We start from the raw sequence: 115,343 nt of genomic DNA, 5'->3' as shown, positions 1-115,343 counted from the left end.
GGGAGGGTAGTTTCTTAAGGAAATCATAAATCCTTTTGAAAGGGTGGTTTTGGAGGGGAATTTGATCTTAGTTAGGGGTAATTTTATATAAGAAAATAAATACTTGTTCTATTTATGACACCTGGAATATTGATAGTATCGCTGATTTTTGTTGGGATCAGCATGCTGGTGAGTTACCGGTTACAGGGGAAATTCAGGGAATACAGTGGGATACCTACCTCATCCGGGCTGACCGGCAAGCAGATAGCGCAGAAGATGTTGAATGAGAATGGGATATACGATGTGCAGGTGATATCTGTGGAGGGGTTTCTGACTGACCATTACGACCCTACCAACAAAACAGTGAATTTGAGTCCGGAGGTATATTCCGGGGCGAATGTAGCGGCCGCTGCGGTTGCTGCCCATGAGTGTGGGCATGCGATCCAGCATAAGGATGCTTATGCCTGGCTGGGTCTCAGGTCCAGGCTGGTACCATTGGTGCAGTTTAGCTCCCAGTGGTTACAGTTTGTGCTGATGATCGGGGTACTTGTTCTTTACTGGACGTCGGCGCCGTTGTTAATTGGTATTATATTATTTGGGCTGACTACTTTGTTTGCACTGGTAACGCTGCCGGTAGAGTTCGATGCATCGCGCAGGGCATTGATCTGGCTGGACAATACCAATGTGATGAGGCCGCAGGAGCATGAAAAGGCAAAGGATGCCCTGTGGTGGGCGGCTATGACCTATGTAGTAGCAGCAGTTGCTTCGGTGGTGATGCTGGTACAGTATATCTTTTTATTCCTGGGCGCAAGGGACAGGGATTAATAAACAAACACTTTGTCATAATTGTAGGGGCCGGAAGTAAGAGACTGCTTCCGGCCTTTCTGTTTATATGATTTGTGCTATATATGTTTGGGCCTGATAAAGAGGTGAAAAACGGCTCAGAGAATTATTTCACTAGCTATGTTGATAATTCTTAGTCAAAATTTTAATTGAAAATCAATACATTGTAAGGGTGTCTTGTAAAAAATGTCTTAAAAAGTATGGTTTTTCAAAGTATGTGAATTAACTTTGCGTTCCCAATTTGTGTGGGATCATATTTCAAGCGTAAATTTTATTTACTATAATGAATACTTTAAGCTTCAAGACTAAATCTGCCAACGACGCAACCGTAGTGCGTGACTGGCATATTGTAGACGCTACCAACCTGACACTGGGTAGGATGAGCGCGAAGATTGCGTCCATTTTAAGAGGTAAGAACAAGCCTTACTATACTCCTCACACTGATTGTGGAGATTTCGTGATCATCATCAATGCTGAAAAAATCCAGCTGACTGGTAATAAATGGAATGACAAGGAATACCTGACTTTCTCTGGTTATCCAGGTGGTCAGAAAGCAGAGGTAGCTAAGGATCTGATCCGTCGTCGTCCGGAAGTGGTGATTGAAAGGGCTGTTAAGGGCATGCTGCCTAAGAATCGTCTGGGACGTGCTATGTACAAAAAACTGTTTGTATATGCCGGCGCTGAGCATCCGCATGCTGCGCAGAAACCTAAATCCTTAACTTTCTAATTTTTCTCTGATACATGGAAAAGCAAAAAAATACTATTGGTCGTCGTAAGGAAGCCGTAGCTCGCGTGTATATCAGCAAGGGCACAGGTGCAATTACAATCAACGACAAGGACTATAAAGAATATTTCGCGTTGGTTTACCTGCAGAACCAGGTAGAGCTGCCGTTGAAAACTATCGACGCTCTGGATAAATTTGATATAAAAGTAAATGCTGCCGGTGGTGGTATCAAGGGTCAGGCAGAAGCTGTGAAACTGGGTATTGCACGTGGCTTGTGTGAGGTGAACATTGAGTTCCGCCCTGCACTGAAAGCAGCTGGATTGCTGAAACGTGATCCTAGAAGCGTTGAACGTAAGAAACCAGGTAAAGCTAAAGCAAGAAGAAGCTTCCAGTTCTCTAAACGCTAATCGTGATGAATGCGTGGTGGTTGTATATACCCATCGCAGATTATTAACATTGACCTTTTATAACAGAGTATAATAACATGGAAAATAATACCTCATTGCAGCAGCAGTTACTGGAGGCAGGTGTACACTTCGGCCACCTGAAGAAGAAATGGAATCCAAAAATGCTGCCTTACATTTTCGCAGAAAAGAAAGGTATTCACATCATAGATCTGAACAAAACCGTTGAAGGATTACAGGATGCTGCTGCAGCCCTGAAATCTATCGCAAAGAGCGGTAAGAAGATCATGTTCGTTGCAACAAAAAAACAAGCTAAAGAAATCGTAGCAGAAGCGGCTAAGCGTGTAAACATGCCTTACGTGACTGAAAGATGGTTAGGTGGTATGCTGACCAACTTCACCACTATCCGTAAGAGCGTGAAGAAAATGCAGAGTATCGAGAAAATGCTGACTGATGGTACTTTCGATAGCATCACTAAGAAAGAGCGTCTGACCTTAACACGTGATAAGGAAAAAATGGAGAAAGTGCTGGGTGGTATCGCTCAGCTGGCTCGTGTTCCTGCAGCACTGTTCCTGGTTGACATCAGCCATGAGCACATTGCACTGGCAGAAGCTCGTCGCCTGGGTATCTCCACCTTCGGTATGGTAGATACTAACTCCGATCCTACCAAGGTAGACTTCGCAGTACCAGCGAACGATGATGCTACTAAATCTATCGCAATCGTTACTAACTATATCGCTGCAGCAATTGCAGAAGGTCTGGCTGAAAGAGCAAACGAGAAAACTGACGACGTAGTTGAAGAGGAAGAAGAAGACAGCAAAGCGCTGAAATTCGAACTCGAAGGTGGTGATGATCGTGGTGGTGAAAGAGGTCGTAAGCCAGGTGGTCGTGGCCCAGGTGGTCCAGGTGGTAACAGCAATCGCCCAGGTGGTGGTGGCAACCGTCCAGGTGGCGGCGGCAATCGCCCAGGTGGTGGTGGTAACCGTCCTGGTGGCGGTGGTAACCGTCCAGGCGGCGGTGGCGGCGGACAACGTCGTCCAGCAGGTTCTGGTGGTAGCAGACCAGGTGGTGGCGGAAGATAATTCTGTTCATGACTAAATAGATCAATTGCGAACCGTGGACAGCTTACCTGATCTGTGGTTCGCAATTGGTCATATAAACGGACAAGTAGCAAAATTCATATAAACTTAATACTCTTAAACTCATTATAAGTTATGGCAGCAACAATTACAGCCGCTGATGTAAACAAACTGCGTCAGCAAACAGGTGCAGGTATGATGGATTGCAGAAAGGCGCTGGTAGAAAGCGATGGTGATTTTGAAAAAGCAGTTGACTATCTGCGTAAAAAAGGCCAAAAAGTAGCCGCTTTACGTTCTGACCGTGAAACTAAGGAAGGTGTTATCATTGCTAAGACTGCTGCTGATGGCAAGACAGGTGTGGTAGTAGCACTGGGTTGCGAAACTGACTTCGTAGCTAAGAATGAAGATTTCATCAAGTTTGCTCAGTCCCTGGTAGACCTGGCCCTGACTTCCGGTGCTAACACCGTAGAAGAACTGGGTGCTGCTACACTGGATGGCGCAACTGTAAATGATAAAGTAAACGACCAGGTAGCTAAGATCGGTGAGAAGATTACCCTGGCACGTTTCGAAAAAATCAACGCTGCTTCTGTAACTGCTTACATCCACGGTAACTACCGCATGGGCGTACTGGTAGGTTTCTCTGAAGCTGTATCTGAAGAAGTAGGTAAAGATATCGCTATGCAGATTGCTGCGATGAACCCACTGGCTGTTGATGCTGCTGGAGTTTCCGAAGAGCTGATTGCACGTGAAAAAGCAATCGCGCTCGAGCAGATTGCTGCTGAAGGTAAAACCGGCGACATGGCAGAGAAAATCGCTATGGGTAAGGTGAACAAATTCTTCAAAGACAATACCCTGTTACAACAGGCATTTGTAAAAGATAATAATAAATCTGTTGGTGATTACCTGAAGTCTGTAAGTGCAGGCCTGAAGGTAACAGGATTCAGCAGAATCGCATTGGGATAATATAATCCCGGTCAGAAAAGGAGAGAAGTTTTTCTCTCCTTTTTTTTGTGCCTAACGGAAATCATGTAGTGTCAACAAGGGGGAAACCTGCCCCGGAAATTCCGCGTTCCGCATTTTTTGTATCTTAGGGGCGCAGTAACCGATAACTAACTTCAATTAATATATCATTTTTCAATAGTCATGTTGCCAAAGTACAAGCGTATTTTACTTAAACTAAGTGGTGAGTCCCTGATGGGCGAAGGTAATTACGGGATCGATCACCGGGTGATCTCACAGTATGCATACGATATTAAAGCTGCTACTGATCTGGGCGTGCAGGTTGCAGTCGTGATTGGTGGTGGTAACATCTATCGTGGCATGAACGAAAAAGAGACAGGTATTGAGCGTGCCCAGGGCGATTATATGGGGATGCTGGCGACAGTTATCAATGGTATGGCCATGCAGAGTGGCCTGGAAAAGGTAGGCTTATATACCCGCCTGCAGTCAGCCATCAAAATGGAGCAGATCGCAGAGCCTTACATTCGCCGCCGTGCCATCCGTCACCTGGAAAAAGGCCGTGTTGTAATTTTTGGTGCCGGTACCGGTAACCCGTACTTCACCACCGATACAGCTGCTTCCCTGCGTGCGATCGAGATCCAGGCAGATGTGATTCTGAAAGGAACCCGTGTGGATGGTATCTATACCGCCGATCCTGAAAAAGACGCCACCGCTACAAGGTTTGAAACCATTACTTTCTCTGAGGTGTATCAAAAATCACTGAATGTGATGGATATGACCGCTTTTACACTATGCCAGGAAAATAAACTCCCGATTATCGTGTTCGACATGAACCGTCCGGGCAACCTGCTGCAGGTGATTATGGGAAAGAATGTGGGGACACTGGTAAAAGGATAAACTTATTTGGAATCGGGGAATTGCTTAGCAATTCCCCGATTGCTTTTATTTTAGATAAGCTTTGAGCTCCGTAAAAGGCAGGAACAAAGTAATCTGCCCCATTGCATAAGGCCCGATCTCATACGGTGTATAGCAGAACCCAATTCCCTTTTCCGTAATGAAGAAGTTCTCATTTACGGGAATCTGATCGACCAGCAACTGGTCTTTCAACGTGTTTTCCTCGCTCACCCAGAAAATTCTTCTGTACGCTTTTTCCAGCAATGCCGGTAATGCCTCTTTATAGCCCGGTTTAAACAGGTCTGCTGTCGTTAATACTTTCCTCTTCTTCAGATCTAAAACCTTGTAAATGGAGCCATAATTGCCATGTGCGCCGCCTGTATACTCATAGGAGAATGATTCGATGGATAAATATGGATAATGGTTATACACCACTCTCATATCTGCATCGGCAGACCAGCTGGCGGTGGCAGGAATTTCCTGCGTGGTATCGATATCTTTTTCAGTCGTTTTGTAAGTGACCAGGAAGGAATCGATATCCCTTCTCAGGTAGCGGACTGGATTGTCTAAAGCAGGGTTGCCGGTGACGGTGTTGCGAATGAATGCCGTGGTAGCTTCATCCAGGGTTGGAGCTGGCCAGATGATAGCGTTGGTAGCTACGGCTACCGGGGAGGCCGGATTGCCAGGCAGCAGTTTCGCAGAGTCTTCTCCATAATATACACTCAGGGGGGTGGCATCTTTCATATCTGGCGTGAGAGTATACTCGTAAGTAGTGCCTTTTCCTCTCCATTTACCCTTGTACACCCCGGCGCTATCCAGGATGCCGGTGAAAAAGCGTTCTTCCTTTTCATCCGTACTCTCGTTCAATACCAGCATTTTGTTCTGGTCCAGGTTGCCCCAGATGGCGATCGGCTCCCCGATATCGTCATACATATAATATCCACGGTACATATCCGGACTGGTTTTGGTCAGCTCCATGGTAATATTCTTACCTGCCAGGGTACCTTTCAGCTGTACATAAAAATAGGGCGTGGTCCTGAAGTTGGGGAGACTCGCAGCAGCTTGTTTGGGATGCCTGTCGCCACAGGATACCAGTAAAATAGCTGAGATAGTAATAAGGAGTATGGTTCTCATGCGTTAAAATTAATAATTATTCATATTCTTTTAACCGGTTGGATGCTGATGACAATCAAGCATTTTGGTGCCTTGATGCAGGGGCCATCGTGTATCTTTGTAGTAGTAAATTATTGGCCCATGCTAAATAAAAACGTAGCTGACCTGCGTAAGGATTATACCCTTGCCGAACTGGACGAAAGCGAAGTAGCCCAGGATCCTGTTCAACAATTTGAAAAGTGGTGGAATGATGCCATTACCGGGGAGATAGACGAAGCTAATGCGATGACGCTGGCTACCAGCACATCTGCAGGTATTCCTACTACCCGCATTGTATTGCTGAAAAGCTTTGATGCAGATGGTTTTGTGTTCTTTACCAATTATGATAGCCGTAAAGGCCACGAAATGGCGGCTAATCCGCATGTATCCCTGTTGTTTTTCTGGAAAGAGCTGCAAAGACAGGTGCGCATAGACGGCATAGTATCCAAAGTGGATGCGGCTATGAGTAATGAATATTACAATAGCCGTCCGCTGGGCAGCCGTATTGGTGCTATTGCATCTCCACAGAGCAAGGTGATTCCAAGCAGGAGTTTCCTGGAAGAGAAGGTAAAAGCAGTGGCGGAGAAATATGAGAAAAGTGCGCCTGAGAGACCGGAAAACTGGGGTGGCTATATTGTGAAACCGGTTGCAGTAGAGTTCTGGCAGGGGCGTGGAAGTCGGCTTCATGACCGCATCCAGTACAGCCTGGAGGGGAATAGCTGGAAGATAGAGCGCCTGGCGCCCTGATATTAAAAGAAATTATAAGAGGCTGAACATGTTTAAGTGGTCAGCCTCTTTAATAATTTTTAGGCTTGTTTTGCAGCAGCCTTTGCAGCCTTAGCAGCAGCAGCTTTTGCTGGCTTAGCGGGTCTTGATTTTCCGAAAGAACCACTGAAAATCTTACCTTTTTTGGTTTTGATATCACCTCTACCCATTGTTAGACAGTTTGATTGTTTAATATTAATTGGTGCAAATTACAGAAAAAAGGAAAATACCACAAACTAAGGTGTTAGTGGGTAGTTTAGTCGAACAAGCGTCGAACAAGCGTCGAACAAGCGTCGAACAGAAGGTGGACCTATAAAGGGGACCTATATAAATGAAAAAAGCAAGAAACAATAATGTTCCTTGCTTGAATAAGGTAAGCTAACAGATTAAAGCTTGTCGGACAGCGCCTTACCAGCTTTGAATTTAGCAACTTTCTTAGCTTTGATCTTGATGATCTGGCCAGTCTGTGGGTTTCTACCGTTACGAGCAGCACGTTTAGAAACAGAGAAAGTACCGAAACCTACTAAGGTTACTTTACCACCTTTTTTCAGGGTATCAGCAACAGCTTTAGTGAAAGAATCCAGTGCTTCGTTAGCTTGGGTTTTAGTGATACCGGCATCTTTTGCCAGTTTGTCGATTAATTCGGCTTTGTTCATAGCTAGTAAGATTTAACTAGTGAATTAAAATGTTTGATGTGAGCAAATATAGCGCGTTTTATCAGATTACCAAATTTTTTACATCTTTTTTAGGCAAAAATTTATCGGCTGAAAAGGGCTACAGGTAACGGTTACAGCTGATTCGCCCATGATATGGATTAATGAGCAAAACAGGAGTTAATTGCTGAAACCCGCTACTAGTGGCAATTTGCTACTGGTTTTATTATAAACGTCAGAGTGTTCCAAGTATTGTACCAAACTCACAATCCCTGATAAACAGTGGATTTCCTGTGGATAAGTTTAGATGTTAAACTACCTGCATCACGGTTCTAAAGGCCACAAACTGGCTTCCAAACAGGTCATAAGCCCTCTTTTGGAGCACTGGCGCATACTCGTCTATGTAAGTCTGGTAGTTTTCCAGCGTATCTGTAAAGAATTGAACGGAGTAGGTGAGGCCATCTTCCTCATCCTGTTCCAGCAGCCTGCACATGCGATAATCATGAAATAAGCCGGTATTCATGATAGCCGGGATCTGGTCTTCTTTCATCCATTGCATCCATCTGTCGTTGATGGGATGCGACACCATTGTAGTAACGTTAAATATAATCATAGTCGGAAATCCTTGTTAGTGGCCCAATTGCAGGTAGACAGGGCAATGATCAGAGTGTTTTACATCGGCGTATATTTTAGCCTCTTTCAGCTTTTCCTGCAGGGGAGTAGTGACACTGATATAATCAATACGCCAGCCCTTATTATTATTACGTGCATTGGCGCGGAAACTCCACCAACTGTACTGGTGCGGATCGGCACAGAAATGACGGAAGGTATCTACAAAGCCGTTTTCATACAATTTGTCCAGCCAGGCACGTTCTTCAGGCAGAAAACCACTGCTGTTTTTATTGCCGACCGGATCATGAATATCGATTGGTTTGTGCACGATATTGTAGTCGCCACACACTATTATATTAGGTCTTGTGGCTTTGAGTGTATGGAGGTAACTATAGAACTCGTCCAGCCATTGGTATTTATAGGTTTGTCTTTCGTCTCCACTGGTGCCGGAAGGAATATAGGTGTTAATGAGTGTGATATCCCCAAAATCGAGGCGTATCACCCTGCCTTCGGCATCGCTTTGCATGTAGCCGTTTCCATATTGTACATGGTCTGGCTTTATCTTAGTGAGGACGGCTACACCGCTGTAGCCTTTTTTCTGAGCAGGATACCAGTAATGTTCATAGCCAAGCTCGTCAAATTGCTGGTAGTCTACATTGTCTTTGTGCGCTTTAATTTCCTGTAAGCAGATGATATCGGCGGGGTCGGTTTTGAGCCATTCTGTGAAGCCTTTTGTCATGGCAGAGCGGAGCCCGTTTACATTGTACGATATGATTCTCATACTGTAAATATACGAATGCCGGTGATTGCAGCCCAACCACCGGCATTCAGGTAAAAATTATAACGAAGTTTTTACATATCGTACTCGAGTACCGGCCTAAGCCATTTCTCTGCTTCCTCTACGGTCCAGCCTTTGCGCTCAGCGTAATCTTCTACCTGGTCTTTTTCAATCTTGCCTATACCAAAGTATTTGGCGGCAGGATTAGCAAAATACCAGCCGCTTACGCTTGCCGCAGGATACATAGCCAGTGATTCTGTCAGGGTGATACCTGTGTGTTCGGTAGCATCCAGCATATCAAACAGTTTGTATTTTTCTGTATGTTCCGGGCAGGCAGGATAGCCTGGAGCAGGACGAATACCTGCATATTCTTCTTTGATCAGGTCATCTTTGCTCAGGTGTTCTTCTGAGGCATAGCCCCAGAATTCTTTTCTCACACGCTCATGCATCAGCTCTGCAAAGGCTTCTACCAGCCTGTCTGCAAGCGCTTTGAGCATTATGCTGCTATAATCGTCATGGTCTGCCTTGAATTTTTCCAGCCAGGTTTCTATATTACCACCTGTAGTTACGGCAAAGGCGCCCATATAGTCCTGGATACCAGTGTCAGAAGGAGCGATAAAATCTGCCAGTGAAAGATTTGGCTGACCTGGGGCCTTCTTGATCTGCTGACGCAGGCATTCCAGTCTTACGGTACCCTGGCCTTGTTTAGGAGACAATACGGTGATGGTATCATCTGCTGTTCTGCTGGCAGGGAAGAGGCCAATTACGCCATTGGCAGTCAGCCATTTCTCTTCTATGATGCGTTTTAGCATTGCTTTCGCATCTTCATACAGGCGGCTTGCTTCTACACCTACTACTTCGTCAGTCAGGATTTGCGGGAATTTACCGTGCAGTTCCCATGAGATGAAGAATGGCTGCCAGTCTATATATTCAGCTATTTCGGCCAGTTCATAGTTCTTAAATGCCTGTACACCCAGTTGTTTTGGAACCACGGGGTTGAAGCCTGTCCAGTTGCTGATTGCCTTGTTTTGGCGGGCTTCTGCAATAGGCAGGTATTGTTTCACAGGTTTCTTGTTCCGGAAGTTATCATTGAGTTTGGTGTACTCTGATGTTACTTCCTGGAGGAAGTTCTTCTTCAGGGCTTTATTCAGCAGGTTACCAGTTACGGTCACACTACGTGATGCATCGAGTACATGCACTACGCCGTGTTCATATTCAGGTGCAATCTTTACAGCGGTATGGGTACGGGAGGTAGTAGCGCCGCCTATTAATAATGGTACCTCAAAGTGCTGGCGTTTCATCTCCCTGGCTACATGCACCATTTCGTCGAGGCTAGGGGTGATCAGGCCACTGAGACCAATGATGTCTACCTGCTCCTGGCGGGCGGTTTGCAGAATCTTTTCTGCAGGAACCATTACGCCCATATCGATGATGTCGTAGCCATTGCAGCCCAATACCACGCCTACGATGTTTTTACCGATGTCGTGAACGTCGCCTTTTACAGTCGCCAGCAGGATTTTTCCAGCTGATTTGATCACACCGCCATTCTCTGCTACCAGCCTGGCTTTTTCTTCCTCAATAAATGGAGTCAGTACGGCAACGGATTTCTTCATTACACGGGCACTTTTTACTACCTGTGGCAGGAACATTTTACCACTGCCAAACAGGTCTCCGACCACGTTCATTCCATCCATGAGTGGCCCTTCGATCACATTCAGGGGACGGGGGTATTTTTGTCTGGCTTCTTCGGTATCAGCTTCAATGTAATCAGTGATACCGTTTACCAGTGCGTGGCTCAGTCTTTCTTCTACAGAGCCATGGCGCCAGGTTTCGTCTTTTTCGACCACCTTGCCTTTTGCCTTTACGGTTTCGGCAAAGGCGATGAGGCGTTCTGTCGCATCTTCCCGGCGATTCAGGATGGCATCGTCACAAAGCTCACGCAATTGTGGTTCAATTTCATCATAGATCTGCAGCATACCGGCATTCACAATACCCATGTTCATACCCGCTTTGATAGCGTAGAACAGGAATACGGAGTGCATAGCTTCGCGTACTACATCATTTCCCCTGAAGGAGAAGGAGATGTTACTCACACCGCCGCTTACGCTGGTCAGTGGCATCAGTTCCTTGATACGGCGGGTGGCGTTGATGAAGTCTACTGCATAATTATTGTGTTCTTCGATACCTGTAGCAATCGCAAAGATGTTAGGGTCGAAGATGATATCCTGTGGATCAAAACCTACTACTTCTGTCAGGATCTTGTAAGAGCGGTGGCAGAAGCTCACTTTTTTCTCTTCGGTATCTGCCTGTCCATGTTCATCGAACGCCATTACAACCACGGCAGCCCCGAAGCTTTTGCAGATGGTGGCCTGTTCAATGAATTTTTCTTCACCTTCCTTGAGAGAGATGGAGTTCACGATACATTTACCCTGCAGGCATTTCAGACCTGCTTCAATGATGCTGAATTTGCTGGAGTCGATCATTACCGGGATCTTGGAGATATCCGGTTCTGCGGCTAGCAGGTTCAGGAAGGTGGTCATTGCCAGTTCACCATCGAGGAGGGCATCATCCATGTTTACGTCCAGTACCTGTGCTCCATTTTCTACCTGCTGGCGGGCTACGGACAGTGCTTCTTCGTACTGTCCTTCCCTGATGAGGCGGGCAAATTTCTTGGAACCGGTTACGTTGGTACGTTCACCAATATTGATGAAGTTGGTTTCAGGTCGTACTATCAGTGGCTCCAGGCCGCTCAGGCGCAGAAATGGTTTGATGACAGTTTGTTCCTGTCCGGTGGCAGTTTGTGCGGTATTGAGTGTATCGCTCATTGGTAGCTATGGTAATTAGCGGATAAATTAAAATTAGGCCAATGTAGTTTCCTGCACTGGTAATGGTCTTGGTGCGATCGTTTTTACGTGCGCTGCAATGTGTCGGATATGGTCCGGGGTGGTGCCACAGCAACCGCCAACGATGTTTACAAAACCCTCTTTCGCAAAGTCTTCGAGAATGCAGGCCGTATCGTGCGGCGTTTCATCGTATTCTCCGAATGCGTTTGGCAGGCCGGCATTTGGATAGCAGCTTACATAGCAGCCTGCTATCTGCGCCAGTTCTGCAATGTGTGGGCGCATCTGCTCACCACCCAGTGCACAATTTAATCCTACAGAGAAAGGTTTGGCGTGCATTACAGAGATATAGAATGCTTCCAGGGTCTGGCCGCTCAGGGTACGTCCGGAGGCATCGGTGATAGTACCGGAGATCATGATAGGCAGTTCTGGTTGTTTGATATCCCTGAAGTACTTTTTGGCAGCAAAGATAGCAGCCTTACTATTGAGGGTATCAAAGATAGTTTCGATCAGTAAGATATCTACTCCGCCTTCGTGCAGGCCCCGGATCTGCTCGTAATAAGCAGTGACCACTTCGTCAAAAGTAACGGAGCGGAAGCCCGGATTGTTCACGTCGGGGGAGAGGGAGAGTGTTTTATTCAGCGGTCCGATCGCGCCTGCTACAAAACGGGGTTTGTCGGGGTTTTTCGCTGTATAAGCATCAGCAGCTCTTCTTGCAATTTGTGCGGCAGCCACGTTCAGTTCAAAAGCGAGTGCCTGCATATCGTAGTCGGCCATGGCGATGGTCGTGCTACTGAAAGTATTGGTTTCGATAATGTCGGCGCCAGCGTCAAGATATTCCTTGTGTATGGCTTCGATGATCTGGGGCTGAGTCAGGTTGAGCAGGTCATTGTTACCTTTTACATCCAAATGGTAATCTTTGAAACGCTCGCCTCTATAATCTGCTTCGTCCAGCTTGTAGCGCTGGATCATGGTACCCATAGCACCATCTATAATCAGAATACGTTCTGCTGCACACTGGGATAATGATTTCATATCGATAATGCGTTTACTTTTTTTCCCGGAAAGACATACAAAGATACTTATTTATTGCCTCATTATATGAAATATCACCAGCGGAAGATGTATTCGCAGAATTTTTTACTTTATTCAGGAAAATGAGAGAAAATTTTGTTTGAAACCAAAAGTCTACTATATTTGTAGGGTAATACAACAATGGATCAATATACCACCATCTGATTACTACCAGGGAATCCACCACTTTGCCCGCATAGTTAACAACCTGCTTAAACAAAAAATTTAAGACAATGAGCATTGCGAAGCATGTACACAGTTTGCAAAAGCATTTAGCGCAATTTGGTTTATACCCGGTTCCTGAGGATGCTGAGAATGAAGCCACTACTGTATTTAGAATCTGCTTTCTGAACAAGTATGAGATTGAGCGCTGGCGTGAGCTGCGCAATGAGGAAGAAGGCGGAGGAAAACAAAAAGACAAAGATCAATCATAGCTTTTTCATAACGTGGAATTACAGGTTAAACACACACGGGTGTTGTTGAGCACTCGTATCTTTTTTAAAAAAACGCTGAAAGGCAGCTGCAGAACGCTGATACCTTCAGCGTTTTTTATTTCTGTACGTAACTTTCCAGTGGTAAACGGTTAGAGATGGATCTGGCCAGCGTCATTTCATCCGCATATTCCAGTTCGCCGCCGAAGGCGATACCACGGGCGATAGTGGTAATCTTTACAGGAAAATCCTTCAGCTTTTTAGAGAGGTAATAAATGGTTGTGTCCCCTTCGATCGTCGGGCTCAGCGCCATGATGATTTCTTCCACACCTTCCTGCTGTACTCTTTCTACCAGCGAATAGATATTCAGTTGTTCAGGGCCGATGCCATCGATGGGGGAGATGATGCCTCCCAGTACGTGGTAAACCCCGTTGAACTGCTGAGTGTTTTCAATCGCCATGACATCGCGGATGTTTTCCACGACACATACCAATGCTTTATTGCGGGTAGGGCTGCTACAGATAGAGCAAACTTCTTCGTCAGAGACGTTGTGACAGGTTTTGCAGAATTTGATCTGGTCACGCATGCGGGTGACTACCTCGCCGAATAGCTTTACCTGCGCAGGGTCCTGTTTGAGGAGGTGTAGTACCAGGCGAAGCGCTGTTTTCTTGCCTATACCTGGCAGCCGCGCAAATTCATTGACAGCATTTTCTATCAGAGCGGAGGAAAAAATCATGGTGCAAAAATAATGATTTTTCGTGGGGGCTATGCGCCCCACGGCCGGTTATAACTGCAATTTGATGGGTACTCCCCAGTTGGCTTTGATGTTTTCCTTTTTAGGGAAGTTCACCACTCTTTCGGGTTGTTTTTTGGGGGTACCATAGTACACACCACGATCCCATTTGCCATTATTGTTATCATCAACCAGGATCCTTATTTCATATTCCGCAGGGATAATGCGCTTCTGGATCCAGCTGCCATTTACAATTTTCCCGGAGTATTTTATATCCTTGTCTTTCACCAGCAGTGCCACAAAGTGCATGGTATCTCCACCAGCAGCTTTCAGGCTATCGCTGAGGGTGAGCTTGAGCATTGCACTGCCGTAATCTGATTCTTTCTTGGCATTGAAGAGTATGGTGTCGGCTTTGGACTGTTCCTGCCCGAGGGTATCGAGTACGGCCTCTTTAGGGATGGTGAGGCGGTATGGAGTTCCTTCTTTCCAGTTGTACACCAGGTGCAGTACTTTGCGGGTAGAGTCAAAGAATGTGGTGAAGGCTACCGGTTTGAAGGTAGTATCTTCTGCCAGCAATATGTGAGTCGTGTCCAGTGTTTTTACCGGGGCACTGAAATTCACGATCAGCGGTTGGCCCAGGTCCTGGGTGTTTTTTTCGCCCAGGGTAGCAGCCACAAGGATTCTTCTTTTCTTTTCCTTCTCTTTTTCTTCCTTGCTTTTTTTGTCGTCTTGCTCAGGTGGGGCCGGAGGGGCACCTTCGCCACCAGGGCCACCTATCTCATCCGGACCACCCTTCAGGGTAGAATCTTTTTCCAGGAAGGTGAGCAATGGTATATCGTACAGGTTTGATTCCCGCAGGTGTACCAGGCTATCCTGGAAGGCAATGAGTTCTTTCGGATCGTTGTATTGTAAGTCTTTGTTTTCTTCTTTAAGGGCGAATAGCTTGTAATCGCCGGGAGCCAGGTTTTTGAACCAGAAAGCGCCATTACCTTTGGAACGGGCATAGTAAACTGGTTTTTCTTTGGAGACTACGGAATCGTCCAGGTGGCGGTACATCATGACAGATACGTTACTATCCGGTTTACCGGTTTCAGCATTGATGATGAAGCCTTTTACCTGCAGGGAGTCGAGGTAGCCGCCGGTAGATATTACGTAAGCATAGTCCTGGATGGGGTTATGCTCGTTGATATCGCGGATGGCGTCTGCAAAATTGAAAGTATAAGTTGTATTCGGGTCCAGCGTATCCTTAATGACCATGGTAACAGTTCTCAATTTGGCTGTCACGGTTGGCGTACGTTTCAGGGTAGGGGATACGATCAGCTTTTCGAAGATGTTGTCCAGTTCTACGTATTCACTGAAAGACAGAACTACCTTGTGGGCTTTGAAGTGCAGGCTGGAATCTGCAGGGCTGGCGGCGAGCAATACAGGGGGTAAAGTGTCTTTAGGACCTCCACTGGGCGGAACGATGTTCGCACAGCGGGGGAACAAAAGTACACTTGCTATGATTACTGTAAGCAGGGAAACCCAGCCACGGAAGTTCTGATTCATTTTTATCGTATTATACCAAAAACCGGGTCCAAAGATCAAATTTGAATCAGTAATATCCAAATATTGCCGGAGCGCAGGAAATGTTAAAATTGTAATTCGCTTTCTTCTTCCAGGTTATGGAGCGCGATGTGCAGCTTGTGGTCTTTCACAAAGTTGCACCATGGGCAATCTTCTTTACCACACCCGGTATAGAAGTCTTTATTCTGGATTTTGGTCCAGGTGTCCACGATTTGCTGTGTCACGGTTGCGATATCCTCTGCTGTAATGAACACTTTTTCCTTGTGATATACCTTTTGCTTATTTGGCTCGATGAAGTCAAATTCTGTACTGGATACCTGCCAGCTTTTGGAGCGGTAATTATCCAGCATGATTTTATAAAACACCGCCTGACGCCAGTAGTCACCGCCGTTCGGATTCTTCTCGTTAGGGCGGTCGAACTTTTTGTAGTCTTTGATGGCTTTTTCATAATCACCGGTTTTGTAGTCTACTACATTCACCTGGTTGCCTTCAAATTCCAGTTTATCAACCTTTCCTTTGAGTGGTACACCACTCACCACGATATTGCGCACGTTCCTTTCCACACTCACGATCTTGTTCCAGGTGCCGATGTAGGTATCGTAGTAGTTGGCCAGAATTTCCTTACCATATTCCATTCTTCTTTCAAAGGATTCGCGGGTAAAGCATTCGCGGTTGCGGCGCATGCTCCATACAAAGTCTTTGATGAACTCTTCGCGGGTAGGGAAGGTGTTGTTGCCTGCTTCCTGCATTTTCTGGAAGAGTTTTTCCAGCGCATAGTGTACGGCAGAACCAAATTCAGTATTCTCGGAGCGTCCGGTGGGGATACGTACGAGGTTTTTATAAAAGAAGCCCAGCGGGCAATCGAGGTAGTTGTTCAGCGCCGTCACGTTCATGGTAAAGCTGGCGAGCAGGTTGTCGATGAACAATTGATCGGCACGAGCTATTTCAGGAGCCTGGTTTTTGCTGTAATGGAGGGATTCGAAGGCAAAAAGTGCATCTTCGGATAGCTCCACTTTTTCGTTGGGCAGCTGGTGTTGTTCCAGTATTTCGGTGATGAACATGCTGGGTTCCAGGGGTTTCCCATCCAGCCTGAATTCCGGGTAACTGATGTACAGGTATTTTTCTGCGCGGGTAATGGCCACATAAAAGAGGCGGCGCAGCTCCTGCTCATCTGTACTGGTAGATTGTGTCGCAAATACTGTATCGGGGAAGGAGAACCCGCTGTTATTTTTCTTTTTCTTTTCCCAGAGGTGCGAGTTGGTACCTGCCAGGAAAATATACTCGAATTCCAGTCCCTTTGAGCCGTGTGCAGTGATCAGGTTAATCCCTTTTTCATTGCCGGATACCTGTACCAGTGGGATAGGTATTTTGTTGTATTCCATGAGGTCTACCATCTCTACGAATGGCACAAGGCCCAGATCAGGATTGCGGCGGGTTTCTTCTTTAATAAAATCAAAGAGTGCCTGCAATACTTTCATCAGCCACATTTTCTCTGGCGAGTCCATGATATAGGAGAGGATGCCACCTTCACTGATAATGCTGGCAAAGAGTTGCTGCAGGGTGAGATTATGGGCTTCTTTGATCCACCTTTCCAGCATTTTGCTCATGTCCATCATGGCCTGTTCGGGTGCTTCGGTAAAGAGTGTAAGATTGCGGGTGGTCTGCCACTCCTGCAGGTATTGGCGCATGGAAGATTTTTCCGCATATCCTTTTTCGGCTACCCGTATACTCACTTTAGCTATTTCAACTGGTGGGATGTCGTAAAAATCAAAGTGCATGATTTTGAAGAGCAGATCATCTCCGCTATAAGGCGTATCCAGTTCTGCCGCCAGGTAGCGCAGAATGGTGAGTACTTTGCGTGCAAACGGAATCTCAAAAATATTTACATGCCTTTTGGAATAGGCAGGAATGCCTTTGAGACGGAAGTATTGTGCCAGTTCTTCGCCAAAGCGGTTCTCACGGTAGATCACGGCTATTTTGCCGGCAGGAACACCTTTTTCCAGCAGTGATACCATGGTGTTTGTCAACCCGGCCATTTCATCGCGAGGGGTGTTATAGCGCTGAATGACAGGTGTGATATTGAGGTGCATCAGCTTCTCGTTGCTGGACGTTAGTTGTTTGCTAAGGCCAGGCAGCTGATTTACCAGGCGGGAGTTGCCGTTATTGTCAATCAGGGTCATGGAGGCATCCAGGATATCCTGAACGGAGCGGTAGTTCTGTGTGAGTACGATGGTGCGCAGGGTTTCTGCAAAGCTACCGGCAAACTGTTCCATGTTCTCAATATTCGCACCCTGGAAACGGTAGATAGACTGGTCGTCATCGCCCACTACGAATACATTTGGCAGTTCTTCGCCATTGATGAGTTGCTGTATTAGCTTATTCTGGGTACCACTGGTATCCTGGTACTCATCGACGAGTATGTATTGAAAGCGTTCTTTGTAGTCAGCGAGGAGGTTAGGATTTTGTTCAAAAGCCCTGATCACCCAGTTAATCATATCATCAAAATCGTACCGGTTAGCGGCATGCATGAGAGAGTTGAATACGAGGAATTGCTCTACAGCGGCTTCCAGGCGTGCCATCTTTTCGATTTCAACTTCAATTTTATCGGTGCGGATCTCACCTTTTTTGAAATTTTTAGTCGCTCTTTTGCAAATGAATTCATCGCGGTTTGGCAGATCGTCTATATAAGTTTTGATAGCGCCTTTGATGTAATCAACTGTCCAGCCTTCCCGTTTCATGGTGGAAAAGAGGTTGGAGAGGTTGTTCATATCAAAGTACACATCGCCACGGTAGCGTTTAAGAGGATTCTGTTTATCAAAGCCGTCGATGAGTTTTTTGAGCAGCTGTATTTTTTCCAGTTCTGATATAGGATCGAGGCTGTTCTTTTCAAAATAGCCCAGGTTGTCCTGAATCACTTCATTACAGAAGGAATGAAAGGTATGGATATTGACACGGTAAGCATCGGGCCCGATGAAATCGGTGAGGCGCTTACGCATGGCTACAGTACCTGCATCGGTATATGTGAGGCAGAGAATGTTCTGTGGTAAAAAGTCGGTATCGCGCAGAATTTTGCCGATGCGCGATGCCAGGATCTGCGTTTTACCGGTACCGGGACCGGCAATCACCATCACAGGGCCTTCGGTATTATCGACAGCTTCCCGCTGCCGTTCATTTAACCGATTATACACTTCCTCGAAACGTTGTTGATATTGATCTCTGGACATGACTATAATTGAAAATGGATTAGCATCTGGCGACACTAAATTATATATGAAGTTATGGCAAAAATCTATCGGTTGCTGTATGAGCAGGGATTAAATGCATCAATACCGGAGGCATGGACGTTTTTTTCCCGGGGGTGGATAACCAGGAGAAAATCACGCCCTCGCATATGCGTTTTGATATTACTTTGCCGGTAGCAGATAAACCCATTTATGAGTTCTTTGCGTAATATTTAGGTGTTATAACAAGAAAGTTGATGGTTATTGGCAGAATGGCTATCTTAGTTATAGTTAAACCGACAACATTTGGAACAGGCTGCTGTTCATATTGATGAGCATTTACTGATTGAACGCTTGATTGCTGGTGACCCCAAAGCCAGGGAGTTATTGTATGACTACTATGGTCCAGCTCTATACAGTGTAATATTACAAGTGGTTCCTGATAATAAAAAGGCTGAGGACATCCTTACTACTGTATTTATACGTATATATAGTGAGGTTTACAACTACAAGCAATCTGGCAACGCCACGTTTTTCGGCTGGATGATGCGCCTGACAAGGGGAATAGCCCTTTCGGAGGGCGGTCATGCTACCGGGGAAGTAATGGGAGGGGTGGTGCTCCAGGGGCACAATCTGCTACAGCGATTTACCAACACCTTGCCACAGGATAAGCAGAAAGTTTTTTACCTGTGTTACTTTAAAGGCTTGCCCAAAGAAGCAGTTGCCCGAATGATAGGGGTAGATGCCGAAACGATAGCCGGACAGATGCGGGAAATAATGGTGGCTTTCAGAAACTTTTTAAGGAACTAATTGGAACTTGATCACTACATACAAAGCGGTATCATAGAGAGCTATGTACTTGGGCTTGCTACCAACGTAGAGGTAGAGGAGCTGCAATATATGCGTAGGCTCTACCCTGAACTCAACAGTGAAATAGCTGCTGTGGAGAAGCGTATGGAAAGAACAGCATTTGCGGAAGCTGTATCGCCTCCCGGGTGGCTGAAAGACCGGATCCTTCAGCGGATTAACTGGCAGGGGGAGGAATATCAGGATACTGCCGATTACCGCAAATCCAACCAAAACCACCAGGCCAGCTACAATACTACCTACATCAATATCCAGCCTAAGGATAATCAATACATCACCGTACACAAATGGTGGAAGGTTTTTTTCATTGCCGTATTTATTCTCTCAAAGGTTTGTCTGGCTTCGGCGATTTACTTCTACCTAAAATACCAGATGCAGGAAAAAAAACTGGAACAGGTAGCTCCCCGTGCAAAAGCTCCCATCAATTCCTGGTGATTTTATGGATATAACCATAAAAAAGTAATATAATTCAGATTTTAATTTGACATTTGCGCAGGCATGTGAAGTTGACCTTTGGGGGAACACATGGTTTCACCTCTTATTTTATTGTCCGCTGGATTTACAGGATTACATAGACAGTGGCATTATAGAATGCTACCTGCTGGGACTAGCCTCAGTAGAGGAGGAGGCATTGCTGGAACGCATGCGTTACATCTACCCTGAGCTGGAAACGGAAATTTCCATGGCCGAATATCGGTTGCAAAAAATCACCGAAGAAGGAGGTGTAACTCCTCCTGCAAAAGTCTGGAACAAGATTGCTGCTCAAATAAGCTGGGAAAAGATTCCCAGGAGCAGGAGGACATTGCCTGAAAATCCGACCTACGTTTTGCAGCCCCGCAACTACACTATGACTGTGAGCATCTGGTGGCGTTGTGCCGTTATTGCGATGGGGATGATTATCATTGGTTTATTGGCTACCACCCTGTATTTCTATAACCGTTTTCATCAGATGGAAGACCGTTTTCTTCGCATGCTGCCCAATATGGGGCAGCAACACCAAACCCATAGGTAGGTTTGGTACACTTCTTGTCTTTTCTAAATTCTGGCAAGTAACTAATTGCGTTACTGCCTTTTTAACATCTAAATATTTCTTACATGAAGCATCTTACATTAGCAGCATTGTGCTTGCTGGCATCTCTCTTCACCATATCCTGCAAGACCCAGTCAGGAGCAGCTACCAATACCAATGTGAGCGCAAGCAAGGGGAGTGTAAAAGGAAACTGGGTGATTACTGATATCAGCTTTGAAGGGATTCCTCAGCATTCAAAAGTTACTGTTTTTGATCAGGCTTCTTATAGTTGCTTTAAAGGTAGCCAGTGGGTATTTCCGAACAATGAAACAAATGGTTCTTATACCCTGACATCTACTGAAGATGGCTGTAGCACAGCTTCACAGCCTATTGTATGGTCTATCTACAAGGCCGGTGGCGTAGAAATGTTGCAGTTCAAAAAGATTGGTGGTGGTGTAAAGGCAAAGAATGTGGCAGAGGGATACCGTTTGGAGATCAGCTCCCTGGACAAAACAACAATGGTATGGAGAGCGGCCGTGAACTATGAGGACAAAACAGGATTTATTGTTTACACGCTACAGCGTAGCTAATGAATAAAACTGAAACCGGCTGCAATGGCCGGTTTTTTTATTTTATAGTTGTTGGGGACCTGCATGTTGCCTTGCAAAGCGCATAAATAGTTGTGCTAATTTATCCTGCTGTCCCTGCAGGTATATAAAATGGAACTTTCTCACCAGCTTGAAGTTTTTAACCGGCAGGATCTTAAATTCTCCTGCTTCCAGCTCCCGCTGTACTGCCTGTAGGGAGAGGAATGCAGCGCAAGGCGCATGGTGCAGGTAAGATTTTATACTCTCTGTACTACCCATGTACATGGCTATTTGCAGATCGGTCAGCTTTAGTTTTAATCTTTTCAGTTCATCGGTAATCACTTCGAGGGTACCTGAGCCATGTTCGCGCATGAGCAGGGGAATATTTTTCAGGTCGGCTGCATTGAGTGGTGTGTTATCGCCATAGTTGTAGTTTACATTTCCGATCAGTGCTATTTCGTCTTTGGCGAACTCCACATATTTAAGTACCGGATTCTTAGAGCGGCCTTCTATGAGGCCTAGCTGAATACTTTTGTCAAGGAGGGATTGTTCTATCTGTTCAGTATTGCCACTGATCAGGGATGCAGTTACTTCAGGGTAGCGTTGGTTAAACTGTGCCAGCAAGGGGGGGATAAAGTATTGCGCAATAGTGGTGCTTGCACCTAAAGCCAGCAGGCCACCCTGTTCATGTTTGAGCTGGTTGATCTCGTATTCGAGATTGCGGTAACTGGTAAAGATATCGTCTGCATGTTTGAGCATCACCTGTCCTGCACGGGTAATCTTGATACGGTTGCCTATTCGTTCGAAGAGGGCCATGCCCACCTGCTGTTCCAGCTCGTGAATGTGTTTGGTTACGGCGGGCTGGGAAATAAATAACTCTTCGGCTGCTTTGGTAAAGCTTAAGCGCCGGGCAACTGTATAAAACACTTTTAACCTGAAGTCCAACATGCGATAAATGTACGAAAATAAAAAGGCTGGCTTGTTATAGCCAGCCTTTTACAATAATTAAGCTTTCTTTTTGGCGTCAGTTGCTTTAGGGTCTTTGTTCTCCTTGTAACGTTTGTCAGGAGTACCATCTTTCTTTTTCGGGCCGGTGGCAGTTTTTGGTTCCTTGTTCTCTTTGTAACGTTTGTCGGGAGTACCGTCTTTTTTCAACTTTTGAGCATCCTGTTTAGCTTCGGTTTTAGGCTTGTCCTGTTTTTGCTGTGCGGCAGGAGTCTGTGCAAACGCGATAGAAGCACCCATGAGGAGGGCGAATACACCAGTCAGAAACTTTTTCATAGTGTTGTTCATTTAAATTAAAAAGTATAGAAAAATTTATATCAATGCTAGTATTTAAGCGACTGGTACTTAGAATTTTAAACCGTAGTTCTCACATATAAAATACGTATATATACGCTTGACTCAGAGCCTTTGTCAGACGTACCTTTGTATCACCTGACAATAAGATAATTAACCCCAAAAACTTATTGAATGTTCGAGAAAATGATGCATCGATTGTCTGACTATATATAACCCCTACTGTGATTTTAGTTCGTCCGTTAACCTCAAGAACGCGCATTGATATGCGAGGGCTGTTGGTTCACAACAGCCCTTTTTTATTTTAGTTATTTGTTTCTACCCACATGCCGTTTTCCCTGATCAGGTTTATCAGTTCATCTACAGCTACATCACTGTTCAATCCGCGTTTTACCACTTCTTTGCCTTTATAGAGGGTGATTTTACCAACGCCGCTGCCTACGTAGCCAAAGTCAGCGTCAGCCATTTCGCCGGGACCATTTACAATACAGCCCATGATGGCGATTTTCACTCCTTTGAGGTGATTGGTCACTGCCCTGATACGTGCAGTTGTTTCCTGCAGATCGAATAGGGTACGGCCACAGGAGGGGCAGGAGATATATTCAGTTTTAGAAATCCGGGTTCGGGTAGCCTGTAGAATACCAAAGGCTACATTGTTCAGCAATGTACGATCTACTGTACTTGCGGCAGTATCTGTTTTCACCAGCCATAAACCATCGCCAAAGCCGTCGAGCAGTAAGGCGCCGGTTTCAGTAGCGTAGTGAATGAGGTGCTCATCGTTGGTATGCTCAGCAGCGAGGCAGCGGAGGATAACCGGCAACTGTACATTTTGCTGTATCAGGGTCATGAATACCCTACGTATTTCAGGCATTGCATGCTGATTGGAAGAATGCAGACAAAGCACTACCGGTTTACCATTGTTCAATTGCAGGAGTAGTTCTTCTGTCAATGCAACACCGGTATTGATATCTACAAAGTTCAGTACTGCAGAAGTATTCTTAGCCTGTATAAACTCTTCGGCAGAGAAGAGCGGCATGTATTTTTCCTTGTCTTCAGCGGTTTCCCAGGTGGTGCCGGGAACGATCACTTTCAGTGTGCCTGGCAATGCAAATGAAAGCACCTCACGGCAAAACAGGTAGTCTGCCGCTGCATCGGCAATATTCCATTTGTCAGTAGCTGCATCATAATTATAGCCGATGCCTTTCAGGTCTTCAGGTGAAATATTTTGGGTGTCGCCCAGGTCAGCTACTACCACTGGTACCTGCTTGCCACCTACATTGCTGAAGGCAACAGATTCGCGGCGTTTGTAATTGAAGGGAGAGTAAGGTACCTGTTCAACAGGAGGAATTGGTGTGTGGTGCTGGCGGTTAGTATAGCGTTTTACCAGGTCGCGGCATACAGGCAATTCGAATTCCGGATCTTCTGTGAGCGAGACACGGATGGTATCGCCAATACCATCTTCCAGCAGGGTACCGATACCAACGGCAGATTTGATACGACCGTCTTCGCCATCACCCGCTTCTGTTACGCCAAGGTGCAACGGGTAGCAATGGCCCAGTTCTTCCTGCATGGTCTGAATGAGCAGGCGGTAAGCCTGTACCATTACCTGTGGGTTGCTGGCTTTCATGCTCAGGATGATGTTGCGGTAGCTGAGGTCTTCTGCGATGCGGAGAAACTCCATGGCGCTTTCCACCATACCCATAGGGGTATCGCCATAGCGGCTCATGATGCGATCGCTGAGGGAGCCATGGTTAGTACCGATACGCATAGCGGTACCATATTCTTTACAGATATTCACCAGCGGGGTGAATTGCTTGCGAATACGGTCTGTTTCAGCCAGGTATTCACTGTCTGTATAATTGATGGTCTCAAATTTCTTTTTATCTACGAAGTTGCCGGGGTTGATACGCACTTTTTCCACGATGCGGGCTGCTACTTCAGCGGCATTGGGAGTGAAGTGAATATCGGCCACAAGGGGAGTATGATAGCCTCTTTTACGCAGTTCGTTTTTGATGGGCAGCAGGTTTTCTGCTTCTTTTTTGCTGGGCGCAGTGATACGCACCAGTTCGGAGCCCGCTTCGATACAACGGATGGCCTGCTCTACAGTAGCCTGGGTGTTCATTGTATCTGTAGTCGTCATGGTCTGGATACGCACAGGGTTAAAATTCCCTATCAACAAATCTCCTACCTTAACTTCCAGCGTAGCCAACCGTTTATACTCCGTCAGTGAATTACAATATAACTGCATAGTTCGAAAAAATATCCAGGACAAAGGTAACAAAAAGCATCACGTGGGATGTTAAATCACCAATCCTTATCGACAGGCACAACTTGTCCTTTGGCCTTTTTCATTTTGTCCTGCAGTTTCTTTTCCTCCTGACCTAAAGCCTGCAGGTATCGCTCTGCCTCTTGCTTGTCCAGTTTGCTGGGTTGGGGTTGTGGCTTTTCGTCCTGCTGATCTTTGTTCTGGTCTTTGTTGTCTTTATTCTGCTGGTCTTTGTTATTTTTATTCTGATCCTTGTTGTCCTTGTTCTGTTGATCCTTATTTTGATCTTTTTTATCCTGGTTATCCTTATTGTCTTTATTCTTGTCTTTGTTCTTATCCTTGTTCTGCTGGTCTTTGTTATCCTTATTATCATTTCCTCCTCCGCCTTGCTGTTGTTTTTTCAGCATGGCCTGGGCATAGGCAAGGTTATAACGCGCCTGTTCATCAGAAGGGTTCATCTTAAGGGCTTCTTTGTAGGCTTTAATGCTTTCTTCCCATTTTTTTCCTTCCATAAAGGTGTTGCCGATGTTGTAGCTGGCATCGGCTTTCTGTGTTTTGTTCGGCGCCATCTTGAAGCTGTTCAGGTATTGGGCACGGGCATCGTCATAGCGTTTTTGCTCGTACATGGAGTTACCCAGGTTATACCTGCCTTCTACAGATGCCTGGTTTACATCCAGGGCTTTCTTATAGTTGGCTTCAGCATCGGTGTATTGCTTTTTTGCGTACAGCTCATTGCCTTTACGAATGTACTTATTACCATTCTGTGCGAAGGAATAGCTACAAATGCAGAGGAACATGCCAGTCAGCAACAGGTGATATGTCAGGTTATTCTTTCTCATGGTTTTTCTGTAGCAGTAACAACATTGGCACGGGTGCCGCGCTTTATTTCCGGAATAAAGAACTCAGCTACCAGCAGTATTAAGCTAATAACGAGAAAATATTGGAAATAACTATTGTAGTCTGTAAAAATATTCTCTCCGAACTCTTTCTGTTCCATACTATCTATTCTATGGATCAGTGAGTTCACTACCTCTTCAGTATTATTATCCAGGTGTTCGTAAATGCCTTTACCTGCGGCAGCGATAGATTTCAGTTCATCTTCATTCAGTTTGGAGATGACGGTGTTTCCATCTTTATCTTTTTTGTAGGTGCCGGTTTCAAGATCGGGCAATGGAGATCCGGTAGTAGAACCAATACCAATGGTATTGATCACCACTCCGGCGTCGAAAGCTGCATTTGCTTTTGAAATGGCGGCTTCGTCATGATCTTCCCCATCGGAGATAATGATGAGTGATTTGTGTTTTCGTTCTTTCTTATTGAAGGCGTCGTCACTCACCGCGATGGCCTGACCGATAGCTGTACCCTGAGTAGGGATCATATCCGGACTTACGGTGCTCAGGTACATTTTGGCGGCGGAGTAATCGATGGTCAGGGGCATTTGCAGGTAAGCATTACCAGCAAATACAACGAGGCCAACACGGTCGTTATCCAGTTTATCAACCAGTTTGGAAATTAATTGTTTGGCGCGGGTAAGGCGGTCGGGTTTTACATCGCCGGCCAGCATACTCTTACTCACGTCCAGCGCAATGACAACATCCACCCCTTTGCGGGTAATTTTTTCCATGCGGCTTCCTTTTTGGATGTTGGCTAATCCCAGAACGCCGAAAAAGAAGGCAAGGAAAATGAGCAGGAAGCGGAAGGCAAAACGCCGGCGGGAGTAGCCAGTGAATAACTTCTCTACCAGTACAGGGTCACCCAATTTGCGGATTGAGCTGCGCTTCCACCAGGAAATGCTGATGAATGCCAGTTGCAATACCAGCAGCAGTGCTAAGGCCCATAAATATTCGCTATGCTGAAAACGTAACATCATAGGGATCAAATATAAATTTTTTAGTACGTTTTACACTATTATGAGGTAAGGATTTAGGAGATTTTTAACGTAGGCGGGAGAACCGGGCAGGGTTGTTGACCGAAGCAACGAATTGATTGACAGAGTCAAGTGATTTTTTCAGGCATGAAAAAGGGTCGTTTTAGCGACCCTTTTCCCAAATTATTTATTTGTGTCCTTCCAGATAACCGGCGTCCTGGAGAATGCTTTTCGTGATATTCATTCTCACTTTTTCCATGTCAATGTTCGGATTATCTGTTTCAAGGTTGAGAACAAAGAAGGCAGGATGTCCATTTTCTTCAATCCAACCTACCATCCAGCCGATTTGTTTTTTACCTTCCTGGCCCCAGCCGGTTTTGTAGCTAAGTTCGTACTTAGGTGTTTTTTCCATCAGCATTACGGCACGTACCCATTGCATAGACAGTTTATGGAAAGGCAATTCATCGAAGTAGAGTTTTTTCACAAAGCCCAGTTCTTCGTCAGGAGAAATGCGGAGGCTATTGTCCAGCCAAAAGGTATCGATACGGCTCAATTTCATGTTGCCATATTTCACGGTATCCAGCCAGTGCTGCATTACAGGTTTGGTAATGCGGCGGGCTACCTCCTGGAAGTAAGGAACTGCAGATAAGTGGAAAGCCTGTTGCATGCTCAGGTTACGATCCCACACTGAATCTGCTCCCTGGTGATGTACGCCATTCCAGGGAATAACTGTGGCAGTATCTTTGATCGCACCGGTTTCCAGGCCAACCAGGGAGTTGAAGATCTTGAAGGTGGAAGCCGGCAGGAAGCGTTCTTTGGCACGGTCAATATTATATACCTTAAAAGAGCCCTGTCCGTTGTCAAACAACATAAAGGTGCCTTCTACCTTATTTTCGGTAAAGTACTTTTCCCATTCTTTCTGAATATGGACATTGTTCGGTGCGCAGGCATTCACCAGGATCGCCATCAGCAGTAGCAGCCAACCGGTTTGTTTCATCATAGCAAAATTTTGATCCTGCAAAAGTAATATATAAAAGGAAGAAGCCCACCTGGGAGGCGGGCTTCTGAATTATTTAATCACACCTAGTTCCTTTCCTACCTTGGTAAAGGCAGCAATGGCTTTGTCCAGGTGGGCCTGTTCGTGAGCGGCACTCAGCTGAACGCGGATACGTGCCTGACCTTTTGCCACCACCGGGAAGAAGAAGCCTATGACGTAGATTCCCTCTTTTAGTAGTTTTTCGGCAAATTGTTGGCTGAGCACGGCATCGTACAGCATCACCGGAACGATCGGGTGATCGCCTGGCTTGATGTCGAAGCCAGCTTCTGTCATTTTGGTGCGGAAGTATTTGGTATTGTATTCCAGTTTATCGCGAAGTTCGGTAGTAGAACTAAGCATATCCAGCACAGCTATAGAGGCGCCTACGATGCTGGGAGCAACGGAGTTGGAGAAGAGGTAAGGACGGCTACGCTGACGGAGCATGTCAATGATCTCTTTTTTACCGCTGGTGAAACCACCAGATGCACCACCGAGTGCTTTACCAAGCGTACCAGTGATGATATCGATACGACCCATTACGTTTCTATATTCGTGGGTACCGCGGCCGGTTTTGCCCAGGAAGCCGGAAGAATGGCTTTCGTCGATCATTACGATGGCATCATATTTATCTGCCAGGTCACAGATCTTATCGAGCTGGGCAATGGTGCCGTCCATGCTGAAAGAACCGTCTGTGACAATGACACGACTGCGAAGACCGGCAGTTTCCTGCAGTTTGGCTTCGAGGTCAGCCATATTATTATGTTCATAGCGGTAGCGCTGTGCTTTACACAAACGGACACCATCTATAATAGAAGCATGGTTAAGGGCATCGGAGATGATGGCATCCTGCTCATTGAACAGGGGTTCGAATACACCTCCATTGGCATCGAAAGCCGCAACGTAGAGGATAGTATCTTCAGTACCAAGGAATTGTGCAATTTTTTGCTCCAACTCCCGGTGAATATCCTGTGTACCGCATATAAAGCGCACACTACTCATTCCATATCCATGTGTATCGATCGCATCTTTTGCAGCCTGCACCACCTTGGGGTTACTGGAAAGGCCGAGGTAGTTGTTGGCGCAAAAGTTGAGAACTGTATTGCCACCTACCTGGATTTCGGCACCCTGTTCAGAGGTGATAATCCTTTCGTTTTTAAAAAGGCCGGCAGTACGGATCTCATTTAGTTCCTCCTGCAGGCGGGCAATGAATTTTTCGTTCATAGTAGCAGATTTTGTAACCGGGTTCAAAGTTATGGCAATAAATGTATTACGATTCGGGGACCTGGGGAGCGAATTCTGACAGTTCTATAAAAAGTTTGACGGGGCTGTAACATTTGGTTAAAGCTCTGCGTCATAATAATGTCTGCACCCTGATCCTGTTTACCCAGGAGTAATGATCCGGACTGAATATTTCCGCGCTGTATGTAGTGAAAGATGGCTTAAGCGCCCGCGGGAATGCTGCCATCCGGAGAAAGCGGGGAAATATAGCAGAAAATTATGGTACGTAGTTGGGCACGACAAGAGGAAGAGATTGCGTTAAAAGTAATTGTCGGACATTAGCACTAAAAATCCTGCAACACCTGGATGACGGAAAAGGAGTACAACAAATGCGTGGATCTGTACGCGGATAATCTCTTCCGGTTTATAGTAAAGAACCTCGATCATACAGAGGATGCGAGAGACGTGGTACAGAATGCGTTTGAAATATTGTGGAAACATTGTATAGATGTGCCTTTTGAAAAGGCCAAGTCTTATCTCTTTACAGTAGCTTACCACAATATGATCGACCATGTCCGTAAGGTAAAGCGGATTACGCTGGTGGACGAGTTCAAGGAAGAGACAAGGATCAGCGAGCAGAAAGTGAACGACGCCAGGAAAGTATTGGAGAAGGCATTGGATAAGCTAACTGATGTACAACGGTCCCTGATTCTGTTAAAGGACTATGAGGGATACAGTTATGAGGAGATAGGAGAGATCATGCAGCTGAACCCATCCCAGGTAAAAGTATACCTGCATAGGGCAAGGTTGCATCTGAAGCAGTATCTTGGCAAAATTGAAAATGTAATTTGATCTGATTATTAATTATTTATCAGACTTTGGCGATAAATATTGACATATCTAACTATGAGGAGTACCTGCTGAGTGCCGTAGATGGTGAATTAAATGATGAAGAGCAGGTCGCGTTGGAGGTTTTCCTTCAGCAGCACCCGAAATACAGGCAGGAATTACTCTTGCTGCAATCGGCGCGTATAGTGCCTGATAGCGAACTACGCTTTGATGGTAAGGAAATGTTGTACAGGCAATCGGACGCCAATACACTTTCTGTCGGAAACTATGAAGGCTTCCTGCTGGAATATATAGATAATGAACTGAACAGGGATGACAGACAAAAGATTGAAGCGCTTGCTCAGCAACATCCACATATCAGCCAGGAGCTGCGTCTGCTGGAGGCATCCAGGCTGAAGCCGGATTTAACCGTTAAATTTGGAGATAAGTCAACGCTCTATAGAAATACGCAGCGTGTACGTGGTATATGGTGGTGGGCTGCCGCGGCAGCGGTGGTAGCAGGAGTGGCGGTGATAACTCTCCCTCCGCGTAATAGAGAAACACAAGATCAGGGTACTGAACTGGCGGTGCAACATCAGCATCCAGCTGTATCCACCCCTTCGGCACCTATACCTCAGCAATCAGCAATAGAGAAGCTGGCTGTAAATAATAGTGCTCCACAGATAGCGAGCACCCGACCTGTCCCAGCGCAACATGAAACGCCTGTGCCATCAGCTCCTCAACAAGCTCCTGCTGCAACAGTCATCACAAAGCAGGAAGACAACCCGGCTTCTGTAGCTCTGAACAAGCTGCCTCAGCCTGAAAGCACAACCAGCGAGATCGTGCAGCAGCTGAAAGATCAAAAGGAACAGCAGCAAATTGCTAACGCAGGAATATCTAATGAAACTGATAAAGCACCGGTAATCGCCAAATCGGATAGCAATAAAGAAGATGCCATGAATACCCGGGTAACGGAAGCGTCCAGGCCCGTTCAGGGAGAACTTGTTGTGTCAGTGACAATGAGAGGAGATAGTAAAATATTAAATGGAGTCGCAAACGTAGCGCGATTCTTTTCCAAAAAGAAAAAATAAGCAGAGCAATGCTGTTGTCAGGACGGCAATATTAGATGTAAGAACTATCAATATGAAGTGTAAAGTATTACGCTGTTTAATTTTATTGCTTTTCATCTGCGCCGGTGTTCATGCCCAGACCGCCGACACTATCCAGGTGAAAGGATTGATTATTGTACAGGGAAAAGATGCCAAGGGCAAGCGCATCTTTAAGGTATATAATGATACCGCATATGCCCGTACTCAACTGAAACGCAATTTACAAACACGTTGGTTCGTTTTGGACCTGGGATATAATAATTATATAGACCGGAGTGATTATAACGGGGCTGCTGCATACGCCCTTTATGGTTCACCCAGTGATATATATTATGACGAGCTGAATAAGTCATACACCTATTCAGCAGCCGGGTTAAATACCCTGGCCCCCAGAACGGGGAGTTCACCACTCACGCCATCGGAGTTTAAGTTGATCGCCGGCAAGTCGGTAAATGTCAATATCTGGTTGTTTCAACAGCGGCTGAACATATACAGGCATAAACTGAACCTGATTTATTCGCTGGGGGTGGAGATGAACAACTATCGTTTTGCCCGTAATATTACTTACGTTCCCGGTTATCCAACTACTATTATGAGGGATACCGTGAGCTTTTCAAAGAATAAGTTGTTTGTAGAGTATTTGAGTGTGCCGGTCATGTTGAATTTTAACAGCAATCCCGCCCGCCCTTCGCGTGCTTTCAAAATGAGCATGGGTATTATGGGTGGTTACCTTGTAAAAGCCCGTACAAAGCAGATAAGCAAGGAACGGGGAAAGGTAAAGAAAGTTGACGATTTTAACCTTAATAAATGGAGACTCAGTATTACCGGAGATGTGGGATATGGTCCTGTTAAGCTGTATGGCAACTTTGCATTGACGCCATTACATGATTACGGTCTTGAGCAATACCCATTTTCAGTGGGATTACGCTTCAATGGTTTTTAAGTACTGCAGATCAAATATGTGTTAGTATGCGCTCATTCATTACGTTTATGGTTTGTACCGGGTTTATTATCTGGGCCCACTCATGTGATAAGAGGATAGTAGGTGTAAAGATCTATGGTCATGGGCCAGATTCGAATCCTGGTCAGGATGGTCTGGCTCAGAAAGAATCACGTTCGCCTGCACCTATCTTTATAGCCAATGCTGCTAACAGGCATTATGCTGACTCTATTCTGCTGCTGAAAAAGGATCTCTTCATTTTGAGATAGGACAGGAGAACCCCGTCCGCTGCTCACCTTTATACTCCTTTTAACAATTTCCAGTTGGTAGGAAATTGAACATTACCGTTATATTTGGTTTTTATTCAAAAACCAACAAATGAACCTCGTTAAAAAAACAATTTTTTTAATGCTGCTAGCCAGTTGCATTATCCAACTGTCTATTGCCCAGCAGAAGTATGAATGGAAGGAGGCCAAATCAGGCGGATATACTTATAAGTATATCACCAATGACCCCATGCAGGCCCGATTCTATACCTTGAAAAATGGTCTGACTGTAATTCTGAGCGTCAACAAAAAAGATCCTCGTATTCAGACCCTCATCGGCACAAGAGCTGGTAGTAACAATGACCCTCATGATCACACTGGGCTTGCTCACTACCTGGAGCACCTCCTTTTTAAAGGCACCGAGCAATTTGGTTCCCTGGACTGGGCTAAGGAAAAACCTTACCTGGACAATATCGAAAGCCTGTATGATACTTACAATCATACAACTGATGTTACTGCCCGCAAAACCATCTATCACAAGATAGACAGCGTATCTGGTCTGGCTGCTAAATATGCCATTGCCAACGAATACGATAAAATGATGACCGGTATGGGGGCACAGGGTACCAATGCACATACCTGGGTGGAAGAAACCATTTATGAGGAAGATATTCCTTCCAATGCCATCGACAAATATCTTGCTGTACAATCAGAACGCTTTAAAGATCCTGTTTTCCGTCTCTTCCACACAGAGCTGGAAGCTGTATATGAAGAAAAGAACAGAGGTCTGGACAATGACAGCCGTAAGTCTTATGAGCTGATGCTGTCTTCCCTGTTCCCTACCCATAACTATGGTCAGCAGAGCACTATCGGTACAGTGGAGCACCTGAAGAACCCTTCTCTGAAGGCGATCCGTCAGTTCTACAACTCTTACTATGTGCCTAACAATATGGCCATCGTAATGGCGGGCGATTTCAATCCTGATTATGTAATCAGGAAAATTGATGAAGACTTCGCTTACATGAAGGCTAAACCAGTACCCGAATACAAGGCTCCTGTAGAAGCGCCTATCAAAGCGCCTATCGTGAAAGAAGTAGTAGGTCCGGATGCTGAAAATGTAATGATTGCATTTCGTATGCCTGGTGCACTGGATACTAAATCGTCTGTGCTGCTGGGTGTAATTTCTGAAATCATGAACAATGGTAAAGCTGGTCTGCTGGATCTGAATATTAACAAGGCACAAAAAGTACTGAGCGCCAGCGCTGGTGTAATGGGTTGGAAAGACTATGCAGTATTCCAACTGAGTGGTAAGCCTAAGCAAGGTCAAACGCTGGACCAGGTGAAAGACCTGTTGTTAGGGCAGCTGGAAATTCTGAAGAAAGGCCAGTTCGACGAAACCCTGGTAAAGGCTATCGTGAACAATGCCAAGCTGTCTGAATTGCAGGGGCTGGAAAACAATAACAACCGTGCTACTTCGCTGATGGATGGTTTTATTAAGCACAGAGGTCAGAACTGGCTGTCTGATGTAACCTATGTGGATAACATGGGCAAGGTAACCAAGCAGCAGATCGTTGATTTCGCCAATAAATATTTTAATAACAACTACGTATTGCTGTACAAACGTAAGGGTGAAGACAAGAATATTGAAAAGGTAGAAAAACCTACGATTACCCCGGTTGAGATCAACCGCAATGATCAATCTGCTTTCCTGAAAAAAGTAGATGCAATGCCTGCTACCTCCGTACAACCACAGTGGCTGGATTTCGACAAGGATATTCAGAAAGGCAAAGCTGGTCAGGCAGACGTACTGTATGTACAGAATAAAGACAATGGCTTGTTCCGCCTGTACTACCGTTTTGACATGGGTAGCTGGAACAATAAACTGTTGCCACTGGCTGCACAGTACCTGCAATTCCTGAGCACTGATAAATATACTTCTGAGCAGATCAGCAGGGAGTTCTACAACATTGCATGTAGCTTTACGGTTTCTTCAGGCAATGAAAATACAGTGATTGCTATCTCTGGTTTACAGGAGAATTTTGATAAGGCTGTCGCCCTGTTTGAGCACCTGTTGACACATTGCCAGGTGAACGAAGATGCATTGGCTGCACTGAAAGGCCGTATTGGCAAATCCCGTACAGACAGCAAGCTGAATAAGGGCAATATCATGAAAGGCCTGGCTAACTATGCTATGTATGGTGCTAAGAATCCTTTCAACAATGCCCTGAGTCAGGCTGACCTGGATGGTGTAACTGCCAGCCAGCTCACAGACATGCTGCACTCACTGGGTAACTATAAACACACGGTGATCTATTATGGCCCACAGTCCATGAATGAAATGATTGCTGCTGTACAAAAAGAGCACGTAATTCCTGCTTCCTGGAAGGAAACTCCTCCTCAGCAGAAATTTGATAAAATAGATCAGGCTAAGAACCAGGTACTGTTTGTAAACTATGATATGGTACAGACAGAGGTAAACTGGGTAAGGAATAATGAAGCATACAATCCTGACAAGACAGCGCTGGTAAGTATGTTCAACGGATACTTTGGTGGTGGTATGGGATCAATTGTATTCCAGACTATCCGTGAATCCAAAGCACTGGCTTATTCTACTTATGCTTTCTATTCTACGCCTGATAAAAAAGGTGCGCGTTATTCGACTGTTGCTTACGTAGGTAGCCAGGCAGATAAGATGAATGATGCGATCAACGGTATGAATGAATTGCTGAATGATATTCCTCGTTCTGACAAGTTGTTTGAAACTGCAAGACAGAGTCTGAAACAGGATATTGAAACAGAAAGGATCACACAGGATGGTATTATCTTCACTTACCTGGCTGACCAGAAACTGGGTCTGCAGGAAGATAACCGTAAGCAGGTATACGAAAAGATTGACAAGATCACCTTTGACGATGTGAAGAAATTCCATGACGAAGAGCTGGCTAACAAGCCATATACTTATTGCGTGGTAGCATCAGACAAGCGTGTGAACCTGGACGACCTGAAGAAGTATGGAGATGTGAAAGTATTAACGCTGGAAGAAGTATTCGGTTACTAATTCTGCCTGAAAAGATAAGCCCTTCGGTGCCATGTATGGTGCCGGAGGGTTTTTTATTTACCTTTGCGAAGTCAATTTTTTTAACCCATTGCAATAAAGAATTGACGCTCAACGTTAAGTAACCAGCTAAATACCCTGTGAAAATGAATCGCTATTGCCTGTTACTACTATTGGTATTACTGTATGTGCCAGTATCAGGATTTAAAACTACCATTACTACTAACATTAACAATGACGGTTATCTTTATTCAGTGAAAGTGAATCCAGGGAATATAGACCCTGACAAAATTTTTCTGCTGATAGACAAAAGTGACTATAGGCTTTACTTATACGAGGATGTAACGCTGCGCAAAATCTACAAGGTAGTATTTGGTAATAATGATCAGTCTGATAAGTGCAAAGAAGGGGACCGGTTGACGCCGGAGGGAACTTTCCATATACAGAGTAAACGGTTCGATAAGTTATGGAACCGGTTTATGTTGCTGGACTATCCAAATGAAGCGTCTATGGAGCGTTTTCATCGCCTGCAGACTGAAGGATATTTGCCTTCAGCGGCTACACCTGGTGGTGGTATTGGTATTCATGGTGTGGAGTGGAATTCCGGTATCCGTGACAACTATGTGGAGCAGCGCATCAACTGGACGCTGGGTTGCATAAGTATGAAGAATAATGATGTGACTGAGCTGTACGAAGTGATCAAAGTAGGTACGCCGGTTGTAATCAGAAAATAAGAGCTGCAAGTATCATTGCAGTAAGAGATATTAAATTTGTATTGCTATACAACATAACTATTAGTAGATCTTACAAGCTTTACGTTAAGCATTGTAGTGACATTAGCAACTTATTGTGGCTGGTGTCATGAATTAACATAAAGGCGGGTATTGGTCTTGTGAAGGCATGCTTCATTCGGGTGAAGCATGCTTTTTTATTTTGCGGCCAGGAAAGTGGCAACAGCTTTTTTCCACTTAGCTTCTTCGTGTCTGCAAAAAGATTGGTGACCAGACTGGGTAAATACAACCAGTTGTTTTTGTGAGCTACCGAGGTGTTTGAAAACGGCATTCGTTTCCTGCCTGGTGACCCTGATATCGTGCTCGCCCCAGCAGAGTAATACTGGCATTTTCAGCTTTTCTCCCTCTTTTGCAGGTTGATACCCTGGCCCCCAGAACCCCTGTTCCAGACCGCCCCAAATTGTCAGTAATTGGGAGAGGGGTGTCTCTGGTAGATTGACTGCACGCATACGACTCTTCACTGCATCGGTAAGGGTTGCAAAGGGACACTCCAGGATTACTTTCTGTGGTTGCAGGTGATAGGTGGGTACCGCCCTCATGATGGCTGCAGCTCCCATACTCACACCCCAGAGGATGATTGGTTTTTTATCCTGTTTGCTGATATAATCATAAGCAGCTTTAACATCATCTGCTTCTTTGTAGCCTATTGTGCAGGTATTGCCTTCGCTATTGCCATGCCCCCTGAAGTCAGTGAGGAAAGTACTATATCCTAAATGACGAAACCAGGCTGCTTCTGAGAGACCGGGACCTTTGTTGCCACCATAACCATGGAAGAGCAATACAGTGCCTTTGGAACCAGGTACAGGTATATACCAGCAGGAGAGGTGCAGGCCATTGGAAGTAGGCAGATTAACAGGAATGTAAGCAGTATCTGGTTTGGTGGTTGCAACGGTTTTAGACATGCGCACACCCAATAAGATGATTTTTAGTTTTCCGAGTGCATCCATCTGCTCAGGCTTACGGTTATCTGTAGTACCGGGAGCATAGAAGTGAGTGAATTTATAAGCATGAAAGGCAGCAACAATATTGAGTGCAATGAAGAGAACAATGAGGGTACGTTTAAGCAGCTTCATGGGGAACAAGGTATAGGATTTTTTTACTTAAAACAATGCTTCTGCCAGTGGCAGAAGCATTGTTGTGTTTTATTATTGCTTTCCTCTTTTTATTTCATCTACTACGGCCGGATCCAGCAGGGTAGAAGTGTCGCCCAGGTTCTCCATTTCACCTTCGGCGATTTTGCGGAGAATACGACGCATAATTTTACCTGACCTGGTTTTAGGCAATCCGTTTACAAATTGGATCTTATCTGGTTTGGCAATAGGGCCAATGATGCGGGATACAGTCTGCAGGATGTCTTTCTTGGTCAGCTCAGGATCGTGCACCATTTTTTCTGCAATGACGAAGGCATAAATACCCTGTCCTTTGATATCGTGTGGATATCCTACTACTGCGCTTTCTACCACGCCGGCGTGCATGTTAATGGCGTTTTCCACTTCGGCGGTACCGATACGGTGTCCGCTTACATTCAATACATCGTCCACACGGCCGGTGATGCGGTAGTAACCATCTTCATCGCGGAGACAACCATCGCCGGTGAAGTAGAGGTTGTCGTAGGTAGCGAAGTAGGTAGTACGGCAGCGTTCATGGTCGCCGTAGGTAGTGCGGAGCATGCCTGGCCATGGGAATTTAATACAGAGGTTACCATTCACATTGTTGCCAGTGATTTCCTGGCCCCGTTCATCTACGAGAATGGGTTGTATGCCTGGCAGTGGGAGTGTAGCGTAACCTGGTTTTTCTGGTGTGATGCCGGCTATTGGAGTGATCATGATACCACCGGTTTCAGTTTGCCACCAGGTATCTACGATTGGGCAACGTCCTTTACCGATGTTATCCTTGAACCAGTGCCATGCTTCTTCATTGATGGGCTCACCCACGCTACCCAGTTTTTTCAGGGAGCTCAGATCTTTGTGGTTTACAGGTCCCAGACCGTAACCCATGAGGCTGCGTATGGCGGTAGGGGCGGTATAGAGTGTATTGACACGGAATTTGTCGGTAATAGACCACAGGCGGCCTGCATCAGGCCATGTAGGCACTCCTTCGAACATAACGGTGGTAGCGCCTGCGCTGAGCGGGCCATAGATGATATAGCTATGACCAGTAATCCAGCCAACGTCTGCAGTACAGAAGTATACTTCGCCTGGCTGGTACTGGAAGGTATTGACGAATGTATAATTGGCATAGACCATGTAGCCTGCGGTGGTGTGTACGACACCTTTAGGTTTGCCTGTAGAGCCGGAGGTATAGAGGATGAAGAGCATGTCTTCTGCATCCATTTCTTCGGCAGGGCAGGGAGGGTTACCCAGGGTTTCTACCTGTTTGATTTCATCTTCCCACCAGAGGTCGCGGCCTTTGATCATACTCACGGGAGTACGTGTACGGGTACATACGATTACTTTCTTTACGGAAGGGCAGGCGATGAGTGCATCGTCGATTACAGATTTCAGGGGAATATCTTTATTGCCACGGAAGGCGCCATCGCAGGTAATAACGAGGCTGGCCTGGGCATCCTGAATTCTATCAGCGATAGACTGAGCGCTGAAGCCACCAAATACCACGGAGTGAACGGCACCGATGCGGGCGCAGGCCAGTACGGCGATAGCCAGTTCAGGGATCATACCCATGTAGATGCAGACGCGGTCTCCTTTTTTAACACCATTATTTTTGAGAACGTTTGCGAACTGGCAAACTTTGTTATACAGGTCTCTGTAAGTAATAACGCGGTGATGTTCTTCCGGATCGTTCGGCTCCCAGATGATGGCGGGCCTGTTTCCCAGTGAGCCGAGGTGGCGGTCGAGGCAGTTTTCGGTGATATTGAGTTTGCCACCGACGAACCACTTAACGTTCGGTTCTTTGAAATTCCATTCCAGGACTTTATCCCATTTGCGGCGCCAATAAAAATGATCAGCTACATTCGCCCAAAATCCCTCGGGGTCCATGACGCTCTGCTGATATTGCTGTTGATACTCTTCTAAGCTTCTGATCTGGTAAGGATAAGCCATGGCTGCAATCAGTTTTTGTGTTGGTCAATAAGTAATAACGTGCGCGTAATATGTGCAGCTTAAATTTAATAAAATTGAGGAATACGGTGGTAGTGATTAGCCGTTTATAAGTAAATATTAACGTAAAAAAAGGGGAATAACTGATATGCCTTTCACTACGACCTTTTATGGAGGTAGTGAATACCCTCCGGACAGGAGGCAAAAACTACAGGTGAGGAAAGGGGCAATTAGTGCTTTCCATTCCTTTTGCGATACTTCTCGCAGTATTCCCAGAATTCCTTGTACACTTCGTCTGATACTGCAATGATCTTCTCTTTCTCTGCATTACTGAGTAAAGGGTTGATCTGTTCTTTCTCTCCATTGACCGTTCTGAACGACGGGCGCATTTTACGATAGAAGGTCGGAACGCTCCAGTTACATTCGATGCAAACGCGTTGGCGGAATGTAAGAGGCAGATTAATCATTCTTGTGTGCAAGTCATGCATGAGATTGACTGCTTCGGTGCCATTTGATTTTGACATTTTGATTTGGTTTTATACCTTGGGACAATTGATTGCAACTTGCTGGTTTTGATGTCATTAGTATAAAAGCCGTGCACGTATTAACAAATGTATTTATAAAATTATAAATGGCGTAAAATATGCACACAAATTTCATAAATTATTAAAAGACTTGTTATTATAAATTTATATAGCTTGTAAATGTCAACATTTTGCCCCGAATTTGATGGAAGACTGCTTGATTTAGAACGGAGTTTGTCACTTTATCCCTCTAAGTATGACGTAACTATATTGTCTATATGAAGGAGCAATTAGGAAAATGAAATGGAAATTATTATTATATTGTATGAATTGCACCTAAAAGCGATAAACAGTTAGTAAAATCAAGCATACATGTCCAGGTTAATCCATATGGGCCAGCGCCTGAAGCAAATCTTAAAACAGAAAAAGGTTAAGATTGTTGACTTTGCTGATATGGCCGGTTTCACGAACCAAATAGCCCATTACCATCTACGAAAAAGCGATATGAAACGAAGTACATTAGAGAAGTTCTGTGAGATCATCAGTATCTCGCCGGAAGAATTCTATGAATGGAACAGTGTTTCTGTCATCAATGGCGAAAAGCCTCCTGCTTCCTCGGTATTACATCACGGTCACAGATTGATGGAACTTATCAGCGAACGGGGGTTGAACAAAACAAGGTTAGCCAAGCGGCTGGGAATGTCGAGGCGAACCATGTACAATCTGTTTGATAAAGAACAGTTTGGGAGTGAAGAACTGGACAAGGTTTCCAGGGCACTTGAAATAAGTACCACCGGTTTTCTGCATCCCGGATCGCTGGATGATACCAGGATTGCTGATAATGATGAGATGCTCGCTTTAAGAGAGAAATATTACAAGTTGCTGGAAGAGCACAATTTGTTATTGAAAACCCATGCTTCAACCAAAGAAGCGCTTGAGCAGCTCAAGAAAGAAAATTTACAATTACGTAAACAAGCCCGGTCCAAAAAGGGCTAAATGAAACCAGTGTTTATCAACCTAGCAGAAGACCTATTTTGGAAAAGCCTATTCTGTATTAAATAGAGAGCCATTTTCTTAGTTCCATCAATCGCGCGTATTTTATTGTACTATTATTTTACGATAAATTACATTTTGCTAATCCCGATTTCAGGATTTTAAAAAAAATGTCACTGATATGAATTATTTGCCTGGGGCATTCGATGTTCCTATGTGGTATATTGTCATGCACTTAAAAGGAGCGCCTGGTATTCTCACGCAGAAGCGGTATTGTGATGTGCTGGCTCGCAGACTGAACCGGGATCAGGAGAATAGCCTGATCAGGGTTGATGATTATTTATTATTGCCGGATGTTCTATACCTGATGGTGCAGGAAGAGGCCCTGCAGCTTGATGTGTGGTGGCCTGCTTTCAGGGATCAGTTGCTGGAAGACCTGAAAGGACTATATGTTTCTGAGCTGGTAGCAGGAGGCGCTACTTCACCCACGGTCAATATGCTGTGGGAGCCGGTGTCTTATGAGTTGATCACTGGCCCGGAAGCCTTTGAGCACAGAGTAAACGAAATGTTGTTTTTACCTGTGCGCAAAGGGTTGGCGCCAGATCCGAACTACTATCCTTATAACAGTGTAAATAATAAAGCAGGAATAGATTTATAATAATAGCTTACCTACTTCTTTCCAGCTGTTTACACGTTTGTAGCCAGAAATATTGACATTGTGTGGTGCTGTAAACATGAGCGGTTCGCCCTTGAAATGTTGCAGGTTTTTCACGTGATCATCGATCATGTAATCGGCATGTACGATGGTTTTGGAACCACAGAAGACAATGCGTTCCCATCCAATAAACGGAAAGTGCTCCTGTAGCCAATCCAGTTTTTCAACAAGTGACTGAGGAAATTCCATGGCTGCTGATACGATGAATACATCGTGTTTGTCAAATAGTGCTTTGACTACTTCCTGGCAGTCTTTGATGACTGGCTTATTTCTAAAGAATCCTGGTTCGTACAGGAATCCCCTGATCACGTCCTTTCCTGCAGGAAATCCTTCAGTTTCCGGTAAACCCATGAGGGAGTTTATGTCAATTGTTTCACCATAGCGGGCTGCGTACCAGTCAATGTATTGCTGGCTGGTATCTGCCATCACGCCGTCCATGTCTATTGCTATTCTTGCCATATTTTGCGATTTATTGCAAAGTTATGCAAATAATACAAAGTTCACAGCAAAATATTGCATGTTTTTACTTAATATTGCAGAAAATTGCAAGAATATGCTGAAAGAGGAACGCTTTGAGTACATCCTCAGAAAGTTACGGGTAGATCATAAGGTGTTGCATACGGAGCTGAGTAATGACCTGAATGTGTCAGAAGATACTGTGCGCCGCGACCTGGAAGCCCTGGCGCAAAATGGTTTGTTGATCAAAGTAAGGGGCGGGGCAATTCCCCACTCTCCCAATCCATTTAATTTTACAGAAAGAATCGCCATTCATGAAGATGACAAAAGAGCGATAGCTGACAAGGCGCTCTCGTTCTTGCACAATGGTCAGACGATTATAATGGATGGGGGTACTACTACCTACGCACTTGTCAAGTTATTTCCTCCAGCATTACAGCTAACAGTGGTTACACCCAGTATTCCCATTGCTATGCAATTGATGGAGCATCCGGAAGTGGACGTAATTCTTACTGGTGGGCGTATTTTCAAGAGTTCGCAGGTGACTGCGGGTATTGAAACCATCCGTATGCTCGAGAAGTTACGTGCGGATATTTGTTTTATGGGGGTATGCAGTTTGCATACAGAAGTGGGAGTGACGGGGCCTCACCTGGATGAGGCGACAGTAAAAAATGTGATGGTACAATCTGCTAGTAAAGTGATTGCCCTGGTGACGAGCGATAAAATGGGAACAGCGGAGCCATACAAAGTATGTGATATAAGAGAGATGGATACGATTATAACCGATGAGATAGGATTGGCCATGGCAGGACCTTACAGAGAGTTAGGTATTAACGTGATCTGAATTTAATTATCTATATGTTCCAGGTATTGACAGCAGGCCTGCCGCAGCAGCGGCAGGCGCGCATAGCAGTGAGCGCACTATTTTTTCTGACGGGATTTTGCTTTTTCAGTTGGGCTACCCGTATTCCGGACATTCAGCAAAAGTTACATCTTTCCGAAGGGCAGTTAGGTGGATTATTATTGGCTTTGCCCATAGGATCTCTATTATCTATGCCGGTAGCTGGAGCATTGGTCGGTAAGTATGGAAGCCGGCAGATTCTGCTGGTGTTTGGACTTTTATATGGATTAATCCTGCCAACTCTTGGTCTGGCAGGACAGACATGGATTTTATTTACACTGTTGGTCGTGTTTGGGTTTTGCGGCAACATAGCCAATATTGCGGTGAACACACAGGCGGTATTTGTAGAGAAAATGTATGGCAGGTCTGTGATGGCTTCCTTTCATGGATTGTGGAGTTCCGGGGGACTGGCTGGTTCCCTGTTGGCCTGGGGCATGCAGAAATGGCATGTGTTGCCCTATCAGCATTTCCTGGTGAGTATGGTAATTGTGTTTATTATTCTGGCGGTGAATATCAATCACGTTGTAAGACATGATGATAAAACAAGTGGTAGTGAGGAGAAGCAGCCGTTATTTGTATTGCCTGACAAGTTCCTGATGATCCTTGGCGTTATTGCTTTTGCCTCTATGATTTGCGAGGGTGCTATGTTTGACTGGAGCGGGGTATACTTCAGAAAGGTGATTCATGTAAATATTGCGGTAGTAGGTACCAATGCCTTTATGAGTACTATGGCGTCTTTCCGGTTCCTGGCAGACTACCTGAAGTTACGTTTTGGCGTAAAACGGGTAATGCAGCTAAGTGGCGGACTTATTGCCGGCGGGCTGTTGCTGGCAGTTGTATTCCCATATTTTACAACTGCAATCATAGGATTTCTAATGGTGGGGGCTGGTGTATCGTCTGTTGTTCCGCTGGTGTATAGTGCGGCGGGACGTAGTAATACTATGACTCCTGGAATGGCGCTGGCAGCGGTTTCTACGATTGGTTATCTCGGATTCCTGTTTGGTCCTGTGTTGATTGGTCTGGTCGCGCAGGTCAGTAGTCTGAGGGCGTCTTTCTTTCTCATTGCCCTGATGGGTTTATCCATTGCAGTGATGAGCAACCGTGTCAAAAATTAAAAAAGCATATCCAGGAATGGATATGCCTCAGCTCTTACAAAAAGAAAAAACATTATTATTTAATGGGGGAGGCACTTGTTTACAGGCAGGTGCCTCCCTTTGTTTTATTCGGTGGTCTTTTCATCCTTTTTACCACTCAGGATGGTAATTGGGTGTTAATAAATTATTATGTGTGCAAACATACAATGGGCAATGGTGTTATTTTGTAAATTGATGATAACCGGTAGATATCCATGATAATAATCTGTTGGCATTAAACGGATTATTTAAAAGTGAAATATGTAACCATTGGATATCTGGCAGCGGGGCGGGGCAAATTATATATGATTAAATATTATTCATCAGAGAAATTGCAGGCTATTATTGGATTTCAGGCGGTGAATCCGGCCGCGTTTCAAAGTTTATTGCAACAATAAAGTTTATAACCCTTAATTTTGCACGATTTTTTTGTCGGGTGAATGAGAAGAAAATCAGCCAGGTTTTAATTTTTTCAATGAAATACGCAAATGCCTAAAGACTCTTCTATCAAATCTGTTCTTATTATTGGTTCTGGTCCTATTATTATTGGTCAGGCATGTGAATTTGACTACTCCGGTTCTCAGGCGGCACGTTCACTGCGTGAGGAAGGTATCAAAGTGATCCTGATAAATTCCAATCCGGCCACTATCATGACGGACCCTATGATGGCCGACAGGGTATACTTACTACCATTGACGGTAGAAAGTATAGAACAGATACTGGAAGAGCAGCAGATAGATGCTGTATTGCCTACCATGGGTGGTCAGACTGCCCTGAACCTTTGTAAGGAGGTAGATGAACTGGGTATCTGGGAAAAATATAATGTTCGCCTGATCGGGGTGGACATCAAAGCTATCGACAAAGCAGAAGACCGTGAACAGTTCCGCCAGTGGATGATTCAGCTGGGAGTTCCTGTAGCGCCTGCAAAGACAGCTAACTCCTTCCTGGAAGGTAAAGAATTTGCACAAGAAATCGGTTTCCCGCTGGTAATCCGTCCTTCCTTTACCCTGGGTGGTACCGGTGGTGGATTTGTGCACACGAAAGATGACCTGGACGAAGCTTTACAGCGTGGTCTGCAGGCTTCTCCAATCCACGAAGTACTGGTAGAAAAGGCAGTGCTGGGCTGGAAGGAGTTCGAACTGGAACTGCTGCGTGACAGTAAAGACAACGTAGTAATCATCTGTACAGTGGAAAACCTGGATCCAATGGGTATCCATACAGGTGACTCCATCACGGTAGCACCTGCAATGACCCTGAGCGATACTGCTTTCCAGGAGATGCGTAACAAGGCGATGGAGATGATGCGTGACCTCGGCAATTTTGCTGGCGGTTGTAATGTACAGTTCTCCCTGAATCCTGCTACTGAAGAGATTATCGCTATCGAGATCAACCCTCGTGTGAGCCGCTCTTCTGCACTGGCATCCAAAGCAACTGGTTATCCAATTGCAAAGATTGCTGCTAAACTGGCAATCGGTTATACACTGGATGAACTGGAAAACCAGATCACCAAAACCACTTCCGCTTTCTTTGAACCAGCACTGGATTACGTAATTGTAAAGATGCCACGCTGGAACTTCGATAAATTTAAAGGTGCTGATCAGACGCTGGGTTTGCAGATGAAGTCAGTAGGTGAGGTAATGGCGATTGGTCGTACATTCCCTGAGGCTTTGCAGAAGGCATGTCAGAGCCTGGAAAATGATGCACTGGGTCTGGGCTACTATGGTAAATCCCAGATGAAGAGCGAGCAGCTGCTGGAAAGAATGAAGACACCTACCTGGGACAGGATTTTCCGTATCAAGGATGCCCTGATGGAAGGTGTGTCTGTAAAGCACCTGCACCAGCTTACATATATTGATAAATGGTTCCTGCACCAGATTAATGATATCGTGACCCTGGAAAAGCAACTGATGGAGCACGACCTGGATACAATACCTGTTGATATGCTGCGCGAAGCAAAACGCATGGGCTTCTCCGATGCACAGCTGGTAAACCTGCTGGGTAACTGCGAAGAAGAAGAGGTATACGCAAAACGTAAGGAACTGGGCATCACTCGTACTTACAAAATGGTAGATACCTGCTCTGCGGAATTCGAAGCTAAAACTCCTTACTTCTACTCCACTTTTGATACTGTAAATGAAAGTCTGCCTTCTGAGAAGAAGAAAGTAATCGTATTGGGTTCAGGTCCTAACCGTATTGGTCAGGGTATTGAATTCGACTACTGCTGTACGCATGGTCTGCAGGCTATCCAGGAATGCGGTTACGATGCGATCATGGTAAACTGTAATCCTGAAACAGTATCTACTGATTTCGATATGGCGAACAAGCTGTATTTCGAACCAGTATTCTGGGAGCATTTGTGGGAGATTATCGAGGTGGAAAAACCTGAAGGCGTGATTGTACAGCTGGGTGGTCAGACCGCGTTGAAACTGGCCAAAAAGCTGGAAGAAAAAGGTATCCGTATCATCGGAACATCTTTCGACAACATGGATATTGCAGAAGACCGTGGCCGTTTCTCCGACCTGCTGAAAGAACTGAAGATTCCTTATCCTAAGTATGGTACTGCCTACAATACGGATGAAGCAATTGATGTAGCAAAAGAAGTAGGTTATCCGGTACTGGTTCGTCCTTCTTATGTATTGGGTGGTCAGCGTATGCGTATCGTGATCAATGAAGAAGAACTGGAAAGCTCTGTACTTAGCCTGCTGAAACACTTACCGGGTAACAAGATCCTGATTGACCACTTCCTGGATCGTTGCCAGGAGGCAGAGATAGACGGTATCTTCGATGGTGAAAACTTCCATGTAATGGGTGTAATGGAGCACATTGAGCCTGCTGGTATTCACAGTGGCGATAGTAATGCGGTACTGCCGGCATTCAACCTGTCACCAATGGAAGTAACTACCATGGAATACTACGCAGAGAAGATTGCAAGAGCACTTGATATCCGTGGTTTGATCAACATCCAGTTTGCCATCAAGAATGGCCAGGTGTATGTGATCGAAGCTAACCCACGAGCATCCCGTACTACACCATTCATTGCTAAAGCATACCAGGTGCCTTACCTGAACATTGCTACCAAGGTGATGCTGGGCAAGAATAAACTGACCGATTTCACAATCGAGAAGAAACTGGATGGATTTGCGATCAAGGAGCCTGTGTTTTCTTTCAATAAGTTCCCAGGTGTGAACAAGGAGTTAGGCCCTGAAATGAAATCTACAGGTGAAGCGATCCGCTTTATTAAAGACCTGCGTGATCCATATTTCAGAACCTTGTACAAAGAGAAGAGCATGTATCTGAGCAAATAAGTTATTACAGCATATTTCTGAAAAAGAGGTGTATCTCAATAAGATGCATCTCTTTTTTTTATGCAATTACTGCATATTTAATGCACTGAATAAACTGAAGAATTAATGCGGTGGGATATAAAAAAATCAGAGCCTGATGAAGATCAGGCTCTTTCTTTTCCCTCAAAATAACCATTAAAGACACGACTATTTACTTACATAAATAGCGTGACCGGTAATGCAGTTTACTATAAATATTAAATATTAAAAAGATGTTAACTAATCAATAACAGATGAAAATACTAATAATTCTTATTGATTTGATTAACAGTCATATAATAGATATATGTAAATATACATATGTAAAATCACTTTTAAAAATGAAAATATTTTCATCTTATTAACTTATCATGATAACTCCCCGGGAATCAAATTTTTACTCCTGAGATTGGTGCTTTAAATTGCCGTAATTCCATTTTGTTAACCAATAGAAAGTCATGTTTGTTTATATCCTGAAAACCGCTCCTTTTTTGCGGATTGTTATTCCGTTTATGTTGGGAATTATCTGGCCAATACCATTGTTGTATGTTCTCCCGGCTGGTTTTTTTCTTTTAATACTTCATGTGGGAATTGGTTACTTGCCCCTGTGGGCAAGGTTTAGGCTGGATGCGTACAGAGGAATAATACTACAATTATTGCTGGTCTGCATCGGCTGTTTGTTGGTAGATGCAAAAGAACAATATAAGCACCATCTTATAAAACCCAGGCCTGATGAAGTGTTGGTAGGTATAATAGCAGCTCCAGTACAAAGTAGTCAATACGGATATAGAACAATCATTAAGCTGGAGACGAAAGAACAGTTACTGATTTATTTTCCCCCGGATAGCGCTGTCATGGCTATCCAGGAAGGAGACAGGTTACTGTTCAAAGGAGCCGTACAGCTCATTTCTTTCAGTGGTAATCCAGGGTCATTCAATTATCGTGAATACTGTGCTGCCCGATATATTTATCAGCAGGTACACCTGCAAGAAGGCCACTGGCGGCATATTGTGATGCCTAAAAGTTTTTTGCTGCGATGTCGCAATAGTTGTCTGCAGATCATCAATCAGTATATAGGTGGCCGGGAAGGGGGGCTGGCAGCGGCTTTGCTGATAGGGTACAGGTACGACTTAGACAGGGAAATGGTAAATGATTATATGCAAACTGGCATTGTACATATTATCGCCATTTCAGGAATGCATCTGGCCCTGATTTATGCTAGCCTGATCTGGGGCCTGCAATGGTTGCCCTTTCCTTCTTTGAAGGGAGTACTGATCATCGTGGTGGTATGGGGCTTTACATTGCTGACAGGTGCTTCCGCTTCTGTATTGAGGGCTGCTGTAATGCTAACTGTTGTGACTATTGGGAAGTTCTTTTTAGACCGCGATTCTTCTACTTATAATCAGCTGGCGCTTTCTGCATTCCTGTTATTATGTTATGATCCTGCATTGATAAAAGATGTGGGTTTTCAATTATCCTACCTGGCGGTATTGGGTATCCTGTTACTGAATAAGCCATTCAGTAGCCAATCGTATTGGTTGCGGAAGATGGGTGAAGCAATAACAATTGCTGTTGCTGCGCAGGCCATTACCTTTCCTCTGTGCCTCTATCTCTTTGGGCAATTTCCACTTTACTTTCTGCCGGCGAACTTAATTGCTGTGCCATTATCTACTTTGATTTTGTATGGTGAAATTCTGTTATTGTGTGTACAGGCGCACTGGCTGGGAACCTGCCTGCAATGGTTGTTGACGATGATGAATACCATCGTTGCATGGATAGGACATTTGCCTGGTGCCGTGATTTCAGGATTGCATATATCAGTGTATGGGGTATTGGCATTGTATGTTTGCATCGGTGCATTATTGGCAGGAAAGAAAGGTGTCGTTTATATAATGGGAGCTATTTGCCTGTGGAGTTTGATTGTGCTGCCAGGCAGATTACAAAAGCAACGGCAGCGGGTCATGATTGTTTATAATCAACCACGGCATACGGGCATTGACTTTATTCAGGGGAGTGTAGTTCAGTTCGCAGGTGATGATAGTATATCTGCTAATATGTTGCGGGCAGCACGGACTTTTTATGAAGCCGATACAGGAAGGTTAGTGGGTTTTGAACAGCTGGGTCATTTTATTTGTTGTGGAAACAAGCGCCTGGTAATCGTGGATGGCGCATTGCCTGCTGGCAGACCCGCAAAAAAATTCAGGACAGATTATCTTTTACTGTCACATAATCCACGTGTGGCAATCAAAGATTTGCAGGGGTTTTACGATGTGGGCTGCTATATTTTTGACGCATCCAGTTCCCATAGCAGGATAGAGAAATGGAAAAGTGAATGTTACGCGCTAACTTTGCGCTTCTTTTCGGTTCCGGACCAGGGAGCCTATGTTGTAAATTTCTAATGTTTCCATACATGCAAAAGCAAATAAAATCAGCATTGATCTCCGTTTTCTATAAAGACAACCTGGAGAACATCGTTAAAAAATTAGGTGAACAGGGTGTAACCATCTATTCTACCGGTGGTACACAAAAGTTTATTGAAGACTTAGGTGTTTCCTGTGTGGCGGTAGAAACGTTGACAGCTTATCCTTCCATCCTGGGAGGCCGTGTAAAAACATTGCATCCTAAAGTATTTGGTGGTATTCTGGCTCGTCGTGACAATCCACAGGACCTGGAACAGCTGGCACAATACGAGATTCCTGAACTGGACCTGGTAATTGTGGATCTGTATCCGTTCGAAGAGACTGTTAAGAGCACTAAGGAAGAGCAAACTATCATTGAGAAGATCGATATTGGTGGTGTATCCCTGATCAGGGCTGCCGGTAAGAATTACAAAGATGTAGTGATTGTAGCTTCTAAAGACCAGTATGCTGATCTGGAAAAAGTATTGACTGACAACAACGGTGCTACTTCCCTGGAAGATCGTCGTGCTTTTGCGGCCAAAGCGTTTGAAGTATGTGCTAACTACGATGTTGCGATTGCACAGTACTTCCTGAACAATGAGCCCAATGCTTTTTTCCAGGTATCTGTACCGCAGGGTCAGATCATGCGTTATGGAGAAAATCCTCATCAGAAAGGTGTGTTCTATGGTAACCTGTCTGAGTTGTTCAACAAGCTGCATGGCAAGGAACTGTCTTACAATAACCTGGTAGACGTAGATGCAGCCTGCCAGCTGATCCAGGAATTTAAAGACATCACTTTTGCCGTGATCAAACATACCAACGTATGTGGTATTGCCAGCCGCTCTACCCTGAAAGAAGCATGGGAAGCAGCACTGGCAGGAGACAAGGAGAGTGCATTTGGTGGTGTACTGGCATGTAATGCCGTTGTAGACAAGGCGACTGCTGAATCTATCAGCGAGATCTTCTTTGAAATCCTGATTGCTCCAGGTTTTGCACCTGATGCACTGGAAGTACTGCAGGCGAAAAAGAACCGCATCTTATTAGAGCAGAAAGCACCTGTGGTAGCTCCGAATGTGTACAAGAATGTACTGAATGGGGTACTGCTGCAGGAAAATGATAAAGGAAACTTCCAGGACTGGAATGATGTAGGTGCAAAGCCTGCTACCCCGGAAGAGAAAGCAGACCTTACTTTTGCTAACATTGTATGTAAGCACCTGAAATCTAATGCTATCGCACTGGTGAAAAACCAGCAATTGATAGGTAAAGGTAGTGGTCAGACTTCCCGTATCGATGCGCTGCGTCATGCTATTGAAAAAGCCAAACAGTTCAATTTCGACCTGAGAGGTGCTGCAATGGCTTCTGATGCATTTTTCCCATTCGATGACTGTGTTCGTATTGCTCATGCTGAGGGTATCGTATCTATTATTCAGCCAGGTGGTTCTGTACGTGACAATGATTCAATAACTTACTGTAAAGAAAATGATATGGTGATGGTTATGACCGGTATGCGTCATTTCAAACACTAAGCTATTCTGCACAGAAGAATAATATTTTGTAAGCACCGGTTATGCCGGTGCTTATTTTTTATATTTGTTATCAGCTATGGCATTTATACATCACAATAGTGACAACGGGGCGGACGATGCGCAGCTGATCAGGATATACAAACAATCCGGCAAGCTCGAAGATCTCGCTACCCTGTACCAGCGTTACATGAACCTGGTATATGGGGTCTGTTTGCGTTATTTTGATGAAGAGGCCAGTAAGGATGCTGTGATGCAGATTTTTGAAGAGTTGATTGTGAAGTTGCAACAGTATGAGGTACAGAACTTTAAGAGCTGGTTACACGTGCTGACCCGCAATCATTGCCTGATGAAACTGAGGGCAATGAAGAACAAAGAAAGTCGTGAGGTGTCTCTTGATGGGCTCCCTGTTATGGAAAATGAGCAATTTACACATCATGATGGCGGCACGGCCCTGGAGACCAATCTCCAGGAGATGGAAAGGTGTATGGAGACCTTGCCGGAAGAACAGAAGCGTAGTGTCGATCTTTTTTACCTGAAGGAAAAGAGCTACAAAGAAGTAGCCGATCTGACGGGGTATGAAATGAAAAAGGTGAAAAGCTATATTCAAAATGGAAAGCGCAACCTGAAAAATTGCATGGAACAACAAAATGCAGCAGCAAAACAATCATATTAAACCTGTGGCAGATCCTGAGCTGATACGCCGTTATCTGGCTGGAGAGCTGGATCACAAGGCTATGCACGCACTGGAGCGGCAGGCTTTAGATGATCCGTTCCTGGCAGAAGCACTGGAAGGCTTTGAACAGCATGCGCCGGATCAGCGTACGAACCTGGCTGACCTGGGTAAACGACTGGCGCAAAGGGTACAGCAGCCTGCCAAAAGGAGGGTGATTCCGATCTATATGCGTTGGGCGGCTGCAGCAGCTGTATGTTTTGTGGTTGGATCAAGCATTATCTGGTTGTGGCCTGCAAGCAAGCAAAGTGAAATAGCGAAGGTGTCAATTAAGGCAGATACTATTATTCCAGCTGAAGTACCAACGATGGTACAGGTGCCGGAAAGCGTAACTATGTTCAAAAAGCAGCAGGGTAATTATAAAAGTTTCCAGACGCCGGTTGTAACCTCTCCTCCAATGACAACCCCGCTTGCAGAGCCTCAGCCTCAGGCAGATTTGGCATTGGCACCAACGCCAGCGCCTGCCAAAGATACTGTTGAAGAAATAGCCAGTCAGAATAACCTTAAAGCTGAAGAGTATAGATCAGCATCTGCTGCTACCATGGCCTTGAACCAGGTTTCCAGGTTCTCTACTTATAATCAGAATTTCATCCAGGGCAGGGTGCTCAATTTGAAAGGGGATAGTGGTATTGCCGGTGTTACCGTCACTACAGGTGGATATGGGGTAACTACCGACGCTGAAGGATTTTTCTCACTCCCGGCTATGAGAAAAAGTAAAAAAACGAGCGGCAATCAACTCCTTTCAGCCTATGCTCCGGGGTATGAAAGTAAGAGCCTGTCTTTTTCAGGCGGAGAACCTTTTGTAAGAATGCAGTTGAGACGAACAACTGATACTACAACAGTATTCAGTAACTCAGGTAACAACGATCCGTCTCCGATGGGTGGATTTGAGAAATACGAAATTTACCTCATTAAAAATGTTCAATATCCTGCCGGCCTTACGGTGAGTGGTAGGGTAAGGGTCCAATTCTATGTACAACCAGATGGTTCACTGACCGATTTCAGGGTGCTGAAAAAGCTGCAATCTGAATGCGATCAGGAAGCTATCCGCTTAATCAAAGCCGGGCCAGCCTGGCTGCCAGCAGCAAATGGAAAAGCTGTAAAAGTAAAAGTTGATGTGAAATTTGCCCCGGAAGTGCATCAATAACCGGCTTTATTCTGCCTGATCGCTTTAATCAATTTTCTGTTTCTTCTATCTGCGCGACTATCATTTAATGATACGACTGCCCATATTGCCGCTGGAATCCAGCCCAGTATTGTGCATTGTAGTATCAGGCATAATATGCCGGAAAGAATCTTCCCTCTCAGCAAAAATGATAGCCAGGGTAACAATATCGCTATCAGCGTCATAATATGATGTTTTATTGGAATTTACTACTTTTTGCGGTCTTTCCACATCTGGTTGAAGGATTTAGGCGCAAATACAGGCAATTCCCTATCGTCTCCCCAGGCTTTGGTAAAGAATTTTTTCATGAAGAAGTTCTTCATGTTTCCATTGGCCAGGTTCATCATGCGCCGGCTTAGACTGACCTGTTTCCAGCCAAACCAGGATACTTTTTCCGCACCGGAAGTATGGTTTTCTTCTACGGCTTTATGTCTGTTGTGGAGTAATAATTCATGAAGGTTGATGCGTACCGGGCATACTTCTGTACAGTTTCCGCAGAGGGAAGAAGCATAGCTCAGGTGCATGTAATTGTCAATACCTTTCAGGTGGGGAGTAATGACGGAGCCGATTGGACCACTGTAGGTAGTGCCATAAGTATGGCCACCAATGTTTTTATAAACAGGACAGGCATTCAGGCAGGAACCGCAGCGTATACAATACAGGGCTTCCCTGGCTTCGGTATCTGCGAGTAAATTGGTACGGCCATTATCCATCAGGATCACATACATTTCTTCAGGACCATCTATTTCTCCTTCCTGACGGGGACCGGTGAAGATGGAGTTGTAAACAGTTACCTGCTGGCCGGTACCATAGGTAGCCAGCAAGGGCCAGAAGAGAGCCAGGTCATTGATAGAAGGGATCATCTTTTCGATGCCCACCAGTACGATATGTGTTTTTGGAAAAGCGGTACTCAGACGTGCGTTTCCTTCATTCTCAGTCACGGCGACACCGCCTATATCTGCAATGAGGAAGTTTGCACCGGTGATACCGATTTCTGCATCCAGGTATTTCTGACGGAGTTTTTCCCGGGCTACCATGGTCAGTTCCTGGGGAGTCAGGTTGGGGGGAGTGCCCAGTTTTTCTTCGAACAGACGGGCTACATCTTCCTTGCTTTTGTGCATGGCGGGCGTTACGATGTGGTAAGGCGGTTCGCCATCCAGTTGCTGGATGTATTCGCCCAGGTCTGTTTCTACACACTCAATATTATGATCGGCCAGGAAGCTGTTCAGATGCACTTCTTCCGTCGCCATTGATTTGCTCTTTACGATGCTTTTGCAATTTTTGGCTTTGCAGATGTTCAGAATTTCTTCCAGCACCTGCTCGGAGTTCTCGGCCCAGATTACCTTGCCGCCACGGCGGGTCAGGTTGGATTCAAACTCTTCGAGGTATTTATCCAGCTGCTCAATAGCTCTCCACTTGATATTCTTGGCGCGTTCGCGTGCAGTCGCCAGGTCGGAAAACTGGTTTTTCCCGGCTTTTACTGCTGTATTATACTTGCCTATATTGTAATTGATTGTCTGGCGATGACCGAGGTCTGTCGCTTTCTTCTCGCTCTTGTCCAGGAATGTGGAGGCATTCTGATGCATACGTTGTTGGAATTGCTGATTGCGAATGACAAAAGCCATACCGATTTCCGGTATGGTGGTGTATTAGACAACTATCTGGTAAAGATAGGGATAAATCCACAGGCCGTCAGCCTTAATCTGCACGGTATTTCTTGGTTGCTATTTTATCCAGCGCTGTGTAAAACTCTTTCCCGTACTTGCGGATGATGGCTTCCTGGAGGAAGCGGTACACCGGCACTTTCAGGCTTTTGCCATTCTTGCAGGCTGGTTTACATATGTCCCAACGATCGTAGTTAACCGCTTCAAACGATTCGTATTTAGTAACCCGGATCGGGTAGAGGTGGCAGGAGATCGGCTTCTTATAATCTACGATACCATCTTTGTAAGCCTTTTCTATACCGCAGCCCACTACACCATGTTCATCGATACTGGCGTAGGCACAGATACCTCCATTTACGATGGGGGTTACATACCCATATTCATCGTCAATGGTATTAGTACCGGTTTTTTCTATTTCGGCAATGCCCTCCGGGCGCAGGTAAGACTTTATTTTGGGATAGACCTTCTTCAGGATCTTTACTTCGTCTTTGTCCAGTGGTGCTCCACAGTCCCCGGCTACGCAACAGGCTCCTTTGCAGGCCCCGAGGTTGCACACGAACTTTTCTTCCACTACTTCGTCACTGATATATTTATCGTCTATGATGATCATTGGCAGGATAATGACTGCAAAATTACAACAATCCGGTTGCTTTTACATGGTTCGGCTCGGAGTCTAGCGCCATTTCAGTGTTTCCACCAGGTGCAGCATGTCTTCCTGAAGGAATTTATGGACAGGAGCAAGAGAGTCGGCATTTGGTGCGGCGTCGAAATAAAGGGCACCACGCAGGAAGTGTTTTACGGAATCAGTTACATAAAATTGTTTGGCAGAAGCCGCATTACCGCCTACGTCGTAAAAGAGGCCATAAATGTGGTTGGCGGGGTTGCCAATGCTCTTTTCTTCAATATATTCCGCCTTATAAGTATGCTTATAAGTCATCTTAAAGGCGTCATTGATAAGTTTCTGGAAGTCGTTTTCCCCTTTCCCTATCTCTTTATAGCTCATGTATATTTTCCCATTCAGGGTAGGAAACTCTACATTTATCCAAAAGGGATTTTCAGTTTTCTCCCCAAAGAAGAGGCTGTCTTTTACGATGTTGGCGTAAACGGGATATTCGAATGTATATGGATATCCGGGTTGGTCAAATACGCGGTATTCCCTTTTAGGAAAGGTGATCTGGAAGTACCCTCTTGGTTTGGGGGTATATGTTTGGTCACAGGCAGTATACAGCAACGGCAGTAATAATAGCATGAAACAGCCCTTCAGCCGGGCGGTAACAGTTGACAGGCTTCTTTTTCTCTTACAGTTCATTGCTTCTATGTTGTGATATTATTCTTCTTCCACGTTTTGCCTTACGCTTACCTGTACTTTCTGAATGCGCATTTTGCTTTTTTCCAGTACGGTAAAGTCATAGTCTCCATAGGTGATCACACTGTTTTCTTCCGGGAATTTACCAGCCAGTTCAAGGATCAGGCCTCCGATGGAGTCGCTTTCGCCTTTTACTGTTTCGAAGGTGTCCGGAGGAATATTTATGATACGGCAAACGTCATTGAGCATGGTTTTGCCCTCGAACACGTAGGTATAGTTATCAACTTTGGAATAGTTGAATTCTTCTTCGTCGAACTCGTCTTTAATGTCTCCGATTACTTCTTCCACAATGTCTTCCAGGGTTACGATACCGGAGGTGCCGCCAAATTCATCTACTACTACAGCAAAGTGCATTCTCCTGGTCTGGAATTCAGCCAGCAGGTCTTCGATCAGCTTGTGGCCATGTACGAAGAATGGCTGGCGCATAACGGTGTGCCAGTCAAACGTATTGCCCTTGTCGAGATGTGGGAGCAGGTCCTTGGTATGAATAACGCCCACAATATTGTCCAGGTTGCCTTTGTATACAGGCAGGCGGGAGTAGTGGAGCTCGGCTACATGCTTGACAACCACATCAAAAGGGGCATCGTATTCTACACCATGCACATCCAGGCGGGTATGCATAATTTGTTTTACGGTGATATTGCCAAACTTCAGAATACCTTTCAGGATGTTTTTTTCTTCCTGGGAGGCGGTTGGGTCCACGCTCATTTCGATGGCTTCGTCAATCTCCTGGTAGTTGACCGCGCCGCTGCCACGATGGAAGAAGCGGGCTTCGATGCTTTCGCTCATGCTTACGTAGAAGTCGCTTACGGGTTCGAGGGTAGCATGGATGATGCTTACGAACCAGGCGAAATAGGTAGCAAAGCGAATATTATTCTGGGCGGCCCATACTCTGGGGAGTACCTGGCCAAAGAAGAGGAGTACGAATATGATAATAGCTATGCGCACCACGAAGGAAACGACGGGTAGGGTCTGCAGGTCTTCCATCTGGGTGATGAGGTAGCTGGTCACCATAATGAATGCCAGGGAAAGGAGAATACCGGCTATCTGGAGGGAAGCCAGCAGGGAGCGGGGCTTTTCCAGGAGTTTGGTAATAAGTTTTCCACTGGTGTTTTGTCTGGTTTTCAGGGCATTCAGGTCTTTGTAGTTCAGGGAGAAGAAGGCTACTTCTGCACCGGAGACGATGAAAGCCAGGAGTAAGAGTATAAAGATTACAAGCAGATAAATCACCACGTTTGGCGTGGCAATTGGTGCCGAGGCTTGTAACAGGGTGAGCTTACCAGAAATAATGCTTGCCGGGTAGGTGTACAAATTGTTCAACTTTTCGTTAAGGAATTAAAAACCAGCATTACACTGCAAAGCAGGTTCCAAAAAAATGGGAAAGAAATTCAGGTATTAAATTGAATCGCTTTCCCTATATGCAAATATAAGTAATACCCCATTACGGGATTATCAAGCAAAAAAGAATTAATATTTTTTAATTGGATAGCTTAAAAGGGCAGATCGTCAGCTGCGTCACTAATTTGGGGGGGGATGTCCATATTGGGGAAATTGTCACCGGAAGTGCTGCCTGTATTACTGTGATGGATAGCATGTTCTGAATTGTTAAGATCCATGCGTTTATCCAGCATAACAAGGTTATCACCTACAACTTCGGTAGCAAATTTTTTATTTCCTTCCTTATCTTCCCAGCTGCGTGTGCGCAAACGTCCTTCAATGTAAACCAGGCTGCCTTTATGCAGGTATTTCTGCGCTAATTCCGCCAGTCCACGCCATAATACTACCGTGTGCCATTCTGTTTGGGAGATCAGTTTACCGGCCCTGTCTTTAAATGTCTCTGTAGTAGCCAGGGAAAATTTAGCTACTGCAATATTGCCTTCTAAAAACTGTACATCCGGATCTCTACCCAAGTTGCCAATCAGGATTACTTTATTAACACCTCTCATTGTTGCAGGTTTTAATCTATTGATTTTAACGATGGAAATATACTGTTTCTTTAAATAAACAACCTTCTTAAAGTTAACATTTTTTTCAAATCGTTGTGAAAAAAATGCTGACTAGTTTTAGCTTCAAATACCTTGCCGCAGCAAGTTGGACGCACTTTACCCCCAGTCAGTATTTGTATCAGAACAAGCTCAATTCCCTACGTTTCAGGAAGTCTGTAATAGTTTTAGGGAATGCGTACCTATCCAGTTGATCCTGTGAAACTGCGGTATAGCCTTGCATTTCAGGCTTTTTAGCTGTTGATAGCATTATGAACTGGCTATAGATGGTCTGATGTGTCAACTGTTGTTTAAACGGGGCGGACACTGCATCTATGTTATAACGTATATCACCTACTTTTTCTTTGAAGGCAGGTAATTTTTTTATTTCATTGATATTGGCAGGGGCGCTGGTTTCAATGAGTATAAATTCATATAAGTTTTGCCAGATATCATTTTCTGTTCGCTTACGGATATAGAAATCGTCTTTGTGTCGTACAATCAGGTAGTTGAAGTAGCGCTTTTTGATCACCAGTTTCTTTGCCTTTACGGGTAGTACGCTAATCAGGCCCTGGTGTAGGGCTTTGCACTTCTTAGCCAGGCGGCATGATTTGCAGGCAGGTTGTTGAGGTTTGCACACGACGGCGCCAAAGTCCATGATGCTCTGGTTGTAAGTAGCTGATTGTCCATGGGGGAGTAGTTCGGCAGCCAGCGTAGCGAACTGTTTCTTGCCGGCGGTGCTATCTATGGGAGTATCTATGTCAAAGAAGCGGGAGAGTACGCGAAATACGTTGCCATCCAGCACAGCATGTGGAAGATTAAACGCAAAGGATGCTATTGCGGCAGAGGTGTATGGTCCAATGCCTTTGAGTGACTGAATTGCCTCGTAGGTGTTGGGGAAGTGTCCGTGATATTGGGAAACGATCTGGCGGGCGGCGGCCAGCATATTTTTACAACGGGCGTAGTAACCCAGTCCCTGCCAGAGGCGGAATACTTCTTCTTCCGGGGCAGCGGCTAACTGCTGTACGGTAGGGTAAGCTTGTATAAACTTCTCGTAATAAGCCCATCCTTGTTCAACGCGGGTTTGTTGGAGGATGATTTCAGACAGCCATATCCGATAGGGGTCCTTTTCGCCTTTCCATGGCATGGAGCGTGTGTTATCTTCACGATTCCATTCGAGGAGGGTGTTAGTGAAAAATTGTTTCATGAAATGCAAAGATAAGTGAGTAGGAATGATAAAAATGAGTGGGTGGAAGGGGAGGAGCAGTGAAAATATATATAATCATCCATAACATATGAAAATAACCGTTATCTAAATGCTTTTTTAACAGAACTGCTTGATAAATAGACTAATGTGTAGAAAAATGCGTTATATTTAGGTAGGAGCCCGAATTTTATTTGGCTAAGACGAGCATAACTTTTTCATTAAGAGCAGAAAAAAAAGACAAAATGAATATTGTTTTTTGTATATTCGTTAAGTAGTGGTTTAGTGAAATATTCCGCTTCATACCTATTGATGTGAGCATGTACTGATCACGAAATATGACCTTTGCTAAAGTTGCACCCGTTGCTAGAAAATACGTTAATGCTTAGTACACAAAGACTTGTAGAGTGATTATTTAAAAGATATAAGGTATAAGAAAAAAAGATAAAATTTATTTGCTTAAAATTCAGCAATTAAAAAAAATTAAATAATTTTGGGACAAGTAATCCTTCGCTTCAATTATGAGAAAAGCTGACTTAATTAACAATATTGCTGAAAAAACCGGCATACCTAAAGTAGATGTGTTAGTAACACTAGAGGCCATGTTTAAGGAGGTCAAGGAAGCGTTGGCTAATGGCGAGCATATCTATATCAGAGGTTTTGGTAGCTTTATTACAAAGAAGAGAGCGGCCAAGATTGGTCGTAACATCAAGAAGAATGTGGCGGTAGAAATTCCAGAGCACTTTATTCCTGCATTCAAGCCTTCGAAAGAATTCGTTGCTGAGGTAAAGAAGCTTAAAAGTTCTTCGTAATTTTGCTGCCTAATATTTAAGGCGTGCAAAAATCACAAGTTCTATTGGTAGGTGCCGCGGTGGCATTACTAGTTGTATTGGTCGCCTTCGGCCGCACCATACCACATTCGGAGAAGAAAGCGATGCCAACTGCCGGCCCTATGATGGGCGGTCAGGAGCAGCAACCTATTGCCTTTAGCGAATTGCTGGCCACTGCCAAGCAAAAAGTCCCTGCTGATAAATTACTTTTGATCAATTCTTTGGAAAATAAAGTAGTGCGGGGAGATGTTAAAACTCAGCAAATAGCCGCTTATAAACAGCTTTATGCCTCCTGGGATAGCCTTAACCAACTACCCATAGCTGCGCATTACCTTGGCGAAGCCGCCAAGTTGGAAAATTCCGAAAAAAGCCTCACCTTTGCAGCCAATTTATTTTTGGAACACCTGGAACATGCTCAGGACCCGGCAATTATGAAATGGGAAAGCCAACAGGCGCTCTCATTGCTGGATCAGGCTATTCAACTTAGCCCGAACAATGATTCCCTTAAGATTCAACAGGCGCTGTTGTATATGAATACAGGCGAACCTATGGTAGGGGTCCAAAAACTCAGGGAAGTGGTGGCTGCCAATCCCGACAATCTTGAAGCTCAGTTGACACTGGCAAATCTTGCTATCCAATCCGGGCAGTATGATAAAGCCATCCAACGTATGGATACACTGTTGCAACGCCATCCGGACGAAGCGAAAGCTATTTTTGTCCAGGCTGAAGCCTATCGCTCTAAAGGTGATGTAAAAAAGGCAGTGGAACTGTTCGAGCAATGCAAAAAACTGCTCAAAGATCCAGCCCTGAAGGCTGAAATTGACAATTATATTAAGAGTATTCAATAATATTCTATTTTTTAATCATTTTAAACTTTTTAGCATGCCTTGCGGTAAGAAAAGAAAGAGACATAAAATTGCCACTCACAAACGTAAAAAAAGACTGAGAAAGAACCGGCATAAGAAGAATAAGAAATAGTTTTCTCCTGTTTCCCGCCATTTATACTAACCAGGTTTTATTACGGCGTGTTAATCGGATAAATTTTTTTATATACCCTGCATGATTTTAGCGATTATTCTTAAATTGCTGAAGTCATGCAGGTTTTTCCACAATTCCCGCTTAGCATCCCGGATATTACCTGCTAGATCGCTAAACCCTTAAGCAATCCATCATCATGTATGCTAACGTCATTGTTAGCTATAATCTGGTATGCAGTAAGCTGTTATTAAATAGTCGTGCATAACATAAAGGTGAAGTTATAATGGTTAAAATTTTGGACGCTTGAACAAGGAACTAATTATAAATGCGGCACCTACTGGTGTGGAAATAGCGTTGCTGGAAGATAAAAAATTGGTCGAATTGCATCATGAAAGTGGCAACCCCAATTTTGCAGTAGGAGATTTATACCTGGGGCGGGTTAAAAAACTAATTCCAGGCCTGAATGCGGCGTTTGTAGATGTTGGCTTTGAAAAGGATGCCTTTTTGCATTACACTGATCTTAGCCCTTACATACGCTCGATACTAAAATTTACCCAGCAGGCTATTTCTGATAAAACCCCCGAGGGGTTTGACTTTACAAAGTTTAAGAACGAACCGGAAATTGTAAAAACCGGTAAAATCACAGACGTACTGGGCGGTAAACCCAATATTCTTGTGCAAATCCTGAAAGAGCCCATTTCTTCAAAAGGCCCCCGTCTGAGCTGCGAGATTTCTTTACCAGGAAGATTTATTGTGTTAACACCCTTTAATGACATTGTAGCTGTATCCAAAAAGATACACTCTTCCGAAGAAAGAAAACGCCTGCAAAAGATCGTCGAAGCTATCAAAACACCCAACTTTGGTGTGATAGTCCGCACAGCCGCTGAAGGAAAGAAAACTGCAGAACTGCACGAAGACCTTACCACCCTGGTCGAAACCTGGAAAAATATCCAGTCAAATCTGAAAGGCGCACAACCTCCACAGAAAATACTGAGCGAACAGGCTAAGACTACTAGTATACTCCGTGACTTGCTGAACGAAAGTTTCAACAAAATCGTTATTAACGATAAGAACATGTACACTGATACCCGGGCGTATATCCAAAAGATAGCTCCCGAGAAGCAGGATATTGTTACTTATTATCATAATGGTGCACCCATCTTTGATCACTACGGCATTACCCGTCAGGTAAAAGCTTCTTTTGGCAAAACTGTCAACCTGGATAGCGGTGTATACCTTATTATTGAAGCAACCGAGGCCCTCCACGTTATAGATGTGAACAGTGGCTACAAGAGCTCCAGTAATAACCAGGAACAGAACGCTCTGGCATCCAACCTGGAAGCTGCTGCGGAAATTGCCCGACAACTGCGCCTGCGCGACCTTGGAGGCATCATCATTATCGACTTCATCGATATGAAGCTGCCTGAAAACAAAAAGGTAGTGTATGAAGCAATGGAGAAATTCATGGCCCAGGATAGAGCTAAACATACTATTCTGCCTATCTCCAAGTTCGGACTCATGCAGATCACCCGCCAAAGGGTGAAACCGGAAGTCACAATTTCTGTAGCAGAAGATTGCCCTACCTGTCATGGTACCGGCAAAATCGGCGCCTCTGTACTGATCATCGATGAGATTGAAAAGAACCTGCAATACCTGATTAATCATCAGCATAAGGGACTCTCCATCCATGTGCATCCCATCTTCAAAGCTTTCCTTACACAAGGATTCCTTACCTCTCGTCAATGGAAATGGTATTTCCTGTATAAGAAATGGATCAAAATAAAAGCAGACTCTAACTACCACCTGACAGAATATCGCTTTTTTGATTCCAATGATGAAGAAATAAAACTCTAGAACTAATTCCACACAATATTGCAAAATGCTTAATGCCTTATCCGCATTAAGCATTTTGCTTTTAATTGGTTATCAACTTTTTCTTTACTTTTATGTTTACACCACATTAAATCAATGATCATGCGCAATGTTCCCCTATTTCTGCTTGCATTGGCAGCTGTCTTCGCATCTTGTAACCACGAAGGTAAACGTAAACGCCAGCGCGCAAGAGATACCAGTCACTATACCCAGAAGGACTATATTGACCTGACCCTCGATAGTAATGCTGTGAATGCATTCTTACAGCACGATTCAAGCAATGCTTCATATATCCGTAGCTTCTACAGGCAACGTAACTATCACTTTGCATGGATAGGCAATGATGGGCAACTGACCGAACAGGCAGGCAACTTTATTAACCTGATGAAATCTGACGCTGCTTTTGGTTTGAATGATAGTAGTATCATTAGCCGCCCACTTCGGGAGGTATACGATACCCTCATGATGGAAGGTGGTAAACTGAAACCAGGAGATAAATCCGCTCCCCAGATTGAATTGTCGCTCACTGCCCAGTTTTTTGCTTATGGCAATAAAGTATGGGGTGGCTTGACTTCGGATTCTGCCAAAGACCTGGAATGGTTCATTCCACGTAAACAGATTGATATAGAAGGCCTGCTGGACTCCATGATTACCCGTCCTGCCAATGCATTTGAAGAGCCGGTGAATATTCAATACAAACTGCTGCGTAATAAACTCAAACAATTGGCTGCCTTGGAAAAAGAGCCATGGGATTCCCTGCGTGCAGTAGAAAAGTTATATAAGCAAGGTGCTACTGCGCCTGTAATCGCAGGTGTGAAGAATCGCCTGCACCTGTTAGGTGACCTGGAGGTTGCAGATACTACTGCTGTGTTTACACCTGCACTGGATTCTGCTATCCGCAACTTTCAGGATAGAACAGGACTCAAAATAGATGGCACTATTCAGGCCCCTTTACTGCGAGCACTGAATGTGACACCTAAGCAACGCATTACACAGATCCTGATTAATATGGAGCGTTTGCGTTGGGTGCCTGCGTCACCGCCATCTACTTATCTGCTGGTAAATATCCCTGCATTTAAACTGTATGTATACGATAGCAGCAAACTGGATTGGAGCTGTAATGTAGTAGTGGGAAAACCGGGTGCCAACACGGTTATCTTTAGCAATGAAGTAAAGTATGTGGTATTCAGTCCATATTGGAATGTGCCTCCCGGTATTTTGCAAAATGAAGTACTGCCTGCTATGCGTCGTAACGGTGGTTACCTGGCCAGGAACCATATGGAAGTGGTGAATGGCAGTGGTAAACCGGTGAGTGCGGGATCTATTAATTGGAGTAAATCCACAGTTTCCAACTTCCCCTATATTATTCGCCAGCTGCCGGGAGGATCCAACGCTTTGGGTAAGGTAAAGTTCCTTTTCCCGAATGAGTATAATATCTACCTGCACGATACGCCGTCCAAAGGATTATTTGGTGAAAACAAGCGTACTTTCAGCCATGGCTGTATCAGGGTTGCGGAACCTCAGCACCTGGCAGAATGGTTGTTGCGCAACGATTCCAGCTGGACAAAGGCAAAGATTGTAGATGCAATGAATGCGAGTAAGGAGAAGTTTGTAACACTGAAACAACGGGTGCCGGTGTATATCGGATATTTCACCGCGTTTGTAGATAGTGAGGGCCGGCTGAATTTCAGAGATGATGTGTATGGCCACGATGCAAAACTGGCTACCACCTTATTTGGAACAAAGGCTGACTTATAAAGTCAGCCTTTGCCTTTAATATTACTTGCTGGCGATCACAGAGATCTCCACATGTACGTTCTTGGGTAAGGCTGCTACCTGCACAGTTTCGCGGGCAGGGAAATAACCGCTGAAGTAACTACCGTAAACTTCATTGATCTTACCGAAATCGTTCATATCGGTAATGAAAATGGTGCTCTTCAAAATATCGCTGAAATCCATACCGGCGGCATTCAGAATTGCTTTTATATTCTGCATTACCTGATGAGATTCTGTAACGATATCGTCAGTCACCAGCTCATTAGTGGCTGGATTGATAGCAATTTGCCCGGAAGCAAAAAGCATATTACCTGTCAGGATTGCCTGGTTATATGGGCCAATTGGAGCTGGCGCATTCGAAGTATTGATGATCTGTTTTTCCATAGTGTAAAAATAATTAGTTATTAATTAATAGGTTTGCGAAAATTAGCCCATGAATATCCTGGTTATCGGAAATGAGCAAAATTTTATAGCATTACAGCGCAAAGGCGGTCTGGCCGCACATACAGTGGAGTGGACCGATAGCCTGAAAGGGGCGGAGGCACTGCAAAACAGGGATCTCGTCATTGACTTAGAGTTCGATGCGCACCCTGACAATGCAACCGTTTACGCGCAATATCCGGCTATTCCGGTGCTGGCGGGAGTGGTGAAAACCTCTTTGCAGTCAGTGAAAAAAAAATATAACTGTACCCTGATCGGATGCAACTGGTTACCGGGGTTCATCGATATGCCGGTGACGGAAGTCTCCTGGCTGGAAGAAGCGCAAAAGACCATCTTAACAGCTATTATGCAGCAGTTGTGCTGGGAGTATGAACTGGTGCAGGATGCAGTAGGCATGGTCACCCCCAGGGTGATATGTATGATCATCAATGAAGCGTACATGACAGCTGAGTCAAACACAGCTTCGAGGGAAGACATTGATGTTGCTATGAAACTGGGCACCAATTATCCCATGGGGCCTTTTGAATGGAGCAAAAAAATCGGGATCAAACAGGTATACGAAGTGCTTACCGCTGTGCACACAGCTACAGGCAATGAACGGTACGCTATCAGCGAATTATTGGAAAAGGAAGCTAGAAACAGTTAATAAATGGCATTAATACTCAATATCGATACGGCTACGAATATAGGTTCGGTATGCATCTCTAAGAATGGACAGGTATTACAGACCCTGGTTAATGATCAGCAGCATGATCATGCTGCTACCATGACTTTGTTTATTCAGCAGTTAATGCAGGAACACCAGGTAACCCCTGCACAACTGGATGTCATCGCGGTAAGTGCCGGGCCAGGTTCCTATACAGGATTGAGGGTAGGGGTGGCTACTGCCAAAGGATTGTGTTATGCCTGGGAAAAGCCATTAATAGCCGTTTCCACGCTACAACAGATGACAGCAGGAATATTGTCACAAACAAATGATGAAAGCGCCTTATACGCACCTATGCTGGATGCTCGCCGTATGGAAGTATACACCGCTGTATATACTGCAAAGCTGGATGAAATCCTTGCTCCGCAGGCACTGATATTAACCCCTGAAAGTTATGCAACCCAGCTGGCTGATCGAAAAATTTATTTCTTTGGAAACGGTAGCGATAAGTGGCAACAATTGCTGGGGCAGCACCCTCATGCTACATTTTTACCATATACACTGAATGCTGCACATATGGTGCAATTGGCAGAAAAGGCTTTTGAAAAAGGTACATTTGAAGATGTGGCATATTTCAGTCCATTCTACCTCAAACCGTTCCACTCGACCATGAAGAAATGAGTACCCATACTGTCACAAATCACCTTTACCCCCCCAAATATTACTTTTTTCCTCTCAAATAAAAGTGTATTCTTAACATTTATGCAAAATATTGTCATGGAATTGTCAAATTAGGTTTAATTGGCAAGTAAACCCCGTCCATATATTAAAAAATAAGGTATAGAAGTTTTTTTTATTACGACTAATATTATATTTTTGTATAAATCGATACCCGGTTATTGTTTTCTAACAAGTTATGGGTTTACTGTCCGTTGATCCCTTTCATTTCATCATTTTTTAAAACTATTATGCGATGGAAAAAACATTATTAACGACCTCTTCTAATACTCTTATTATTTCTAGAGGTACCAATGAAAAAGACCAAATTAAATTGGATTACATTGCCGTTAAGAAGGCAGCTATGGTATTGCGTGCAATCAATCATAAGCTGCGCCAGCAAATGATTAAGCTGCTGGAAGATCACAAAAAAATGACAGTGACTGAAATCTACGTTAAGCTGCGTTTGGAGCAGTCAGTAGCTTCACAGCATCTGGCTATTCTTCGTCGTGCCGGCATTGTGATTACCGAAAGAGATGGTAAGTTTATTCACTATACGATTAATAAACAGCGTATAGCAGAAGTTGCCAAATTCGTAGAAGAGCTGGTAGGCTAATATGGTTTTGGTTATTGCTCAGCTGAGTACAAAAAATATTGGGGCCTAACTAAGAGTGAAAAAGCTGAGAACTTTTAGTTAGGCTCAAATTTCTGCGGGGGGAAGCACTTGTTTGTCGTGATAGCTCAGTAGCATTGTAAAAATCTTTTCAACATCATTCCGGTTATGAAACAACATAACGGGTTGATGTTTTTTTGCTATACATATCTGTATAGCTTTCTTAATATGTTCTCGCCCTGCCCCTGTTAGCTTCCTGCTTTATTATCCGTAAATTTGCAAGAAATCAAAGACCAATGTTTGTAAAGCAACTGTATACTAATTGCTTATCGGAGGCTGCCTACTTTATAGAGTCGGAAGGTGAAGCTGTTGTGATAGATCCCCTGCGGGATATCGATGCGTACCTTGACCTTGCCAAAGAGCGCAATGCCACTATCAAGTATATTTTCGAAACACACTTCCATGCAGATTTTGTTTCAGGCCACCTGGATCTGGCTGCGGCTACACAAGCGCCTATCGTATATGGCCCTGAAGCTGTAACCAGCTTTCCTATCTATAAAGCAGCAGACGGAGAAGAATTCAATATCGGAAAACTGCGCCTGCAGGTAATTCATACTCCCGGTCATACACTTGAATCTACCTGTTACCTGCTGCTGGATGAACAGGGTCAACCTGCCAGCCTGTTTACAGGCGATACCCTCTTTGTAGGCGACGTGGGCCGTCCTGACCTCTTCAGCGGTAACCTTACCAAAGAAGAACTGGCGGGCCTGCTGTTCGACTCCCTGAATAATAAGATCAAAACTTTACCAGATAACGTAACCGTTTATCCTGCTCACGGCCCGGGCTCCTCCTGTGGTAAGAATCTGGGGCCGAATACTTTCAGTACCCTGGGCGAGGAAAAAGCGACTAACTATGCACTGCTGGCAAACGATAAAGCATCTTTCATTGCAGAAGTTACTGATGGTCTGACTACACCACCATCTTACTTCCCAATCAATGCCAGAATCAATAAAGAAGGCTACGATGCACTGCAGGCGGTGATGGAAAAGAGTAACCATCCACTAAGCGTAGCCGAATTCAAAGCCAAAGTGAAAGAAGGTATCATGATCCTGGATACCCGTCCTGCCACTGAATTTGCAGATGGATTTGTACCAGGTTCCCTCAGCATTGGGTTAGAAGGCCGCTTTGCAGAGTGGGCTGGTAGTCTCCTGAACTTTGAGCAGGAGATTGTGCTGGTAACTTCCCCTGGTCAGGAAGAAGAGACGATCGTTCGCCTGGCCCGTGTAGGTTTCGATCATGTAGTAGGTTTCCTGAAAGGTGGCTATGAAGCATGGGTCGCTGCTGGTGAAAGACGTGATATGATCATCAATGTAGAACCAGATGAACTGGCCATGGACATCCCTCACGATCCAAACCTGGTGATTGTGGATGTACGTAAACCAGCTGAGTTTGCAGATGGCCACATCAAGGACGCCTTAAACCTGACCCTTAGTGATATGACAGACCCGGGCAACCTGGGTGATTTTGACGAAAATCACAACCTGTATGTACACTGCCAGGGTGGTTACAGAAGTATCATTGCCTGCTCCCTGCTGAAGAGAGAAGGTATTCACAACCTGCGCAATGTGGAAGGTGGTTTCAACAATATGAAAGGTACCAAAGGGCTGGAAGTAGTGAAAGAAAAGAACGTATTGAATTAAGACATTTAATGCCAAATAGTTTAAAAAAGGATCGTGCCAGGTGCATGATCCTTTTTTATTTGCAGGAGGTATGCTTTTTGACTAACAACTTGTAAAAAGTACTTCCTATGAGCAAACAATTACAAGGACAGGTTGCCCTGGTCACGGGCAGTAGTACAGGGATCGGGGCAGCCGTGGCACAGGCAATGGCTAAAGCGGGCGCTGCCGTGATCATCAACTTTCATAGCGATAAAAGCAGGGCAGATGCTGAGACAATCCTGGATGAAATTAAATCTGCCGGGGGAGATGGTTTCATACATCAATGTGACATCAGTAAAGAAGAGGAAGTACTGACTATGTTTTCAGCCATTTTATCCCGCTATGGTACACTTGATATAGTGGTAACCAATGCGGGCATTCAGCGGGATGCACCCTTCCTGGAAATGACCCTGGACCAGTGGAATGTGGTAATTGGTACCAACCTTACAGGACAATTCTTATGTGCCCGTGAAGCCGCAAAGGAATTCACCAGAAGGGGGGTACAATCATCCCGCTCCAAAGCCGCCGGCAAAATCATTTGTATGAGTAGTGTGCATGAAGTAATACCCTGGGCCGGCCATGTAAATTATGCAGCCAGCAAGGGTGGAGTGAAATTGCTGATGCAATCTATGGCACAGGAATTGGCTCCGTATAAGATAAGAGTGAACAGCCTGGCTCCTGGGGCGATCAAAACACGCATCAACAAAGATGCATGGGATACCCCGGAGGATGAGCGAAAGTTGCTGGAACTAATACCTTATGGCAGAATAGGAGCACCTGAAGATATAGCCAATGCTGCCGTATGGCTGGCGAGCGATGAGAGTGATTATGTGACAGGTACTACCTTGATTATTGATGGAGGAATGACCCTCTATCCCGGCTTTGCCAACAATGGATAGAGCATTATTGTTATTTAAAAAAATTTAACCATGGATTGTAAATCTTTATTGATGGCTACCAGCATGCTGGTGGTTACCTGCCTGTACTCGTGCCAACCTGGAGATGATACGGTGAAGTTGGCCGTAATTGATAAATTGAATAATTCCCCTGGCATCACTGTCGATGTGAAAGACGGGATAGTAGACCTGAATGGGGAAGTTCCCAACGACAGCGCAAAAGTGGCGGCTGAAGATGCAGTAAAGAAAATAAATGGAGTGAAAGCTGTCAACAACAATATCATTGTGGAACCGGTGATACCACCGCCACCACCAATGCCGGAAGATACCGTTAATCAGCAATAAAAAAGAGAACATCAGGTTCTCTTTTTTATTGCTGATTATAGCGATGTTTCCACCTTCTGTGGCTCCATACCCACACCGCCGGCTGCTCCATGATATTGTTCTCGAGGTACCGTACAAAAGTTTCTGTAACCTTTTCTTCCGGTTCCTGTTGTGGATGTTCAAATGCCAGTTTGAGGGTAGCATGATAATAGCCTCTCTTTACTTTTCGTATATCTACAAAAACTACGGGTGTATCGTTTCTTCTTGCACTCATTTCTGGTCCTTTGTAGAAAGCGGTCATCCTGTTTAGGAAAGGGAACCAGTAGCTACGGCGAGGATTGCCAGGATTCTGGTCCGCTACCAGTGCAATGAGGTGTTGTTTATGCTGCCAGGGCGCCATCGCCTCCTTAATATCATTAGCCGGAATCAGCACGGTGCCTGATTTTTCGCGGAAGTGACGGAAGAAGCGGTCAGCAGATTTGTTCGTGAGGGGCATGTATACTACCAGGAAAGGGAAGCCCACTCTCTGCATACAAAATACATTGGCCCACTCCCAATTGAAATTATGGCCTAAGTGCAGCTGACAGCTTTTGCCCTGGGCATACAGTTCATGCAATACGGTTAAATCGCATTTAAACCGCTTTTCCAGCGACTTTTTACTCATGGTAAGCAGTTTGACTGTCTCCACGATCATATCTGTCAGATTGCGGTAATAACTCCTTGCCAGCCTGGTGATTTCGGCAGGAGACTTTTCCGGAAATGACTGCCGGAGATTTTCAAATACAATCTTCTTCCGGTAGCCAACCAGGTAGTAAATAATAAGGTATAACCCATCGCTGATGAGGTATAACAGCCACAATGGCAATATTGAAATGGCGTATGTAAAAGCCAGTATTAAATAGTACATCTCTACTTAGCAACAAATTCTATAACACAATGTTTTGTACCAGTTCGCTCTTGTTTGGATAATCGGTATTGAAATGAAGCCCTCTGCTTTCCTTGCGGAAAGAAGCACTTTTTACTATCAGGTAACCTACGGTGATCAGGTTGCGTAGCTCACACAGTTGTGGAGATACTTCTGTCTTCTCATAAAGGCTTTCTGTTTCTTCGTGCAGTATGTCCAGTCTGCGTATTGCTCTTTGAATACGCTCGTTGGTACGCACGATGCCCAGGTAGTCACTCATGATCTGCTTCAGTTCCTTCAGGCTTTGGGTAATGAGGATCATTTCCTTAGGAGCGGTGGTGCCTGCTGCATTCCAGTCAGGTACGTTTTCTTTGAATGTAATTGAATTGATTTTGTCTACCGCCGTCAGATAACAACGGTGGGCAAATACCATGGCTTCCAGCAGTGAGTTCGAAGCGAGGCGGTTGGCGCCATGTAATCCTGTGCTGGAGCATTCGCCGCAGGCGTACAGGTTCTGGATGCTGGTACAACCATGTTCATTTACCTTGATACCTCCGCAGCTATAGTGAGCGGCGGGAGCTACCGGGATCATATCTTTCCTCACATCGATGCCGGATGCCAGGCATTTTTCATAGATGTTGGGAAAATGGTGTATGAACTTCTCCATATCCATATGACGGCAATCGAGGTATACGTGTTCTGTACCGGTGATCTTCATTTCACTGTCTATTGCCCTGGCCACAATGTCGCGGGGAGCAAGGGAGAGACGGGGATCGTATTTATGCATGAAGTCTTCGCCGTGTATATTGCGCAGAATGCCACCGTCGCCACGTACTGCTTCGGTAATCAGGAAGGCGTTGTTCACACCTGGCTGATAGAGCGCGGTAGGGTGAAACTGGATGAACTCCATATTTTCAATTCTACCTTTGGCGCGGTATACCATGGCCACCCCATCGCCTGAGGCGATAGAAGGGTTGGTGGTACTACGATACACCTGCCCGTTGCCACCAGTGGCCAGGAGCGTGATGCGGCTCAGTATTTTTTCTATCTTGTTTGTGAGAAGGTTCAGTACGTATACGCCGTAGCATTCAATGTCAGGTGTGGATTTGGTCACCAGGTAACCCAGGTGGTGCTGGGTGATGAGGTCTACCACAAAGCAATGAGTGACCAGCTCAATATTTGGATGCTGGCGAACGGCCGACAGCAGGGCTCTTTCTATTTCATAACCCGTGATGTCTTTGTAGTGGATCACCCTGAATTCCGAGTGGCCACCTTCTCTGCCAAGGGCAAAGTCGCCGTCAGGATTCTTGTCAAAGTTGGCGCCCCATTCAATGATCTCATTTACCCGCTCGGGTCCTTCCTTTACTACAATCTCCACTATCTTCTCATTGCATAGGCCATCGCCGGCAATCAGGGTGTCTTCAATGTGCTTGGCAAAGCTGTCATTCTCAAGATCATTCACTACGGCTACGCCACCCTGTGCATACTTTGTATTCGTTTCGTCTTCCTGGGTCTTAGTGATGATGGTGATCTTTTTATCTGGACAGGCACCTGCTACTTTAAGCGCATAGGTTAGTCCTGCAATACCGGAACCGATCACTAAAAAGTCTGTCTGTTGCATAATAACTCATCTAGCGAATCAAATGTACGGTATATTACCGGATTGCGTAAGGGATACCCTGCTTTTGCCAGATATATCGGGTAGCACCATAGACGAGGCCGTAATTGGCCAAAGCATAGCAAAACACGCTAGCTGCAGGATAGGCCAGTGCCAGCGCACCACCCACAATGAGAAAGGTAATACCTGCCAGGCAATACCAGCCATCTGGTTGCTCCCGGAGGCGAAATGCATGCATTACTGACTGGAGGGCAATAGAAGCGGTGAACATACAAAACACCACTGGCCATACAATGTTCTGGGTTTCTAATATAGGTAAGAGGTAGAAAAAGATCACCAGCCCCAGTGCCTCGGTCAGAAAAATAAATGCCCATTTACAGGTAGGAAGCGGATAGTTGGTGTACCGGATCTTGAGAAAGAAAGCAATATAGACTAAATGAACTAATGGTATATTAGCGGCGGCGGGAAGGTGGACCTGAGGTGGACTTATGAGTACTAACCCTATGATTAACAGGACTCTAAGAATGGTTGGTGTGTAACGGGTACCTTTTAAAAAAAATACCACTGACAAAACCACTAAAAGTGTCATTGAAAGCTGCATCAATAATGTGGAATTGACGATACAGCCCCAAAGCAATATCGGCATCATGCCCCAATACAGACTATTAAAGACAACCGGTTTCATGTGACAAAAGTAAGAAATTACACGGTAGCCAGGATCACATTAAATGTAGTTCCATTGCTACTGGTACTGTCTACTTTCAGTTGTCCGCCATGCAGCTGAATAATTTGCTGGGAGAGGCTAAGACCGATACCACTACCTTTGCGCTTGGTGGTGTAAAAAGGGATAAAGATTTTATTGATCGCATCGGCATCGATACCCGGACCATTGTCGGCGATGGAAATGCAAACCTGGTTAGACGTAGTCATCGTTGCGGTGAGTTTAATTTCCGGGTGAGCAGTATGTTCCAGCGCATCCATGGCGTTCTTAATCAGGTTGATCAGCACCATCTGCAGCTGGGCACTGTCTGCATGAATTTCTGCACCGGCAGAATCTACTTCAAACTGGTAATAGATGCCTGCCTGTTTCATATCTGATTGCAGCAGATTACTCACTACCGTGATTAGTTCCTTGATATTGACATCTGTGAATTGTGGCTTGGGTAATGTGGTATAATCCCTATAGGCATTCACGAAGTTCATAATACCTTTGCTCCGGCTTTTAATTGTTTCCAGGGCTTCCATCAGGTCGGTGATTGCCTCCGGCTGGTGACTGTCTGGCGAGATGTCCTGTTCTATAATATCCTGCATGGTGCTAATGAGGGATACAATAGGGGTAACAGAGTTCATAATTTCGTGGCGAAGGATCTTGGTCAGGTTCTGCCAGGCTTCCAGCTCTTTTTGTTGCAGCTCTGCATGGATGTTTTGCAGGGAAATGAGTTTTACCAGCCGGCCCTGTAAACGTATGGTAGCTGCGTGAATGGAGAGTTGTTGTTCTGTACGGGTACGATACAGGATCTTATTGCCCGAGTGTACCTGTAGCAATAATTCCGGCAGGTCGGGATGAGTCGATTTCAACTCTGCAATGTTGCGCAGGCGATAGATACCCAATAGCCGGAAGGCGGCAGGGTTGATCAGTTCTATTCTCCCCTCAGCATCGAAAGAGAGTACCCCGATGCTGATATGCTGTACAATGGTATCGATGTATTTTAGGTTCGCTTCTTTTTCCGCCCTTGTCTGGCGGAAGGCATCCAGCACCTCGTTGAACTGGTGGTTGAGTGCCTGAAAGCTCTTGCCCATTTTATTGTCTGCGCTGAACCGGATGGAAAAGTCTTCGTAGCGGATAGATTCTAAAAAGAGAGTAAGCTTTCTATTGATCCTGTTCATGTAGTAATACATTCCATAGATCTGCAGGCAAATCAGGGCTGCGATTGCTAACCCCGGAATCGGCCCCAGGGTTCTCCATACTTCTACGCCGGCAATAGTGCTGGCGGTGAGCAGGAGTATGCGCAGGAATATATTGACGCTGAACCGGTTCATTTAGATATTATATTTTTCCAATCTTCTGTAGAGGGCTGCTCTGCTCAGGCCTAGTTCCCTGGCGGCTTCCGTAATGTTGCCATTACATTTCTTCATGGCCTGGGTAATAATGTTGCGCTCCATTTCTTCCAGGTTATAGCCTGTATTCAGCTGGGTTTCCTGGACAGGGTTTTTCACAAATACATCTTTGGCCTGCAATACCTTGCCCTGGGAAAGGATGACGGCCCGCTCCATGGCATGTTGCAGTTCACGGATATTCCCCGGCCAGTCATATTGCAGTAACTGCTGTACGAGCGATTCATGCAGGCTATTTACCGGCCGTTTGTATTTGCTGCTATATAATTGGAGAAAATGTTCTGCCAGTGCAATGATGTCCTCCTGTCTTTCCCTCAGGGGAGGAAGATGTATTTCAATTGTATTGATGCGATAGAGTAAATCCTGGCGGAACAGGTATTGAGCTGCCATCTGCTGAATGTTGCGGTTGGTGGCGCAGATCAGGCGAACATCTACAGGGATTGCTTTGTTGCTGCCCACTTTGGTTACAGACCTGTTTTGCAGTACAGTGAGCAGTTTTGCCTGTAATGGAAGGGAGATGTTTCCTAGTTCATCCAGGAAGATGGTGCCTTTGTTAGCTTCTTCAAACCGACCGACCCTGTCTTCGCGGGCATCAGTGAAGGCGCCTTTCACATGGCCGAACAGTTCACTTTCAAACAGGCTTTCGCTGATGGCACCCAGGTCTACACTCACGAACGGGTGGGTGGCACGATGCGAGAGCTGGTGAATATGCCTGGCCAGCATATCCTTGCCGGTGCCATTTTCACCAAGAATGAGTACGTTGGCGTCGGTGCCGGCAACCCTGGCCGCCGTATCCAATACCGCCAGCATGGACGGACTATTGCCAATGATTGCACCGTTATTGTTGGCAGCAGGAGAGGGTGGGACTACCTTTTCCTGCTGCTGATTTTTTTTATTGTAAGCAGTCTGCATGGTAGCCAGGAGCTTTTCATTTTCCCATGGTTTCAGCACAAAATCGGCTGCCCCGGCTTTGATAGCTCTTACTGCCATTTCTACATCGCCGTAGGCGGTGAACATCACTACTGCCGCTGACGGTTGAATGTCCAGGATCCTGTCCAGCCATTCAAAACCTTCCTTTCCACTGCTCAGGTCACGGGTAAAGTTCATATCCAGCAGGATCACGTCGTATTCAAAATTGGATACCAGGTAAGGGATCTTCTGAGGATTGCGCTCAAAGTCTACCTGCCCAAAATGGCGTTTCAGCAGGAGGCGTGCTGCGCGCAATACGTCCATATCATCATCTACTATCAGTATTTTACCAGGCAGTGTAGTCGTAGTCATAATCAATTCAAATAAATATATTGTTGATAAAACTCCGCAAACAATGTTCCCGACAATGAATGACATGGGCAAACGACTGCGGATGTGGCCACTGGCAATATTATAAAAAGATTTCGGTTTTTGGCAGTACTGGCGCCGGATTGACGGAAAGTGTCCGGAATTGGACGTACAGTGTGCGGTACAGGACGTTTTGAAAGAAGGGTGCGCGTTGAAATGCTGTGCTGGTAAAGGATTCCCGGCTTTGGCATGCCGGTTGTCTTATCCGGTATGCAAGTTTAGCACATTCACCTATGGATAGAAAAATAGAAAAGAAATACTGGTCAAAGAAAAGGATCACCCTGGTAAGTGGAGGAGCAGTCGTAGCACTGTTGCTGATCTACAACCTGATCTTTGCCGATCACCGCTCGAAGTTAAATGTAGAGAAGGATAAGATCACTATTTCTAAAGTCACCCGGGGTACTTTCGATACGTATATTGCAGTTACAGCAGTCGTATTACCTTTGAAGACCATTCGTCTCGATGCGATTGTGGGTGGGTATGTAAGTCAGAAATACCTGGAAGGAGGTAGTATGGTGAAAAGGGGAGACAGTATTCTCCGCCTGCAAAACCAGAATATGGAGATGGAGTTTGTAAACCATGAAACCGAGATATACCGTCTGATCAATGAGCTGCAGAATACCCGGCAAACCTTGAAACAAAATCGCTTTACTATGCAGCAGACCCTCAATGAACTGGATTTCCAGATAGATCAGGCCAAGGATCTGTATGACAGAAATAAGCAGCTGGTAGATGAAAAAATCGTAGCCCGCCAGGATTATGTCAAGTACAAACTGGATTATGAAAGACTGGTAAAACAAAAGCAGATTGAAATTGAAAGCCAGAAATTCCAGGAAGAGAATGCCAGAATCCAGATTGAAAGGTTGGAATCTACCATCTCCCGCACCCAGCGTAACCTCCAGATGATGAAAGACAATATGAACAACCTCGTATTGAAAGCACCTATTGACGGGCAACTATCTTCTGTAGATGCGGAAGTAGGGGGAAGCATCCAGGCGGGACAAAACATCGGGCAGATCGACGATCTGAATGGGTTCAAGATGAGGGCTGAGGTAGACGAACACTATATTTCAAGGGTATTTCCAGGTCTGAAAGCCAGTTTTGAATTTAATAACAAGGTATATGGCCTGGTCATCATCAAAGTATATCCTGAAGTAAAGAACGGCCGTTTCAATGTAGATATGAAGTTTGACAAAGAAACTCCCGATGGCATCCGCAGGGGGCAATCCTCTCCTATCCGCCTCGAATTAGGTAAATCTTCTGCAGCCCTGCTGCTGCCAGTAGGTGGTTTCTTCTCTGATACCGGTGGTAACTGGGTGTACGTAGTAGATAAAAGTGGTAAACGTGCTGTAAAGCGCAATATATCCCTGGGCCAGAAAAACCCGCAGTACTTTGAAATATTGGAAGGATTGGAGGAAGGCGAACAGGTGATCACCTCATCTTATGAGAATTTTGGAGACAAAGAAGTATTAGTATTTTAATATAATCAAAATAACATCAATGATACGTACCGTTAATCTGCAAAAAATATTTACCACTGAAGAGATCGAAACTTCGGCGCTCAATGGCATCAACATGGAAGTAAAAGACGGTGAGTTTGTTGCTATCATGGGGCCGTCAGGTTGTGGCAAGTCTACCTTATTGAATATCCTGGGTCTGCTGGATAACCCTTCTGGCGGGGAGTATCACTTCTGGGATCATGAAGTAGCGAGAATGAGCGAAAGACAACGTGCCCAGTTGAGAAAAGGATCTATTGGATTTGTATTCCAGAGCTTTAACCTCATCGATGAACTGACTGTTTTTGAAAATGTGGAATTGCCACTCCTGTACCTGAAAGTACCTGCCAGCGATCGTAAAAAGAAAGTAGAAGAAGTACTGGAACGTATGAATATCATGCACCGCCGCAACCACTTCCCGCAACAGCTATCTGGTGGTCAGCAACAGCGTGTGGCAATTGCGCGAGCCGTAGTTGCAAAACCTAAAATGATCCTGGCGGATGAGCCTACCGGTAACCTCGATTCTACAAATGGTGAAGAAGTAATGAAACTGCTGCAGGAACTGAATGATGCCGGTACTACCATGATTATGGTGACACACAGCCCTTATGATGCCGGATTTGCCCATCGTGTAATTAACCTGTTTGATGGTAAGGTCGTTACTGAAAACATCAAGGAGCAGTTTCACGTATAATAAACCACAATAGACATGCTTAAACATTATTTCAGAGTTGCGCTCCGCCACCTTCGGCGGCAACAGATTATCACTGTGATTAACATACTGGGGTTGGCGATTGGAATGGCATGTTGTATGTTGATTGTATTATTCGTCAGGAACGAATATGGGTTTGATAATTTTCACCCCAATGGCAAAAACATATACAGGGTTACCAACAGCTTTACAAAAGCCGGAGAAACCAATTATGGTTCCAATACGCAGTGGCCTGTAGGACCGTACCTGAAAAATGAAGTCAGCGATATAAAAGAATCAGTACGTATCATGAATGTTGGTACGGCACTGTATACCTACCAGGATAAGCAATTTGTAGATCCTATATCATACGCAGATGCCGGTTATTTCACCTTGTTTAATTTCCCCCTGGTAAAAGGTAATGCCCAAACAGCGTTAAAAGAACCTTATACCATGGTCATTACCGAAAAAGTAGCAAAAAAGTATTTCGGTAATGATGATCCTTTGGGCAAAATATTGAAAGTAGAAAATAGATTTGATTGCAGAATCACTGGTGTGGTAAAGGACCTACCCCTCAATACCGATGTGGGCAAAGAAGTGCTGTTATCTTATAGCACTTTTGAACAGCTGGTAAAACAAGACGGTGGTTCGATGGAGCAATGGTACAATTTTAATGACAACACCACATTTGTACTATTGCCTGAGGGCGTAAGCCTGAACAAAATGAAATCCCAGCTTCAGGGATTTACAGACAGGCATGTTAAGGCGATTGCGAGTTCGCTGGGAGAGGTGTTCGGCTTGCAACTACAACCATTGGCTAATGTGCATCTACATCCCCAGGGCGATAAACACAAGCAGGATAATACACATTTACTCTATATCTATATTGCTATTGCCATTTTTATCATATTGATAGCCTGCTTCAATTTCATGAACCTGATTACTGCCCGGGCTAATGAAAGAGCTATAGAAGTAGGGGTAAGAAAAGTAATGGGGAGCGAGCGTCGCCAGCTGGTCATACAATTTATGTCAGAAGCTGTATTGTTAACCACGATCTCATTTGTACTGGCTATCTTTCTTGCATTACTTTTCATGCCATGGTTCGATAGAATTACCGGCAAGGAATTTCAACTCTTTACATGGAGCAATCTTCCTTTCCTTGGATACCTCTTTGCCATGTCAGTAGGTGTAGGATTATTATCTGGTAGTTATCCTGCGTTATACCTTTCTGGTTTTCTGCCAGTGGCAGTGCTGAAAGGCGGATTTAAAACCTCCGGTTCCCGGGTATGGATCAGAAAGGCACTGGTGATCGCACAGTTTTCCATTGCTATTATTCTCATTGTAGCTACGATCGTTGTATATAGTCAGTTACGTTACTGGCAGAATAAATACCTCGGTTTTGATAAAGAGAGATTGGTGAATGTAAATATTTCTTCAGAAAGTGCGAGAAAGAATATCAAAGTGATAAAGGAAGATTTACTCAGGCAGCCAGGTGTTCAAAATGTAACTGTTTCCAATACAGCCATGGGGCGGTATGTTGGCTCCGTAAACCCAGTTGTGAAAGAGGGAGATAGCGAGGATAAATCAATTGTGACCAGTGTGATTATGGGGGACTTTGATCTGTTGAAAACGCTGGATATAAAGTTGACAAAAGGACGTGACTTTTCGCCGGGTTTTGCAACAGATAGTAACAATACTTTTATTGTCAACGAGGCAATGGTAAAAGCGATGAATCTCCATGACCCCATTGGTCAGCGTATCAAATGGATACCCGGGTTTACAGAGCGAAAAGGCGAGATTATTGGCGTAGCAAGAGATTTCAATTATTCTACATTGACGATTCCTGTATCGCCGGCTATTTATATTGTACGCAATGACGGTTTTAGTGTAATGAGTATCCGGTTGGCAAAAGAAGGAGATCTTACAAAGCAGGTAGCTGCTATTGAAAATGTGTGGAAAAAGTATGTTGCCGATTACCCTTTCGCTTATTCATTCGTAGCTGATGATCTGGCGCAGCAGTATGTAAGCGAGGACCGCCTGGCATCACTCTTTGGTACATTCTCTTTGCTGGCAGTAGTCATCGCGTGTATGGGATTGTTTGGACTCAGCATCCTGGTTGCAAGACAGCGTACCAAGGAGATTGGTATACGCAAAGTACTGGGGGCGTCTACTGCAAATATTACCAGGTTGCTCTCGCAGGATTTTATGCAATTGGTATTGGTGTCCCTGTTGATTGCCGTCCCTATATCCTGGTTCCTGATGAACAAATGGTTACAGGATTTTGCCTATCGCATTAATGTAGAATGGTGGATGTTTGTATTTGCAGGCGTCACGGCTATGATCATTGCATTGTTCACCATCAGTTTTCAGTCAGTGAAAGCTGCACTGACTAACCCTGTAAAATCATTGAGAACTGAATAAAGATATTTAAGTCGTTACGTTTTAAAATGACAAGTTCAAAAATGAAACCTGGGCCGGTATTGACCAGCCCATCCTTTTACAAATCTTAAATCGTTTATTATGATTAAGAGTTACATCAGGATCGCGTTGCGCAACCTATGGCGTAATAAGTTATTTTCTGCGATCAACATCGGTGGGCTGGCAATTGGTATGGCTATTAGTTTTATATTGATGCTATATGTGCTCTTCCAGTTTAGTTTTGATAAGTTTCATAAGAATACAGATAATATTTACCAGGTACTAACTGCAGAAGAAGGGTCGTGGACTACGCCTGTTCCGCTTGCACCTACACTGGAGAAGACAATACCCGAAATTAAAACCACCTCCAGGGCCAGTTATTTCTACCCACACCTGCTACAGGCAGGTGAGAATAGTATTAAGTTGACAGGCGGCTATGTCGATCCTCAATACCTTAACATTTTTAGTTTTCCTGTCATCAATGGAAGTGCAACCCCATTGAGTGAGAAGAATGAAATTGTGTTGACTGAGAGTACTGCACATAAATTATTCGGGGATGCAAATGCTGTCGGACAATTGGTAAAGCTGGATGCACAGGATCCGCTGATGGTGAGTACTGTGGTGAGTGATCCGCCGGCTAATTCTTCTATACAGTTTGACTATTTGTGTGGCTGGTCATTGTATGAAGCAAAGGAACAATGGGTCAAAGATAATACCTGGGGCAACTTTGGTATCAGAACTTATGTGCTGCTACAGCCAAATGCATCGATCGTGGCTGTACAGGGCAAGATAAAGCATGTGCTGCAAAGCGCAGGCGACAGTAAAATAAATACCACACTTATGCTGCATGCAGCAAAGGATTGGAAGCTATATAATACTGTTAAAGATGGGAAAATCATTGGCGGTAATATTGAAACAGTGCGCCTGTTCCTGTTGCTGGCATTGGGTATTCTGCTGATCGCCTGTGTGAACTTTATGAACCTGAGCACTGCACAGGCAGAACGTAGGGCGCGTGAAGTAGGAGTGCGCAAAGCGATTGGTGCTAACAGGGGGGGACTGATCTCCCAGTTTTTTGGAGAGTCGCTGATATTGGTATCACTGTCTACTGTATTGGCGTTATTGATGATGTGGATACTGCTGCCCACATTCAATACGTTTGCAAATAGTGCGCTGTCTTTTGGAAGAGCCCCAATGGTTTTCTGGGTAGGTCTGCCTTGTTTATTACTGGTAACAGGTTTGCTGGCGGGTAGCTATCCTGCATTATATCTTTCTTCTTTCAGACCTATCAAAGTATTGAAAGGGAGTGCTATAAAGATCAAAGGCAACTTTTTATCCAGGCAGGCATTGGTAGTATTCCAGTTTGGGCTGGCAGTGGTGCTCATTATTACTACCATTATCGTTTATCGTCAGTTGTATTACATCCAGCATAAGCCGATTGGTTACGATCCCAAAGGGTTAGTGGATATCGAACTGGAAGGTAAGTTATACGAAGGCTATGATGCTTTCAAAAATGCGGCAATTGCTTCCGGAGGTGCTGTGGATGCTACTATTGTAAGCAGTCAGATTACAAGTGCCGGTAGTACAAGTTGGGGACTCAGGTGGCCGGGACAAGAAGCGGGAGAGGAGCAGAAGGTATTTGGTGTGATTGCGACTGCTGCGCATTTTGCCACTACCTTTAGTATCCCTGTTTTACAGGGCAGAGACTTCCTTTCCAAAGCGGATTCCATGTCCATTATGCTAAATGAAACTGCCGTGAAAGCTATGCACCTGAAAGACCCAATGGGACAGGTGATTACATACAATGGACAGCAACGTACCATTACGGCTATAGTCAAAGATTTTGTGTGGGAAACATCTTATAAACCCTCAACCCCCATGATCTTTACCTATAATCCTAACTGGCGGGGTGTGATGACCTTTAAACTCAATCCAACACTTTCTGTAAAGGCATCTATGGACAGGCTGGAAAAAGTGTACCGTGAAATGAATCCGGATTATCCATTCAATTATGCCTTTGTAGATGATAATTATCAGAAGAAATATGATAATGAAAGATTCCTAAGCAGGGCGATCAACATTTTTGCATCACTGGCAATTATTATCAGTTGCCTTGGTTTGTTAGGCTTGTCAGTATTTGCTGCAGAACAGCGTAAAAAGGAAATTGGGATCCGTAAGGTGATGGGGGCCGGCGTACAACAGGTGATGTTACTGTTGTCAAAAGAATTTCTGAAACCGGTGTTAATTGCAATTGTGATTGCATCTCCCATAGCAGCATATATTATGAACAACTGGTTACAGCATTACACCTACCGGATTGACATCGAGTGGTGGATGTTTGGTATAGCCGGATTGCTCGCTGTATTGATTGCGTTGGTGACGGTGAGCATACAATCTTTCAGGGCTGCTAATATGAATCCTGTTAAAGCATTGAGAACAGAATGAGAGTTTATTTCAAAATAGCATTGCGTAGCCTGTTGCGTTATAAAACATATGCAGGTATAAATATCGCTGGGCTGGGGCTAGCTATGGCTGCATGCCTGCTTATTTACAGGGTAGTGCATTTTGAAATGAGTTTTGACAGGTTCCATGCGGATCATGAGCAGATATACAGGGTCGTATCTGTAACTGGTACAGAATATTTCATGGGCGTACCTTTCCCTGTGCCGGGAGCATTGCGAAAGGATTATCCGCAATTGCAAAATGTAGGGGCTATCCGGCAGACGGATGGTGTGATCATCGTAGATGATAAGAAATTCAGGGAGCGGGATCGTGTGTATTATACCGAACCGTCTGTGTTTGAAATATTAGGCTTCAAGTGGCTGTATGGTAATCCACGGGAATCGCTGTCTGCACCGGGTACTGGGGTGATGACCAAAAGTATTGCAATAAAGTATTTTGGTAGTTGGGAAGCTGCTATTGGTAAAACTTTTAATCATAATAATGAAAGGATAATAAGGGTAACGGGCATATTGGATGATATGCCTGCAAATACGGATTTCCCATTTAGCGTGGCGATATCGTATGCGACCTTGTTGCCACAATTAGACCAGGCAGATTGGTTGTCGGTGAACGAAGCACATAGCGTACTCGTGAAACTACCGGCTGGTATGGATGAAGCACATGGCAATGCCATGCTGTCTGATATGATCAAAAGGTATAAGCCAAAAGAAAACCGCAAGGAACAATTGCAATTACAGCCATTGTCTACAGTGCATACAGATACGCGTTTTCGCAATTACAATGCTGTGTTTAGCCCGCGTATGATCAGTGGGTTGATACTGGTAGGTGTGTTTCTCCTGATCATTGGCTGTGTCAACTTTATTAATATCGCTACTGCACAGGCAGTGACCCGCTCACGTGAGGTCGGTGTACGCAAGGCATTGGGTGGTGGCCGACAACAATTAATAGGGCAGTTCCTGGCAGAGACATTTGTCATAGCCTTTTTTGCATTGTTGCTGGGATTGTTAATTGGTAAATTATGCCTGCCTGAGGTATGCCGTATTATGCGGTTGCCGGTACTGGAATTATTTGATACGGATTTACTATACTTTACTATTGGGTTATTAATAACAGTAACATTATTAGCAGGTGGTTATCCTGCATTCATTATGTCTGGCTTCAATCCTGTCAATGCATTGAAGGGGATTGGGATGAAGATAGCCGGCGGTCTTTCGCTCAAAAGAATATTAGTGGTGCTACAGTTTGCAGTTGCACAATTACTACTGATTTGTATGCTGGTAGTGATGAGCCAGATGAAAAAGGTATTGCATGCGCCGCTGGGTTTTGATCAGAAAGCTGTGGTAACAGTATCTATTCCTAAGGATAGTGCCTCTGTACAGCAATTTGGATTCATCCGTAATCAATTGTTGCAATCACCAGGTATCAGGCAGGTGAGTTTCAGTTTTACACCAGCCTCCAGTTATGGCGGTTGGTTCGGCAAACTGAGGTTTGAAGGGCGCATCATCAATGACTTTGCTGTGGATTTAAAATTTGCTGATCAGGCATACATCAATACTTATGGTATGCAATTGGTGGTGGGTAGTAACTATACGCCTGCAGATACGGTTAATGGCTTTGTGGTGAATGAGACACTCGCCAAAAAATTAGGGTACCGGGAGCCGGCTGATATGATTGGTAAGCGAATGACGTTCTTTAATGACCAGGTTTCCGGGCTGATTACAGGTGTCATAAAAGACTTCAGGGCAAATAGCCTGAAGGAACCCGTGTTACCGCTTGTATTGATGAACAATAGATCCTGGTATCGCACACTGAATGTAAAGATCGATCCTGATCAAATGCCGGAAGCGATGGCGGCGATTGAGAAGACATGTAAGATGGCATGGCCTGCTTACCTGTATGAATATGAATTCATGGATGATCTTTTGAAAGACTTTTACCAGGAGGAGATACAGCTGTCTGCTTTGTATAGATTGTTTGCGACCCTGGCGATGTTTATTTCCTGCCTTGGTTTGTATGGGCTTGTATCATTGATGGTTGTACAGCGCAGGAAGGAGGTAGGTATTCGTAAAGTATTAGGTGCTTCGGTAATGGATGTACTGGTATTATTATCCAAAGAATTCACACTACTGGTGGTCATTGGTTTTATCATTGCTGCACCGCTGGCCGCTTATTTCATGCAGGGGTGGCTGAATTCTTTCAATGTAAGAATCGGTTTACAGGCGAATATATTTTTACTCACTATAGGAGGGGCTTTGGTCATCGCATGGATGACTGTAGGTATGCGAACAATTAAAGCAGCACTGGCCAATCCGGCAAAAGCCATCAGAACTGAATAAAATAAGGGTATGTTCTATAACTATATAAAAATAGGATGGCGCAACCTGATGCGTCAGAAAGTTTTTTCCGCAATCAATATCACGGGGATGACGGTGGCATTTTGTGTCGCCTTCCTCTTAGGAATCGCGGCTTATTTTGAATGGTCTTACGATCAGTTTCATACAAATAAGAACAACGTTTTCCAGGTCTACACTGCCGAAAGAATGGCAGATGGTAGTGTACAGAACAATAGTAGTCAGGCAGCCCCATTTGCCCCTACCATTGAAAAAGAATGCACTGCCGTGCAGTCAGCTACCCGTTTTGGATGGGATTATGAAGCTGTTTCTTACAAAGACAAATCCCTTGACCTGCATGTTACTTTTGTGGATCCGGCCTTTCTCACTATGTTTAGTTTTCCTCAGTTGGAAGGAGACAAAAATGCATTGCAGAAACCTGACCAGATCCTCATTACAAGCAAGGCTGCGAACAAGTTATTCCAGGGGGAATCTCCTATTGGTAAGCTGGTGCAGATCAATATGAATAACCATCTGCAGCCTTTTACAATTGCTGGTGTGATGGCAGATGTGCCACGCAACAGTAGTATTGATTTTGAAATTCTCTGCAGCTTTCAGAATGTAATAGCAGGACTGGAAGATCCTAACACCTGGGATAATCAGGCTTACCAGGTATTTGCGCAACTGCGTCCTAATACCACGCCTGCTATGCTGGAACAGCAAATGAAAGCTGTAGTTCATAAGTACAGAACTAATAAGCTGAACAGCATGAAAGAAAATGGTGTAATGCCTGGTGCTGATGGAGAAATGTTGTCTATGCGTACCTTCCCAGTGTCAGATATGCACTTCAGGGAAGAGAGTAATACGGGAGGTGACATTAATCCGTTTTACCCCTGGATGTTACTGATCATGGCCCTGTTGATTGTAGGTACTGCCAGCATCAATTTCATTAACCTAAGTATGGGTAGGTCCTTTACCAGGGCAGGGGAGATCGGATTAAGGAAAGCACTGGGCGCGGTACGAACACAACTCATCATGCAGTTTTGGTGCGAAGCCCTGATTGTTTGCAGCATTGCTTTTATGGCCAGTTTGGCATTGGGCTTATTGGTCTTGCCTTCTTTCAACCGTTTGTTCAGTTATCATCTGGATTCTTCAATTTTACTGAATGTAAGATTGATTAGCTGGACCATCGTTGCATTTCTCTTTGTAACTATACTGGCAGGCGGATATCCTGCCTGGCTGATAGCCCGTACAAACCTCATTGAAGTGTTGAAGGGCAAGATGAGTTTAGGCAAAAGTGGTTTTCTGAGGAATATACTCATCGTGGTTCAATTTGTAGTAGCGGTATTGCTCATAAGTTCTACGGTTGTGCTCTGGCAGCAATTACATTATCTGCGTACCCGTCCTATGGGGTTTAATACGGAGCAGGTGATCAGTATACCTGTGACGGGCAATGTGGATGCTACTAAGGTGCTTGCCCGTATGCAACAGCAACTGAATGGGGATCCACATGTTATTTCCAGTACAGCGTCCTTTATGAACCTGGGTGCCGGACTGGCGGGGGGGGAGTCTACATGGAAAGTTGGTTTTGATTTCAACGGGCATGAGGCAAAGACGGTTTGGGTACCGGTGGAGTACGATTACCTGCAGACGTTAGGATTGCAACTGGTATCCGGCAGGGATTTTTCCCGGTCGTTCGGAACCGACTCCAATACGGTTATTGTCAATGAAAAGCTGGCGGCTGCATTGGGAGGCGGGAAGGATGTAGTAGGGGAACACTTCGAATTTGACGGACAACAAATACAGATTATCGGAATCATAAAAGATTTTAATTTTAAATCCCTGCGTCAGGGAATTGGACCATTGGCATTGAAACTGACGCCGTCGTTACAGGCCGCGGCTATATTTGTGAAAGTGAAACCCACAGACCTGCCTGGTGCCATGACTGCCGTGGAGAAGGCCTGGAAAGAAGTAGTGCCGCAGGGGGACTTTAAAGGCTCTTTCCTGAATGAGAATGTAAACCGAATGTACGAGGCAGAGGCCAGGCTGGCTACCATCATTGTTTGTAGCGCCATATTGGCTATCGTCATCTCCTGTATGGGCCTGTTTGCAGTAGCCGTATTGGTGATAGGGCAGCGGAACAGGGAGATTGGTATCCGCAAAGTAATGGGGGCTTCCGTGAGCAGCATCGTTGCCCTGCTGTCGGGAGGATTTCTGAAACTGGTGGCTATGGCAATTGTGATCGCCGCACCCTTGGCCTGGTATATCATGAATACCTGGCTACAGCATTTTGCTTACCGCATAGAGATTCAATGGTGGTTATTTCTCCTTGTTGGACTGGCAGCACTTATAATAGCATTTTTTACTATCAGTATACAAACGATCAGAACAGCGTTCATGAATCCCGTAAAATCGATCAAAACAGTTTAAATAATGATACAGCTAAAGCACATTTCAAAATATTATCCCGTAGGATTTGGCAAAAATGAAATATTGAGAGATATTGACCTCGCAATATTTGAAGGAGAGTTTGTATCCATTATGGGGCCTTCCGGTTCAGGAAAATCTACGTTGCTGCATATCCTGGGATTACTGGAAGAGCCATCACAGGGGGAATACCTGTTTGAGGGGGAACCGGTGCATAAAATGAATGAAAAGAAGCGTACCCAATTGCACCGGGGTTCCATCGGGTTTGTGTTCCAGGCATATCACCTGATAGACGAATTAACTGTTTATGAAAACATAGAAACACCACTTTTATATAAAAATATACCATCGGCAGAAAGAAAGAGCCGTGTAGCAGACGTACTTGACAGGTTTAATATTGTAGCAAAGAAGGATCTGTTCCCCAACCAGTTATCAGGAGGACAGCAGCAGCTGGTAGGTATTGCCCGTGCTATTGTAGCTGAACCCAGGGTAATACTGGCCGACGAACCAACCGGTAATCTGCATTCTGATCAGGCCAAAGAAATTATGGAACTGTTCAAACAATTAAACCAGCGAGACAAGATCACCATTATACAGGTTACACACTCCGAGTTAAACGCAACCTATGGTCAGCGAATTATACAAATCCGCGACGGGAAAATCGCATAATTGGGAGTTAATAATTTAATAATCCGGCGTTTAAAGTCTCTTCGGTGCAGCAGAATAGCCGTTTTGCCAGCTGCAGACTTTAAACGCCGGTTTTTTGTACCGTAACGGGATCGTTTTTTAGGCTTTTATAAAGAAAATGTTTATGTTATCATTACAATTATTATATTTTTGGAATGTCATGAAATTATCCAAGTACCCGGGATGTATCCTGGCAATTTGTTTATTGTTTGCTAACATTGTAGCAACTAAAGCCCAGGATACCTGGAGCCTTCAGCGTTCCGTAGATTATGCCCTGGCTAATAATATAGATATCAGGCAGCAGGTCGTTCAGAAAAGGCTGGCAGAACTGACGCTTAAGCAAAGCAAGATGGCCCAGATACCTACGCTGAGTGGGAACCTGAGTGGAGCTTATGCAAATGGTCGTAATATTGACCCCAATACCAACTCATTTATCACCTCTGCTGTTACTTCTTATAGCGGTGGTTTGTCTGCAGGGGCTACGCTCTTTAATTTCTTTTACCAACAGAATACAATCGCGGCAAATAAATACCAATATCAGGCACAGGATAAGTTGCTGGAAAAAGCGAAGAACGATGTCGCTTTTAATATTGCGACCGCATTCTTACAGATACTGCTAAATATTGAACAGGTGCACATTAGCGAGGTGCAGGTAAAACTCACAGTAGATCAGTTGGAGAATACGAAAAAACTGGTAATAGCCGGATCCGTACCAGAGAGTAACCAGGCCGACCTGGAAGCGCAGCTGGCTACAGACAGTGTGACCCTGGTGAATGCACAGAACCAGGTGATTCAATCTACCTTACAGATGAAAGCGTTGTTGAACCTGAGTTTTGATCAACCATACGTACCCCAGATCCCGGATAATATCACTGAGATTCCATTGCCAAGACTGGATGAAGTTGACCCGGAAATGGTATATAGCGCAGCCAAATCCAACAACCCCCAGATGAAGGCAGATCAGTTGCTGGTTAAATCTTATGAAAGATCATATGCTGCTTACAAAGCGCAGATGTATCCAACGTTATCAGCTTCAGGACAGGCTTATAGCAGCTATGCAAATAGTGCTAAAAATACCACTTTAAAAACGGCAACCCCATATTCAGTTACGGTGGGACAGGTAGATGTAAATGGAGTAACATATGATGTAAAGACTACAGGGTATGATTACACCTATAATTACACAACTATCCCATTGGGAGACCAGATCAGCAATAACTTTAAGCAAACGCTTGGCCTGTCTCTCAATATACCTATTCTGAATGGATGGACATTCCGTACCAATATGCAGAAGGCAAGGCTGAATATTGAAACGCAGAAACTGACCATGGAAAAGGATAACCAGAAACTTCGTCAGGATATCTATACTGCTCATGCCAATGCTGTAACATCGTTGCAAAAGTATTACGCCGCATCCAGGGGAGTAGATGCATCCCAAAAGGCATTTGATTTTGCCACTAAACGATTTGATCTGGGTTTAATGAATACGATTGACTATATTACTACACAAAGCAAATTGTTCAATGCGCAGATCAACAAAGTATCCGCGCAATACGACTATATATTTAAAATGAAGCTTCTGGAGTTTTACAGGGATCAAAAAATAGCGCTGTAGCAAGTCCCGCTCCTTTTTGAAATACACCGGCATATGAAGAAAAAAAGAAAGACACTTTATAGAGTGATCATACCTCTTATAGGACTTGTCATTATTATCTGGGTCCTGCTGGCAAGCAGAAGATCTGAAGGTATCAAAGTAGCAACAGAAACGGCTGGTTATAAAGACATTATAGAGGTGGTGTCTGCCAGCGGAAAAATTTATCCAGAGACCGAAGTAAAGGTAAGCTCTGACGTATCCGGTGAAATTGTTGACCTTCCGGTTATAGAAGGAGACTCCGTTCGTAAGGGCCAGGTACTGGTTAAGATTTATGCGGACGTATACGGCTCAATGAGGGACAAAGCCAATGCTGCCCTGAGCCAGGCACAGGCGCAACAGGCAAATAGCTCCGCTGCACTGGCCGCATACAAAGCTAAGCTGGATCAGAACAAGCTGGCTTACGATCGAAACAAAGAACTGTTTGCACAGAAGGTGGTATCCCGGAGTGAGTTCGAAACAGCTGAGGGTACTTATCGCTCTGCCCTGGCAGATTACAACGCTGCTGTGGAGGCTGTAAACAGTAACCGCTATGCCGTGGCCAGCGCCCGTGCCGGCCTTACAGAGGCAAATACTAACCTGAACAGAACTACTATCGTTGCCCCTATGAATGGTATCGTATCCCTGCTGCCAATGAAGAAAGGGGAGCGTGTGGTAGGTACTGCGCAGATGACGGGTACTGAAATCATGCGTATTGCAGATCTGAATACCATGGAAGTACAGGTAGATGTGGGCGAGAACGATATTCCCCGTGTAAAATATAATGATACTGCCATCATAGAGGTAGATGCCTATAATAACCGTAAGTTCAAAGGTATTGTAACCCAGATAGCCAGTTCCAGCAAAAATGCAGCGACCAGCACTTCTACAACTACATCTTCTGCCGACCAGGTGACGAACTATGTGGTACATATACGCATCCTGCAGTCTAGCTACCAGGATTTAATCACTGGTAAAAAACCTTATCCATTCCGCCCGGGTATGAGTGCTTCTGTAGATATTCAGACCCAGCGAAAGAACCATGTATTGTCTGTTCCTATCAACTCGGTGACTACAAGAGAAAAGGATAGCAGTTCCAGCGATAACAGTGAAATTGTCTTTATGCTAAAACCTGACAAAACAGTGAAACAGGTATCTGTTACCACAGGTGTACAGGATGACAGCTATATTGAAATATTAACAGGTATTAAACAGGGTGATACCATTGTGACAGCGCCTTATTCAGCTATTTCGAAAGACCTGGCAAATGATAAGAAGGTAAAGGTGGTGCCTAAGAAAGACCTGTTTGAGAATACGAATAAATAACTGCTGATAAACTCTTTTTTTAAACAAAACGCTTCTGGTCGCCGACCAGAAGCGTTTTGTTTTTTACTTAACAAATTCTGGTCAGATCTTTGCTTATATGTTGTAACATATAAGTTACCAGCGTCTGCAATTGTCTGACCTAAACATATTATAGACGGAAACTAAAGTATTGGGCATATTCACTTGTTGAGTATGCCCATTTTGCCTTTTATAAGTCTATCTCATGAAAAACTTAACATTGCCCAATGTTAATTTAACATTAATTTTATGTTATCACATTAAGTAAATATTTAAGAGGTTATGTCAAGTACCAAAACGCCCAAAGCTGGTAAATCTACCAGCAAAGATGCCCGCCATGATATTGAGAAGAAGTTGGATCTGCTGCTCGTCGATCTGAAGAAAGACCTGGGAGACACAAAGTTCAAAAACAGAATCAAAAAGGCTGCAAAGTTATTGAGCAAAGGTGTCGAGAAAGCAAAGAAAAAAGCAGTTAGCGCTAAAAAGAAAACCAAACCAGCGAAAGCTGTTAAGACCAAAAAAGCGACAGCTGCTCCTGCAACAGCAACAGCTGAATAAGTAACAGTTCATCTGTTACGACGCCCACTTATACAGTACTGACTGGTATATGTGGGCGTTGTAGTATATATTTAGGCCTTTTAGGTATGAAAAGGCTTGTCATATATTTTTTAAGCCTCTTGCCCTTGGTGGCAGCAGGTCAGCAAAGCAGTCAGGTGAATGTATTCCTTGGCTCATCCGGAGACCATGGGCAAATGTCCCCAGCAGCATCCTATCCCTTTAGCATGCTTAGCATAGGTCCGGAAACCTACCCATCCACCCACACCGGGTATGAGTATCTCGCAAAAGAATTTCTGGGTTTTACACACAATCGTATGGAAGGTGTAGGCTGCCAGGGTTGTGGTGGTAACCTGCTGGTGCGCCCTTTCCTGGGTGATGCACCTGCAAAAGCGGACCTGATCAAGACTGCGGAGAAAGCGTCGCCGGGGTATTATGCAGTAGCATTTGAGAATGGTATCGGGGCTTCATTTGCCGTTTATAAAAATGCCGGCTTACATCAGTACCAGTTTCCGGCAGGTAAAAAAGGCTTGTTCATTGATCTCGGTTTTGCACATGTAGGCCGTTTTGTGGCTGAACAGCATACCATCAATGGCAATTCAGTGAGTGGATGGATTGAATCCCGTACTACCTGTGGCGCAGGAATTTACCGCATTTACTACTACCTGCAAGCAGAACAAGGGGTAACCTGGGATTCTACCGGCAATCATCAGCTGATTGCGCGCGTGAGTAACGATACCAGGTTGCTCAATGTACGTGTAGCTCTTTCTGCCGTAGGGGAATCCTATGCAAAAGCAGCTATCAACAATAGTAACTTTGAGACCCTGAAAGCCGCCAGTGACAAAGATTGGAATGCTATGTTGGGACATATCAGGGTAAAAGGTGATCCTGCCCGTGAGAAACTTTTTTATTCTTTATTCTATCGCTCTATTCAATCTCCTTATGTAGTATCAGAGCCAGATGGTAGCTATGCAGCCACTGATGGTACTTTGCAAAAAACAAGTAGCAAGATATACAATGGCTGGGCTATCTGGGATAACTATCGTGCACAGCTACCGTTGTTGTCTATAGCATTTCCAGGTGAATACCAGGATATGATGACTTCTATTGCAGGTTTGTATGCGCATGGTAAAAAGGATATGGCTACCCTGCATGAACCTAGCATCACCGTTCGTACAGAACATGCGGAAGTAGTATTGCTCGATGCTTATCGCAAAGGATATAATGTAGACTTTAAGTCTATTGCTGATTCTCTTGAAAAAGAAGCGGCGAATTTAGATTTTGCACATCCTGATAAAGCGCTGGAATCTTCTTATGATCTCTGGGCAATGTCAGGAATTTTCAATGCATTGCAGAATCCTCAGAAAGCAACTTCCTATCGTGAGCAGGCAGCTAATTATAAGCAATACTGGACAAAAGATTTTCAGGACCTGACCCGTCGCGATGTAGACCAGATGCAGGCAAGGGGCTTGTACCAGGGAACAATCTGGCAGTATCGCTGGTTTGTGCCTTTTGATATCAGGGGGTTGATTGAATTATGTGGTGGCGAAGCAAAGTACATTGCACAGCTGGATGAATTCTTTGGTCATGATTATTACAATCATACCAATCAACCAGATTTGCAAGCACCTTTTCAGTACAACATGACAACACAACCATGGAAGTCCCAGGCCCTTGTACATAAAATTGCGGTGGATACTATGATTCAGCACTACTTCAATGATAATAGCAGGGGTATTGGATCTGAGATAGATGTGATTTACAAGAATCAGCCAGCAGCTTATGCAAGAACAATGGATGACGATGCGGGAACCATGTCTTCCTGGTTTGTACTGGTTGCTGCAGGTATTTTCCCGGCTTGTATTGGGGAACCGGTGTATTACCTGAATGTACCTTTGTTTGAGTCAGTAGAGTGGGAGTGGAACGGTGGAAAAAAATTTCATGTGCAGGTCAGGAACTTTGGAGAAAAGAACGTGTACATCCAACAGGTATTATTGAACGGAAAACAATTAGACCGGAACTGGATTACGCAGGAGGAGATTACGAAAGGAGGGGAGCTCACCATTGTAGCAGGTGATAAACCTAATGAGAAACAGGGAGTCGCCAATATTTACCTTACGAAATAATTAATAAAAAAACGCTTTTGCCCCCAGCAAAGGCGTTTTTTTATTGAACTTCCTTTACTTTGCAGGAAATTGGATACAGGGATGAAAGCAGGAATTATTGGTAGCGGCAGCTGGGCTACAGCCATGGCCAAAATATTAACGGATAATGGCAGACAGATCAACTGGTGGATCAGAAGTGAAGAGACGATCCGGTACATGCAGCAACGCCACCACAATAAACATTATCTCACATCTGTATACTTTGATACCAATCTGATACAGTTGAGCAATGACCTGGAAGCCGTAGTAGCAGCCAGCGATGTACTGGTACTGGCAGTACCTTCGGCCTTCCTGGAAGAAGTGCTCTTACAGCTACCCACCGATGCCCTGCAAGGGAAAAAGGTAATCAATGCTATCAAAGGTCTGGTTCCCGGTGCCAACCAGCTCATTAACGAATACCTGGAAGATATCTTCAATCTTCCTTTAGATCAATACTTTACCATCACTGGTCCCTGCCATGCAGAAGAAGTGGCCAATGAAAAGCTATCTTACCTCACCTTTTCCGGCCTGGAAGAGGATGCAGCCCAGCAAATGGCCGATCTTTTTAGCAATAGTTACTTACAGACCATTGTGAACAAAGATGTGATTGGCGTACAACTGGCTGCTGTATTGAAGAATATCTATGCATTAGGTGCCGGTATTGCCCATGGGCTGGATTATGGAGATAACTTTCTCAGTGTATATATCACCAACTGCTTCAGAGAGATGCAGCAGTTCCTGGAAACTTACGGCCAGGATCATACGGAGCCTGTTACAGAGCATAACTACAATGCCAGTGCCTACCTGGGCGATCTGCTGGTAACCTGTTACAGCCTCCATAGCCGTAACCGTACCTTTGGAAATATGATTGGCAAGGGATATAGCGTGAAATCTGCCCAGCTGGAGCTGAACATGATTGCCGAAGGGTATTATGCCAGTAAGTGCCTGAAAGAAATGAATGAGCAGGTGGGGGCATATATGCCTGTAGCGCAGGCGGTATTTTCCATATTATGGCAGCACCAGAATGCTGCAGAAGCATTTCTGGCGCTGGAAAAAGGTTTTATTTAGCGATCGCTATTTTCACTTTCTTATTCTTAATCTTTTGATTTTGTATGAGGTTCAGCACATGACTGGCCTTGCTCTTACGTACTGCTACAAAAGAGTAGAAATCTTTCACTTCAATTAAGCCGATATCTTCTTTTTTCAGTTCACCTCTGTTGCTGAGGAAACCTACAATATCGATTTTGTTCACCTTGTCTTTCTTGCCGGCTCCTATAAAGAAGGTCGTCCACTTTGGCTTTTCCGGAATCTCGTAGTCACCTTCCAGGGAGATCAGGTCGACTTCTTCGGAAATGTAATCCGGCAGGTGTTCCTCAGGGCCGATGATTAGAATGGCAGTGCCGCTGGCATCCATTCTGGCTGTACGACCGTTTCTATGGGTGAAGATGGCTTCTGTGGCGGGCAGGTGATAGTGAATGATGTAACGGATATTTGGAATATCCAGTCCTCTTGCTGCCAGGTCGGTGGTAACCAGGAGGTTGGAAGACCCATTCCTGAACTTAGCAAGCGCTGCTTCTCTTTCGTGCTGTTCCATGGCGCCATGATAGAATACGCTTACCAGACCCTTATCTTTCAATAGTGAGTTGGTCCGTTCCACAGCATCGCGGTGGTTACAGAAGATAATAGTAGAGCGGTTACCCAGTTTGCAAATAAGCTCGAACAGGGTGTCCAGTTTATCTTTTTCGGGGCTTTCCAGGTATTGTATAGCCAGGGCAGGAGCGGGTTCACCACTCAGGAAATCCAGGGTAACAGGATTTTCCATGTTTACAAATTCTGGTATTTCTACAGTGCTGGTGGCGGAGGTGAGTAAGCGTTTTTTCAGCCCGGTGAGAGAGTTGAGAATAAATTCCAGTTCTTCTACAAAACCCAGTTCCAGCGACTTGTCAAACTCGTCCAGTACCAGCATTTTGATATTCTCAGTTTTGATGTTCTCCCTGCGGAGGTGGTCACCCAGTCTGCCAGGGGTACCTACGATGAGGGCAGGTGCTTCCAGGAGGTTATTTTCTTCTGTCTCTCTTTTATGGCCACCATAGCAGCAGGTGATTTTGACACCAGTCCGCATGTTTTTCCATACAGTTTCGATCTGAAGGGCCAGTTCCCTGGAGGGCACGACGATGAGGGCCTGGGTACCGGGTACTGTTTTGTCCAGTGATTCCAATACAGGTATTAAAAAGCCCAGGGTCTTACCAGAGCCGGTGTCTGAGAGCAGGATGACATTGTCTGCTTCCTGATTTGCTTTGATAGATGCGGTTTGCATCTCATTCAGCGCATCTATCTGGAGCGCAGAGAGGATATTTTCGTATACATTTTGCATTGCGGGGCAAAAGTACGGGAGTTCTGTAAGTTATTCAAACTACTGAACGGAAGGTTCGGGACCGAAATAGTTCCGGATCATCCATTCAATATGTTCGGATAGACCGGCCTCTGTAATAGCCGGCCCCGCCGACTGTGAAAGTATATTGTTTTTGTCAAAGGTGTATTCCAGCACTTCTCCTTTCATAACTACGAGATACTTTTTCTCTTTGGCTTTCTTACGCAGGGATATTTTCCTGCTTACCCCGTTGACCGTAATACTACAAGCAAGCGTGCGCATGTGAAGATGTAGGTTTTAAAATGAATAAAGAGTAACGGTTTTTCACAGGATGAATGATAGCGTTAGCCTGGCTAATATAATAGCCAGGCAATCGCTCAGGAACCTGTTAATAAAATGTATTAAATAAATGATGCTGAACCTGCTCGTCAGCAGGGTGTCTGAATTAGCTTTTCGTCGTCTGGGTCAAATGTAGTGTCTTGATCTCAGAATATTGTGAACGCTATGTTAATGAAAAAAAATAGTCGGTCACCCAAAAAAAATTGTCCTGGGTATTGTTAACCCAGGACAATAAACTAAAACAACAGCTATGAATGAAAAAAATGTTATGCTTCGTGGATAAAAGTTTCAATTACCATACCATGCACCCCATCTGGCGATTCCACACTTCTCCCCCAGGAATTGTGGTTATAGGGAAGCATGAATTGTGGAAATAAATCCACACTTTTGAATGGAATATCTTGTAGAAGCTGCCACAGGCATAATGGATTGATATTTGAACCTACTATACTTGAGAAATAGGGAGCAGGGAAAACAGCTGAAATGTGGGCCCATACGAAATGAATCCTTCTATTTTTTTGATAATCAATTTATTAATGGAACAAGTGTAAGCATGGCACAGCATATTAAACCGGATGTGAGACCCCCATCCGATGCAGTATATACGCATGAGGGGATGAACAAATCATTTATTCTGATTATTGACGATGAACCGGACATCTGCAAACTGTTACAGTTGAGTCTTGTTAAACATGGATATAATGTAAAATATGTGCATTCGCTCACTGAGGGAACGCAGTATTTGCAGCAGCAACAACCGGATTTACTCTTCCTGGATATCCATCTGCCAGATGGCTCGGGATTAGAAGCATTACCGGCTATTAAGAAAAAATGTCCGGCCTTGCCAGTCGTTACCATCAGCGCTTACGATAATGGTATGGAAAAACAGAAGGCACTCAAGGCAGGTGCCAGTTACTTTCTCGCAAAGCCATTCAATGTTAAAAGCCTGGATGAGCTGATGAGTAACATGTTAAGCAGATAGTGCATTGCAATGAAAGGTATTAATTAGTAAATTTAAAAAAGCTGTTGTTCTAACACCACATATAACTTTTATGAGAAATATTCTGATTATAGACGATGAGATCAATATTTGTACACTGCTTAGTAAATTTCTGGGCAAACATGGCTTCAAAGTAGATACTACTATGAGCGGTGCTACTGCACTGAAAATGATGAAGGAGAAAACATTTGATCTGGTGTTGTGTGACTATCGTTTAAAGGATACAGATGGTGCTCAGTTATTACAGGACATATTGCAAATCAATCCCCGTACAATCGTAATCATTATTACCGGTTATACCGATGTAAGAGTTGCTGTAGATATGGTGAAGAACGGTGCTTATGATTACTTATCTAAACCATTGTATCCGGATGAAATCCTCAACCTTGTGCATAAAGCCTTTGCACACATGGATTCCGAACGCGAAAGGGAATCTTCTATGCCTGCCAGAACTTACAATGGCAGCGTAGAAAGACCTGCGGTTGCTGCTACATCTCCAGATGAGCCTAATGGTGAGATGCTGGATAAAAGCAATAAATATGTATATGGTGAAAGCACTGGCGCCCGCGAATTAATCCGTCAGATTAAGCTGGTGGCACCTACCGATTATAGTACCATCATATTTGGTGAAACAGGTACAGGCAAAGAATCAGTAGCCCACCTCATTCACCACCATAGTAAACGTTATTCTCAACCTTTTGTGGCACTGGATTGCGGCAGCCTTTCGAAAGAACTGGCGGCGAGTGAACTGTTTGGTCATGAAAAAGGTGCATTCACAGGTGCGATCAATACCAAGATTGGCGCCTTTGAGCAAGCTCATGGTGGTACGCTCTTCCTTGATGAAGTATCGAATCTTTCTTACGATATACAGGTAGCCCTGCTACGTGTGATCCAGGAAAAGGTAATTCGTCGTGTAGGTAGCCTGAAGGAAATTCCGATCGATGTGCGCATCATTGTAGCTAGCAATGAAAAGCTGTCTGAATCTGTGCAGAAAGGTCGTTTTCGTGAGGATCTTTTCCATCGCTTCAATGAATTCACTATCTATATTCCACCATTGCGCGAGCGGGTAGAAGATCTGCCTTTATTCGTCGATGCCTTCATGCGCCAGGTAGAAAGAGAACTACAAAAGAATTGTGGCAAGATCACTCACGAGGTATGGGAATGCTTCAACCGTTATAACTGGCCAGGTAATATCCGCGAACTGAAAAACGTAATTCGCCGCGCCTGCCTGCTGACACCGGAACATGAAGACATCACCCTGTCTACCTTACCGTTGGAAATGAAAGAAGCATTCTCCCAGCAACCTTCTTATGAAGAAGATCACCAGGTGAATATGTCTGGTGAACTGATTTCCATTACCAACGAAAATGATCTGAAAACAGTTGCATTGCAGGCAGAATACAATAAGATCATCAATGTACTCAAAGAAGTAAAATATAATAAAACAAAGGCCGCACAGCTGTTGAACATCGACAGGAAAACCCTGTACAACAAGCTGCGGTTACTGAACATAAATTATTAATTTATTGATCAATATAGTGTTTGTTTATAGTTTATTGTGGGGCGCTTTATAGTGCCCCTTTTTATTGTCAACAGGTATACTATTTGCCTTTTCATCATTGTAAATAAATGCAATGTCATGAAAGAAGAATCCAACGTAAATTTTTTTGAGAAGTTTTCCAGCAAGGTCAGTCATGCTACTGGCTCACCTGCAGCCTTTTTTCTGGCATTGCTGGCCATCATTGTATGGGGTCTTACAGGGCCTGTATTTCATTACTCGGATACCTGGCAGCTGGTCATCAATACGGGGACTACTATCATCACTTTCCTCATGGTGTTCGTAATACAAAAGTCACAGAACAAAGATTCCAAGTCTGTACAATTGAAACTGAATGAACTGATCGCAGCCAACAAAATGGCCAGCAATCGCCTCATTGTAATAGAAGATTTATCAGAAGAAGAACTGGATACCCTGCATAAATATTATTGCAAGCTGGCGGATGAAACGAAGAAGAGAATGTCGATGAAAGAGTCGCACTCTGTGGAAGAGGCAATTGAAAATACAGATGAGAAATTAAAGCCGGATAACCAGTAAGTCTCCGGCCTTTTAATGTGATTAGTTAGCAGGCAGCACGACTGTAAATACACTTCCTTTGTCAATTTCACTTTCTACATGTACAGTTCCTTTGTGGTTCATTATAATGTTTTGTGTGCTTGTTAACCCCAGGCCAGTACCTTTCGGTTTGTTCGTGAAGAAGGGGTCAAACAGCCTCATTTTCGTCTCTTCAGGTATACCCGGACCATTGTCACTGATCATGATAACTGCTTTGTCTTTCAGGCGCTCTGTGTTGATTGTGAGCACACCTTTGCCAGGGGTCATTGCTTCAATGGCATTGATGATAATGTTAAGCAATGCAATGATCACTTTTTCTTCATCAGCAGGCACCATGATGTCAGGATAACTGTATTCCTTCTTAACTTTTATTTCATTCAGCTGCAACCTGTCCTGGGCCAGCAGCAATGCTTTTTCTGTCAGTTCATTTGCACCATGTGCACGAATGTTCAGCTCTATCATACGGGTAGAACTGAGCAGTTCTGTAATGAGCTGGTTGATGCGGGTACAGTTGCGCTCTATAATATCTACATATACCTGGCTTTCTTCCATGCTTACCGGCTCGCCTTTAAACTGGCTTACGGCCAGCAGAATATTCGTAAGCGGGTTTCTTACTTCATGAGCGATGACCCGGGCAATGCGGCCGGTGACAATGAACTTCTGTTGTTGTTGCTTTTCCAGTTCTTCTCTTTTTCGCTCCGTGATGTCCTGGGCAATGCAGAGGAAGATTTGTTCTGCTTCGTCCAGCATAACCGCACTGACCATTACATCCAGCTTTTTGCCTTCTTTGGTTACGAAGTTATACTCTGTTTGCAGGGTGTTGTCTTCGCCACAGATGTGGTTGAAGAAGTGGCGGCTTTGCTCTTCCTGCAGAAACAGTTGTTTCAGATTCAGCTGCAGGAACTCTTCTTTACTATACAGCAGGGTCCTGATGGCTGCCGGATTTGCGTCAATGACGTTCTTGTCACAATCTGCCAGTATAATGAGGTCGTGTGCTTTTTCAAACACACTGAAGTATTTCTTTTCTTTTTCTTCGATGGTGCGCAGATGGCGGGCCTCATCCAGGGCATAGCGGATGGAGCGCTCCAGCAGGTCAGCACTGATTTCCCCCTTTACCAGGTAGTCAGAAGCACCTGCCTGCATCGCTTCCTTATCTATACTGTAATCCCCTTTACCCGTGAGCATAATCACTGGTGCCTTGTATTGCAGCTGCTGGAAGTGGTGGAGGATGTCGATACCTGTATATGGTCCCAGGCGATAATCTACGAGGTAAATGTCATGTTTTTTCCGTTCTATTTCCTCTACGGCTTTTGAATAGGTGGGAGCCCAGGCCAGATCGTACTGACCCGGAGAGATGTCCTGCAATAACTGGCTTACCAGGTAAAAGTCATCTTCGTCATCATCGATCATCAGTATGTGAACGGGTTGATCAGTCATTCTTTAAACATTTGGTAGTTCTGCAATTTCGAACCAATATTTACTTAATACACTGGTGAATTCCACGAGTCCTGAGTAGGTCACTGGTTTGATGATATAACTGTTTACACCCAGCTCGTAGCTTTTAGCAATATCCTTTTCTTCCATGGAGGTAGTGAGAATGATAACAGGGATGCTCTTCAATAAGGGATCAGCCTTTATCTCCTTTAATGCCTCACGACCATCCTTCTTGGGCATATTGAGGTCCAGCAGTATGATATGTGGACGCGGGTGTAGCATTTCGTTCGCATACTGCCCACCCCGCCGTAAGTAAAGCAACAGTTCTTCTCCATTTTCTACGAAGTTGATCTGATAATCTGTACTATTTTCTTCAAAAGCGGCCTTGATCAGTTCCTGGTCGTCTGCATCATCATCTGCAATAAGGATGCTAATTTTTCCGGCAGGTTTAATACTGCTCATCCTGATGGGTTTGGGTAAGTGGTAATATAACAATAAAATTTGCGCCCATGCCAGCTGCGCCATGGGCTTTGATATAACCATGATGGCTGTCTGTGATTTTTTTACAGATAGCCAGACCAATACCAGTTCCTGAATATTCACTCATGCCATGCAGCCGCTGAAAAAGCAAAAAAATGCGTTCGGCATAGGCCGGTTCAAATCCTATACCATTATCCTCAAATGAGAGGCGGCAAAATGTATCTTCCAGTTGATTTTCTCTTACGGGTATATCCAGTGCAGCACCTTTCAAAAGTTGGCAACGAATGCTGATTTCCAGTTGCCGCTTAGGACTGGCAAATTTAATTGCATTTGTCAGTATGTTCTGAAAGAGCTGCTGCAGGGAGGTTGGGTTGCCTTCTATGACAGGCAGAACTTCTGTATGAATGATCCCTTTCTTTTCCTGGAGGCTTTCTTCAAGGTCACTGATCACTTGTTGGAGCAGGATATTCAGGTCTGTTTTTACAATATTTTCAGGGGCAATGCGGCCTGCTCTTGAAAAAAGTAGCAGGTCATTGATCAATACCCGCATGCGGGTGACAGCGCTTCCCATACGTGCCAGCAGTTCATTGGCTTCGGCAGGGAGCTGCGAGCCGTATTTCATTTGTAAGCGGTCGCTGAAAGTAGAGATCTTGCGAAGCGGTTCCTGCAGATCATGACTGGCTACATAGGCAAATTGTTCCAGCTCTTCGTTGGATTTATTCAGCAGGCTGATGTTTTGTTGCAGATCCCGCTGATAAGATTTCAGTCTTGATTCGATATGCAGTTGCAGGCGGTATTCCCTGGTGAGGGTCACGTAGGAATAGATGCCTATGAAGATAGCAATGAGTGAAGAAATAAAGATCACGGGCGCCCATATCATGGAATAGAATCGCTGCATATCAGATTGATTATGCAGGTGACCTTCTTCTATTTTCATCATGTCTTGTACTTTCCGGTCTATTCTGGACATCGATTTTTCACCTTCCTGTACGGAGGATGTATCCTTTTGGTAGGACCGCCATTTGGTTTCACCGGCTGCCAGCTGTTTATATTTATTATCGAGCAGTTGTTTCAGGGTATCCAGGTGAAGCTGTTGTTTCACACTGCCTTTGGTTACTTCCCGCAGATGCAGATATTCTTCTTCGATCCTGATGCTACGTTCCTGCATACTAGGCCGGAGGAAGGCGGTGTCCCCGGTAATGCTAAAACCACGAATAGCGGCTTCCGCATCTTTTACCTGCTTGGTGATTACTTCCAGCCTTTTGGATATTTCAATAGTGTGGTTCATCCATCTAGCATTATCAAGCAGGTTCTTGGTGACAATATATGAGCAAACAGATGCAATGATCATTACAGTAGCAGCTATAAAGAATCCTGCGCGTAGCTTTTTCTGAACCGGGATATGCATAGTAGTTTATTCGACAGCAGTCGAATGTACTAAAAGTTTCCGTTATGGAGTGGAAACAAATTCTACAATATGAAATCACTTGTCTACAGCATGTGCAGCTGTGGCTGCTGCATGAAAAAATATAGCTGTGTACGTAAGTGGTATAATTTTGAAATGCTTTGTGGTAAGGGGTTTAAAAGGGAAGACGGTGTAGTTTTTTTCGAAAAAAACTACACCGGGAATGAACTTTGTTTTCATTTCTGTAAAAACTAATCACCATGTTACACCATACAATGTTCGCAGGTGATCCGCCTCCAGGAGGCGTTCCTGAAAAACAACCGGTAAAGCCACCTCCAACGAACCCCAACCCGGCTCCGGGCCCGGAGATTACACCTCCGCCATCACCCCAGGGGCCGGAAAGAAATCCGGTTCCAAATGAGATACCTGATCACGATACACATCGTACTCCTCCTAATCCAAAAGCTTAACACATAAAAACTCAAAAAATTATGGCAACAACTACCAGGACCCAATCAAAGAGTGGCACAGCGGCAAAAAAATCTGCTTCTAAAAATGCTATGCCCGAATCTAAATTCCAGAAACTGTTCAACGAAGAACTGAAAGATATTTACTGGGCTGAAAAAAATCTTGTAAAAGCATTGGGCAAAATGGCCAAAGCAGCCACCTCTGAAGAACTGGCCAATGCAATTACTGAACACCAGGAGCAAACCAAAGGTCATGTTGAAAGATTGGAACATGTATTCGAATTGCTGGGTCAGGCACCAAGAGCTAAAAAATGTGAAGCCATGGAAGGCCTGATTGCAGAAGGACAGGAAGTAGTGGAAGAAACAGAAGAAGATACCGCTGTAAGAGATGCAGGCATCATCATCTGCTCACAAAAAATAGAACACTATGAAATCGCTGCATATGGTAGCCTGCGTACACTCGCACATGTCATGGGCAATGATGATGTAGCTACTATATTAGAGCAGACACTGGGTGAAGAAAAAGAAGCAGATAGTCTGCTCACACAAATAGCAGAATCTTCTGTTAATGAAGAAGCTTCTGCAGAATAATTGTTCTTACTAATTATTGAAAACCCCGAGGGGCTCCTGCATTTTAAAAATGTATGGAGCCTTTTTTAAGGGTTAAATTTATGAGCAGCTATGGACTTAGTCGCAGCAGCAATGGCCACCGCAAAGGCCGTGAAATTGAGATATGTAAAATCTGGTTCAGCTGGTTATACCCGTGTTAAAGTAAGAAGTGGCTTTTACTACCAGGACCAGCATGGAGCGAGAATTACTGATGAAGATACATTGCATCGCATCAGGGGATTAGTAATTCCTCCTGCCTGGCAGGAAGTATGGATTTCTCCGTATCCCAATGGCCACCTGCAGGCCACAGGCATTGATGCCAGGGGTAGAAGACAGTACCGCTACCATTCCACATGGGCCAAAGTCCGTAACGAAACCAAGTACGACCGCCTGCTACATTTTGGGGAGAAACTACCGCAATTGCGCCGCCATATTGAAGATGCGCTGAAAAAGAAAACATTGGACAAAGAAAAGGTAATCGCCATTGCACTCAGTGTGATGCAGGAAACACTGATCCGTGTAGGCAATGCAGCTTATGAAAAATTATATGGCTCCTATGGTCTTACCACACTGCGCGATCAGCATGTGAAAATCAGCGGTGGAATGGCTTTCTTTAAATTCAAAGGAAAGAAAGGAGTGATGCAGCAGATTACACTAAAACACCGCCAATTAGCCAGATTATTGCAAAAAGTAAGAGATATTCCCGGCCAGGAATTGTTTCAGTATTACGAAAGTGGCGAGCATAAATCACTTGACTCAGGCGATATCAATGAGCACCTCAAACTTTGGACAGGAGAGGACTTCACCTGCAAGGATTTTCGTACCTGGTCAGGTACCCTGCATGCGTTGAACCTGCTGGCAGACCTGGCACCATTTGCATCGCAGCAGGAGTGCAAACAAAACCTGGTTGGTATCATTGATAGTGTAGCGGGAAAACTGGGAAATACCAGGGCCGTCTGTAAAAAATATTACATTCATCCCCGTCTTGTGGAAGCATATGAACAATGTAAGCTTGAACCATATCTGGATGCTTTGAAAGCAGGCAGGGAAAAAGCACCCAGGGGAGGATTACATAACGATGAACGGGTGCTGTTGAAATTTTTGAAAAACGGACGATCGTAAGTAACAATCGCCCGTCATTTAAAAAAGTTTTTAGTAGTTTATAAATTAAGCAAAGATCAATTGATCTTCTCTGTCTTCTACCGGTATTTTCTGGATAAATTCATCAAACCCTGACTCTTCGTGTGTACTGTAGGTGCCATATGCATCCAGTACATAACCAATTTCTCCTTCCTTGTCTTCTATGAGATACAGTACCGACATATCGCCCGGATCAGACTCTCCTTCGAAACGGTAGGTTTTAATAATCTTCAACTCATCAGGGTTGTAGATCTTTTGCTTGTCTTTATTCTGCAAGCGGCCATGGTCACTCATTACCAACTCATGATCCAGACCTTTATTGTGCAGTTTTTCTAACACTCTGGTGAGTGTTGTCATTTCACCTGGCTTTTCCATAAACAAAGGTTTTTTACTGATCAAAAATCCAAAAGCCGTGCCATGGCATATCCTTTGGATGTCAATAAAAGTTTAAATCAATTACTATGAGAGCAATATGGTCAGGAACTATCGGCTTCGGGCTGGTCAATATTCCGGTGAAATTATACAGTGCTGTTCAGGACAGCAGACTCGACCTTGATATGCTTGACAGGCGTGATCATGCACACATAAAATTTCACCGTGTCAATGAAGGCACAGGTAAAGAAGTACCCTGGGATAAAATAGTAAAAGGATACCTGTATAATGATGAATACATCATTCTCGAAGACGAAGACTTTGAGGCAGCGGCCCCTGAAAAAACAAAGATTATCAACATCGAAGCTTTTGTAGAAGAAACAGAGATTGATGACATTTATTTCGAAACCCCGTATTTTATAGAACCTGAAAAATCAGGCACCAAAGCGTACGCATTGTTGCAAAAAACGCTGGAACAAACAGGAAAGGCCGGCGTTGGCAGATTTGTGTTGCGCACCAGTGAACATGTTGTAATAATTCGTCCACGGGAAAATTATCTGCTGTTGCAACAACTGCGTTTTCAGGAAGAGATCCGCTCTGCTGAAGAACTGGCTTTACCATCAGGCACGGCTGCAAAAATTCAGAAAAAAGAACTGGATATGGCTGTAAAACTGGTAGAGAGTTATACGGCAGGCTTTGACATCAGCCAGTTCAAAGACGAGTACCATGCAGAGCTGCTGAAAATTATTAAACAAAAAGCGAGTGGTAAGAAGCGGACTGTGAAGAAAATGAAAGTAGTGCATACCAAAAGTACCGATCTGTTTAGTCAGCTGAAAGCCAGTTTGGGCAACGGTCGCAAGCGGGCATCATAATTGTTTTTGATACTGGTAAAATCATGTATTATGGATAAAGCAAACCGACATACCAATCTATCTCCGGTATATGGTATCACCATAGCAGTAATCTCTATTGTTTTTACCATTATCTTTTATGTTACACAGGTATCCGGTATGATCTGGACAGGCTATTTTGGTTCGCTGGTGCTGTTCCTGGGGGTACTGTTTTCCGTGATACATTACAATAGTCAGCATCATGAACGTGCGAATATGATGGCCATGTTTTCAATGGGATTCAGGACCACTTTGTGGGCAGTGGTGATCACTACCTTGTTTTCAGTCGTATTCCACTTTATGGAAGCTGATCAGACGGAAACCAATTTCTGGATTTACCTGTTTGGTAATGTCTTTTTCACCAACATCATTGTAGGCATAATAGCATCAATTATTGCTGCAATGGTGTTCAAAAGAAACCAGAAAACGACTAAATCAGACTAAGGGATTACATTAACCAGCCCAGTAGCAGGCAGGCAAGTACGATGAAAGGAGAGGGGAGACGTGAGAATGCCAGTATGGCCAGCGTACCCAGGGTGATCAGGATATTATACCATGTATGAGGTATGGCCATGAACAGCATGATAGTTGCCCCCCACATGATACCTACCACAGCTGCATTGATACCTTCCAATGCACGGTATATAACTACATATTTCTTAAGATTAGTCCAGATAGGAAAGAAGAATAATACCAGTAGCAGACTGGGTAAAAATATAGCCACAGGTGCCAGCATGCAGCCCAGCAGCTGATAGCCCGGCCCCAGGTTGCGCATTACCATTCCTCCTACATAGGCGGTAATGGAGAAGGTAGGTCCTGGTAAGGCCCGCATGATACCAGCACCGGTGAGTAGCTCTTCTGCACTCATAAATGCCGATTTGGCACGGGTTACATACTGCTCCAGCATCATCGCTATCAGTATATCACCACCACCAAATACCAGGCTACCGAAACGGTAAAAGTTCTCAAACAGGTTAAAAGGACGACGGGTAATCCAGTTATGCGTACGCGCTATTTCGGAGAATACACCCGCGAGTATAAAGAGTGTGGCAAACAACCAGATGTTTGTCCACTGGATCTTTTTAGGCTTATCAGGGTGATCTGGAATACGCTTGTTACTGAAGTTAGACACGATACCCCCCAATATAATCAGGGCCGGAAAGGTCCATGGTGATTTCAGGAACAAAGCGGTGAACAGGGCGACCACCATGATGATAAAAGTAGCCAGGTTGCGGATACTGATACTGAAAGCACGTAAACTGCCATAAACAAGGAATCCTACTGCCATGGGCTGCACGTACTTGAAGATGTCTGTATGCAGTGCTTTCTGATCAAAGTATTGTAAGAGGAAGCTCAGTGATCCCATCAGGAAACAGGCAGGAGCTATCCATATGAGCAGGGTGACTACCGCCAGTGGTACGCCTCCGCGTTTGTAGCCAATCAGTGTGAGGGTTTGGGAAGAAGAAGCACCCGGGAGTAGCTGACAGAAGGCATTGTATTCCATCAACTCCTGTTCTGTTACATCCCTTCTTTGCTGCACAAATGTTTTCAACATCATAGCCAGGTGACCTTGCGGGCCACCATAGGCTGTTAAACTGTGTAAAAAAACAGCCCGCAGGAATGGAATATGACGAAGAAACACTATGCGGGAAATTACGGCTGCCCGAATTTCAATAAAATATTGAAAATATCAAACATTTATGCGACAAAAGGTTGATTTTGCTGGGTTAATCATGATATTTATCATAAAATAAAGCCGGCCACATTGTGACCGGCTTTATTAATAGTGAATTATTTCTTTAATCCTATTTCTCTCAATCGCTCATCCAGGTATTCACCAGCGGTAATTGCTTCATACTCTCTCGGGTGTTCCGCATCCACTGTGCTTTCAAGACAATTCAGCGGCATCTCTGACTTAGGATGCAGGAAGAATGGAATAGAGAATCGGCTGGTGCCCCACAGCTCGCGGGGTGGATTCACTACACGGTGTGTGGTAGATCTTAGTTTATTGTTCGTAAGTCTTTGCAGCATGTCGCCCACATTCACTACAATTTGTTCAGGCAGTGAGGTCACCGGTACCCAGTTATTCTGTTTATCCAGAATTTGCAAACCATCGGCAGAAGCGCCTACCAGCAGGGTAATCAGGTTGATATCCTCATGCTGTTCTGCGCGGATGGCAGACTTAGGTTCCTCTTTGATAGGAGGATAGTGGATCGCTCTCAGGATGGAATTACCATTGTGAACGAACTGGTCGAAGTAATGCTCATCCAGTCCCAGGTACAATGCAATAGCCTGTAACAGGGCGATACCTGAGGTTTCAAAAGCTTTGTATGCCGCTGTGCAGGTGGGTGTAAAAGCAGGTAGTTCTTTTACCGCTACATTATCCGGATATTCTTTGGCAATCGGATCGCCGTCTGTTACAGTTTGTCCAAACTGAAAGAATTCTTTCAGGTCGGGGGCGTCAAATCCTTTTGCGTGTTCTTTACCAAATGAAGTATAACCACGCTGGCCTGCCAGTTCCGGGATTTCGTAACTGCGCTTTACATCAGCTGGCAGGGCGAAGAACTGTTGTACATACTTGTACAGGTCTTCAATCAGTTTGTCGGGAATACCGTGATTTTTAACTGCTACAAATCCTACTTCCTCATAAGCTTTACCCAGCTGCTGCACAAAGGCTGCTTTGCTGGCTGCGTCGCCTTTCGTAAAGGCGGCGAGGTCTACAACAGGGATGGAATGTGTCGTTACCATAGTTAATGCGATTTACATCACTAAGGTATAGAAAATGCCTATTTCAGTAATGCTTTTTCTTCTTCTGTAATGTCTACCATAGCATAGCGGTCCACGCGGTTGATGAGCATTTCATCCATGATGTCTACTACATTTCTATAGTTGGCGTCGTTGTCGGCTTTGATCAGTACCATCAGTTTATTGTCGCCTGTTCTCTTCATAATTTCTTCTTTCTTTTTGATGATCGCATCCCTGATATTCGCATAGGTAGTGGATTTTACGTCTTCAGGATGATACATGCCTTCGTAATATTTCACTGTATTGTTGGCGCCGAGCAATACGGTCATGGCGTTACTTTCTGCCAGGGGCTGCGGTTTACCGTCGTCACGGGGCATAATCAGGTCCATGGTTTTGGGTTGCAGCAGGGTAGTGGTCAACATGAAAAAGGTGATCAACAGGAATCCCAGGTCTACCATAGGGGTCATATCTACCCGGGTACTCAGTTTTTTAGCGCGCTGGCCACCTCTTTGTTTGCCAGGGTTGGATTGGGTGTTCATTTCAGCCATAACAAAAGATTTATAATATAGACACACCCGTAACAATATTCCATAAAAAAATAGCCCCGGATTTTCACCCGGAGCCATTTAAAATATTATGCATATTAAAAATTAAAATTCTGCACTCTTTGGTGTTCTTGGGAAAGGAATCACGTCTCTGATATTTCCCATACCAGTTACAAACAGTACCAGTCTTTCGAAACCTAAACCAAAACCTGCATGTGGAGCCGTACCAAAGCGTCTTGTATCCAGGTACCAGCTCATTTCTTCTACCGGCAGTTTCATTTCTTCCATGCGTCGTACCAGCTTGTCGTAGTTTTCTTCACGCTGGGAACCACCTACTATTTCACCGATACCAGGGAAGAGAATGTCCATTGCTCTTACTGTTTTACCGTCTTCGTTCTGCTTCATGTAGAAAGCTTTGATAGCCGCAGGGTAATCTGTGAGAATCACCGGTTTTTTGAAGTGTTTTTCTACCAGGTAACGTTCGTGTTCGCTCTGCAGATCTGCGCCCCATTCTTCGATCAGGTAGTTGAACTTTTTGGATTTATTTGGCTTACTGTTTTTCAGAATGTCAATTGCCTCTGTGTAAGTGAGACGCTGAAATTCATTGTTCAGTACAAATTCCAGTTTTTCGATCAGCCCCATATCACTTCTTTCCTGCTGTGGTTTTTGTTTTTCTTCTTCAGCAAGGCGTGCCGCCAGGAATTCCAGGTCTTCCCTGTTATTTTCCAGCGCATAGCCGATTACGGATTTGATGAAAGCTTCTGCCAGGTTCATATTGTCTTCCAGGTCATAGAAAGCCATTTCAGGTTCTATCATCCAGAACTCTGCGAGGTGGCGGGCTGTATTTGAATTCTCTGCACGGAAGGTAGGCCCGAAAGTGTAAATATCGCCAAATGCCATTGCTCCCAGTTCACCTTCCAGCTGGCCGGATACGGTCAGGTTAGTCGCTTTGCCGAAGAAGTCTTCTTTATAATCGATGTCGCCATTTTCGGTCAGTGGCGGATTTTTAGGATCCAGGGTACTTACGCGGAACATTTCGCCAGCGCCTTCGGCATCAGATGCCGTGATAATAGGGGTGTGCAGGTATACAAAGCCTTTTTCGTTGAAGAATTTGTGTACTGCAAAGGCCAGTGCATGACGCAGGCGGAATATAGCCCCGAAGGTGTTAGTGCGGAAGCGCAGGTGTGCAATTTCGCGCAGATATTCCAGGCTCGGGCGGTTTTTCAGCTGCAGGGGATATTTCTCACCGTCACAGTCACCCAGAATTTCCAGCTCTACAGCCTTGATTTCTACGCGCTGGCCTTTACCCAGAGACGGAATCACGGTTCCAGATACGCTGATGGCGGCACCTGTGGTCAGGCGCTTGATTAGTTCAGCAGATACGGAATTCTGATCCAATACAATCTGGATATTATTATTGGTAGAGCCATCGTTCAAAGCTATAAACTGATTGTTACGGAAAGACCGTATCCAACCTTTTACCACTACGTTGTAGTCTGTTTTCTCGTCAAGCAATATCTGCTTAACCTTCGTTCTTTGGCTCATATAATGTAAATTTTTAGGATTGCAAATTTAAGCGATAAGGGTGATTCTACACCCTTTTCCAAATAAAATGTTAAATGTGGAAAAATACTGTTGTCCCCGATTTGGCAGGAAAGTTGCGGGCAATAAGCGGGACCATATCCGAAGACAGGCTGTGGGCCGGTGTTTTCCTCCCTGAAACCGCTCGCCAAGGGGCCTCAGGGCCGGATTACAGGCATTTTGGAGCCTGCTTTTTTTTTGGATAATAGCGAAAGTTGTTTTAATCTTGCGTTACAATCTGTCTGATTAAGTTCAAATTCACATCTTCATCAGCAGTCCTAAACTCAACATTCCCTATCAGATTTAATAACCAGATTAAATTTATTGGACTCAAAAAACAATTATTTTGTAATTGGTGTATGTTGGTATGTAGTGGTACCCACCTTGCAACACTTCTAAAATTTGACAACACACGATGATGTACGACATCTTACAATTGAACGACATGCTCGTTCCTGAGCTGCTTGACATTGCAGAGAAACTGGATGTGCCAAACGCCAAAAAACTGAGCAAACAGGATCTTATCTACAAAATTCTCGACAAGCAGGCAGTAATGGCCTCAGAAGGTAACCCGGCCAATGGAGAAGAAAAGAAGACACGTAAACGGAAATCAGCAAAAAAAGAAGACGAACACGAAGAAGCACCAGTAGCAGAAGCCGCATCAGATGAAAAACCAAAACGCGGCAGAAAACCTGGAGCACTCAATAAAGCTAAAGAAGTTGAAGAACCTAAGGCATCCGAAAACAAACCCAAAAAGAAAGACTTCGATATAGACCTGGATAGTATTCCTTCCCTTACATTTGACGACGACGACGATGAAATCATCCCTCAGTTTACTGAAGACGAAGAGGATGAAGAGGAAGAATTAATTACTAATACCAAGGCGCCTGCTACTCCTGCAAAGAAAGTAGTATTGGAGGAAGAAGACGAAGATGAAGAGGAAGAAGAGGATGACGACGACGACTTCGTAATGCCTGAAGAGCCTATCGTGCCGCAGAAACAGCGTTTCAGCAACAAGCAGAAAGAACCTGCTTTCAATATAGAATTTGATGGTATTATCCTCAGTGAAGGTGTGCTGGAAATGATGCCTGATGGCTATGGTTTCCTCCGCTCTTCCGATTATAACTACCTCAGTTCTCCGGACGATATTTACGTGTCTCCTTCCCAGATTAAATTATTCGGTCTGAAGACAGGCGATACCGTTAAAGGTTCCGTTAGACCTCCGAAAGAAGGGGAGAAATACTTCGCTCTTCTGAAAGTGGAAACGATCAATGGTAAATCACCTGAAGAAGTACGTGACCGCGTACCATTCGATTACCTGACACCACTGTTTCCTTTCGAGAAACTGAGACTCACTACTACTTCCAATAACTACTCTACCCGCATCATGGACATGTTTACCCCTATTGGTAAAGGTCAGCGTGGTCTGATCGTAGCACAGCCTAAGGTTGGTAAAACCATGTTGCTGAAAGAAGTAGCTAACGCTATCGCAACTAACCACCCTGAAGTTTACCTGATGGTAGTACTCATCGATGAGCGCCCGGAAGAGGTAACCGATATGGAACGTAGCGTAAAAGCAGAAGTCATCGCTTCTACTTTCGATGAACCAGCTGAAAAACACGTAAAAGTTTCTGCCATCGCCCTGCAAAAAGCAAAACGCCTGGTAGAATGCGGCCACGATGTAGTTATCCTGCTGGATTCCATCACCCGTCTCGCCCGTGCACACAACACCGTAGCTCCTGCTTCCGGTAAAGTACTGAGTGGTGGTGTGGAAGCAAATGCTATGCAGAAACCAAAACAATTCTTTGGTGCAGCCCGTAAAATCGAAAATGGTGGTTCACTCACCATCCTCGCTACTGCACTGATCGATACTGGTTCTAAAATGGACGAAGTAATCTTCGAAGAATTCAAAGGTACCGGTAACATGGAGTTACAACTGGATCGCAAACTGGCGAACAGACGTATCTTCCCTGCCATCGACGTATCTGCTTCCTCTACCCGCCGTGATGATCTGCTCCTTGATAAGGATCATCTGAAACGCCTTCACATTCTCCGCAATCACCTCGCGGATATGAATACAGAAGAATCCATGCACTTCATGTTACAGCACATGAGGGGGACTAAAAATAATGAAGAGTTCCTGATCTCTATGAACGGATAAGCAACTCCCAGCCATAAATAAAAAAGCATCCCGACCGGGATGCTTTTTTATTTATACTGTTTCAAATGTAAAAGTAAATCTTTCTTTCGCCGTTCCGCTACTTCCAACGTTACCCCATTTCTCATTACTACATTTCCACCTTCTGTACTTACATGGCCAATCTGGCTCATCTGCACCATCTGCAGGTTATTGACCTGGTAAAATCTTAAGGTGCTGAACAGATCTGCATAATACCGGAATGGTCGGTTCGACTGTACCTGGTGATGATCATCCAGGTAAAACAACGTTTTATCGCCCAGCGCTTCCAGGTATGTTACTGTCGATAAAGCGATGGTCGTATCATCACCTCCCGATTGTGGCAACATCAGCATCAGGCTTGTATTTCGGCTATTGTTAAAATTGGCCAGCAGTACCTTGTACCGGTCTTTACTCCTGCCAGCTTCCAGTCGGGCACTGATAATAGCGATGGCAGTCGTGAGACTTTCCCGATCTATTGGTTTTAAAATGATTTCCACTTCGCTAAAGCGGATGGTATGCAGAAACTTTTTTTCAAATGCAGTAACAAATACAGCCTCAAACTGGGGCACGTCCTGCGTACCCAGTAATACATCAAACCCGGTTCCATCAGGCATTTCAAGATCGAGGAAAACCAGCTCGGGCTGGCATTCCCGGATGGTAGCAATACCATCAGTACAGTCAGAAGCAGTAGCTACAATTTTTACCTGCGGGCAATATTTTTCCAGCATCAGCGAAATAATGTCCCGGCTATTGCGCTCGTCATCTATAATTACGGCCTTTATCATAAAATCTAAAGGGTAGTTGGCCTACAATTGGGGAATAAGTATCCGCACAATAGTACCACTTTCCACAGAATTTTTCTCCGATTTATCAATGATATCTATATGAATGCCAGTGTTGTACATCTTGTTGAGCAACTCCGCACGGTTAAAGCTGATCTCCATGCCGGAAGACTGGTGATGTTTCGGCAAAGTACGCATGGATTTAGACCTGTTTATACCAATACCATTATCTTCAATCAGGCATTCCAGCATATCTGGTGCTACCTGGTTAAACTGTATCAGTAATTGCCCAATATGGTTACGGGAATTTGTCATCCCATATTTTACAGCATTTTCCACATACGGTTGCAGCAGCATAGCAGGTATTTCCAGTTCTGCTGTTGCAATGAGCGGATCTACCAGCAGCTCATATTCCATTTTATTTTCAAACCGCATCTTTTCCAATCCAAGATAGGTATTGAGATATGCGATTTCATCTGCCAGTGATATGAAATTGCGTCTTGAAAAGTCCAATGTTTTCCTGATCAGGTAAGAGAAATCAGACAAATACTTCTGTGCATATTCATAATCCCGCTGCATGACGAACAGCTGTATGGAATTGAGGCAATTGAAAATAAAGTGTGGATTAATTTGCGCACGGATGGCCTTCAGTTCTATCTCTGTCAGTTTTTTATTGTACTCTGTTTCCAGGTGAATTTTCCGTTGTTCTTCGAGCTCCTGTTTCTTGCGAAGAATTTCCGTGGTCTGTTCTTTTACCAATTCTTCCAGTTGTTCATTCAGCTTGTGTTGCAGCTCCTTGTTTTTATTCAGCTGTTTGATCAGTAGTTCCTGGGTACGGGTTCTTTCGTGATGCACCAGTTTATTGCGGTAACTCAGTCCTGCAAGGAAGAACATAGCTTGCAGCAAGACTCCCACAATGATGAGCAGGGAAGGGGCAACA

The 115,343-nt window shown here is 44.6% G+C and carries 105 protein-coding genes and 1 pseudogene; 59 read left to right on the top strand and 47 right to left on the bottom strand.

Going from position 1 to position 115,343, the window contains the following annotated elements:
- Positions 1-114 precede the first annotated feature (114 nt).
- The 6 genes from ABDW16_RS10360 to pyrH all read left to right on the top strand — a co-directional run bounded on the left by ABDW16_RS10360 (position 115) and on the right by pyrH (position 4,886).
- Positions 115-804 (top strand): zinc metallopeptidase, encoded by a 690-nt coding sequence (locus tag ABDW16_RS10360; protein ID WP_343669543.1) that lies wholly within the window; start codon positions 115-117, stop codon positions 802-804.
- 301 nt (positions 805-1,105) lie between these two features.
- Complete coding sequence (gene rplM, locus ABDW16_RS10355; RefSeq protein ID WP_343669541.1) at positions 1,106-1,549, top strand: 50S ribosomal protein L13; 444 nt, start codon at positions 1,106-1,108, stop codon at positions 1,547-1,549.
- Between the two features lie 14 nt (positions 1,550-1,563).
- Positions 1,564-1,953 carry a 30S ribosomal protein S9 gene (gene rpsI, locus ABDW16_RS10350; protein WP_343669540.1) on the top strand — a complete coding sequence of 130 codons (390 nt, stop codon included), beginning with the start codon at positions 1,564-1,566 and terminating at the stop codon, positions 1,951-1,953.
- A 77-nt stretch (positions 1,954-2,030) separates the two neighbouring features.
- Entirely contained in the window at positions 2,031-3,032 is a 1,002-nt protein-coding gene (rpsB, locus tag ABDW16_RS10345; RefSeq protein WP_343669538.1) for a 30S ribosomal protein S2, read from the top strand.
- A 132-nt stretch (positions 3,033-3,164) separates the two neighbouring features.
- Entirely contained in the window at positions 3,165-3,992 is an 828-nt protein-coding gene (gene tsf, locus ABDW16_RS10340; protein ID WP_343669536.1) for a translation elongation factor Ts, read from the top strand.
- Positions 3,993-4,172: 180 nt separating this feature from the next.
- Complete coding sequence (gene pyrH, locus ABDW16_RS10335) at positions 4,173-4,886, top strand: UMP kinase (RefSeq protein ID WP_343669534.1); 714 nt, start codon at positions 4,173-4,175, stop codon at positions 4,884-4,886.
- 45 nt (positions 4,887-4,931) lie between these two features.
- Here the strand turns inward: pyrH and ABDW16_RS10330 are convergent, their stop codons facing one another.
- Positions 4,932-6,017 (bottom strand): DUF3298 and DUF4163 domain-containing protein, encoded by a 1,086-nt coding sequence (locus tag ABDW16_RS10330; protein WP_343669532.1) that lies wholly within the window; start codon positions 6,015-6,017, stop codon positions 4,932-4,934.
- Positions 6,018-6,137: 120 nt separating this feature from the next.
- On the opposite strand from ABDW16_RS10330, the gene pdxH reads away from it, so the two are divergent.
- Entirely contained in the window at positions 6,138-6,782 is a 645-nt protein-coding gene (gene pdxH, locus ABDW16_RS10325; protein ID WP_343669531.1) for a pyridoxamine 5'-phosphate oxidase, read from the top strand.
- Between the two features lie 59 nt (positions 6,783-6,841).
- Here pdxH and ABDW16_RS10320 read toward each other — a convergent pair whose 3' ends face one another.
- The 6 genes from ABDW16_RS10320 to ABDW16_RS10295 all read right to left on the bottom strand — a co-directional run bounded on the left by ABDW16_RS10320 (position 6,842) and on the right by ABDW16_RS10295 (position 12,718).
- Positions 6,842-6,970 (bottom strand): 30S ribosomal protein THX, encoded by a 129-nt coding sequence (locus ABDW16_RS10320; RefSeq protein WP_343669530.1) that lies wholly within the window; start codon positions 6,968-6,970, stop codon positions 6,842-6,844.
- Between the two features lie 216 nt (positions 6,971-7,186).
- Positions 7,187-7,456 carry an HU family DNA-binding protein gene (locus tag ABDW16_RS10315; protein WP_012788562.1) on the bottom strand — a complete coding sequence of 90 codons (270 nt, stop codon included), beginning with the start codon at positions 7,454-7,456 and terminating at the stop codon, positions 7,187-7,189.
- 307 nt (positions 7,457-7,763) lie between these two features.
- Positions 7,764-8,066, bottom strand: coding sequence for a DUF4286 family protein (locus tag ABDW16_RS10310; protein ID WP_343669524.1), 303 nt, complete (start codon positions 8,064-8,066; stop codon positions 7,764-7,766).
- Positions 8,067-8,081: 15 nt separating this feature from the next.
- A complete protein-coding gene (locus ABDW16_RS10305) occupies positions 8,082-8,846 on the bottom strand; it encodes an exodeoxyribonuclease III (RefSeq protein WP_343669522.1) in 765 nt (254 codons plus the stop codon).
- Positions 8,847-8,917: 71 nt separating this feature from the next.
- Complete coding sequence (gene metH / locus ABDW16_RS10300; protein WP_343669521.1) at positions 8,918-11,668, bottom strand: methionine synthase; 2,751 nt, start codon at positions 11,666-11,668, stop codon at positions 8,918-8,920.
- Between the two features lie 33 nt (positions 11,669-11,701).
- Positions 11,702-12,718: a homocysteine S-methyltransferase family protein gene (locus ABDW16_RS10295; RefSeq protein WP_343669520.1), complete on the bottom strand. Its 1,017-nt coding sequence runs from the start codon at positions 12,716-12,718 to the stop codon at positions 11,702-11,704.
- Positions 12,719-12,990: 272 nt separating this feature from the next.
- Between ABDW16_RS10295 and ABDW16_RS10290 the strand changes: the two genes are divergently transcribed.
- The gene (locus tag ABDW16_RS10290; RefSeq protein ID WP_343669518.1) at positions 12,991-13,191 is read left to right on the top strand and encodes a hypothetical protein; all 201 of its coding nucleotides are present in this window, start codon (positions 12,991-12,993) and stop codon (positions 13,189-13,191) included.
- A 115-nt stretch (positions 13,192-13,306) separates the two neighbouring features.
- Here ABDW16_RS10290 and recR read toward each other — a convergent pair whose 3' ends face one another.
- The 3 genes from recR to ABDW16_RS10275 form a co-directional block, all read right to left on the bottom strand.
- Positions 13,307-13,924: a recombination mediator RecR gene (gene recR / locus ABDW16_RS10285; protein ID WP_343669517.1), complete on the bottom strand. Its 618-nt coding sequence runs from the start codon at positions 13,922-13,924 to the stop codon at positions 13,307-13,309.
- A 48-nt stretch (positions 13,925-13,972) separates the two neighbouring features.
- A complete protein-coding gene (locus ABDW16_RS10280) occupies positions 13,973-15,469 on the bottom strand; it encodes an Ig-like domain-containing protein (RefSeq protein WP_343669516.1) in 1,497 nt (498 codons plus the stop codon).
- 83 nt (positions 15,470-15,552) lie between these two features.
- Entirely contained in the window at positions 15,553-18,711 is a 3,159-nt protein-coding gene (locus ABDW16_RS10275; protein ID WP_343669514.1) for an ATP-dependent DNA helicase, read from the bottom strand.
- 303 nt (positions 18,712-19,014) lie between these two features.
- Between ABDW16_RS10275 and ABDW16_RS10270 the strand changes: the two genes are divergently transcribed.
- From ABDW16_RS10270 to ABDW16_RS10255, 4 genes are all read left to right on the top strand, one after another.
- The gene (locus ABDW16_RS10270; RefSeq protein WP_343669512.1) at positions 19,015-19,518 is read left to right on the top strand and encodes a sigma-70 family RNA polymerase sigma factor; all 504 of its coding nucleotides are present in this window, start codon (positions 19,015-19,017) and stop codon (positions 19,516-19,518) included.
- Positions 19,519-20,010, top strand: a complete 492-nt coding sequence (locus tag ABDW16_RS10265) for a hypothetical protein (RefSeq protein ID WP_343669510.1) — start codon at positions 19,519-19,521, stop codon at positions 20,008-20,010.
- Positions 20,011-20,056: 46 nt separating this feature from the next.
- Positions 20,057-20,587 carry a hypothetical protein gene (locus ABDW16_RS10260; RefSeq protein WP_343669508.1) on the top strand — a complete coding sequence of 177 codons (531 nt, stop codon included), beginning with the start codon at positions 20,057-20,059 and terminating at the stop codon, positions 20,585-20,587.
- Between the two features lie 83 nt (positions 20,588-20,670).
- Positions 20,671-21,174 (top strand): hypothetical protein, encoded by a 504-nt coding sequence (locus ABDW16_RS10255; RefSeq protein WP_343669507.1) that lies wholly within the window; start codon positions 20,671-20,673, stop codon positions 21,172-21,174.
- 42 nt (positions 21,175-21,216) lie between these two features.
- Here ABDW16_RS10255 and ABDW16_RS10250 read toward each other — a convergent pair whose 3' ends face one another.
- From ABDW16_RS10250 to kbl, 8 genes and pseudogenes are all read right to left on the bottom strand, one after another.
- Positions 21,217-22,119, bottom strand: coding sequence for a LysR substrate-binding domain-containing protein (locus ABDW16_RS10250; RefSeq protein ID WP_343669505.1), 903 nt, complete (start codon positions 22,117-22,119; stop codon positions 21,217-21,219).
- Between the two features lie 57 nt (positions 22,120-22,176).
- Positions 22,177-22,452, bottom strand: a complete 276-nt coding sequence (locus ABDW16_RS10245) for a hypothetical protein (protein WP_343669504.1) — start codon at positions 22,450-22,452, stop codon at positions 22,177-22,179.
- Positions 22,453-22,774: 322 nt separating this feature from the next.
- A complete protein-coding gene (locus ABDW16_RS10240) occupies positions 22,775-23,506 on the bottom strand; it encodes a flavodoxin-dependent (E)-4-hydroxy-3-methylbut-2-enyl-diphosphate synthase (RefSeq protein ID WP_343669583.1) in 732 nt (243 codons plus the stop codon).
- Between the two features lie 327 nt (positions 23,507-23,833).
- Positions 23,834-24,718: pseudogene (ispG, locus tag ABDW16_RS10235) on the bottom strand ((E)-4-hydroxy-3-methylbut-2-enyl-diphosphate synthase); the annotation flags it as partial.
- Positions 24,719-24,774: 56 nt separating this feature from the next.
- Positions 24,775-25,575 carry a tetratricopeptide repeat protein gene (locus ABDW16_RS10230; protein WP_343669502.1) on the bottom strand — a complete coding sequence of 267 codons (801 nt, stop codon included), beginning with the start codon at positions 25,573-25,575 and terminating at the stop codon, positions 24,775-24,777.
- A complete protein-coding gene (locus tag ABDW16_RS10225; protein WP_343669501.1) occupies positions 25,572-26,606 on the bottom strand; it encodes a VWA domain-containing protein in 1,035 nt (344 codons plus the stop codon). Before ABDW16_RS10225 ends, ABDW16_RS10230 begins: the two co-directional genes overlap by 4 nt.
- A 184-nt stretch (positions 26,607-26,790) precedes the next feature.
- Positions 26,791-27,603, bottom strand: a complete 813-nt coding sequence (locus ABDW16_RS10220; protein WP_343669500.1) for a penicillin-binding transpeptidase domain-containing protein — start codon at positions 27,601-27,603, stop codon at positions 26,791-26,793.
- Between the two features lie 69 nt (positions 27,604-27,672).
- Positions 27,673-28,860 (bottom strand): glycine C-acetyltransferase, encoded by a 1,188-nt coding sequence (gene kbl, locus ABDW16_RS10215; RefSeq protein ID WP_343669498.1) that lies wholly within the window; start codon positions 28,858-28,860, stop codon positions 27,673-27,675.
- Between the two features lie 363 nt (positions 28,861-29,223).
- On the opposite strand from kbl, the gene ABDW16_RS10210 reads away from it, so the two are divergent.
- The 6 genes from ABDW16_RS10210 (at position 29,224) to ABDW16_RS10185 (ending at position 35,789) form a co-directional block, all read left to right on the top strand.
- Entirely contained in the window at positions 29,224-29,709 is a 486-nt protein-coding gene (locus ABDW16_RS10210; RefSeq protein WP_343669497.1) for an RNA polymerase sigma factor, read from the top strand.
- 26 nt (positions 29,710-29,735) lie between these two features.
- The gene (locus ABDW16_RS10205) at positions 29,736-30,776 is read left to right on the top strand and encodes a hypothetical protein (protein ID WP_343669495.1); all 1,041 of its coding nucleotides are present in this window, start codon (positions 29,736-29,738) and stop codon (positions 30,774-30,776) included.
- A 52-nt stretch (positions 30,777-30,828) separates the two neighbouring features.
- On the top strand, positions 30,829-31,737 hold the full coding sequence (locus tag ABDW16_RS10200) for an outer membrane beta-barrel protein (RefSeq protein ID WP_343669493.1): 909 nt from the start codon (positions 30,829-30,831) through the stop codon (positions 31,735-31,737).
- Between the two features lie 26 nt (positions 31,738-31,763).
- Positions 31,764-32,003: a hypothetical protein gene (locus tag ABDW16_RS10195; RefSeq protein WP_343669491.1), complete on the top strand. Its 240-nt coding sequence runs from the start codon at positions 31,764-31,766 to the stop codon at positions 32,001-32,003.
- Positions 32,004-32,142: 139 nt separating this feature from the next.
- A complete protein-coding gene (locus ABDW16_RS10190) occupies positions 32,143-35,058 on the top strand; it encodes an insulinase family protein (protein ID WP_343669489.1) in 2,916 nt (971 codons plus the stop codon).
- A 143-nt stretch (positions 35,059-35,201) separates the two neighbouring features.
- The gene (locus ABDW16_RS10185; protein WP_343669487.1) at positions 35,202-35,789 is read left to right on the top strand and encodes a L,D-transpeptidase; all 588 of its coding nucleotides are present in this window, start codon (positions 35,202-35,204) and stop codon (positions 35,787-35,789) included.
- Positions 35,790-35,983: 194 nt separating this feature from the next.
- Here the strand turns inward: ABDW16_RS10185 and ABDW16_RS10180 are convergent, their stop codons facing one another.
- From ABDW16_RS10180 to ABDW16_RS10170, 3 genes are all read right to left on the bottom strand, one after another.
- The gene (locus tag ABDW16_RS10180; protein ID WP_343669485.1) at positions 35,984-36,919 is read right to left on the bottom strand and encodes an alpha/beta fold hydrolase; all 936 of its coding nucleotides are present in this window, start codon (positions 36,917-36,919) and stop codon (positions 35,984-35,986) included.
- Positions 36,920-36,991: 72 nt separating this feature from the next.
- On the bottom strand, positions 36,992-38,905 hold the full coding sequence (acs, locus tag ABDW16_RS10175; protein WP_343669483.1) for an acetate--CoA ligase: 1,914 nt from the start codon (positions 38,903-38,905) through the stop codon (positions 36,992-36,994).
- Positions 38,906-39,132: 227 nt separating this feature from the next.
- Positions 39,133-39,426, bottom strand: coding sequence for a hypothetical protein (locus ABDW16_RS10170; protein WP_343669481.1), 294 nt, complete (start codon positions 39,424-39,426; stop codon positions 39,133-39,135).
- Between the two features lie 372 nt (positions 39,427-39,798).
- On the opposite strand from ABDW16_RS10170, the gene ABDW16_RS10165 reads away from it, so the two are divergent.
- Both ABDW16_RS10165 and ABDW16_RS10160 read left to right on the top strand, forming a co-directional pair.
- A complete protein-coding gene (locus tag ABDW16_RS10165; RefSeq protein ID WP_343669479.1) occupies positions 39,799-40,422 on the top strand; it encodes a helix-turn-helix transcriptional regulator in 624 nt (207 codons plus the stop codon).
- A gap of 178 nt (positions 40,423-40,600) precedes the next feature.
- Entirely contained in the window at positions 40,601-41,077 is a 477-nt protein-coding gene (locus tag ABDW16_RS10160; protein ID WP_343669477.1) for a hypothetical protein, read from the top strand.
- On the opposite strand, the gene ABDW16_RS10155 is transcribed toward ABDW16_RS10160, so the two are convergent.
- A complete protein-coding gene (locus ABDW16_RS10155) occupies positions 41,072-41,593 on the bottom strand; it encodes a 5'(3')-deoxyribonucleotidase (RefSeq protein ID WP_343669475.1) in 522 nt (173 codons plus the stop codon). The two genes, ABDW16_RS10160 and ABDW16_RS10155, sit on opposite strands and share 6 nt — an antisense overlap.
- Positions 41,594-41,687: 94 nt before the next feature.
- Between ABDW16_RS10155 and ABDW16_RS10150 the strand changes: the two genes are divergently transcribed.
- The 7 genes from ABDW16_RS10150 to ABDW16_RS10120 all read left to right on the top strand — a co-directional run bounded on the left by ABDW16_RS10150 (position 41,688) and on the right by ABDW16_RS10120 (position 52,749).
- A complete protein-coding gene (locus ABDW16_RS10150; RefSeq protein ID WP_343669474.1) occupies positions 41,688-42,434 on the top strand; it encodes a DeoR/GlpR family DNA-binding transcription regulator in 747 nt (248 codons plus the stop codon).
- 14 nt (positions 42,435-42,448) lie between these two features.
- Positions 42,449-43,606: an MFS transporter gene (locus tag ABDW16_RS10145; protein WP_343669472.1), complete on the top strand. Its 1,158-nt coding sequence runs from the start codon at positions 42,449-42,451 to the stop codon at positions 43,604-43,606.
- Between the two features lie 506 nt (positions 43,607-44,112).
- Positions 44,113-46,929, top strand: coding sequence for a carbamoyl-phosphate synthase large subunit (gene carB / locus ABDW16_RS10140; RefSeq protein ID WP_343669471.1), 2,817 nt, complete (start codon positions 44,113-44,115; stop codon positions 46,927-46,929).
- A gap of 476 nt (positions 46,930-47,405) precedes the next feature.
- A complete protein-coding gene (locus ABDW16_RS10135) occupies positions 47,406-49,346 on the top strand; it encodes a ComEC/Rec2 family competence protein (protein WP_343669470.1) in 1,941 nt (646 codons plus the stop codon).
- Positions 49,347-49,357: 11 nt separating this feature from the next.
- The gene (purH, locus tag ABDW16_RS10130; protein WP_343669469.1) at positions 49,358-50,872 is read left to right on the top strand and encodes a bifunctional phosphoribosylaminoimidazolecarboxamide formyltransferase/IMP cyclohydrolase; all 1,515 of its coding nucleotides are present in this window, start codon (positions 49,358-49,360) and stop codon (positions 50,870-50,872) included.
- A gap of 76 nt (positions 50,873-50,948) precedes the next feature.
- Positions 50,949-51,545, top strand: coding sequence for a sigma-70 family RNA polymerase sigma factor (locus tag ABDW16_RS10125; protein ID WP_343669468.1), 597 nt, complete (start codon positions 50,949-50,951; stop codon positions 51,543-51,545).
- A complete protein-coding gene (locus ABDW16_RS10120) occupies positions 51,520-52,749 on the top strand; it encodes a TonB family protein (RefSeq protein ID WP_343669466.1) in 1,230 nt (409 codons plus the stop codon). Before ABDW16_RS10125 ends, ABDW16_RS10120 begins: the two co-directional genes overlap by 26 nt.
- Here ABDW16_RS10120 and ABDW16_RS10115 read toward each other — a convergent pair.
- The 7 genes from ABDW16_RS10115 to mutY form a co-directional block, all read right to left on the bottom strand.
- A complete protein-coding gene (locus ABDW16_RS10115) occupies positions 52,743-52,952 on the bottom strand; it encodes a YqaE/Pmp3 family membrane protein (RefSeq protein ID WP_343669465.1) in 210 nt (69 codons plus the stop codon). The genes ABDW16_RS10120 and ABDW16_RS10115 overlap by 7 nt on opposite strands.
- Positions 52,953-52,976: 24 nt before the next feature.
- The gene (locus ABDW16_RS10110; protein WP_343669464.1) at positions 52,977-54,392 is read right to left on the bottom strand and encodes a LutB/LldF family L-lactate oxidation iron-sulfur protein; all 1,416 of its coding nucleotides are present in this window, start codon (positions 54,390-54,392) and stop codon (positions 52,977-52,979) included.
- A gap of 73 nt (positions 54,393-54,465) precedes the next feature.
- Positions 54,466-55,041: a DUF3109 family protein gene (locus ABDW16_RS10105; protein WP_343669462.1), complete on the bottom strand. Its 576-nt coding sequence runs from the start codon at positions 55,039-55,041 to the stop codon at positions 54,466-54,468.
- Positions 55,042-55,104: 63 nt separating this feature from the next.
- A complete protein-coding gene (gene gldD / locus ABDW16_RS10100) occupies positions 55,105-55,740 on the bottom strand; it encodes a gliding motility lipoprotein GldD (protein WP_343669461.1) in 636 nt (211 codons plus the stop codon).
- Between the two features lie 18 nt (positions 55,741-55,758).
- Positions 55,759-57,117 (bottom strand): gliding motility-associated protein GldE, encoded by a 1,359-nt coding sequence (gldE, locus tag ABDW16_RS10095; RefSeq protein ID WP_343669460.1) that lies wholly within the window; start codon positions 57,115-57,117, stop codon positions 55,759-55,761.
- Between the two features lie 170 nt (positions 57,118-57,287).
- Positions 57,288-57,743: a single-stranded DNA-binding protein gene (locus ABDW16_RS10090; RefSeq protein ID WP_072362797.1), complete on the bottom strand. Its 456-nt coding sequence runs from the start codon at positions 57,741-57,743 to the stop codon at positions 57,288-57,290.
- A 178-nt stretch (positions 57,744-57,921) separates the two neighbouring features.
- Positions 57,922-58,986 carry an A/G-specific adenine glycosylase gene (mutY, locus tag ABDW16_RS10085; RefSeq protein ID WP_343669457.1) on the bottom strand — a complete coding sequence of 355 codons (1,065 nt, stop codon included), beginning with the start codon at positions 58,984-58,986 and terminating at the stop codon, positions 57,922-57,924.
- Positions 58,987-59,504: 518 nt separating this feature from the next.
- On the opposite strand from mutY, the gene ABDW16_RS10080 reads away from it, so the two are divergent.
- The 5 genes from ABDW16_RS10080 (at position 59,505) to ABDW16_RS10060 (ending at position 64,421) form a co-directional block, all read left to right on the top strand.
- Positions 59,505-59,795 (top strand): HU family DNA-binding protein, encoded by a 291-nt coding sequence (locus ABDW16_RS10080; RefSeq protein WP_072362799.1) that lies wholly within the window; start codon positions 59,505-59,507, stop codon positions 59,793-59,795.
- A 23-nt stretch (positions 59,796-59,818) separates the two neighbouring features.
- Positions 59,819-60,661 (top strand): tetratricopeptide repeat protein, encoded by an 843-nt coding sequence (locus ABDW16_RS10075; RefSeq protein WP_343669454.1) that lies wholly within the window; start codon positions 59,819-59,821, stop codon positions 60,659-60,661.
- 34 nt (positions 60,662-60,695) lie between these two features.
- Complete coding sequence (locus ABDW16_RS10070) at positions 60,696-60,791, top strand: AURKAIP1/COX24 domain-containing protein (RefSeq protein WP_223233134.1); 96 nt, start codon at positions 60,696-60,698, stop codon at positions 60,789-60,791.
- 303 nt (positions 60,792-61,094) lie between these two features.
- Positions 61,095-62,645 (top strand): Rne/Rng family ribonuclease, encoded by a 1,551-nt coding sequence (locus ABDW16_RS10065; RefSeq protein ID WP_343669452.1) that lies wholly within the window; start codon positions 61,095-61,097, stop codon positions 62,643-62,645.
- A 120-nt stretch (positions 62,646-62,765) separates the two neighbouring features.
- On the top strand, positions 62,766-64,421 hold the full coding sequence (locus tag ABDW16_RS10060; protein ID WP_343669450.1) for a L,D-transpeptidase family protein: 1,656 nt from the start codon (positions 62,766-62,768) through the stop codon (positions 64,419-64,421).
- A 21-nt stretch (positions 64,422-64,442) separates the two neighbouring features.
- Here ABDW16_RS10060 and ABDW16_RS10055 read toward each other — a convergent pair whose 3' ends face one another.
- Complete coding sequence (locus tag ABDW16_RS10055) at positions 64,443-64,823, bottom strand: RidA family protein (RefSeq protein ID WP_343669449.1); 381 nt, start codon at positions 64,821-64,823, stop codon at positions 64,443-64,445.
- Positions 64,824-64,872: 49 nt separating this feature from the next.
- Between ABDW16_RS10055 and ABDW16_RS10050 the strand changes: the two genes are divergently transcribed.
- The 6 genes from ABDW16_RS10050 (at position 64,873) to ABDW16_RS10025 (ending at position 69,815) form a co-directional block, all read left to right on the top strand.
- Positions 64,873-65,526, top strand: coding sequence for a 3-hydroxyacyl-CoA dehydrogenase family protein (locus tag ABDW16_RS10050; protein WP_343669447.1), 654 nt, complete (start codon positions 64,873-64,875; stop codon positions 65,524-65,526).
- A gap of 3 nt (positions 65,527-65,529) precedes the next feature.
- Positions 65,530-66,207 carry a tRNA (adenosine(37)-N6)-threonylcarbamoyltransferase complex dimerization subunit type 1 TsaB gene (gene tsaB / locus ABDW16_RS10045; RefSeq protein ID WP_343669446.1) on the top strand — a complete coding sequence of 226 codons (678 nt, stop codon included), beginning with the start codon at positions 65,530-65,532 and terminating at the stop codon, positions 66,205-66,207.
- 292 nt (positions 66,208-66,499) lie between these two features.
- Entirely contained in the window at positions 66,500-66,859 is a 360-nt protein-coding gene (locus ABDW16_RS10040) for a metalloregulator ArsR/SmtB family transcription factor (protein WP_012788619.1), read from the top strand.
- Positions 66,860-67,152: 293 nt separating this feature from the next.
- The gene (locus ABDW16_RS10035) at positions 67,153-68,556 is read left to right on the top strand and encodes an MBL fold metallo-hydrolase (protein WP_343669438.1); all 1,404 of its coding nucleotides are present in this window, start codon (positions 67,153-67,155) and stop codon (positions 68,554-68,556) included.
- Between the two features lie 107 nt (positions 68,557-68,663).
- Positions 68,664-69,473: an SDR family oxidoreductase gene (locus tag ABDW16_RS10030; RefSeq protein ID WP_343669436.1), complete on the top strand. Its 810-nt coding sequence runs from the start codon at positions 68,664-68,666 to the stop codon at positions 69,471-69,473.
- A gap of 30 nt (positions 69,474-69,503) precedes the next feature.
- Positions 69,504-69,815, top strand: a complete 312-nt coding sequence (locus ABDW16_RS10025) for a BON domain-containing protein (protein WP_343669435.1) — start codon at positions 69,504-69,506, stop codon at positions 69,813-69,815.
- A 25-nt stretch (positions 69,816-69,840) separates the two neighbouring features.
- Here the strand turns inward: ABDW16_RS10025 and ABDW16_RS10020 are convergent, their stop codons facing one another.
- The 5 genes from ABDW16_RS10020 to ABDW16_RS10000 are packed head-to-tail and all read right to left on the bottom strand — an operon-like array spanning position 69,841 to position 75,712.
- A complete protein-coding gene (locus tag ABDW16_RS10020) occupies positions 69,841-70,701 on the bottom strand; it encodes a lysophospholipid acyltransferase family protein (RefSeq protein WP_343669434.1) in 861 nt (286 codons plus the stop codon).
- Between the two features lie 19 nt (positions 70,702-70,720).
- Positions 70,721-72,319: an L-aspartate oxidase gene (gene nadB, locus ABDW16_RS10015; protein ID WP_343669433.1), complete on the bottom strand. Its 1,599-nt coding sequence runs from the start codon at positions 72,317-72,319 to the stop codon at positions 70,721-70,723.
- Positions 72,320-72,353: 34 nt separating this feature from the next.
- Positions 72,354-73,001, bottom strand: a complete 648-nt coding sequence (locus ABDW16_RS10010) for a hypothetical protein (protein ID WP_343669431.1) — start codon at positions 72,999-73,001, stop codon at positions 72,354-72,356.
- 17 nt (positions 73,002-73,018) lie between these two features.
- Entirely contained in the window at positions 73,019-74,356 is a 1,338-nt protein-coding gene (locus tag ABDW16_RS10005; RefSeq protein WP_343669429.1) for an ATP-binding protein, read from the bottom strand.
- A complete protein-coding gene (locus ABDW16_RS10000) occupies positions 74,357-75,712 on the bottom strand; it encodes a sigma-54 dependent transcriptional regulator (protein ID WP_343669427.1) in 1,356 nt (451 codons plus the stop codon). It abuts the gene before it with no gap.
- A 290-nt stretch (positions 75,713-76,002) separates the two neighbouring features.
- Between ABDW16_RS10000 and ABDW16_RS09995 the strand changes: the two genes are divergently transcribed.
- The 12 genes from ABDW16_RS09995 to ABDW16_RS09940 all read left to right on the top strand — a co-directional run bounded on the left by ABDW16_RS09995 (position 76,003) and on the right by ABDW16_RS09940 (position 95,019).
- Positions 76,003-77,250: an efflux RND transporter periplasmic adaptor subunit gene (locus ABDW16_RS09995; RefSeq protein ID WP_343669426.1), complete on the top strand. Its 1,248-nt coding sequence runs from the start codon at positions 76,003-76,005 to the stop codon at positions 77,248-77,250.
- Positions 77,251-77,269: 19 nt separating this feature from the next.
- On the top strand, positions 77,270-77,959 hold the full coding sequence (locus ABDW16_RS09990; protein WP_116853231.1) for an ABC transporter ATP-binding protein: 690 nt from the start codon (positions 77,270-77,272) through the stop codon (positions 77,957-77,959).
- Between the two features lie 15 nt (positions 77,960-77,974).
- The gene (locus ABDW16_RS09985) at positions 77,975-80,377 is read left to right on the top strand and encodes an ABC transporter permease (RefSeq protein ID WP_343669425.1); all 2,403 of its coding nucleotides are present in this window, start codon (positions 77,975-77,977) and stop codon (positions 80,375-80,377) included.
- A gap of 99 nt (positions 80,378-80,476) precedes the next feature.
- A complete protein-coding gene (locus ABDW16_RS09980; protein ID WP_343669424.1) occupies positions 80,477-82,816 on the top strand; it encodes an ABC transporter permease in 2,340 nt (779 codons plus the stop codon).
- Positions 82,813-85,170 carry an ABC transporter permease gene (locus tag ABDW16_RS09975; RefSeq protein ID WP_343669423.1) on the top strand — a complete coding sequence of 786 codons (2,358 nt, stop codon included), beginning with the start codon at positions 82,813-82,815 and terminating at the stop codon, positions 85,168-85,170. The genes ABDW16_RS09980 and ABDW16_RS09975 overlap by 4 nt, the downstream gene beginning before the upstream one ends.
- 9 nt (positions 85,171-85,179) lie before the next feature.
- On the top strand, positions 85,180-87,594 hold the full coding sequence (locus ABDW16_RS09970) for an ABC transporter permease (protein ID WP_343669422.1): 2,415 nt from the start codon (positions 85,180-85,182) through the stop codon (positions 87,592-87,594).
- A 3-nt stretch (positions 87,595-87,597) separates the two neighbouring features.
- Entirely contained in the window at positions 87,598-88,260 is a 663-nt protein-coding gene (locus ABDW16_RS09965; RefSeq protein ID WP_343669421.1) for an ABC transporter ATP-binding protein, read from the top strand.
- 178 nt (positions 88,261-88,438) lie between these two features.
- Complete coding sequence (locus ABDW16_RS09960) at positions 88,439-89,893, top strand: TolC family protein (RefSeq protein WP_343669419.1); 1,455 nt, start codon at positions 88,439-88,441, stop codon at positions 89,891-89,893.
- A 33-nt stretch (positions 89,894-89,926) separates the two neighbouring features.
- The gene (locus tag ABDW16_RS09955) at positions 89,927-91,234 is read left to right on the top strand and encodes an efflux RND transporter periplasmic adaptor subunit (RefSeq protein ID WP_343669417.1); all 1,308 of its coding nucleotides are present in this window, start codon (positions 89,927-89,929) and stop codon (positions 91,232-91,234) included.
- A gap of 300 nt (positions 91,235-91,534) precedes the next feature.
- Positions 91,535-91,810 carry a hypothetical protein gene (locus tag ABDW16_RS09950; protein WP_343669416.1) on the top strand — a complete coding sequence of 92 codons (276 nt, stop codon included), beginning with the start codon at positions 91,535-91,537 and terminating at the stop codon, positions 91,808-91,810.
- 86 nt (positions 91,811-91,896) lie between these two features.
- Complete coding sequence (locus ABDW16_RS09945; protein WP_343669414.1) at positions 91,897-93,933, top strand: glycoside hydrolase domain-containing protein; 2,037 nt, start codon at positions 91,897-91,899, stop codon at positions 93,931-93,933.
- 81 nt (positions 93,934-94,014) lie between these two features.
- The gene (locus tag ABDW16_RS09940; RefSeq protein ID WP_343669413.1) at positions 94,015-95,019 is read left to right on the top strand and encodes an NAD(P)H-dependent glycerol-3-phosphate dehydrogenase; all 1,005 of its coding nucleotides are present in this window, start codon (positions 94,015-94,017) and stop codon (positions 95,017-95,019) included.
- Here ABDW16_RS09940 and ABDW16_RS09935 read toward each other — a convergent pair.
- Together ABDW16_RS09935 and ABDW16_RS09930 are read right to left on the bottom strand one after the other, a co-directional pair.
- On the bottom strand, positions 95,012-96,325 hold the full coding sequence (locus ABDW16_RS09935) for a DEAD/DEAH box helicase (protein WP_343669412.1): 1,314 nt from the start codon (positions 96,323-96,325) through the stop codon (positions 95,012-95,014). The two genes, ABDW16_RS09940 and ABDW16_RS09935, sit on opposite strands and share 8 nt — an antisense overlap.
- A gap of 39 nt (positions 96,326-96,364) precedes the next feature.
- Positions 96,365-96,604 carry a hypothetical protein gene (locus ABDW16_RS09930; RefSeq protein WP_343669411.1) on the bottom strand — a complete coding sequence of 80 codons (240 nt, stop codon included), beginning with the start codon at positions 96,602-96,604 and terminating at the stop codon, positions 96,365-96,367.
- A gap of 610 nt (positions 96,605-97,214) precedes the next feature.
- Here ABDW16_RS09930 and ABDW16_RS09925 point away from each other — a divergent pair.
- From ABDW16_RS09925 to ABDW16_RS09915, 3 genes are all read left to right on the top strand, one after another.
- A complete protein-coding gene (locus ABDW16_RS09925; protein ID WP_343669410.1) occupies positions 97,215-97,643 on the top strand; it encodes a response regulator in 429 nt (142 codons plus the stop codon).
- Between the two features lie 70 nt (positions 97,644-97,713).
- Positions 97,714-99,183: a sigma-54 dependent transcriptional regulator gene (locus ABDW16_RS09920; RefSeq protein ID WP_343669408.1), complete on the top strand. Its 1,470-nt coding sequence runs from the start codon at positions 97,714-97,716 to the stop codon at positions 99,181-99,183.
- Between the two features lie 117 nt (positions 99,184-99,300).
- Complete coding sequence (locus tag ABDW16_RS09915; protein ID WP_343669407.1) at positions 99,301-99,756, top strand: low affinity iron permease family protein; 456 nt, start codon at positions 99,301-99,303, stop codon at positions 99,754-99,756.
- Between the two features lie 21 nt (positions 99,757-99,777).
- On the opposite strand, the gene ABDW16_RS09910 is transcribed toward ABDW16_RS09915, so the two are convergent.
- The 3 genes from ABDW16_RS09910 to ABDW16_RS09900 are packed head-to-tail and all read right to left on the bottom strand — an operon-like array spanning position 99,778 to position 102,976.
- Positions 99,778-101,211 carry an ATP-binding protein gene (locus ABDW16_RS09910; protein WP_343669406.1) on the bottom strand — a complete coding sequence of 478 codons (1,434 nt, stop codon included), beginning with the start codon at positions 101,209-101,211 and terminating at the stop codon, positions 99,778-99,780.
- Positions 101,212-101,214: 3 nt separating this feature from the next.
- Positions 101,215-101,670, bottom strand: a complete 456-nt coding sequence (locus tag ABDW16_RS09905; protein ID WP_343669405.1) for a response regulator — start codon at positions 101,668-101,670, stop codon at positions 101,215-101,217.
- Positions 101,657-102,976, bottom strand: coding sequence for an ATP-binding protein (locus ABDW16_RS09900; RefSeq protein ID WP_343669404.1), 1,320 nt, complete (start codon positions 102,974-102,976; stop codon positions 101,657-101,659). Before ABDW16_RS09900 ends, ABDW16_RS09905 begins: the two co-directional genes overlap by 14 nt.
- Before the next feature lie 377 nt (positions 102,977-103,353).
- Here ABDW16_RS09900 and ABDW16_RS09895 point away from each other — a divergent pair, with 377 nt between their 5' ends.
- The 3 genes from ABDW16_RS09895 (at position 103,354) to ABDW16_RS09885 (ending at position 105,291) form a co-directional block, all read left to right on the top strand.
- Positions 103,354-103,563: a hypothetical protein gene (locus ABDW16_RS09895; RefSeq protein WP_343669403.1), complete on the top strand. Its 210-nt coding sequence runs from the start codon at positions 103,354-103,356 to the stop codon at positions 103,561-103,563.
- Between the two features lie 21 nt (positions 103,564-103,584).
- Positions 103,585-104,151, top strand: coding sequence for a ferritin-like domain-containing protein (locus tag ABDW16_RS09890; protein WP_343669402.1), 567 nt, complete (start codon positions 103,585-103,587; stop codon positions 104,149-104,151).
- 90 nt (positions 104,152-104,241) lie between these two features.
- Entirely contained in the window at positions 104,242-105,291 is a 1,050-nt protein-coding gene (locus ABDW16_RS09885; protein WP_343669401.1) for a DNA topoisomerase IB, read from the top strand.
- Between the two features lie 45 nt (positions 105,292-105,336).
- Here ABDW16_RS09885 and ABDW16_RS09880 read toward each other — a convergent pair whose 3' ends face one another.
- A complete protein-coding gene (locus tag ABDW16_RS09880; protein ID WP_343669400.1) occupies positions 105,337-105,684 on the bottom strand; it encodes a hypothetical protein in 348 nt (115 codons plus the stop codon).
- 86 nt (positions 105,685-105,770) lie between these two features.
- On the opposite strand from ABDW16_RS09880, the gene ABDW16_RS09875 reads away from it, so the two are divergent.
- Together ABDW16_RS09875 and ABDW16_RS09870 are read left to right on the top strand one after the other, a co-directional pair.
- Complete coding sequence (locus ABDW16_RS09875) at positions 105,771-106,553, top strand: Ku protein (RefSeq protein ID WP_343669399.1); 783 nt, start codon at positions 105,771-105,773, stop codon at positions 106,551-106,553.
- Between the two features lie 30 nt (positions 106,554-106,583).
- On the top strand, positions 106,584-107,015 hold the full coding sequence (locus ABDW16_RS09870; protein ID WP_343669398.1) for a hypothetical protein: 432 nt from the start codon (positions 106,584-106,586) through the stop codon (positions 107,013-107,015).
- 4 nt (positions 107,016-107,019) lie between these two features.
- Here ABDW16_RS09870 and chrA read toward each other — a convergent pair whose 3' ends face one another.
- From chrA to asnS, 4 genes are all read right to left on the bottom strand, one after another.
- Positions 107,020-108,213, bottom strand: a complete 1,194-nt coding sequence (gene chrA, locus ABDW16_RS09865) for a chromate efflux transporter (RefSeq protein ID WP_343669396.1) — start codon at positions 108,211-108,213, stop codon at positions 107,020-107,022.
- A gap of 149 nt (positions 108,214-108,362) precedes the next feature.
- A complete protein-coding gene (locus ABDW16_RS09860) occupies positions 108,363-109,319 on the bottom strand; it encodes a 2-oxoglutarate and iron-dependent oxygenase domain-containing protein (protein WP_343669395.1) in 957 nt (318 codons plus the stop codon).
- Between the two features lie 38 nt (positions 109,320-109,357).
- Positions 109,358-109,864: a biopolymer transporter ExbD gene (locus tag ABDW16_RS09855; protein ID WP_343669393.1), complete on the bottom strand. Its 507-nt coding sequence runs from the start codon at positions 109,862-109,864 to the stop codon at positions 109,358-109,360.
- 102 nt (positions 109,865-109,966) lie between these two features.
- Entirely contained in the window at positions 109,967-111,406 is a 1,440-nt protein-coding gene (gene asnS, locus ABDW16_RS09850) for an asparagine--tRNA ligase (RefSeq protein WP_343669392.1), read from the bottom strand.
- Between the two features lie 451 nt (positions 111,407-111,857).
- Here asnS and rho point away from each other — a divergent pair, with 451 nt between their 5' ends.
- Complete coding sequence (rho, locus tag ABDW16_RS09845; protein ID WP_343669390.1) at positions 111,858-113,603, top strand: transcription termination factor Rho; 1,746 nt, start codon at positions 111,858-111,860, stop codon at positions 113,601-113,603.
- A gap of 47 nt (positions 113,604-113,650) precedes the next feature.
- Here the strand turns inward: rho and ABDW16_RS09840 are convergent, their stop codons facing one another.
- Together ABDW16_RS09840 and ABDW16_RS09835 are read right to left on the bottom strand one after the other, a co-directional pair.
- Positions 113,651-114,406 carry a response regulator gene (locus tag ABDW16_RS09840; protein ID WP_343669389.1) on the bottom strand — a complete coding sequence of 252 codons (756 nt, stop codon included), beginning with the start codon at positions 114,404-114,406 and terminating at the stop codon, positions 113,651-113,653.
- Between the two features lie 21 nt (positions 114,407-114,427).
- Positions 114,428-115,343, bottom strand: a 916-nt coding sequence (locus ABDW16_RS09835; protein ID WP_343669387.1) for a histidine kinase, incomplete at its 5' end; no start/stop codon positions are given.

Origin of the sequence: Chitinophaga sp. (assembly GCF_039596135.1) — a bacterium.
GTDB lineage: Bacteria > Bacteroidota > Bacteroidia > Chitinophagales > Chitinophagaceae > Chitinophaga.
Note: the sequence above shows the minus strand (reverse complement) of the source record. Positions and strands in the feature narration are given on the sequence as shown.

Bases quoted from the DNA above. Each gene is read 5' to 3' on its own strand.
- ABDW16_RS10360 (WP_343669543.1), top strand. From the start codon at position 115: ATGACACCTGGAATATTGATAGTATCGCTGATTTTTGTTGGGATCAGC.
- rplM (WP_343669541.1), top strand. From the start codon at position 1,106: ATGAATACTTTAAGCTTCAAGACTAAATCTGCCAACGACGCAACCGTA.
- rpsI (WP_343669540.1), top strand. From the start codon at position 1,564: ATGGAAAAGCAAAAAAATACTATTGGTCGTCGTAAGGAAGCCGTAGCT.
- rpsB (WP_343669538.1), top strand. From the start codon at position 2,031: ATGGAAAATAATACCTCATTGCAGCAGCAGTTACTGGAGGCAGGTGTA.
- tsf (WP_343669536.1), top strand. From the start codon at position 3,165: ATGGCAGCAACAATTACAGCCGCTGATGTAAACAAACTGCGTCAGCAA.
- pyrH (WP_343669534.1), top strand. From the start codon at position 4,173: ATGTTGCCAAAGTACAAGCGTATTTTACTTAAACTAAGTGGTGAGTCC.
- ABDW16_RS10330 (WP_343669532.1), bottom strand. From the start codon at position 6,017: ATGAGAACCATACTCCTTATTACTATCTCAGCTATTTTACTGGTATCC.
- pdxH (WP_343669531.1), top strand. From the start codon at position 6,138: ATGCTAAATAAAAACGTAGCTGACCTGCGTAAGGATTATACCCTTGCC.
- ABDW16_RS10320 (WP_343669530.1), bottom strand. From the start codon at position 6,970: ATGGGTAGAGGTGATATCAAAACCAAAAAAGGTAAGATTTTCAGTGGT.
- ABDW16_RS10315 (WP_012788562.1), bottom strand. From the start codon at position 7,456: ATGAACAAAGCCGAATTAATCGACAAACTGGCAAAAGATGCCGGTATC.
- ABDW16_RS10310 (WP_343669524.1), bottom strand. From the start codon at position 8,066: ATGATTATATTTAACGTTACTACAATGGTGTCGCATCCCATCAACGAC.
- ABDW16_RS10305 (WP_343669522.1), bottom strand. From the start codon at position 8,846: ATGAGAATCATATCGTACAATGTAAACGGGCTCCGCTCTGCCATGACA.
- metH (WP_343669521.1), bottom strand. From the start codon at position 11,668: ATGAGCGATACACTCAATACCGCACAAACTGCCACCGGACAGGAACAA.
- ABDW16_RS10295 (WP_343669520.1), bottom strand. From the start codon at position 12,718: ATGAAATCATTATCCCAGTGTGCAGCAGAACGTATTCTGATTATAGAT.
- ABDW16_RS10290 (WP_343669518.1), top strand. From the start codon at position 12,991: ATGAGCATTGCGAAGCATGTACACAGTTTGCAAAAGCATTTAGCGCAA.
- recR (WP_343669517.1), bottom strand. From the start codon at position 13,924: ATGATTTTTTCCTCCGCTCTGATAGAAAATGCTGTCAATGAATTTGCG.
- ABDW16_RS10280 (WP_343669516.1), bottom strand. From the start codon at position 15,469: ATGAATCAGAACTTCCGTGGCTGGGTTTCCCTGCTTACAGTAATCATA.
- ABDW16_RS10275 (WP_343669514.1), bottom strand. From the start codon at position 18,711: ATGTCCAGAGATCAATATCAACAACGTTTCGAGGAAGTGTATAATCGG.
- ABDW16_RS10255 (WP_343669507.1), top strand. From the start codon at position 20,671: ATGAAGCATCTTACATTAGCAGCATTGTGCTTGCTGGCATCTCTCTTC.
- ABDW16_RS10250 (WP_343669505.1), bottom strand. From the start codon at position 22,119: ATGTTGGACTTCAGGTTAAAAGTGTTTTATACAGTTGCCCGGCGCTTA.
- ABDW16_RS10245 (WP_343669504.1), bottom strand. From the start codon at position 22,452: ATGAAAAAGTTTCTGACTGGTGTATTCGCCCTCCTCATGGGTGCTTCT.
- ABDW16_RS10240 (WP_343669583.1), bottom strand. From the start codon at position 23,506: ATGCCGCTCTTCTCTGCCGAAGAGTTTATACAGGCTAAGAATACTTCT.
- ABDW16_RS10230 (WP_343669502.1), bottom strand. From the start codon at position 25,575: ATGAGAAAGAATAACCTGACATATCACCTGTTGCTGACTGGCATGTTC.
- ABDW16_RS10225 (WP_343669501.1), bottom strand. From the start codon at position 26,606: ATGATGTTACGTTTTCAGCATAGCGAATATTTATGGGCCTTAGCACTG.
- ABDW16_RS10220 (WP_343669500.1), bottom strand. From the start codon at position 27,603: ATGATGAAACAAACCGGTTGGCTGCTACTGCTGATGGCGATCCTGGTG.
- kbl (WP_343669498.1), bottom strand. From the start codon at position 28,860: ATGAACGAAAAATTCATTGCCCGCCTGCAGGAGGAACTAAATGAGATC.
- ABDW16_RS10210 (WP_343669497.1), top strand. From the start codon at position 29,224: ATGACGGAAAAGGAGTACAACAAATGCGTGGATCTGTACGCGGATAAT.
- ABDW16_RS10200 (WP_343669493.1), top strand. From the start codon at position 30,829: ATGAAGTGTAAAGTATTACGCTGTTTAATTTTATTGCTTTTCATCTGC.
- ABDW16_RS10195 (WP_343669491.1), top strand. From the start codon at position 31,764: ATGCGCTCATTCATTACGTTTATGGTTTGTACCGGGTTTATTATCTGG.
- ABDW16_RS10190 (WP_343669489.1), top strand. From the start codon at position 32,143: ATGCTGCTAGCCAGTTGCATTATCCAACTGTCTATTGCCCAGCAGAAG.
- ABDW16_RS10185 (WP_343669487.1), top strand. From the start codon at position 35,202: ATGAATCGCTATTGCCTGTTACTACTATTGGTATTACTGTATGTGCCA.
- ABDW16_RS10180 (WP_343669485.1), bottom strand. From the start codon at position 36,919: ATGAAGCTGCTTAAACGTACCCTCATTGTTCTCTTCATTGCACTCAAT.
- acs (WP_343669483.1), bottom strand. From the start codon at position 38,905: ATGGCTTATCCTTACCAGATCAGAAGCTTAGAAGAGTATCAACAGCAA.
- ABDW16_RS10170 (WP_343669481.1), bottom strand. From the start codon at position 39,426: ATGTCAAAATCAAATGGCACCGAAGCAGTCAATCTCATGCATGACTTG.
- ABDW16_RS10165 (WP_343669479.1), top strand. From the start codon at position 39,799: ATGTCCAGGTTAATCCATATGGGCCAGCGCCTGAAGCAAATCTTAAAA.
- ABDW16_RS10160 (WP_343669477.1), top strand. From the start codon at position 40,601: ATGAATTATTTGCCTGGGGCATTCGATGTTCCTATGTGGTATATTGTC.
- ABDW16_RS10155 (WP_343669475.1), bottom strand. From the start codon at position 41,593: ATGGCAAGAATAGCAATAGACATGGACGGCGTGATGGCAGATACCAGC.
- ABDW16_RS10150 (WP_343669474.1), top strand. From the start codon at position 41,688: ATGCTGAAAGAGGAACGCTTTGAGTACATCCTCAGAAAGTTACGGGTA.
- ABDW16_RS10145 (WP_343669472.1), top strand. From the start codon at position 42,449: ATGTTCCAGGTATTGACAGCAGGCCTGCCGCAGCAGCGGCAGGCGCGC.
- carB (WP_343669471.1), top strand. From the start codon at position 44,113: ATGCCTAAAGACTCTTCTATCAAATCTGTTCTTATTATTGGTTCTGGT.
- ABDW16_RS10135 (WP_343669470.1), top strand. From the start codon at position 47,406: ATGTTTGTTTATATCCTGAAAACCGCTCCTTTTTTGCGGATTGTTATT.
- purH (WP_343669469.1), top strand. From the start codon at position 49,358: ATGCAAAAGCAAATAAAATCAGCATTGATCTCCGTTTTCTATAAAGAC.
- ABDW16_RS10125 (WP_343669468.1), top strand. From the start codon at position 50,949: ATGGCATTTATACATCACAATAGTGACAACGGGGCGGACGATGCGCAG.
- ABDW16_RS10120 (WP_343669466.1), top strand. From the start codon at position 51,520: ATGCAGCAGCAAAACAATCATATTAAACCTGTGGCAGATCCTGAGCTG.
- ABDW16_RS10115 (WP_343669465.1), bottom strand. From the start codon at position 52,952: ATGACGCTGATAGCGATATTGTTACCCTGGCTATCATTTTTGCTGAGA.
- ABDW16_RS10110 (WP_343669464.1), bottom strand. From the start codon at position 54,392: ATGGCTTTTGTCATTCGCAATCAGCAATTCCAACAACGTATGCATCAG.
- ABDW16_RS10105 (WP_343669462.1), bottom strand. From the start codon at position 55,041: ATGATCATCATAGACGATAAATATATCAGTGACGAAGTAGTGGAAGAA.
- gldD (WP_343669461.1), bottom strand. From the start codon at position 55,740: ATGAACTGTAAGAGAAAAAGAAGCCTGTCAACTGTTACCGCCCGGCTG.
- ABDW16_RS10090 (WP_072362797.1), bottom strand. From the start codon at position 57,743: ATGAGAGGTGTTAATAAAGTAATCCTGATTGGCAACTTGGGTAGAGAT.
- mutY (WP_343669457.1), bottom strand. From the start codon at position 58,986: ATGAAACAATTTTTCACTAACACCCTCCTCGAATGGAATCGTGAAGAT.
- ABDW16_RS10080 (WP_072362799.1), top strand. From the start codon at position 59,505: ATGAGAAAAGCTGACTTAATTAACAATATTGCTGAAAAAACCGGCATA.
- ABDW16_RS10070 (WP_223233134.1), top strand. From the start codon at position 60,696: ATGCCTTGCGGTAAGAAAAGAAAGAGACATAAAATTGCCACTCACAAA.
- ABDW16_RS10060 (WP_343669450.1), top strand. From the start codon at position 62,766: ATGCGCAATGTTCCCCTATTTCTGCTTGCATTGGCAGCTGTCTTCGCA.
- ABDW16_RS10055 (WP_343669449.1), bottom strand. From the start codon at position 64,823: ATGGAAAAACAGATCATCAATACTTCGAATGCGCCAGCTCCAATTGGC.
- ABDW16_RS10050 (WP_343669447.1), top strand. From the start codon at position 64,873: ATGAATATCCTGGTTATCGGAAATGAGCAAAATTTTATAGCATTACAG.
- tsaB (WP_343669446.1), top strand. From the start codon at position 65,530: ATGGCATTAATACTCAATATCGATACGGCTACGAATATAGGTTCGGTA.
- ABDW16_RS10040 (WP_012788619.1), top strand. From the start codon at position 66,500: ATGGAAAAAACATTATTAACGACCTCTTCTAATACTCTTATTATTTCT.
- ABDW16_RS10035 (WP_343669438.1), top strand. From the start codon at position 67,153: ATGTTTGTAAAGCAACTGTATACTAATTGCTTATCGGAGGCTGCCTAC.
- ABDW16_RS10030 (WP_343669436.1), top strand. From the start codon at position 68,664: ATGAGCAAACAATTACAAGGACAGGTTGCCCTGGTCACGGGCAGTAGT.
- ABDW16_RS10025 (WP_343669435.1), top strand. From the start codon at position 69,504: ATGGATTGTAAATCTTTATTGATGGCTACCAGCATGCTGGTGGTTACC.
- ABDW16_RS10020 (WP_343669434.1), bottom strand. From the start codon at position 70,701: ATGTACTATTTAATACTGGCTTTTACATACGCCATTTCAATATTGCCA.
- nadB (WP_343669433.1), bottom strand. From the start codon at position 72,319: ATGCAACAGACAGACTTTTTAGTGATCGGTTCCGGTATTGCAGGACTA.
- ABDW16_RS10010 (WP_343669431.1), bottom strand. From the start codon at position 73,001: ATGAAACCGGTTGTCTTTAATAGTCTGTATTGGGGCATGATGCCGATA.
- ABDW16_RS10005 (WP_343669429.1), bottom strand. From the start codon at position 74,356: ATGAACCGGTTCAGCGTCAATATATTCCTGCGCATACTCCTGCTCACC.
- ABDW16_RS10000 (WP_343669427.1), bottom strand. From the start codon at position 75,712: ATGACTACGACTACACTGCCTGGTAAAATACTGATAGTAGATGATGAT.
- ABDW16_RS09995 (WP_343669426.1), top strand. From the start codon at position 76,003: ATGGATAGAAAAATAGAAAAGAAATACTGGTCAAAGAAAAGGATCACC.
- ABDW16_RS09990 (WP_116853231.1), top strand. From the start codon at position 77,270: ATGATACGTACCGTTAATCTGCAAAAAATATTTACCACTGAAGAGATC.
- ABDW16_RS09985 (WP_343669425.1), top strand. From the start codon at position 77,975: ATGCTTAAACATTATTTCAGAGTTGCGCTCCGCCACCTTCGGCGGCAA.
- ABDW16_RS09980 (WP_343669424.1), top strand. From the start codon at position 80,477: ATGATTAAGAGTTACATCAGGATCGCGTTGCGCAACCTATGGCGTAAT.
- ABDW16_RS09975 (WP_343669423.1), top strand. From the start codon at position 82,813: ATGAGAGTTTATTTCAAAATAGCATTGCGTAGCCTGTTGCGTTATAAA.
- ABDW16_RS09970 (WP_343669422.1), top strand. From the start codon at position 85,180: ATGTTCTATAACTATATAAAAATAGGATGGCGCAACCTGATGCGTCAG.
- ABDW16_RS09965 (WP_343669421.1), top strand. From the start codon at position 87,598: ATGATACAGCTAAAGCACATTTCAAAATATTATCCCGTAGGATTTGGC.
- ABDW16_RS09960 (WP_343669419.1), top strand. From the start codon at position 88,439: ATGAAATTATCCAAGTACCCGGGATGTATCCTGGCAATTTGTTTATTG.
- ABDW16_RS09955 (WP_343669417.1), top strand. From the start codon at position 89,927: ATGAAGAAAAAAAGAAAGACACTTTATAGAGTGATCATACCTCTTATA.
- ABDW16_RS09950 (WP_343669416.1), top strand. From the start codon at position 91,535: ATGTCAAGTACCAAAACGCCCAAAGCTGGTAAATCTACCAGCAAAGAT.
- ABDW16_RS09945 (WP_343669414.1), top strand. From the start codon at position 91,897: ATGAAAAGGCTTGTCATATATTTTTTAAGCCTCTTGCCCTTGGTGGCA.
- ABDW16_RS09940 (WP_343669413.1), top strand. From the start codon at position 94,015: ATGAAAGCAGGAATTATTGGTAGCGGCAGCTGGGCTACAGCCATGGCC.
- ABDW16_RS09935 (WP_343669412.1), bottom strand. From the start codon at position 96,325: ATGCAAAATGTATACGAAAATATCCTCTCTGCGCTCCAGATAGATGCG.
- ABDW16_RS09930 (WP_343669411.1), bottom strand. From the start codon at position 96,604: ATGCGCACGCTTGCTTGTAGTATTACGGTCAACGGGGTAAGCAGGAAA.
- ABDW16_RS09925 (WP_343669410.1), top strand. From the start codon at position 97,215: ATGGCACAGCATATTAAACCGGATGTGAGACCCCCATCCGATGCAGTA.
- ABDW16_RS09920 (WP_343669408.1), top strand. From the start codon at position 97,714: ATGAGAAATATTCTGATTATAGACGATGAGATCAATATTTGTACACTG.
- ABDW16_RS09915 (WP_343669407.1), top strand. From the start codon at position 99,301: ATGAAAGAAGAATCCAACGTAAATTTTTTTGAGAAGTTTTCCAGCAAG.
- ABDW16_RS09910 (WP_343669406.1), bottom strand. From the start codon at position 101,211: ATGACTGATCAACCCGTTCACATACTGATGATCGATGATGACGAAGAT.
- ABDW16_RS09905 (WP_343669405.1), bottom strand. From the start codon at position 101,670: ATGAGCAGTATTAAACCTGCCGGAAAAATTAGCATCCTTATTGCAGAT.
- ABDW16_RS09900 (WP_343669404.1), bottom strand. From the start codon at position 102,976: ATGAACCACACTATTGAAATATCCAAAAGGCTGGAAGTAATCACCAAG.
- ABDW16_RS09895 (WP_343669403.1), top strand. From the start codon at position 103,354: ATGTTACACCATACAATGTTCGCAGGTGATCCGCCTCCAGGAGGCGTT.
- ABDW16_RS09890 (WP_343669402.1), top strand. From the start codon at position 103,585: ATGGCAACAACTACCAGGACCCAATCAAAGAGTGGCACAGCGGCAAAA.
- ABDW16_RS09885 (WP_343669401.1), top strand. From the start codon at position 104,242: ATGGACTTAGTCGCAGCAGCAATGGCCACCGCAAAGGCCGTGAAATTG.
- ABDW16_RS09880 (WP_343669400.1), bottom strand. From the start codon at position 105,684: ATGGAAAAGCCAGGTGAAATGACAACACTCACCAGAGTGTTAGAAAAA.
- ABDW16_RS09875 (WP_343669399.1), top strand. From the start codon at position 105,771: ATGAGAGCAATATGGTCAGGAACTATCGGCTTCGGGCTGGTCAATATT.
- ABDW16_RS09870 (WP_343669398.1), top strand. From the start codon at position 106,584: ATGGATAAAGCAAACCGACATACCAATCTATCTCCGGTATATGGTATC.
- ABDW16_RS09860 (WP_343669395.1), bottom strand. From the start codon at position 109,319: ATGGTAACGACACATTCCATCCCTGTTGTAGACCTCGCCGCCTTTACG.
- ABDW16_RS09855 (WP_343669393.1), bottom strand. From the start codon at position 109,864: ATGGCTGAAATGAACACCCAATCCAACCCTGGCAAACAAAGAGGTGGC.
- asnS (WP_343669392.1), bottom strand. From the start codon at position 111,406: ATGAGCCAAAGAACGAAGGTTAAGCAGATATTGCTTGACGAGAAAACA.
- rho (WP_343669390.1), top strand. From the start codon at position 111,858: ATGATGTACGACATCTTACAATTGAACGACATGCTCGTTCCTGAGCTG.
- ABDW16_RS09840 (WP_343669389.1), bottom strand. From the start codon at position 114,406: ATGATAAAGGCCGTAATTATAGATGACGAGCGCAATAGCCGGGACATT.